Annotated in this window: 102 protein-coding genes (1 of these 102 running past the window's edge); 37 read left to right on the top strand and 65 right to left on the bottom strand. The window is 40.3% G+C overall.

Annotation, left to right across the window (positions count from 1 at the left end; genetic code table 11):
• The 24 genes from IMPJCBKJ_RS14450 to dapA all read right to left on the bottom strand — a co-directional run.
• Positions 1-1,291: the 5' portion of a carbohydrate binding family 9 domain-containing protein gene (locus IMPJCBKJ_RS14450; protein ID WP_166340794.1), read on the bottom strand. It extends 956 nt beyond the left edge of the window; the window shows 1,291 of its 2,247 coding nt (coding positions 1-1,291); its start codon is at positions 1,289-1,291; its stop codon lies beyond the left edge, outside the window.
• Positions 1,292-1,511: 220 nt separating this feature from the next.
• Positions 1,512-2,813 (bottom strand): DEAD/DEAH box helicase, encoded by a 1,302-nt coding sequence (locus IMPJCBKJ_RS14445; RefSeq protein WP_138599447.1) that lies wholly within the window; start codon positions 2,811-2,813, stop codon positions 1,512-1,514.
• 67 nt (positions 2,814-2,880) lie between these two features.
• Positions 2,881-3,312 (bottom strand): hypothetical protein, encoded by a 432-nt coding sequence (locus tag IMPJCBKJ_RS14440; protein WP_054554538.1) that lies wholly within the window; start codon positions 3,310-3,312, stop codon positions 2,881-2,883.
• Positions 3,313-4,143 carry a MipA/OmpV family protein gene (locus tag IMPJCBKJ_RS14435; RefSeq protein ID WP_166340793.1) on the bottom strand — a complete coding sequence of 277 codons (831 nt, stop codon included), beginning with the start codon at positions 4,141-4,143 and terminating at the stop codon, positions 3,313-3,315.
• On the bottom strand, positions 4,140-5,366 hold the full coding sequence (locus IMPJCBKJ_RS14430) for a beta-ketoacyl-ACP synthase (protein WP_138599446.1): 1,227 nt from the start codon (positions 5,364-5,366) through the stop codon (positions 4,140-4,142). Before IMPJCBKJ_RS14430 ends, IMPJCBKJ_RS14435 begins: the two co-directional genes overlap by 4 nt.
• Positions 5,366-6,091: a 3-oxoacyl-ACP reductase FabG gene (gene fabG, locus IMPJCBKJ_RS14425; RefSeq protein WP_166340792.1), complete on the bottom strand. Its 726-nt coding sequence runs from the start codon at positions 6,089-6,091 to the stop codon at positions 5,366-5,368. Before fabG ends, IMPJCBKJ_RS14430 begins: the two co-directional genes overlap by 1 nt.
• Positions 6,088-6,543: a hotdog family protein gene (locus IMPJCBKJ_RS14420; protein WP_054554542.1), complete on the bottom strand. Its 456-nt coding sequence runs from the start codon at positions 6,541-6,543 to the stop codon at positions 6,088-6,090. Before IMPJCBKJ_RS14420 ends, fabG begins: the two co-directional genes overlap by 4 nt.
• Positions 6,530-7,693 (bottom strand): beta-ketoacyl-ACP synthase, encoded by a 1,164-nt coding sequence (locus tag IMPJCBKJ_RS14415; RefSeq protein ID WP_166340791.1) that lies wholly within the window; start codon positions 7,691-7,693, stop codon positions 6,530-6,532. Before IMPJCBKJ_RS14415 ends, IMPJCBKJ_RS14420 begins: the two co-directional genes overlap by 14 nt.
• Before the next feature lie 2 nt (positions 7,694-7,695).
• Positions 7,696-8,247: a DUF3261 domain-containing protein gene (locus IMPJCBKJ_RS14410; protein WP_166340790.1), complete on the bottom strand. Its 552-nt coding sequence runs from the start codon at positions 8,245-8,247 to the stop codon at positions 7,696-7,698.
• On the bottom strand, positions 8,235-9,476 hold the full coding sequence (locus tag IMPJCBKJ_RS14405) for a tryptophan 7-halogenase (RefSeq protein WP_166340789.1): 1,242 nt from the start codon (positions 9,474-9,476) through the stop codon (positions 8,235-8,237). The genes IMPJCBKJ_RS14410 and IMPJCBKJ_RS14405 overlap by 13 nt, the downstream gene beginning before the upstream one ends.
• 3 nt (positions 9,477-9,479) lie before the next feature.
• Positions 9,480-11,699, bottom strand: coding sequence for a transporter (locus IMPJCBKJ_RS14400; RefSeq protein WP_166340788.1), 2,220 nt, complete (start codon positions 11,697-11,699; stop codon positions 9,480-9,482).
• On the bottom strand, positions 11,696-12,214 hold the full coding sequence (locus IMPJCBKJ_RS14395) for an outer membrane lipoprotein carrier protein LolA (RefSeq protein ID WP_166340787.1): 519 nt from the start codon (positions 12,212-12,214) through the stop codon (positions 11,696-11,698). The genes IMPJCBKJ_RS14400 and IMPJCBKJ_RS14395 overlap by 4 nt, the downstream gene beginning before the upstream one ends.
• Complete coding sequence (locus tag IMPJCBKJ_RS14390) at positions 12,214-12,639, bottom strand: acyl-CoA thioesterase (protein ID WP_063707680.1); 426 nt, start codon at positions 12,637-12,639, stop codon at positions 12,214-12,216. The genes IMPJCBKJ_RS14395 and IMPJCBKJ_RS14390 overlap by 1 nt, the downstream gene beginning before the upstream one ends.
• Positions 12,632-14,176 (bottom strand): aromatic amino acid ammonia-lyase, encoded by a 1,545-nt coding sequence (locus IMPJCBKJ_RS14385; RefSeq protein WP_300360405.1) that lies wholly within the window; start codon positions 14,174-14,176, stop codon positions 12,632-12,634. Before IMPJCBKJ_RS14385 ends, IMPJCBKJ_RS14390 begins: the two co-directional genes overlap by 8 nt.
• 1 nt (position 14,177) lies before the next feature.
• Positions 14,178-15,146: an acyltransferase gene (locus IMPJCBKJ_RS14380; RefSeq protein ID WP_166340786.1), complete on the bottom strand. Its 969-nt coding sequence runs from the start codon at positions 15,144-15,146 to the stop codon at positions 14,178-14,180.
• Positions 15,146-15,883 carry a glycosyltransferase family 2 protein gene (locus IMPJCBKJ_RS14375; protein ID WP_166340785.1) on the bottom strand — a complete coding sequence of 246 codons (738 nt, stop codon included), beginning with the start codon at positions 15,881-15,883 and terminating at the stop codon, positions 15,146-15,148. Before IMPJCBKJ_RS14375 ends, IMPJCBKJ_RS14380 begins: the two co-directional genes overlap by 1 nt.
• A gap of 3 nt (positions 15,884-15,886) precedes the next feature.
• Positions 15,887-16,240: a thioester dehydrase gene (locus IMPJCBKJ_RS14370; protein ID WP_119853021.1), complete on the bottom strand. Its 354-nt coding sequence runs from the start codon at positions 16,238-16,240 to the stop codon at positions 15,887-15,889.
• Positions 16,224-17,582, bottom strand: a complete 1,359-nt coding sequence (locus IMPJCBKJ_RS14365; protein ID WP_166340784.1) for a class I adenylate-forming enzyme family protein — start codon at positions 17,580-17,582, stop codon at positions 16,224-16,226. The genes IMPJCBKJ_RS14370 and IMPJCBKJ_RS14365 overlap by 17 nt, the downstream gene beginning before the upstream one ends.
• Positions 17,569-18,024: a hypothetical protein gene (locus IMPJCBKJ_RS14360; RefSeq protein ID WP_240921045.1), complete on the bottom strand. Its 456-nt coding sequence runs from the start codon at positions 18,022-18,024 to the stop codon at positions 17,569-17,571. The genes IMPJCBKJ_RS14365 and IMPJCBKJ_RS14360 overlap by 14 nt, the downstream gene beginning before the upstream one ends.
• 119 nt (positions 18,025-18,143) lie before the next feature.
• Positions 18,144-18,389 (bottom strand): acyl carrier protein, encoded by a 246-nt coding sequence (locus tag IMPJCBKJ_RS14355; protein WP_054554554.1) that lies wholly within the window; start codon positions 18,387-18,389, stop codon positions 18,144-18,146.
• 25 nt (positions 18,390-18,414) lie between these two features.
• Complete coding sequence (locus IMPJCBKJ_RS14350; RefSeq protein ID WP_166340783.1) at positions 18,415-18,672, bottom strand: phosphopantetheine-binding protein; 258 nt, start codon at positions 18,670-18,672, stop codon at positions 18,415-18,417.
• On the bottom strand, positions 18,669-19,454 hold the full coding sequence (locus IMPJCBKJ_RS14345) for a lysophospholipid acyltransferase family protein (RefSeq protein ID WP_166340782.1): 786 nt from the start codon (positions 19,452-19,454) through the stop codon (positions 18,669-18,671). The genes IMPJCBKJ_RS14350 and IMPJCBKJ_RS14345 overlap by 4 nt, the downstream gene beginning before the upstream one ends.
• A complete protein-coding gene (locus IMPJCBKJ_RS14340; RefSeq protein ID WP_166340781.1) occupies positions 19,444-20,154 on the bottom strand; it encodes a beta-ketoacyl synthase chain length factor in 711 nt (236 codons plus the stop codon). Before IMPJCBKJ_RS14340 ends, IMPJCBKJ_RS14345 begins: the two co-directional genes overlap by 11 nt.
• Before the next feature lie 105 nt (positions 20,155-20,259).
• On the bottom strand, positions 20,260-21,174 hold the full coding sequence (dapA, locus tag IMPJCBKJ_RS14335; RefSeq protein ID WP_166340780.1) for a 4-hydroxy-tetrahydrodipicolinate synthase: 915 nt from the start codon (positions 21,172-21,174) through the stop codon (positions 20,260-20,262).
• A gap of 160 nt (positions 21,175-21,334) precedes the next feature.
• Here dapA and IMPJCBKJ_RS14330 point away from each other — a divergent pair, with 160 nt between their 5' ends.
• Positions 21,335-21,988, top strand: coding sequence for a DUF6058 family natural product biosynthesis protein (locus IMPJCBKJ_RS14330; protein ID WP_138616485.1), 654 nt, complete (start codon positions 21,335-21,337; stop codon positions 21,986-21,988).
• Positions 21,989-22,061: 73 nt separating this feature from the next.
• Here IMPJCBKJ_RS14330 and IMPJCBKJ_RS14325 read toward each other — a convergent pair whose 3' ends face one another.
• From IMPJCBKJ_RS14325 to IMPJCBKJ_RS14295, 7 genes are all read right to left on the bottom strand, one after another.
• Positions 22,062-22,358 carry a DUF3325 domain-containing protein gene (locus IMPJCBKJ_RS14325; protein WP_166340779.1) on the bottom strand — a complete coding sequence of 99 codons (297 nt, stop codon included), beginning with the start codon at positions 22,356-22,358 and terminating at the stop codon, positions 22,062-22,064.
• The gene (locus IMPJCBKJ_RS14320; protein WP_240921036.1) at positions 22,352-23,884 is read right to left on the bottom strand and encodes a PepSY-associated TM helix domain-containing protein; all 1,533 of its coding nucleotides are present in this window, start codon (positions 23,882-23,884) and stop codon (positions 22,352-22,354) included. Before IMPJCBKJ_RS14320 ends, IMPJCBKJ_RS14325 begins: the two co-directional genes overlap by 7 nt.
• Positions 23,881-24,177, bottom strand: a complete 297-nt coding sequence (locus IMPJCBKJ_RS14315) for a hypothetical protein (RefSeq protein ID WP_166340778.1) — start codon at positions 24,175-24,177, stop codon at positions 23,881-23,883. The genes IMPJCBKJ_RS14320 and IMPJCBKJ_RS14315 overlap by 4 nt, the downstream gene beginning before the upstream one ends.
• A 108-nt stretch (positions 24,178-24,285) precedes the next feature.
• Positions 24,286-26,430 carry a TonB-dependent receptor gene (locus IMPJCBKJ_RS14310; protein ID WP_166340777.1) on the bottom strand — a complete coding sequence of 715 codons (2,145 nt, stop codon included), beginning with the start codon at positions 26,428-26,430 and terminating at the stop codon, positions 24,286-24,288.
• Between the two features lie 87 nt (positions 26,431-26,517).
• Complete coding sequence (locus tag IMPJCBKJ_RS14305) at positions 26,518-27,753, bottom strand: sensor histidine kinase (RefSeq protein WP_235377273.1); 1,236 nt, start codon at positions 27,751-27,753, stop codon at positions 26,518-26,520.
• Between the two features lie 98 nt (positions 27,754-27,851).
• Positions 27,852-28,538 carry a response regulator transcription factor gene (locus IMPJCBKJ_RS14300; protein WP_166340775.1) on the bottom strand — a complete coding sequence of 229 codons (687 nt, stop codon included), beginning with the start codon at positions 28,536-28,538 and terminating at the stop codon, positions 27,852-27,854.
• Positions 28,539-28,623: 85 nt separating this feature from the next.
• Positions 28,624-28,890 (bottom strand): hypothetical protein, encoded by a 267-nt coding sequence (locus IMPJCBKJ_RS14295; protein WP_166340774.1) that lies wholly within the window; start codon positions 28,888-28,890, stop codon positions 28,624-28,626.
• Between the two features lie 207 nt (positions 28,891-29,097).
• On the opposite strand from IMPJCBKJ_RS14295, the gene IMPJCBKJ_RS14290 reads away from it, so the two are divergent.
• Both IMPJCBKJ_RS14290 and ykgO read left to right on the top strand, forming a co-directional pair.
• Complete coding sequence (locus IMPJCBKJ_RS14290; protein WP_054554560.1) at positions 29,098-29,349, top strand: type B 50S ribosomal protein L31; 252 nt, start codon at positions 29,098-29,100, stop codon at positions 29,347-29,349.
• Between the two features lie 18 nt (positions 29,350-29,367).
• Positions 29,368-29,505, top strand: coding sequence for a type B 50S ribosomal protein L36 (ykgO, locus tag IMPJCBKJ_RS14285; RefSeq protein ID WP_054554561.1), 138 nt, complete (start codon positions 29,368-29,370; stop codon positions 29,503-29,505).
• 51 nt (positions 29,506-29,556) lie between these two features.
• Here ykgO and IMPJCBKJ_RS14280 read toward each other — a convergent pair whose 3' ends face one another.
• Positions 29,557-29,940: a cytochrome b562 gene (locus IMPJCBKJ_RS14280; protein ID WP_138616481.1), complete on the bottom strand. Its 384-nt coding sequence runs from the start codon at positions 29,938-29,940 to the stop codon at positions 29,557-29,559.
• 346 nt (positions 29,941-30,286) lie between these two features.
• Here IMPJCBKJ_RS14280 and IMPJCBKJ_RS14275 point away from each other — a divergent pair, with 346 nt between their 5' ends.
• The gene (locus IMPJCBKJ_RS14275) at positions 30,287-33,133 is read left to right on the top strand and encodes a TonB-dependent receptor (protein WP_166340773.1); all 2,847 of its coding nucleotides are present in this window, start codon (positions 30,287-30,289) and stop codon (positions 33,131-33,133) included.
• Positions 33,134-33,282: 149 nt separating this feature from the next.
• A complete protein-coding gene (locus IMPJCBKJ_RS14270; protein WP_166340772.1) occupies positions 33,283-34,326 on the top strand; it encodes an ABC transporter substrate-binding protein in 1,044 nt (347 codons plus the stop codon).
• Between the two features lie 12 nt (positions 34,327-34,338).
• Here IMPJCBKJ_RS14270 and IMPJCBKJ_RS14265 read toward each other — a convergent pair whose 3' ends face one another.
• From IMPJCBKJ_RS14265 to IMPJCBKJ_RS14180, 18 genes are all read right to left on the bottom strand, one after another.
• On the bottom strand, positions 34,339-36,108 hold the full coding sequence (locus tag IMPJCBKJ_RS14265) for an alpha-amylase family glycosyl hydrolase (protein WP_166340771.1): 1,770 nt from the start codon (positions 36,106-36,108) through the stop codon (positions 34,339-34,341).
• A 12-nt stretch (positions 36,109-36,120) separates the two neighbouring features.
• Positions 36,121-37,341, bottom strand: a complete 1,221-nt coding sequence (locus tag IMPJCBKJ_RS14260) for a glycosyl transferase (RefSeq protein WP_166340770.1) — start codon at positions 37,339-37,341, stop codon at positions 36,121-36,123.
• On the bottom strand, positions 37,334-39,076 hold the full coding sequence (locus tag IMPJCBKJ_RS14255; RefSeq protein ID WP_166340769.1) for an HAD-IIB family hydrolase: 1,743 nt from the start codon (positions 39,074-39,076) through the stop codon (positions 37,334-37,336). Before IMPJCBKJ_RS14255 ends, IMPJCBKJ_RS14260 begins: the two co-directional genes overlap by 8 nt.
• Positions 39,077-39,214: 138 nt before the next feature.
• Positions 39,215-40,453 (bottom strand): uracil-xanthine permease family protein, encoded by a 1,239-nt coding sequence (locus IMPJCBKJ_RS14250; protein WP_166340768.1) that lies wholly within the window; start codon positions 40,451-40,453, stop codon positions 39,215-39,217.
• A 9-nt stretch (positions 40,454-40,462) separates the two neighbouring features.
• The gene (upp, locus tag IMPJCBKJ_RS14245; RefSeq protein ID WP_166340767.1) at positions 40,463-41,092 is read right to left on the bottom strand and encodes a uracil phosphoribosyltransferase; all 630 of its coding nucleotides are present in this window, start codon (positions 41,090-41,092) and stop codon (positions 40,463-40,465) included.
• Positions 41,093-41,235: 143 nt separating this feature from the next.
• Entirely contained in the window at positions 41,236-42,207 is a 972-nt protein-coding gene (locus IMPJCBKJ_RS14240; protein WP_166340766.1) for a Gfo/Idh/MocA family oxidoreductase, read from the bottom strand.
• 2 nt (positions 42,208-42,209) lie between these two features.
• Complete coding sequence (locus IMPJCBKJ_RS14235; protein WP_166340765.1) at positions 42,210-43,157, bottom strand: aminoglycoside phosphotransferase family protein; 948 nt, start codon at positions 43,155-43,157, stop codon at positions 42,210-42,212.
• A 145-nt stretch (positions 43,158-43,302) separates the two neighbouring features.
• Positions 43,303-45,558, bottom strand: a complete 2,256-nt coding sequence (locus IMPJCBKJ_RS14230) for an acyl-CoA dehydrogenase (protein WP_138599424.1) — start codon at positions 45,556-45,558, stop codon at positions 43,303-43,305.
• Between the two features lie 253 nt (positions 45,559-45,811).
• Entirely contained in the window at positions 45,812-47,344 is a 1,533-nt protein-coding gene (locus IMPJCBKJ_RS14225) for a phospholipase D family protein (RefSeq protein WP_166340764.1), read from the bottom strand.
• 158 nt (positions 47,345-47,502) lie between these two features.
• Positions 47,503-47,697 (bottom strand): (2Fe-2S)-binding protein, encoded by a 195-nt coding sequence (locus IMPJCBKJ_RS14220; RefSeq protein WP_054554573.1) that lies wholly within the window; start codon positions 47,695-47,697, stop codon positions 47,503-47,505.
• Between the two features lie 310 nt (positions 47,698-48,007).
• Positions 48,008-48,481 (bottom strand): type II toxin-antitoxin system YhaV family toxin, encoded by a 474-nt coding sequence (locus tag IMPJCBKJ_RS14215; RefSeq protein WP_277343945.1) that lies wholly within the window; start codon positions 48,479-48,481, stop codon positions 48,008-48,010.
• A gap of 2 nt (positions 48,482-48,483) precedes the next feature.
• A complete protein-coding gene (locus tag IMPJCBKJ_RS14210) occupies positions 48,484-48,813 on the bottom strand; it encodes a type II toxin-antitoxin system PrlF family antitoxin (RefSeq protein WP_062565737.1) in 330 nt (109 codons plus the stop codon).
• Positions 48,814-49,246: 433 nt separating this feature from the next.
• Complete coding sequence (locus tag IMPJCBKJ_RS14205; protein ID WP_166340763.1) at positions 49,247-49,669, bottom strand: hypothetical protein; 423 nt, start codon at positions 49,667-49,669, stop codon at positions 49,247-49,249.
• 76 nt (positions 49,670-49,745) lie between these two features.
• Positions 49,746-51,062, bottom strand: a complete 1,317-nt coding sequence (locus tag IMPJCBKJ_RS14200) for an RHS repeat-associated core domain-containing protein (protein WP_166340762.1) — start codon at positions 51,060-51,062, stop codon at positions 49,746-49,748.
• A gap of 305 nt (positions 51,063-51,367) precedes the next feature.
• A complete protein-coding gene (locus IMPJCBKJ_RS14195; protein WP_166340761.1) occupies positions 51,368-52,288 on the bottom strand; it encodes a hypothetical protein in 921 nt (306 codons plus the stop codon).
• Positions 52,289-52,698: 410 nt separating this feature from the next.
• Positions 52,699-53,205, bottom strand: coding sequence for a hypothetical protein (locus IMPJCBKJ_RS14190; RefSeq protein ID WP_166340760.1), 507 nt, complete (start codon positions 53,203-53,205; stop codon positions 52,699-52,701).
• Between the two features lie 542 nt (positions 53,206-53,747).
• Positions 53,748-54,230, bottom strand: coding sequence for a hypothetical protein (locus tag IMPJCBKJ_RS14185; RefSeq protein WP_166340759.1), 483 nt, complete (start codon positions 54,228-54,230; stop codon positions 53,748-53,750).
• A gap of 206 nt (positions 54,231-54,436) precedes the next feature.
• Positions 54,437-55,033 carry a hypothetical protein gene (locus IMPJCBKJ_RS14180; protein WP_166340758.1) on the bottom strand — a complete coding sequence of 199 codons (597 nt, stop codon included), beginning with the start codon at positions 55,031-55,033 and terminating at the stop codon, positions 54,437-54,439.
• Positions 55,034-55,592: 559 nt separating this feature from the next.
• Between IMPJCBKJ_RS14180 and IMPJCBKJ_RS14175 the strand changes: the two genes are divergently transcribed.
• Positions 55,593-56,291: a hypothetical protein gene (locus tag IMPJCBKJ_RS14175; RefSeq protein WP_166340757.1), complete on the top strand. Its 699-nt coding sequence runs from the start codon at positions 55,593-55,595 to the stop codon at positions 56,289-56,291.
• 57 nt (positions 56,292-56,348) lie between these two features.
• Here IMPJCBKJ_RS14175 and IMPJCBKJ_RS14170 read toward each other — a convergent pair whose 3' ends face one another.
• Positions 56,349-56,765, bottom strand: coding sequence for a hypothetical protein (locus IMPJCBKJ_RS14170; RefSeq protein WP_166340756.1), 417 nt, complete (start codon positions 56,763-56,765; stop codon positions 56,349-56,351).
• 299 nt (positions 56,766-57,064) lie between these two features.
• Here IMPJCBKJ_RS14170 and IMPJCBKJ_RS14165 point away from each other — a divergent pair, with 299 nt between their 5' ends.
• A complete protein-coding gene (locus IMPJCBKJ_RS14165) occupies positions 57,065-59,338 on the top strand; it encodes a CHRD domain-containing protein (RefSeq protein WP_166340755.1) in 2,274 nt (757 codons plus the stop codon).
• Positions 59,339-59,390: 52 nt separating this feature from the next.
• Here IMPJCBKJ_RS14165 and IMPJCBKJ_RS14160 read toward each other — a convergent pair whose 3' ends face one another.
• The 3 genes from IMPJCBKJ_RS14160 to IMPJCBKJ_RS14150 form a co-directional block, all read right to left on the bottom strand.
• On the bottom strand, positions 59,391-59,876 hold the full coding sequence (locus tag IMPJCBKJ_RS14160; RefSeq protein ID WP_166340754.1) for a DUF6436 domain-containing protein: 486 nt from the start codon (positions 59,874-59,876) through the stop codon (positions 59,391-59,393).
• 13 nt (positions 59,877-59,889) lie between these two features.
• Positions 59,890-61,356: a methyl-accepting chemotaxis protein gene (locus IMPJCBKJ_RS14155; protein ID WP_166340753.1), complete on the bottom strand. Its 1,467-nt coding sequence runs from the start codon at positions 61,354-61,356 to the stop codon at positions 59,890-59,892.
• A 76-nt stretch (positions 61,357-61,432) separates the two neighbouring features.
• A complete protein-coding gene (locus IMPJCBKJ_RS14150) occupies positions 61,433-61,987 on the bottom strand; it encodes an isochorismatase family protein (RefSeq protein ID WP_054554587.1) in 555 nt (184 codons plus the stop codon).
• A 252-nt stretch (positions 61,988-62,239) separates the two neighbouring features.
• On the opposite strand from IMPJCBKJ_RS14150, the gene IMPJCBKJ_RS14145 reads away from it, so the two are divergent.
• The gene (locus IMPJCBKJ_RS14145) at positions 62,240-66,691 is read left to right on the top strand and encodes an EAL domain-containing protein (protein ID WP_166340752.1); all 4,452 of its coding nucleotides are present in this window, start codon (positions 62,240-62,242) and stop codon (positions 66,689-66,691) included.
• Here IMPJCBKJ_RS14145 and IMPJCBKJ_RS14140 read toward each other — a convergent pair.
• From IMPJCBKJ_RS14140 to IMPJCBKJ_RS14120, 5 genes are all read right to left on the bottom strand, one after another.
• A complete protein-coding gene (locus IMPJCBKJ_RS14140) occupies positions 66,663-68,936 on the bottom strand; it encodes a response regulator (RefSeq protein WP_346774165.1) in 2,274 nt (757 codons plus the stop codon). The genes IMPJCBKJ_RS14145 and IMPJCBKJ_RS14140 overlap by 29 nt on opposite strands.
• Before the next feature lie 579 nt (positions 68,937-69,515).
• Positions 69,516-70,409 (bottom strand): cation diffusion facilitator family transporter, encoded by an 894-nt coding sequence (locus IMPJCBKJ_RS14135; protein WP_054554589.1) that lies wholly within the window; start codon positions 70,407-70,409, stop codon positions 69,516-69,518.
• A gap of 137 nt (positions 70,410-70,546) precedes the next feature.
• Positions 70,547-74,449 carry a cobaltochelatase subunit CobN gene (gene cobN / locus IMPJCBKJ_RS14130; protein ID WP_166340750.1) on the bottom strand — a complete coding sequence of 1,301 codons (3,903 nt, stop codon included), beginning with the start codon at positions 74,447-74,449 and terminating at the stop codon, positions 70,547-70,549.
• Positions 74,446-74,790: a DUF2149 domain-containing protein gene (locus IMPJCBKJ_RS14125; protein WP_054554591.1), complete on the bottom strand. Its 345-nt coding sequence runs from the start codon at positions 74,788-74,790 to the stop codon at positions 74,446-74,448. The genes cobN and IMPJCBKJ_RS14125 overlap by 4 nt, the downstream gene beginning before the upstream one ends.
• A gap of 1 nt (position 74,791) precedes the next feature.
• Positions 74,792-75,319 carry a MotA/TolQ/ExbB proton channel family protein gene (locus IMPJCBKJ_RS14120; protein ID WP_054554592.1) on the bottom strand — a complete coding sequence of 176 codons (528 nt, stop codon included), beginning with the start codon at positions 75,317-75,319 and terminating at the stop codon, positions 74,792-74,794.
• A 179-nt stretch (positions 75,320-75,498) separates the two neighbouring features.
• Between IMPJCBKJ_RS14120 and IMPJCBKJ_RS14115 the strand changes: the two genes are divergently transcribed.
• Complete coding sequence (locus IMPJCBKJ_RS14115) at positions 75,499-77,679, top strand: TonB-dependent hemoglobin/transferrin/lactoferrin family receptor (RefSeq protein ID WP_166340749.1); 2,181 nt, start codon at positions 75,499-75,501, stop codon at positions 77,677-77,679.
• Positions 77,680-77,728: 49 nt separating this feature from the next.
• Here the strand turns inward: IMPJCBKJ_RS14115 and IMPJCBKJ_RS14110 are convergent, their stop codons facing one another.
• Entirely contained in the window at positions 77,729-78,676 is a 948-nt protein-coding gene (locus tag IMPJCBKJ_RS14110) for an AraC family transcriptional regulator (protein ID WP_166340748.1), read from the bottom strand.
• A 97-nt stretch (positions 78,677-78,773) separates the two neighbouring features.
• Here IMPJCBKJ_RS14110 and IMPJCBKJ_RS14105 point away from each other — a divergent pair, with 97 nt between their 5' ends.
• From IMPJCBKJ_RS14105 to IMPJCBKJ_RS14050, 12 genes are all read left to right on the top strand, one after another.
• Positions 78,774-79,094, top strand: coding sequence for a DUF962 domain-containing protein (locus IMPJCBKJ_RS14105; protein WP_054553946.1), 321 nt, complete (start codon positions 78,774-78,776; stop codon positions 79,092-79,094).
• A gap of 9 nt (positions 79,095-79,103) precedes the next feature.
• Positions 79,104-79,853, top strand: a complete 750-nt coding sequence (locus IMPJCBKJ_RS14100; protein ID WP_206004254.1) for a class II aldolase/adducin family protein — start codon at positions 79,104-79,106, stop codon at positions 79,851-79,853.
• A gap of 9 nt (positions 79,854-79,862) precedes the next feature.
• Positions 79,863-80,750 (top strand): bile acid:sodium symporter family protein, encoded by an 888-nt coding sequence (locus tag IMPJCBKJ_RS14095; RefSeq protein WP_166340747.1) that lies wholly within the window; start codon positions 79,863-79,865, stop codon positions 80,748-80,750.
• Between the two features lie 222 nt (positions 80,751-80,972).
• Complete coding sequence (locus IMPJCBKJ_RS14090) at positions 80,973-81,890, top strand: GGDEF domain-containing protein (RefSeq protein ID WP_138599411.1); 918 nt, start codon at positions 80,973-80,975, stop codon at positions 81,888-81,890.
• Positions 81,891-81,909: 19 nt separating this feature from the next.
• Positions 81,910-82,329: a DUF1801 domain-containing protein gene (locus IMPJCBKJ_RS14085; protein ID WP_166340746.1), complete on the top strand. Its 420-nt coding sequence runs from the start codon at positions 81,910-81,912 to the stop codon at positions 82,327-82,329.
• A 171-nt stretch (positions 82,330-82,500) separates the two neighbouring features.
• The gene (locus IMPJCBKJ_RS14080; RefSeq protein ID WP_130052753.1) at positions 82,501-83,454 is read left to right on the top strand and encodes a slipin family protein; all 954 of its coding nucleotides are present in this window, start codon (positions 82,501-82,503) and stop codon (positions 83,452-83,454) included.
• Between the two features lie 8 nt (positions 83,455-83,462).
• The gene (locus tag IMPJCBKJ_RS14075; RefSeq protein WP_054553951.1) at positions 83,463-83,915 is read left to right on the top strand and encodes an activity regulator of membrane protease YbbK; all 453 of its coding nucleotides are present in this window, start codon (positions 83,463-83,465) and stop codon (positions 83,913-83,915) included.
• A 103-nt stretch (positions 83,916-84,018) separates the two neighbouring features.
• Complete coding sequence (locus IMPJCBKJ_RS14070; RefSeq protein ID WP_166340745.1) at positions 84,019-84,855, top strand: patatin family protein; 837 nt, start codon at positions 84,019-84,021, stop codon at positions 84,853-84,855.
• 88 nt (positions 84,856-84,943) lie between these two features.
• The gene (locus tag IMPJCBKJ_RS14065) at positions 84,944-87,142 is read left to right on the top strand and encodes a DUF3300 domain-containing protein (protein ID WP_166340744.1); all 2,199 of its coding nucleotides are present in this window, start codon (positions 84,944-84,946) and stop codon (positions 87,140-87,142) included.
• 194 nt (positions 87,143-87,336) lie between these two features.
• Entirely contained in the window at positions 87,337-88,962 is a 1,626-nt protein-coding gene (locus tag IMPJCBKJ_RS14060; protein ID WP_166340743.1) for a methyl-accepting chemotaxis protein, read from the top strand.
• A 38-nt stretch (positions 88,963-89,000) separates the two neighbouring features.
• Entirely contained in the window at positions 89,001-89,807 is an 807-nt protein-coding gene (locus IMPJCBKJ_RS14055; RefSeq protein WP_138618339.1) for a transporter substrate-binding domain-containing protein, read from the top strand.
• Positions 89,808-89,809: 2 nt separating this feature from the next.
• Positions 89,810-90,280: a DM13 domain-containing protein gene (locus IMPJCBKJ_RS14050; protein ID WP_138599406.1), complete on the top strand. Its 471-nt coding sequence runs from the start codon at positions 89,810-89,812 to the stop codon at positions 90,278-90,280.
• An 88-nt stretch (positions 90,281-90,368) separates the two neighbouring features.
• Here IMPJCBKJ_RS14050 and ahpF read toward each other — a convergent pair whose 3' ends face one another.
• The 3 genes from ahpF to IMPJCBKJ_RS14035 form a co-directional block, all read right to left on the bottom strand.
• Positions 90,369-91,949, bottom strand: coding sequence for an alkyl hydroperoxide reductase subunit F (gene ahpF / locus IMPJCBKJ_RS14045; protein ID WP_166340742.1), 1,581 nt, complete (start codon positions 91,947-91,949; stop codon positions 90,369-90,371).
• Between the two features lie 155 nt (positions 91,950-92,104).
• Positions 92,105-92,674: an alkyl hydroperoxide reductase subunit C gene (gene ahpC / locus IMPJCBKJ_RS14040; protein WP_054553958.1), complete on the bottom strand. Its 570-nt coding sequence runs from the start codon at positions 92,672-92,674 to the stop codon at positions 92,105-92,107.
• A gap of 207 nt (positions 92,675-92,881) precedes the next feature.
• Entirely contained in the window at positions 92,882-93,385 is a 504-nt protein-coding gene (locus IMPJCBKJ_RS14035; RefSeq protein ID WP_054553959.1) for a 2,4'-dihydroxyacetophenone dioxygenase family protein, read from the bottom strand.
• A gap of 141 nt (positions 93,386-93,526) precedes the next feature.
• Between IMPJCBKJ_RS14035 and IMPJCBKJ_RS14030 the strand changes: the two genes are divergently transcribed.
• The 7 genes from IMPJCBKJ_RS14030 (at position 93,527) to IMPJCBKJ_RS14000 (ending at position 100,723) form a co-directional block, all read left to right on the top strand.
• The gene (locus IMPJCBKJ_RS14030; protein ID WP_166340741.1) at positions 93,527-94,546 is read left to right on the top strand and encodes an AraC family transcriptional regulator; all 1,020 of its coding nucleotides are present in this window, start codon (positions 93,527-93,529) and stop codon (positions 94,544-94,546) included.
• A gap of 92 nt (positions 94,547-94,638) precedes the next feature.
• Positions 94,639-96,177, top strand: coding sequence for a long-chain fatty acid--CoA ligase (locus tag IMPJCBKJ_RS14025; protein ID WP_166340740.1), 1,539 nt, complete (start codon positions 94,639-94,641; stop codon positions 96,175-96,177).
• A 78-nt stretch (positions 96,178-96,255) separates the two neighbouring features.
• Complete coding sequence (locus IMPJCBKJ_RS14020; protein WP_138618328.1) at positions 96,256-96,675, top strand: DUF3429 domain-containing protein; 420 nt, start codon at positions 96,256-96,258, stop codon at positions 96,673-96,675.
• A gap of 54 nt (positions 96,676-96,729) precedes the next feature.
• A complete protein-coding gene (locus IMPJCBKJ_RS14015) occupies positions 96,730-97,101 on the top strand; it encodes a hypothetical protein (RefSeq protein ID WP_166340739.1) in 372 nt (123 codons plus the stop codon).
• Between the two features lie 4 nt (positions 97,102-97,105).
• Positions 97,106-97,906 carry a class I SAM-dependent methyltransferase gene (locus IMPJCBKJ_RS14010; RefSeq protein ID WP_166340738.1) on the top strand — a complete coding sequence of 267 codons (801 nt, stop codon included), beginning with the start codon at positions 97,106-97,108 and terminating at the stop codon, positions 97,904-97,906.
• A gap of 2 nt (positions 97,907-97,908) precedes the next feature.
• The gene (locus IMPJCBKJ_RS14005) at positions 97,909-98,895 is read left to right on the top strand and encodes a Gfo/Idh/MocA family oxidoreductase (protein ID WP_054553965.1); all 987 of its coding nucleotides are present in this window, start codon (positions 97,909-97,911) and stop codon (positions 98,893-98,895) included.
• 151 nt (positions 98,896-99,046) lie between these two features.
• Entirely contained in the window at positions 99,047-100,723 is a 1,677-nt protein-coding gene (locus tag IMPJCBKJ_RS14000; protein ID WP_166340737.1) for a methyl-accepting chemotaxis protein, read from the top strand.
• 36 nt (positions 100,724-100,759) lie between these two features.
• Here IMPJCBKJ_RS14000 and IMPJCBKJ_RS13995 read toward each other — a convergent pair whose 3' ends face one another.
• On the bottom strand, positions 100,760-102,775 hold the full coding sequence (locus IMPJCBKJ_RS13995; RefSeq protein WP_166341028.1) for a TonB-dependent receptor: 2,016 nt from the start codon (positions 102,773-102,775) through the stop codon (positions 100,760-100,762).
• Positions 102,776-103,218: 443 nt separating this feature from the next.
• Here IMPJCBKJ_RS13995 and IMPJCBKJ_RS13990 point away from each other — a divergent pair, with 443 nt between their 5' ends.
• From IMPJCBKJ_RS13990 to IMPJCBKJ_RS13960, 7 genes are all read left to right on the top strand, one after another.
• Positions 103,219-103,509, top strand: a complete 291-nt coding sequence (locus IMPJCBKJ_RS13990; protein ID WP_054553967.1) for a hypothetical protein — start codon at positions 103,219-103,221, stop codon at positions 103,507-103,509.
• Entirely contained in the window at positions 103,506-105,074 is a 1,569-nt protein-coding gene (locus IMPJCBKJ_RS13985; protein WP_166340736.1) for a PepSY-associated TM helix domain-containing protein, read from the top strand. Before IMPJCBKJ_RS13990 ends, IMPJCBKJ_RS13985 begins: the two co-directional genes overlap by 4 nt.
• 150 nt (positions 105,075-105,224) lie before the next feature.
• Entirely contained in the window at positions 105,225-106,088 is an 864-nt protein-coding gene (locus tag IMPJCBKJ_RS13980; RefSeq protein ID WP_166340735.1) for a DMT family transporter, read from the top strand.
• Positions 106,089-106,249: 161 nt separating this feature from the next.
• Positions 106,250-108,589, top strand: a complete 2,340-nt coding sequence (locus IMPJCBKJ_RS13975; RefSeq protein WP_166340734.1) for a TonB-dependent receptor — start codon at positions 106,250-106,252, stop codon at positions 108,587-108,589.
• Between the two features lie 42 nt (positions 108,590-108,631).
• Positions 108,632-108,919, top strand: a complete 288-nt coding sequence (locus IMPJCBKJ_RS13970; RefSeq protein ID WP_166340733.1) for a hypothetical protein — start codon at positions 108,632-108,634, stop codon at positions 108,917-108,919.
• Positions 108,916-110,526, top strand: coding sequence for a PepSY-associated TM helix domain-containing protein (locus IMPJCBKJ_RS13965; RefSeq protein ID WP_166340732.1), 1,611 nt, complete (start codon positions 108,916-108,918; stop codon positions 110,524-110,526). Before IMPJCBKJ_RS13970 ends, IMPJCBKJ_RS13965 begins: the two co-directional genes overlap by 4 nt.
• A gap of 436 nt (positions 110,527-110,962) precedes the next feature.
• Positions 110,963-113,041: a TonB-dependent siderophore receptor gene (locus IMPJCBKJ_RS13960; protein ID WP_166340731.1), complete on the top strand. Its 2,079-nt coding sequence runs from the start codon at positions 110,963-110,965 to the stop codon at positions 113,039-113,041.
• Positions 113,042-113,082: 41 nt separating this feature from the next.
• Here the strand turns inward: IMPJCBKJ_RS13960 and IMPJCBKJ_RS13955 are convergent, their stop codons facing one another.
• Positions 113,083-113,727: an HAD family phosphatase gene (locus tag IMPJCBKJ_RS13955; protein WP_166340730.1), complete on the bottom strand. Its 645-nt coding sequence runs from the start codon at positions 113,725-113,727 to the stop codon at positions 113,083-113,085.
• 255 nt (positions 113,728-113,982) lie between these two features.
• On the opposite strand from IMPJCBKJ_RS13955, the gene IMPJCBKJ_RS13950 reads away from it, so the two are divergent.
• Positions 113,983-114,714 carry an FCD domain-containing protein gene (locus tag IMPJCBKJ_RS13950; protein ID WP_166340729.1) on the top strand — a complete coding sequence of 244 codons (732 nt, stop codon included), beginning with the start codon at positions 113,983-113,985 and terminating at the stop codon, positions 114,712-114,714.
• Between the two features lie 159 nt (positions 114,715-114,873).
• Positions 114,874-115,343, top strand: a 470-nt coding sequence (locus tag IMPJCBKJ_RS13945; RefSeq protein ID WP_206004252.1) for a transposase domain-containing protein, incomplete at its 3' end; no start/stop codon positions are given.

Genomic DNA, 115,343 nt, shown 5'->3' with positions numbered 1-115,343 from the left:
AGCTGCCATCTAAAGATAACACGGTATTATGGTAATCATCATTTTCACGGTGAGTGCTCATCACACCAATTGTGCCTTTTTGGCCAATATCAAATTGATAACGCCCCGCTACTGCTTGCGTTTTATCTGCCAGATTAGCAAAGCCCGATCCTTGATTTGTCGGAAGTAAAACACTGGTATTCTGATCATCAGCGTACATAAAGCCATAGCTGTGCGCGCCGGTTTTACCTGTTAATTTTAAACCTACATCAGGTTCAGCAATCATTCGCGTATATAAAAGCTCTAGTTGGCTGGTATTAAAATAAGACGCACCATCTAAAAAGAATGGACGCTTTTCAGCATAATAAATTGAGTAAGTAGTATTTACATCAAGTTCAAGTGAATCTGCCTCGACTTGCGAAAAGTCAGGGTTAATGGTGGCATTAATAACCGCATCTTGCGTCACACCCCAACGTAAGTCTAAGCCTGCTTCAGTATCAATATCGCCATTTTGCCAATCACCCGGCACTGTGTCTTTGCTATCATGACGAAGCGCAGTTAAAGTGGGTGTAAGCTGAATATTTTGGCTTTCTGTCATGTTGGCAAAACCTGTGAGTTTATCAAACTGACAAAAGCTACATTTTACATCTCGGTCAAAACCAACGTTCGACATTTGATAATACACATCACGCGGGTAATTTCGCCATACTGCAAAACTCCACGTTAATTCGGCCTGGTCTTTTGGAAAGCGAAGTGCAGTGAATGGAATACGCATTTCAACAACATAGCCGTCCTCTGTTATTTGCCCTGCGCTATCCCAAATAGCATCCCATGATGGGTCTTCCACCCAATCATCAATATCTGTCATGCGCATATCACCTTGCGCACCCAATGGATTTACATAAAACTCATAGCCAGTTCGTTCATCATTAAAAGTATCAATCATCAAGGCAACATTGTCGTCTTGCCAAAGTGTGTCGCGATCTCGAAGAGCGGCACGAATTTGCGAAGGATCATTATCTTTTGCAATAAAACCCACATACAAGTACTTGCCATCTTCGTACATGTAAGCATCGGTTTGCACGAGCGGTGTGCCTTTTTCGGTTGGTTCGTTCTGATATTTTAATGGCACTTTAGTGGCGTATTGCCAGTGTGGCTCATCCATCACACCATCAACGCTAATAGACTCTTTAATATGGGCAAGGGAGAACTCAGCCTTATCAAATGCATTAGCAGAAAAAGGCACACTAGCAACACTGAGTAAAAAAGTAGGGGCGATTATTTTATTTATTATTCTTTTTATGTACTGCATAAACATCCATTTAGACACTAACGCGTTAGAAACGCTACTTGACTGATTTCAAAGCGATTGTAATTCATCAAGGTACATTTGTTAATCTAATTTTGCATTTAACTGTATAAAAATTAACAAAATACTCCATTTGTACGATTAGCAGAGCCAAAAAAGCCCCATTGCCAAACAGCAATGGGGCTTTTTTATAGAAGCTCTTATCGTTTGTTATCGAAATTCATTACTTTTTAAGGCTTAATTTATTGCCTTTCAAAGATTTGCGAACATTTGCGATACGTGAACGATTCTTCGCACGCGCTTCCCCCGTTGCCTGACCTGAAGCCTTATTTGTACGGCTACGGCGTAAATGCGACGGCTTTTTACCTATTTTATCAATCAGTACTTCACGGCTGCTTACTTCATAACCTGGTAAAACAACACGCTTGATGCGCTGTCCAATTAGCTTTTCGATATCGAATAAAGTGTTTTCTTCCTCACGGCTCACAAACGAAATAGCTTGGCCCGGCTTACCAGCACGACCTGTACGGCCGATACGATGCACGTAGTCTTCTGCAAGCCAAGGTAAGTCGATGTTAATTACACGTGGTAACCCTTCAATATCAATACCACGGGCAGCCACTTCGGTTGCGACTAATACGCGAACTTTACCTTCTTTAAATTCGCGTAAAGCGCGGCGGCGGTTACCTTGGGTTTTATCACCATGACAAACAACAGCTGGAATACCGTCAAGGTTAAGCTCCTTTACAAGCTCATCGGCAGTTTCTTTCATGTTTACGAAAACAAGTACTTGCTGCCAGTTTTTCTTTCCTATCAATTCAGATAAAAGCTCTTGCTTACGGCGCTCTTCTACAGGATACACAACATGTTGCACTGTTTCTGCAGTACTGTTTGTTTGATCAACACGAATGATTTCAGGCTGCTTTAGTACTTTACTCGCAAATTGTTTAATTGCCGCAGGGAAAGTGGCTGAGAACAATAAGATTTGACGCGCTTCATCACAGCCATTAATAACCGTTTGCATATCGCTGATAAAGCCCATGTCTAGCATACGGTCAGCTTCATCAAGCACTAAATGCTTAACATTAGCTAAGCTAATGTTACCTAAACGAATATGATCAAGTAAGCGCCCTGGCGTTGCAACCACGATGTCGACACCCGCTTTCAAATCGTTAGCTTGACCCGCTAGATTAATACCACCAAATAAGCACACTGTTTTTAATTCGGTGTATTTTGCAAACGCTTTAAAGTTATTAGCAATTTGCTCTGCTAACTCGCGAGTAGGTGCAAGCACTAGTGCACTTGGTGCATTATTTTCGCTAACAGCTGATTCTGATAATTTTTGGATAAGTGGTAAAGCAAATGCAGCGGTTTTACCCGTGCCTGTTTGCGCACTAACAAGTACGTCTTTGCCTTTTCTTACTGCAGGAATTGCACTACGTTGAACGGGAGTAAGCGTTTCGAAATTAAGCTCTTCTAATGCCTGTAAAAGCTCAGAAGAAAAACTAAATGATTTAAAATTCATGCTGTATAACCTGCGGCCATCATATCAAGGGTCGCAAATTATACAGAAAAAAAATGACTTTAGTTAGTTATAACTTAACTAAAGTGCCTTTTAATGCCACACCAGCGATAAACGTACCCGCACCACATTGATATTCTGTTTGGCTAACAAACTCACGCTTCTTGTAATACGACTGAATATTTACAACTGCATTCATGCCTTCACGAACAGCACGCTCTTGTAATGCTTTTAAAGCACTGAGCATTACCCATTCACACGCCTCTCGGTCAGTTTTATTAAATGCATTGGTTTTCTTGTTGGTGATCACTTCACCATAAGTTGTTTTAATCGTGTTATGACTTTGATCAGCAAAATACAGCGGAATATCTAACAATGCTTGTTTCGCTTTGGTGGTTTCAAGTAATGCTTGTACAGGTAGTGTTTGTAAATCATCACGTGCAAAACTGTTTGCTGAAAACAAACAAGCTACTAAAACACATGCAAGGGTCAATAACTTCATTTAAAAATTCCTTCTATAAAATTTCCATGCAACGCCAAAACCGACCGAAACATTATAATCTTGCTTCACGAGTGGGCTTGCATCTTGTTGACTGTTAGCAAGGTGATGATATTTAACAAAACCACCTAACCAATACTTTGGTGTGTCAAAATGTACCCCAATTGATACATCAGCGCCAGAAAAACCTGAACGACTTGAGTATGCTTGGCGAGTTTCATTGCTATGTAAGTCACTCACTCCATAGTAGTAATCAAGGTATTTATCGCTAGCAAAGTTGATATTGCCACGAAACGCTAATGAAAATTGTGAATCCGCCTTTTCTATGATCGGCACTCGATAATACACACTTGGCCCATAACGCCAGCCAATATCATCAATACCAGAGAAATCTGTCGCAATGGCTTTGCGTGCAAACAGGCTTAAATACAAATGCTGTTTAGCGTTTGGTTCACCTATTAGGTAGTAATTAAGTGAAGGTCCTAATTCAAACACCCAATCTAGATCATCCATACCTTCTCGGGCTTTGTTGTCTTCACTATCAACTGCAAGACCTACGCTTGCAGATAAATCTAAATGGAGATTTTCTTGCTGCCACAAAAAGCCAGTGAAACTATTACGGTCTATGGCCATTTTATCGCTTTGATAACGAAAATAAGGCACAGGCAATAGGTATTGCTCACTTTCATCTGAACCTAAATAATGCGGGATATCTGCATAAAAAAGGCCTGCACCGAACTCCATTTTTGCAGTGCCCTTTTCTCCACTATCTTCTGCAGCATAAGCATTAAAAGTTAGAATAAATAAAATACTTATGATGCAGCGCTTGATCATGCTTGCCACTTTTTAAAAATTAACGAGGTATTGATACCACCAAACGCAAAGTTATTACTCATAATGTAATCTGTTTGCATTTCACGGCCATTGCCCTTGATATAATCTAGGTCAGCACACTCAGCATCGACATCTGTTAAATTAATAGTAGGTGCAAACCAACCATCATTCATCATATTGATACTTGCCCATGCCTCAATGGCGCCACATGCTCCTAAAGTATGGCCTAAATAACTCTTTAATGAACTAATAGGTTTCTTGCCAAGGGCATTGAAAGTCGCTAGAGACTCCGCAATATCACCTCGATCTGTTGACGTACCATGAGCATTCACATAGCCAATTTGGTCGGCAGTAAGCTGTGCATCATGAAGGGCCATTTCAATAGCCACTTGCATTGTTTCTGCGGTAGGTTGCGTAACATGTTGACCATCTGAGTTACAACCAAAACCAACTAGCTCCGCATAAATGGTCGCTCCACGGGCTAGGGCATGTTCATACTCTTCTAAAATGAGTGTGCCTGCACCTTCACCAATAACCAGACCATCACGATTTTGATCAAATGGTCGTGGCGTGCTTTTCGCAGCATCATTTTTTGTGCTGGTCGCGTACAAGGTGTCAAATACCGCGGCTTCTGTGATGCATAACTCTTCTGCACCACCAGCCACCATGGCTTTTTGGCGGCCATACTTAATCGCTTCGTAGGCATAACCAATACCTTGCGAGCCCGATGTACACGCAGAGCTGGTGGTGATCACGCGGCCTTTTAAACCAAAAAAGACACCCACATTCACAGGCGCCGTATGTGCCATCATCTGTATGTAACTGGTGGCCGTTACGCCCGTCATTTCACCGGTTTCCATCATTTTTGCAAAAGCCAGTAATGGTGGCGTTGACCCCGTTGATGAGCCAAAAGCAATCCCTGTAGAACCGTCGGTTAGACTTGGGTGGTCTAATAGCCCAGCTTCTTCTAAAGCAAGCTCTGTAGTTCGCGTCGACATCAAAGCAACACGCCCCATTGAGCGAACTTGTTTACGCTTATAATGGCTTGGTTTAGTAAAATGAGTAACAGGTGCCGCTAGTCGAGTGTTTAATTCTGGCGCCACATCCCAATCAGTCATGTACTGAACAGCATTTTCACCTTTTTGCAAAGCGGTTTTAAACTCGCCCCAGGTATCACCTAATGCTGTGATAGCAGACATGCCTGTAACAACAACGCGCTTCATTACACCATACCGCCATTCACAGAAATAACTTGGCGGGTGATATACGCAGCGTCATCGGAACACAAGAACGACACAGTGCCAGCTACTTCATTAACTGAACCCATACGTTTTAATGGAATCATTTTTAGCATTTCATCAACCGGTAAATCGTCTGTCATTTCGGTTTCGATTAACCCTGGTGCCACGCAGTTAACGGTGATCTTACGCTTTGCAAGTTCAAGCGAAAGCGCTTTGGTTGCACCAATAATGCCTGCTTTAGCGGCACTGTAGTTAACTTGCCCGCGATTACCAGCAATCCCTGACACTGACGCCATAGTGACAATCCGGCCACCTTTACGACCTTGCACCATTGGCATCACCGTTGGATGCACTACATTATAAAAACCGTCAAGGCCAGTACGGATCACTTTATCCCAATCATCACCTTGCATCGCAGGGAACGCCATATCATTCGTGATACCAGCATTACAGATCACCCCATAATACGCTCCGTACTCGGCAATATCAGCTTCAATTTGTTGTTTCGCACGCTCTCTATCGCAAACATCAAATTGCAATAGGCTTGCATGACGACCAAGCGCACTGATTTCTTCACAGGTTTGCTCTGCTTCAGCCACACCACTGCGACAATGAACAGCAATATCAAAGCCATCGTTAGCTAATCTAAGTGCGATTGCTTTGCCAATACCACGGCTTGAGCCGGTGACTAAAATACGTTTTGTCATTGATTTTCTCTTATAAACTGCATTGGGTCTTGTGGTTGAAACACATTGATTTTTGCTTCTGCTAAGCATGTTTCATCGCTGTGTATTTGACACTCAAATACACTTAACCCTGATTCTTCTTGATATAATTTTGTCACCGAGACTTTAAGCGTTTGCTCGTTTTTAAATACCGGTGCATAGGTTTTATATTTGCGCGTGCCAATTAAAAAACCAATTTGTACTTCATTTCCTTTGTCTTTTGCCAGCGCACCCGCGTAAGCTGCGATAGTTTGCGCCATATATTCACAGCCAATATAACTGGCAACCCCATTTAAGCTCTCGTCATAAAACGGGCTTTGTGAACTAATATCCACTTCACAGCAACCTGACTCTTCGCTGTAACTAGATAGGCGATTGAGCAATATCATTGGTTCGCTATGAGGGACGACTTGCTCAATTTTATAGTGATTCATTTAGATGTCCTAGTACTACACTGACATTATTGCCACCAAAGGCAAACGAATTTGATAAACAAGTGTTAATTTCTGCCGTTTCTGGTTGTGTTATTAAACCAATTTCAGCCAAAGAGCTGTCTTTTTTCACCTGATTACATACTAATTGATTAAACTCTGGGTAAGCCAAATAGAGCCAACATAAGCCCGCTTCTAAGGCACCTGCAGCACCTAGAGTATGGCCGGTCAAATGTTTAGAAGAGCTCACTTTAGTATTTTTTCCAAATACCTCACTGATTGCCAGAGATTCCATCGCATCATTTTGCGGTGTAGCTGTTCCATGGGCATTAATGTAGTCGATATCTGAAGGCATTAAATTCGCGTCTTGCAACGCCATTGTCATAGCTGCGATTGCACCAGAACCGTCTGCAATCGGTGCTGAAATATGGTGGGCATCGGAGCTTTCACCACCACCTAAAAAGGCAATACTTTGTTTTGTATGCTGCTCTTTACTCATAACAAATAACGCTGCGGCTTCTCCAATATTGATGCCTGACCTGTCGTCACTAAACGGCTTACAAATTTCATCGCTGATAGACGATAACGAATCAAAGCCATTAATAGTGAGTTGGCACAAGCTATCTACCCCACCACAAATTACTACATCGGCTAAATCGGCACTGAGTAAGGCGCGCGCACTAATAAGCGCCTTGGCACTTGAACTACACGCAGTTGAAATGCTGTAACTTGGCCCCTTCGCAGCGAGTTTTTTGGCAATATAATTGGCGGGTGCAACGAGTGCTTGGTCGTAATAATCAAATTCCTCTGGCCACTTTCCCTTCGCTGCATGGGCAATTCGGCCTCTTTCACCTTCTTGAATTGCAGCAGTACTGGTACCAATAACCACAGCAATACGGTTACTCGGAATGTTTATGCCTGTCAATGTGTCAGCAATTTGCGCCAGCGCTAAATCGATTAGCTGATAAAACCGCATTGATGCGGTTAATGGCAGTTCATTAACCAAACCCACAAAGGTTGGGCGCTGCTCAAATGCAAGCGACGTCACCTCTGTGAGTGTTTGTTTAGGTTGCAAGCTGATACTTTGCATTGTTTGTTGATGACCAACCCCCAATGCACTAACAATACCTAAGTCGTTAAGCCAAAATGGCATAATCAATTAACCCTTTGAAATTTAATTTTGTAATCTCGCTGAAAGTTTACAAGTTCTGTTGCACCGTCTAAATAGCGAATTTCACTAATTAACTGCTCACCCTGATATAAGCGTCGCGTTGAGCCTTGTTCAACCAAGTTCAAGCCATAAAGCTGCGAGTTAAGCACAGTAACTGGCCAGTGTACAAGCATGATATCAGCAAGAATATAGCGAGGATCAACCGCGTTGATAGGAAGCATTTTTTCGCTTTTAATTGGCCCTAGTGGCGCTTTTTCTAACTGAAAAATTGGCATACCTTGAGCCGTCATAACAGCCAAGTTAATACCCGTTTCACTGTTTAAACTCAGTTGCGCTAGTAATGTATGCTGCTCATCGCCATGGCGTACTTCAAGCACTTGCTGCCAATTATCGGCAACTAATGACGGCGGTGGATCAAGCAAATAAATTCCTGCATTTGGCGCTAAATCAACGCCCGTTTTTACTGCAAATTCACTGGCACAACTTGCCACTAATATGCTCAAAGTTAAGAGCAAAGAGCGTGTTAGTCGCGACATAATTCAACCAACGTATTTAAGCGTTTGTTGCTTTGTTTTACAAATGGGTTTTGTAAGTCCCATGCATAACCCGCGAGAATAGCACTGATCATCTCGCGCACTTGTTGGTTTTTCTCACTGTAAAAAATCACGTCCTGAAATGAGCCATCATACCAAGCACTGACGTAGGTTCTAAAGCAATTAACCCCTTGTTGCAAAGGCTCACTGTAATCGTTTTTGAAATCAACTTGCTCACCACGTAAGTAGCTATCAACTAAAGGAGCAACCAATGAAGCCGATTTTAATGCAATCGTCACCCCAGATGAAAACACCGGATCTAAAAACTCACCAGCATTACCAAGTAGTGCAAAATGCTCACCATACAAGCTCGACACATTAGCCGAATAGCCTTTGATAGCGCGCGCTTCACCAATTGCTTCACGATTGGCTAATAACTCACTTAAATAGCTATCTTGTTCGATAAATTCATTTAAACCAGCGAGTGGTTGTTTATCATTAAGTTGCTCTGGTTTACCGACCACACCAATGCTTGCCGTACCATCACTAAATGGGATCAGCCAATACCAAATATCTTTATGCTCTGGATGAACATTAATTAAGATTTTTTCGCGGTCAAACAGGGGATCGCTAATATTATCTTTAAAATGGCTGAAAAAAGCCCAACGTACAGGGAAATTTGATGCTGACTCTAAATCAAGTAAGCGAGGTAATACCCTACCAAAACCACTGGCATCAAGCACAAAGCGCCCTTTAATTTGATAGCCTTGTTGGTTTTCATCCGTAACGTCAAGTAAAGCGCCATCCTCACAATCGGTGAACGCTAACACGCTATGTTGGTAACGTATTTCAGCCCCCTGTTGCATGGCAACATCGGCTAAGCACTTATCAAAGTCAGCGCGTTTTACCTGAAAAGTCGTGCCAGGGCCTTCGCTAAATTTCTCGGTAAAATCGATTGTTGTGTGGTTGCCACGACGCTGAAACGCCGCACCATTTTTAAACTGAAAACCAAGCGATTGTGCCTGTGTTTGCACCGCTTGCTCAAGGCCTGCTTCAGCTAAAAAGCTCATGCACTGGGGTAATAAACTTTCACCAATCGAAAAACGCGGAAAGGTTTGCTGCTCTAACACCACCACATGCCAACCTTTTTTCACCAATAAACTGGCAGCCACGGCACCGGAAGGACCCGCACCAATAATAACAACATCAGCCTGTTGAACTTGATTATTCACCTATTATTTTTCCTTATTTTTAGGTAATGCAATACTGAGCGGCGCAAAGATATAGATACATATTAGCCCCACTAATACTGTTAATCCGAAACTGAAAATGGCCGGCGTTTTCGAAACAGCCAACATGCCAAATACCCACATCGATGATGCCGCTGACAAACTAATTGCGAGTACATTGCTCGGGCTTAAATTATTGACCTGATAAAACACCAAGTAATCGATTGCCAACGCTAATATCAATAAACAGCCTAACAAATTAAAAATCGATAGCTGAGATTGCAGCGCACTGCAGAGTAGCAGTACAGCCGCGGTAGTTAGTACAAGTACTAACGTTTGTTTACACGCCGTTTTAAAACCAAATTTAACGCTAAAGAGTAATAACGCAAAGGTCATCGCAATGGCCAGTGTCACCAGTAACGAATTTGAGTAATGACTTAAACCTTCGCTTATCATCGCGACTTTATCGTAAACAATTAAATCTGGGTAAGCGTTGGCTAAATCCATCAGCTCGGATTTATTTACACCCGTTACCATAAACCAGCTTGCGGTTAGTGTATTGTTTGAGATCACTTGGTTAGCGATTAACGGCGCTAACGGTGAATTAAGTGCCGCGTTTAAATCAAGCATTGATGTTGAAAGCTCAACGGTCGTCCCTGTCATTTGGCTAACCACACTCATCGCTTGCTGGGCCGAATGCAGTTGCTCGTAGTTTTGCTGTTGTAATTGTTTACTAGGCACTAAGTCACTAAGCATCAGAACATGGCCATTAAGGCTGCGAATAGTTGCTTTTAATGTTTCTTGTTCTACTAATAATTGCTGCGCATTATCGGCAAATAAAATCATTATTTGACCATTATCTTTACCTAATAAAGACATATGCAGCGCTTCGTTTTGCATTAAATCAGCAGGACTTGCATTTAACAGCTTTACATCATCATTAATCACAGGGGGTTTTAGTAAAGCAAAAGCACTCAATAACACTAGCATCAGCATGCTGAGTGCGACGCGATAATGCGCTAATCGTTTTAAATAACCACTTAAGCAGTTAGCTAATCGACGCGCAGCAGTGTTTATGGTTAAACCAGCTTGCCAATAAGGCAATAAAATACGGGTGCAAAGCCAAGCTGTAACTAGCCCTGCAACAACGAACACGCCCACTTGACTTAGTAACTGCACCGGTGAGAAAAACAAACTCGCGTAACCGAGTGTGGTGGTTAGTAACGACAACAACAGTGCCAGCTTAAGCCCTTGACTAAAACCTTGCAGCTGCTCGGTTAAATCAAGCATGCCATGAAATGCATAATCAATGGCAATACCAATCAGTGTCACGGCAAACACCATGGTTAATACATGCACCTGACTAAAAATACTGATCAGCGCAATGGTGCCGCCAATAGCGGCGCTTATCACGGTTACAGAGGCCAACCACAATGCATTTATCGAGCGGAACACCCAGACCACCATCACAATAAGCGCCAGCAAGCTCACCGAACCAAACAAGGTCATTTCAAATTTGGCTTGCTGCGCATTTGCTGCGGTGTGAAATAAAGCACCGGCATAGCGAATTTGTGTATCTGGATAGCGGCCTTCAAGCTCAGCGATATAGGCAACAATCTCATTGCTTAAAGCTATTGATTGATTTATTGAAAAGGCATTGTCAGCACTTTGCACGAATAACATTAAATACTCATCACCTTGATAGTTAATGTTAATTCGGCCATCTTGCAGCTCAAATCGCTGCATGTGTGCCATAGCCTCAGATAAGAACCCCGCAGTGGCAAGTGTTGGGTCTTGGTTGATAGTACTTGAAACAAAAGGATCAGCGACTTTACTCAACTGATTAAAGTAATACTGTTGAAAGCGATTAGCATCGTCAATCGCTTGCTTGTATTCCTCGGAAACTAAATGCCCAGCGTACTGACCGTAAAATGCTGCCAACTGGGATATTTCTGGTAACTTAAAACGAGGCTCAATATGTTTGCTAGAAAGCCACTGTTCTAAATCATCATAAGCTTTTACTGCATTCTCACCACGAAAAGAAAAGCTTAATTGCTGTTTATTAGCCGCAAAAAAGTGTTCTTCGACTTGCTGTAAACGCGGCTCTGACTTTGGCAACAAAGCCAAAATATCATTATTCAACGTAGGCTGTTTTAGAATAAAAACAACCACTAAGGCGCTAACTAATAGGCTCAGCCAAGCGAGCGTTAGGCCCCATGCTTTCACTGTTTTTGCTCTTTATTAGGATAAGCAAAGCGTAATACAGTAAAGTTCCCATTTGCTTCTTGAAGACGCACACGGCTCACTTGCTCTGCTGCTTCACATAATTCGAACTGACTAAATAGCTGCTTTAGCAAGTCATCTTTAGGTAATAAAGTCTGACAACCGGGCTCTGCATGCTCTGCCATCGTAAATTGCTCAGCAAGTGCAACTTCATCATGCTTTAAAATCGCTTGCAGTAAATTAACGTAAGGCTCTGCACCTTTTTGTAGCTGCGGCTCACCTTGAGCGTTAAGGGTATATACTTGCTCTTGCTTGATTAATAGCGTGCTTTTAACCGGAGATTCAACCTGCCAAGTGAGGCCATCTTCAGCAAGTTCAAACGAACCTGTTGATATAAAAGGTTTACTAAATCCTTTAAAATGCTTCTCTTGGCTGAATGTGCCTTGCTCTGTCACTGCGCTTGATGCAAACACAGGAAAAAAAACGAGCACACTCAGTAACAACACGCTTAATCGCATTAAATCACCTTTTGAAGTTTTTCATGTAGTACAGGCGGCGAAACAAACTGCATTTCTTTATTCTCTATATCAACCGCAACTTGGATAGTCGTTGCTTTGGTTAACTTTTTACCTGTAGCACAATCAGTGATTACGTAATCAATACGTAATCGTGTTTCATATTCTTTTAAGTAGGCATCAACTCGGATTTTTTGTGTAAACAATGCAGAGCCGACGTACTTAATATGCATGTCAATAATCGGCCATGCATAGCCAGACTCTTGCATTTGCACATAATCATAATCAAACAAACGCAGTAATTCGCAGCGCGCGACTTCTAAATAGCGCGGGTAATTACCATGCCATACCACATTCATTGGATCGCAATCATGAAAAGGAATTTCAATCTCAACATGAGTGCTCAGCAACGAGCCACGACTATGCATATAAACTCCAACGTTTTGTTTGAATAGCGTCAACTGTAAAACGAAGAACAGCCTCTAGAGGACGGTCTTCATCAAGCAGCGGGAAAAACTCGCTAATGTCTTGATACATACTTTGTACATCAGGGGTTAAACTAGCGAATTCAAGCTCACCGCTATTAATACGTAAACGCAAACCTTGAATACTCGCAAGCAAAGTACTTGCAACCACTTGCTCAGTTAGCTGTAAGATACGTAAGCAATCTCGAGCAGCGATGGTTCCCATGCTCACTTTATCTTGGTTGTGACACTCGGTTGAACGAGAAAACACACTTGCTGGCATGGTCAGTTTTAATGCTTCGGCCGTGTATGCACTGGCGCCAATTTGGACCGCTTTAAAACCATGGTTAATGTAACGACGTTCATCATTACTCGCCGATAGATTAGAAGGTAAACCATTGTTATAGCGCGTATCAACTAAGGATGCGATTTGTCTGTCGGCTAAGTCGGCTAAATTAGCAACGGCGGTTTTCATGCTATCCATAACCATTGCAATATGACCGCCATAGAAGTGACCACCATGCAATACGTGCTCACCTTCACCATCGATGATTGGATTATCATTTGCCGAATTTAGTTCATTTTCAATCATTTGCCTAAACCACGGCAAACTATCTTGCAGCACACCAATCACATGTGGAGCACAGCGAATTGAATACCTATCTTGTAAGCGGTCAGCATTACGCGGGTGTTCTACATGGTTTAAGTCTCCACGGATCCATGCAGCTACTTGCTGTTGCCCTGGATGTGGCTTCACTGAAAACAAAATATCATCAAAGTGATGACTGTTGCCTTTTAATGCAAGGCTTGCAAGGGCTGTTATGCGGCTAGTCAATTTAGCTAGATAATCAGCTCTATCATAAGCAAGGCATGCCAAAGCTGTCATCACGGCAGTGCCATTCATAACTGCCAGCCCTTCTTTCGGACGTAGCTTTAATGGCTTTAAGCCAAGTTCGTGCATCACCTCTAGACTGTTTTTAATTTCGCCTTTGTAATACACATCGCGCTCGCCAACCATAGCACCGGCTACATACGAAAGCGGTGTTAAATCACCACTGGCTCCCACTGAGCCTTCTTGCGGGATCACCGGTACGATATTGTGATTTAAAAAGTCACGTAATAAATTCAACATCTCCCAGCTAACGCCAGAATACCCTTGCGAAAGCGAGGTTAAACGGGTCGCTAAAATAGCGCGCCCTTGGGCTTGATTAAACACATCGCCAAGACCACAACCATGAAATCGAGTAAGATGCAGTGGTAACTCATTAACTAAATCAAGTGGCACTTTTACGGTTACCGAGTCGCCATAACCTGTGGTAACGCCATATATCACGCCATCATCTTCAAGCAACTTATCTAAAAACGCGACGGCGCTGTCTATTTTATTCGCAAATTGACGGTCTGATGTTAACGCTACAGCACCTTGCTCTAATGCAATATGAACAATATCTTCGATTGATAAACGCTGTTGGCCAAATACGGTAGTCGAGTGCTCTGACACCTTAGTTCTCCTTGTTTTGACTACGAGACACTTGCTCGTCATTTTGCCAAAAATCATAAAAATTAAACCATTGATACGGATAGGCCGCAGCATAAAAACTGAGCCTTTGCGCATAATCGCTAACAATTTGTTGTAATGTTTGTTGCCTCGTTTTACGCGGTAAAACGAGTTTGTCGGCGTATTTCTCAAAAATCACGCGGTAACATGTCTCGCCATTTTGCTTTTTATCTTTTAAACAAAACAGATGAAACACTGGGCAATCTAACAGTGCAGCTAAAATAAATGGCCCTTGTGAAAAAGGGGCTGGCTTACCTAAAAAGTCCGCTTCAATAACTCTTCCTGCGGTGGTGGTACTGGTTCTGTCACCGACAATCACCACAATTTCACCCTGCTCTACTTTCTCTTTGAGCATAATTGCTATGTCTGGGCCAAGATCGGTTACTTGAATGAGGTTTACCGCAACATCCGGATTAATACTTTTCAGTAATTTATTAAACTCAACCGCATGATGCGTAAACACTAATACATTAATCGTTTTACTGTTTCGGTGTTGGCTAAGGGCCCTACATACCTCTAGGTTGCCAAGGTGCGAGCCGATAAAAATAGCTCCTTGCTGTTGCTCATCAAGTTGTTTAAAAAGGGCTTCGTTGGTGTAAAGAATATTATGTTGCTGAATTCGCCCAAGCCAGGCATCTATTTTGTCAAAAGCGCTGTCTGCAAAGCAGCGAAAATGACGAAAGCTATCGCGCCAAGTAACCGCTTTTCTATTGCCATTCACCTTGCGCGCTTGGGTTAAGAATGCATGAGACGCTTGGCGGGCAGTTTTGCCAGTTAAAAACAAATAAAACACCACCGGAAACAACACCAACCACAAGCCTTTACGACCAAATACGCGATAGCACACGAGCAATATTTGCATGCCAAAGCGATTGCCACGTTCTTGCATTTTTGACCAATGTTTTACAGCCATTAGCCTGCCACCTTACGCCAAAGCAGCTTAGGTGAGCGTAGCAACATGCCAAAGAATAAACGCGTATGCAGCCACGAAATTCCCACGTTATCGTGTAAGGCACGAAAGTGAGATACACCATTTTCAGGGTAAATAACCTGGGTTGGCAAAAACGTGACTTGAACACCTTGCCAATAAAGCCTGACTAAAATTTCAATATCAAAGTCCATGCGCTTGCCAAGCGCTTGCTTAGCCATTAATTGCTTAACGGCTGCTAAGGGATAAACCCGAAAACCACACATTGAATCAACAATATCAAAGCTGAGTGTTTCTACCCAAACCCAAAAATGGGTGATGTAACGACTTAAATAACGGTGCTTAGGCACGGAGCTGTCATAAATTGGGCAACCACTGATCACCTTGTTAGGTGATGCATTACTTAGTTCAATCAACTTACTAATATCTGCTAACGAATGCTGGCCGTCAGCATCAACCTGAATGGCATGGCTAAACCCTTGCTGATAGGCAGCCATCAACCCTGTTTGAACTGCCCCACCCTTACCTTGATTTTGAGCATGGCTTATCAAGGTTAAAAAATCGTACTGTGCGTCAAGCTGTGTAAATACTTGCTTGGCATCAGCGTCACTGCCATCATCGACCATGATTATCGGCAGCTGTAACTCTTTTAGCTCATCGAGTACAGCAGCAATAGCATGGGTGTGATTGTAATTAGGAACAACAATGCAAAACTGGTTCATGGCTTAATCACAAAATACTATTCGACCGGATGCATGTTGGCCTTTGTCTGAGTGATAGCTAAACAGGCACTTGCCTTTTGCATTGCGCTCAAGAGTTAGGTTTACCGTCATATCGGGGGTTGTTACCACCTGAAACTTTAACACTTCTAAATCTTGTACTAGTTTGCCAAAACCCAAATATTGCTGAGCATATTTTACTGCCCAATCCAGCTGTACTACGCCTGCTAAAATTGGTGCATCTGGAAAGTGGCCGCGAAAATAATCTAAATCAGCCGCAATGGTTAACGCTAAACTCACGCTAGTTTCTGTTTGTGATAAAACGGCCACCTCTGGGGTCACGTTATTCAGACTTGGCAAAATACTGCTCCAATGTTTTTAAACTTAATTTAGCTTGACTGTTAAAAGGAAGTGCATCGATATAGCGCCATTTGCGTGGTAAGCAAATACGTTCAAAGCGGTTTGAGAGGTGCGCTTGTAATGTGCGGTTAATTGCCAGTTTACCCTGCTCTTCAAGCTCTTTATTAGCTTCATCACTGAGTACAACCACCGCACCAATTTGCACGCGCTTAGCTGGAATAACCACCACTTTAACTTCTTTTACCCAGTCATGGCTTTGCAGATAACTCTCAAGCTCATCTAGATTCAAACGTTTTTCTTCAATTTTTATCGTTCTGTCTATACGGCCCAACAGTTTAAATTGACCATTTTTATGAACGAGTGCTCTATCGTCTAAAGGGAAATTTGATTGCTCTAAAATCGCAGAATCTAGCATCAAGCGCCCTTCATGATTCAGCGATAAAAAATTACCATTAAACGGCTGCCATGGTACATCAACCGCGGCTTGTGTAACTTGTCGATAAGCAATACCGCCGGTTTCGGTACTGCCAAATACTTGGGTAGCTGGGCGAGCTAACTGGTTAAATAAAGTTTCGGCATGCTCATTATTGAGTGGTCCGCCAGAGGAAAATAACCATTTAATTTTGTCGCGCTCAGGAATTAACACATTATCAGCGCATAAACGACCAAGTTGCGCAGGGCTTGAAACGAGCGCTGCATAACGAATATTTTTTAGCCTTTGCGCAATATGTTCAGGATACTGAATTTGTTCACTATCAATTATATGGCCTTTCGCCAACGGCCAAAGTAAGCGAAACAATAAACCGTAAATATGCTGATGCGAAACAGTTGCTAAAAACGTAAATTGGCTGGGTAAGTCAAATGACATTGAAAGTACTGCAAGCTCTCGATTTAATACCCGCCACGGTTTTACTATCGGTTTAGATTGTCCTGATGAGCCTGACGTATAAAATATAACCGCTGTGTTTGTTGGCCATTGTAAACGGTTAGTTTGCAAAGGCGTGTGACCCAGACTGAGTTCAAGGTTGGTAAATAGCACATCATCATCGATATTGGTCGCATCGCCTGCAAAAAAAGCAGACTGAGCAAGCAATAAACTTAAGGTTTCGTGCTGACCATTAGGCGGAAGAATAACATTATGACCACTACAGGCTAAGGCAAATAAGCGAACTGCAAATTGGTAGGTATCGGGGTGGAATAATACCACATGACTGCCAGCTTTAAGCGCCGTAAGCTTACTTTGATAAGCGGCAATATCAGCAAAAAACTGTGTGTGTGTTATTGGCTGCCCTGCAATAATAAATGCAGCATCTGGGTGAAATTTCAGGTTACTCGATACCATTATTTTTAACCTTTTGTCTAACAAGCCATTCCACAAGGCCCAAGAGAGCTATCAAAATATAGGCTACTAGTCCGTTGTACAGTGTCCATGTCTGTAACGAAGTAAATAGGCTAGTGTATAACGCAATACTGCCATTAATAATAAAAAACGCGCACCATACTTTAGTAACTTGGCGCGTGTAATTAACCCCTTTTTCATCAAGCTCAGGCTCTTTAATTCGAGCAAAACTCTCAATGACTGTTGGGCCACTTTTCAGCGAATAAGCAAAGGTTATGGCCATTACTGTATTTATAATGACCGGGTAAAGTTTCAAGCCCAGATCATTGTTAAAAAACTGCGTTGTTGCTAAAGCGATAATAGCCAAAATAGAGGCTGGCTTTATCCATGGCATAGATGTGAGCAGCTTTTTGCTCAGCAAAAGCCTTAGACCTAACAATACCATCAGTACCAAGCTCACTTGCCTTATTGAGATATGCTGTAATCCAAAATACACAATAAATGGGTATAAAGATAAGCACACTAAAAGCAGTGTTGTGGTTATCGCTTTGAGCATAGTAATGTTTATGAAACGAGTTTTTCTACTTCATTTACAACATCTTGCACAGTACGCACTTGTTTAAATGCATCTGGCTCAATTTTCTTGCCAGTGATTTCGCGTAGTTTTACAACTAAATCAACAGCATCAATGCTATCAAGATCTAGGTCTTGATACAGGTGCGCATCTAGGCTGATATCATCAGCATCAATCTCAAATTCATCTACTAAAATGCCCTGTAAAACGTTGTAAATGTCAGCAGCGGTTTTCATGCTTATTCCTACTTCTAAGTCTGTATTATGATTGGTGTTGGTTAATAAATTCTGCCAGTGCATCTACTGATGCAAAATGGGCTTTTGTTTGTTCTGAGTTTGCGTCAATTTTAACGTTAAACTCTTTTTTAATGGCTAAGCCAAGCTCTAACGCATCGATGCTATCTAGGCCTAAACCATCAACAAACAAAGGTTGGTCATTTTCAATATCATCCACGGTAATATCTTCAAGATCTAAGCTGCTAATGATTAATTGTTTTATTTGGTTCTTTAGTTCAGTCATAGGTGCCTGAGTTCCTCTGAAAAGTAATGTTGCAAATCACGGGTTAATTGTCGTGCTTGCATAGCGGGTTGTTCATTATTAAATGTATCGTTAAACGTAAATCGGTCAGTGGCAAAGCGCATCTCAAAATGCGCTTTTGTTGCGGCAACGCAATACCATGGTGTGCCTTTGGTCAAAGTACTGGGTTTCATACTAATCAGCACTGAAGTAATTGGGGCTTTACAACGCGCAGCAATATTTGCCGCACCACGCTTAAATTTTAACTGTTCACCAGGGGTTGTGCGGGTGCCTTCAGGAAAGATAATCAGATTATTTCCAGCAGCGAGTGACGCTTCACATTCATTCAGTAACTCTTGCGGATCTTCATTACTAATATAACCTGTGCCTTTAATTACGCCGCGCATAAATGGATTTTTAAATAAGTGTGCTTTGACCACGCAATCAGCATTTTTAATCACAGATATCAGCACTACAACATCAATTAATGAGGGGTGATTGGCAAGCACTAGCTGCCCCTTAAGATCATGAAATTTCTGTTTATCTTGCACAGAAAAATGGATAGCACCGGTGTAATGCATTAAAGCAACAAAGAATTTAAAACTATAGTGAACAGTTAAACGGGCTTTCTGCTTAAGTTTAAATTCACAAGGTTCCAAAAATCGTTGAATAGGTAAAACTAACAAGGTAAGTAAAATACCGCCAAACCCAAAAACAGCAAAGCAAAACCCGGTTGCCAGTATCCGCCAAATTTTGTTCAGCTTTTTATATAAATTAGCCACCATGGTACTGTAGCATCCAAGCTGATTGTTGATGTGTCAGCAGCGATTGTGATCCTTTGCTTGCTAAAGCAGCTGCTAACTGTAGACTCAAGGGTAAGCACGAGTCACTTTGAGAGTGTTCAGATTCAGGAAGTTGTGTTAATTCAAAATACGGTTTGTCTACCTGAACTTTGGATAATATGAACGACACACTATGAGCAATTTGTTGCTCATCGCTAAATGGTAAGTATTCATCAGGTAATACACTTTCGGCATGGGCAACCAAAATTTGCTGCTCAACACCACTCTGGACACGTGCAAAACCATCAATCATGGCTGAAATAATGCTGTCTTGATCACCTGCTATGGCATTCATCGGGGCTTTGTTTTTTGCAATAATCGAGAACAAGCCTGTTGCAGCATTATGTACACTCAAACCAAATGCGGTCGGAGAAAGCGGTTCTTGTTCAACAAGTGAATGCAATAGCTGCGCTGTTTTGGGTAAGTCACCATGACGAGATGAAAAATTAACGGCTAACTGCTGATGCTCACCTTGCGCTTGATGCATAGTATGAAGTGCCATTTTCATAAACGGGCTTAGACGGCGGCGCTGCATTGGTGCAACCCAGCTTAAATCAAGGTCAGGGTGATCAAGATGGCTTAATTCTGCAATTTGTTGCTCGGGCGCAACCCATACACACAAATTATTAACAACAAATTTCACAAATATTATTCTTTTAGCGCCAAACGATTGCTAATTTTACCCATAAGGCATAAAAAAGTAAAATAATGGTGCTTAATTGTAGTGAAATTAAGCACCCATTCATCTTTATCGTAAAATAACGTCTTTTTCGTCTAAAAGTTGAGCTTTTTCGCCTACTATATCAGCAATATTAAGTTCGTTAATGTAGTCTAAACCGATTTCTTGCTGCGCACATGTAAGTGGCACATAAGGAAGACGGAACACAGGGTTCACGGCGCCTGTCATCATCAGCGCCGTATTAATAGCGATTGGGTTAGGTTCGCAGAATAGCCAGCCCATAAGTGGCTGCAGTTTTGCATTAAGTGCATCATTTTGCTCATCCATTAACTGACGGAACAAGCCCGGAATAATGTTAGATGTAACCGAAATAACACCGTGAGCATTATGAATGTGCCGTGCATCATGTGCTTCATCGTCATTACCAGACCAACAAGCAATACCTTGCTGTTCATAATGAGCAATACGCTCATTGCCACCGCACTCTTTTACACCGATAAAGTTTTCGTGCTTAGCGAGTGGCTCAATGATATCTGGTGTTAAATCTTGGCCTGTACGCCCTGCTACGTTGTAGATAAACGCAGGACCAATATCAAGTAAACGGTTAAAGTGCTCTTTCACACCCGCCAGTGACGTGCGCCCGTAATAAGGGTTGATTTGTAGCGCGGCATCCATACCGGTGGCAAAACCATACTGGGTTGCTTTAATCGCTTCACGCGTGTTGTTGCTACCTGTATTACCAACAATTAATAAACGATCAGAGAATTTGCAAACACTGTGTGCAATTAGCATTAAGTGTTCTTCCCAATTCATTAATTGGCCTTCACCTGTGGTACCACCGACGATGATGCCATCAACACCAGCTGCAATTTGCTGCTCAACAAGGTCGTCATAACATGCAAGATCAATGTCACCATTGGTTAAATACGGTGTTTTTATAGCGGTGATCAAACTTGCTTGTTTAATTGTTTCTAGGTTGCGCATAACTTTTTTAATGTTTGGAAAATTTGCGCTAGTTGTATCATAAACACAGGCATTTTCCGAGTAATGAGCTGCAATAAATAAAAATACTTGAGAAAAAATCAAAGTTAAGCCAAAATCAAACACTGTATAAATTAACAGTATTTATTTTGAGTATTTGATAATGCAACTTTCTAAATTTTTGGCAACCTACTTTTATACTACCGAAGAGCTGTGCCATACCCTCTCAATTGATGAGGAAACGCTATCGGCATGGCAACAAAGTAGTTTATTTCCAAAACCGAGTTACTGTTTACAGAGTCAATTAGAATGCAGTTCGTATTCTGGCATTTATCAATGCGAAGAATATCAAGACTATTACCCTCGTGGCGCCGCTAGTTGGGGGCAATTAATTATCAAACATGACATAACCTCATCCTGCCAAGCGTTTAATTATTTTGCTCAGCAATATTCGAATCAACTTAGTAAGCTTGCCGAGCAAGGCTTTGCTATCAATGAAGAATTATTTGGCAGTGAAATTGACGAGCACTTACAGCAAGTTTGGCAACAGTTTTTATGCAGTAAATACGGTGTGCTCACACAAAATGGCTTAGTTGAAGAAGCCGTTCAGCTAGATGTGGCCAAGCTATTGATTGATGATATTACTGAAATGCGCACTAAAACAGGTTTAAACATGGATGAACGTCAAAGCTTGCATAAGGCACTAAAACTAATAAATCGCGCGTTAAGCCATGGTACGGGCAACGAAGGTAAAAACACCTTACGCCATCGTTATATTGATGACGTAGTGGCAAAATACGACTTGTCTGTAAAATAGTTAATTTTAAATTACTGATTGTTGATAGAGCAACTAATGACCAGCTGCTCTAGGTATAATTTAAGATTGATCATTAAATTAATAAGAAAAGTCGCAGTACTCTTGGTTTAAAACTTAGCGCTAACACACACAAGCTAGCGCTAAATGTTATGGTTGCAAACCAATACACAAACCCAAGTGCGGTTCCCCAAATAAATAAAGCAAAAATGATTGCAGCAAGCATAAACCCCGCACCAAATGCAGCCACTAAATAACGAGTAATTTTATTTGGCCGCCTTTTAGAAAAAACGAGAGTATAGTTTTTTGTGATTGTAAAGCTTAAATAAACAATACCTAAAGTTACCAAAATAAACTCTAACAAAATTAACATACCTGCTCCTTTCTACCCACAGTAATAGCTGATATAAGAAGTAATACTGCTGTAACTAACATTGAGATATCAAACCCTAACATCAGCCAATCTTGATTGAAGAAACTAACCAAAAGATTATGATCGGTTGTTAATGCATTTATTAGCGGAATAAGCATGTAAGAGAATGCGGCGACATACAAAAGTTTTGGCCATAAACTCGCCCTTTTGTAAAACAGACTGAATAATAAACAGCTCGCTAAAGCGATAAACAAGCTATGCATTTCCCATTCAGCACGATCAACAAAGCCCACTGGGAGTAAGCGGTTGCTTATAAAATAGCATGCCACACCAACTGGCAACCCGACTATAAAACCTGCATTTAATCGCGACAGTAAAGGAATGGTATCCGTATCCTTAGATTGCTTTTTCTTTAACCAAATAATGGCACCTGAAGCGACCATTCCAGCTCCAAATAAGCCGGAAATAAAATACAACCAGCGTAAATAAGGCCCTGCAAATAACCCTTCATGCAAATGTTCAAGAATATCATATACTTTTGCAGCAGCGCCTGCTTTTCCTTGCTGAAGGGTCATTTCAACATACCTTTCACTTAAACTGTACGTAACTAGTGAGGCATATTCGATCCCCTTGCCTGCTTCAAACCAAACTTCATAAGTTGGTGACGCTGTATCTCTATTTGTTATTCCCAAATAGCTAATGTTTTTATTTCCAAAACGTGTTTTGGCGTCCGCTAAAACAGCGCTTAATGATAAAGATTGAGATGCAAAGTCGATACGTTGAGTATCAGTTAATTCTAGTTGTGCTAAATCATAAAATTCTCGATGCTTTGCTCTTCCTTCACCAAAGGTACTTTCAATAACAGGTGCCATAGATACACTCATTAACAAAACTAAGCCACTGTAAGTTATCATCAAATGAAAAGGCAAAGGTAAGACGCTAAAAACATTGTGAATATCAAGCCAAGAACGTAAACCTTTGTTACTTCTAAAAGTGAAAAACTCTAGAAATATTTTTTTATGAATAATTACACCCGTAACAAGTGCTATTAACATCAACATAGTACCGACACTAGTTAATATATAGCCTGCGACTAACGGCATGTAATGCAAATTATAATGCAAGCGATATAATGTTTCGCCTCCACTTGTATTTCGTACTTCTCGTATTTCACCATTTAGGGGATCAATATTCTTTTCGTGCCATTGCCTTGGAATATTTAAGTTAGGATCTGCCAGTTGTAACCATGAAATTTCAATATACGGATCGCGTGAACTTGGGTAGCTGATGTACCATTGTGATGCTTCTTTGGCATGTTGATGTAATTCTTTTTCAGCAATGTTCAATACAATTTCATCAGCGATATCTTGATTGGTAATTGCAAGTTCAGGTTTCATCCAGCGATCTATTTCATTTTCAAAATAACCCAAACTTCCGGTAACGAAAATAAAATAAAGTAACCACGCAAATGAGAAGCCTGCCCAAGTGTGCAACCAATTCATTGATTGCCTAAATCGTCCTTTCATGTGTTACCTCCACCTTGAAAAAACAAGTTTATGCTTAAAAAGGTTCCACAAGACAGCATAATGAAAAGAGCTGCTTTTAATGAGGTTTTTACAGAAAAAACAACAATTACAGCAATGGTATAGACGATAAAGCTCAGCATCATACCTGCCGCAATATCATCCACTCGACCATCGAGTACAACATCCGCAACAAACACGGCAAATAAATAAGATAGGTAGTAGCCTCCAACTAACGATAGAAGCACGCGAAAGATGACCTGCATAGCAAGTGTGTGATCAGATATTTTTTTCATTGACGGTATTTTAAAAATAAATGAAATGAGGTACTGCACTGTACTAGAAAAACACAGTGCAGCTATGTGAACTAAATAACTTCAATATGTAAATATCAAGAAATTAATTTAGAAACGATATGAAGCACTTAAACGTATATCGCGGCCTTGTTCTTTTATGCCCACCACGCTTTCGTATCCTGGGATGTGGCCGTAATCAGCGACACTACCATGACTACGATAAGATTCATCGAATAAGTTTTGAATAGATATATCTAATCGCAAACTTTCAAACGGCTCATAACTCACATAAGCATCAACCAGATCATAGCCAGGTTTATTGATCGTTTCTAACTCACTAACCCAACCAAGTTCCATCGAGCGATGAAAAACTTCAATATTATTTAAGCTTGCAACGTTCTGATAGTTAATGCCAAATTTTAAATCATCACTAATTTGATAATTAAAGTTAACATTAATTGAGTCACCAACCGCATTACCTAAACCGCCATACTCATACGCCGCAAGTTCAATACCATCCAACTCAACTACACTGTACCCTGAGTCCGTATTTGTATCGGGCCATACAAATTGAGTATTATTAAGCTCAACGTCGTTATGGTTAAAACTAATGATAATATCAAAGTTATCCGCTTGATAACCTGCTACAAGCTCAACACCTTGTGTTTCAAGATCGCCAATGTTTTCATAAAAAACACCTTCCCGACCTTTAAATTTATCGAATACCACATCATTGATAGTACTTTGATATACAGACGCTTCAAATAACCAAGTTCCATCATTATATTCTAAACCAACCTCGGCATTTTCAACCTCTTCCGGCTCCAGAGCTGGGTTAGGAGTTAATTCACCCACAGTAAATGCATCTGCGACTTGACGACCTCTGAGTGCTTGCGCATAACCCGCCGTCAGTTTAATGCTTTCATTAAACTGATAGGTGAAGCCTAGGTTACCACTAAAACCATCTTGCTTATCTGTAGAGTATTCACTTGATGAGGTAATAGGGTTGCCATTTGTGTCAGTTTCAACGACCCAAACACCATCAACTTTAATCCAGTTAGCCTCTTCACCTTTGTGGTCAAGTTCATAAGCATCATAGCGTACACCTAGGCTGAGTAATAAAGCATCTGTGAGCTGCCAATGATCTTGTAAATAAAGTCCTGTTACAGTGCCTTCTTCATCAAAAATCCCACCAAAGTCTTCATATGATTGAGAGTCAACTTCATCCACCTTTTGCTCTATACCATAAGTTATTGAGTGTGAGCCTAAGTCTGAGATGTTGCGAAAATCAAAACCTGTCGTTTTAATTGATGCATCCCATGTGTAAAGTTCTCGTTTAAATGATGATTCAGTTTGATATAACGTGGTCTCAAGATTAATTAAATCACTACGGTACCATGCATGATTGATAACAAATGTTTCACGCTCGCCCCAAGAATCAAACAAAGGATCTGTCTCTAAAGGTGCCCAGTTAGTTTGTTTTCCAAACTCACCTTCTTCTTTTCTTCTCTCATAACTAACTGTTAATGTTTGGTTTTCAGTTAGTTCAGCGTTGACCTTAACAAATCCTAAAGTTTGATCTGCCCCGGTTCCAGGAATTTCTTCTCCATCACCGTCTTCCATATCTTCACGACTAACATTTACATACGATGCCAGAACATTGACAGACTCAGTCACGCGGCCAAATAAAGAGATGCTTTCTTTGTGACCTTCATTCGAGAAGTAACTAGCTTTAAGTATACCGCCGAACTGCTCGCTTTCACTAAGCAGATCATCTGCTGATTTTGTTTTGAAACGAATTGCACCGCCAACTGCACCACTTCCCGCAGTTGCTTCACCAGCCCCAGCTTGTACTTCAACACTACGCAACAATTCAGGTTCAATAGCCACACGACCTATATGGTGAAATAATGTACTTGTCTGCGGGGCACCATCTACAGTGACATTTAACATTGAATCTTCAATGCCACGTACAAATATTTTTTGCGCGATTCCTAATGAACCACCAACGGTAACTGAAGGGGTGTGTCGAAAAATATCTTCTAAATCATTTGCCTGATAACTTTCAAGCTCTTCGGGTGTAATTGCAGAATTTGTTGTTGCACCCACTACGGTAATTTTTTCTATCTTCTTTTCGCCATCTACTTTTTCTAAGTCTTCTGCATTAGCGTAAAAGGTCGAAGCTGTAGACAAAATGATTGCGGTTAAAGTATTTAATTTAAATCGATGCTGGTTACTTATTTTGGTTTGCATGAGTGATTCTCTAGTTAACAATTAGAAGTTAATTAGAATTATTACTATTTAGAAAGGATAAAAGTAGCAATTTTACAATTGTTACATTTAGTAAATAGGAATCATTATCACTGCAGTCAGACCTAACTTTGCATTGTTCTGTAATTTGACAGATGCTCTGACACTCTCTAAATGACGTTTTGCTAAAGCAAGCCCTAAGCCAAAACTATCACCTTCAGCGATTCGCGCTTGGTCAACTCTAAAGAATGGTTCAAATACCTTTTCTAAATACTGTGATGGAATACCTGGGCCTTGATCGCATACACTTATTAAAAAATAGTTACTTTCATTTATTAATGTAACACTAACCGTTTTGCCAATTGGTGTGTAACGTAACGCATTGCGGATAATATTCTCTATCGCAGGAGCAAGTGCTCTGTGACAGGTGTTGTAAACCAATGCACTGTCTTCAGAAGTAAAAATAATATTATGTTCTGGGAATTCATATCGGGCATCATCTAGAAGTACATCTAGTAAATCAACTAAATCCACACTTTCTTGTTGAAGAATTGGCTTTTCATTATCAAGCCAAGCCAGTGTTAAGCTATCTTCAACTAGTTTACGAATGTGCTTTGACTCTCGATTTATTCGCTTTAAATATACCTCTGCATTCTCTAGTTCAAAATTAGAAACTGTAATGTCTAACCGAGTAAGCGGCGTTCGTAACTCATGAGATAAATCACCTATTAGCTGTCTTTGAGCATTGATCAATTCACCTATTCTGATAGCCATTTTATCAAAGGTTTTAGCCAAATCAGCCAGCTCATCATTACGACGACCTAAATGTTCAGCGACGCGTACTGAAAAATTTCCTCGACTAAATTCAGTTGTAGCTCTTTTAAGTTTTTGTAAAGGTGTAATGATGTGAAAATAAATTGTGAATGACAAAATAGCCAAAACCAGCATAGGTACAAGAATTTGTAAGGCAAACTTTGTTGTTGTCCAATGGCTCCCAGGACGCATACGTTCAGGCAGTTTTATTAAGAAACTCATCTCCCCATTCGAAAAGGGAAGCTCCATAACGGGGTTTTCAGCAAAATACAAATGTATTTTCCATTCGATACTTCTTCCAAAATGATAAGCCCCCACTATATGTTTATCTATTTCATCTCCCGCTATATGCAAAGCCTTAAATCCAGCGATTGCGACATAAGTATGCTCTTGCTCTTTAAGTTTCTTAAGCCAGGACTCTAATTCTTGTAATTCTCCAGCATCATAGAAAGACTCAGCTTTAGCCGCCCATGCTTTTAATTGAGCACGATCTTGCTCGGCAATAAAACTCATACTCTCTTCAGTTTTTAGGGTGAAAATATGGATCAGATAAAAAAAAGACACTAGTCCTGTGGCTAAGATTAAGCATAGCTTCCATAACAAACGCCTTTTCATTTGAAACAATAACCTTTGCCATGAACCGTTTGTAAACGTTCACCATTCCAATTTGCAAGGGTCAACTTTCTTCTTACACGACTTAGATGCATATCAAGGCTTCGATCATAAGCGCCGTACTTTTTATTCAAAACTGATTCATATAACGATGATTTGCAAATTACTTTGTTTTTGTTAGCAACAAGCTCCCAAAGTAACTTAAATTGAATGGGTGTAAACTCAATAGATTGTGAATTTACTTGAATCGATTGCGTTGCTGCATTTAAATACAAGCCATCGACTGTAATTTCAAACTGATTTGTAATCTGCGTATTACTTTGACTTCGCCTGAGCAGGCTTTCAATACGCAATAATAACTCTTTAGTGTTAAAAGGTTTAGCCACGTAATCGTCGGCACCATGACTTAAACCGACTATTCGTTCTTCTTCTGCACCTTTTGCTGACACCATGATTACCGGTACTTGAGATGATTTTCTCAGCAACTTAAGCAAGCTAACACCATCTAATTTTGGTAGCATTTTATCTAACAATACCAAATGATGCTGCTGCTTTAACGCAAGTTGTAAACCAACCTCACCATCAAAACATTGTTCAACACAATAACCTGATTTTGTTAATAAATCTTTTAAATAACTACTCAGTGTAGTGTCATCTTCTATCAGTAAAACGTTAATTTCAGCCACAAGGTAAAAACAAATAAGAATTAATTGTATTTACAATGATAAAGTCTGCCCCTATAAAAGGCAATAAAGGAAACGTTACTTACGATTAATCTAAATGCTCGTACTGACCTCGATACACTTCAAAAGTCTTCACAACAGTGTGTTGATCTTTACTTAGATTATCAAACCAGGTATCGAAACGCTCATCATCATCTTGTTCACTTAACGCTAAATACTGGGCCAATAATTCAATAATATCGTTGTGAGTACACGACAAGGTGTCTACATGATTAGCTAAAACAGAATGGTCTTTATCGCGAAGCGTGTTCATTACATTTTGATCTAGTTCTTCACGGCTAGTTTTATCATTCACTTCCATATCCCTCTTAAAAATAAGCACGCATTCCTAGTTATAACAGCCTTATCGACAATATCCAGCTTTTTAAATCTAACTGCTTATTGATTGTTCAGCTTGTACAAATTTAAGACAACGCGATATAAATAAGAATCATTTTTATCTTGATCTAAATAATCAACCACCCTATAATCGCTACATTATCACATAACAGATAGATGCATTATGAAGCCAAATATCCATCCTGATTACCAGCAAGTCGCTTTTCATGATACAGCGGCAGACAGCTACTTTATTATTGGTTCGACAATCAAAACTACACGTACGATCGAACTTAAAGGCAAAACTTATCCTTATGTACCAATTGACGTATCAAGCGATTCGCACCCGTTCTATACCGGTAAACAAAAAGCCGTTGCGAGCGATGGCCGTGTTGCAGCGTTTAATCGTCGTTTCAAAAACTTGGCGAGCAAATAGTTGCTTTAAGGAAAGAACATGAAAGTATTAAGTTCATTAAAAAGCGCTAAGAACCGCCCGGGCTGCCAAATCGTAAAACGTAAAGGTCGTGTCTATGTTATTAATAAAGACAACCCGCGTTTTAAAGCAGTTCAAGGTAAAAAGAAAAAGCGTTAAAAAAGGTGCCTCGGCACCTTTTTTTAATTAAAGTAAATCTAACTCAATAGCTTAGTTGCCAAATAACAACTCCCAAAAGCCTGGTGGCTCATGTAGCTCATGGTATTTTTTACGTAACTCATCAATAGATTTAAGCGGCGCTTTTGCAGCTTCAAGGCCACGAGTCGTTGCAAGTTGCTTCGCTTGCTTTGCTTGATTTATGACTTTATCAAGCCCTTCTAGAGACGCTGTTTTATGCTGTTTAAAATCAGCTGTTTTAGCTGTCTCTAACAACACAATAAACTCATCAATAGCGGCATTAAAGGTAGCTAAATCAGTAGCCCGTACGGAGTTTTTATAAGCAAGCCCCATATTTTTCATATTGGCCTCAAGATCAATATCAGAGGCTACACTCACACTCGAAAAAAACAAAAAAATAACAAGAATTAATCTCATAAAATACTCATGCAAAAAACCATGCGATCATTATAAACCGAAACATGCCACTGGCATAATTCAAAAACAAAACCAATTTAAATTACAATATTACCATAAAAGAAAATGCATCAATTGATAACAATTATCATTGATCATTAACTAACTATAAATAGTACCAACATTAACAAAAAACCACACTATATTATAAGTCATTGTAATGAATAAGTTTATTTAAACTACAAAATGCTACGAAGTTTTTATTTGCATAAAACAGGAACAATGATAAAGTCTTCACTGTTAACATTTATTAACTACCGTTAACACACCCATTCAGGGATAAAACAATAAAGTAACAGGTGAAACAATGATAAAAAATAATTATTTAGGTGCTAGCATTAAGCTTGCTCTATGCTCATCGGCCCTCGCCATTTCTAGCCAATCTTTAGCTGCTGAAGAAGAAGGCGCAAAATCTATCGACCGTATCGAGGTAACAGGTTCACGTATTTTACGTGAAGGTGCTATTGCCCCCGCTCCAGTAACTGTTATCAGTGGTGAAGACTTAGTTAACACCGGCGCAGTAAATATCGGTGAGGCACTAAATAAGTTACCGGCCCTTGGTAATACTTACTCATTATCAAACTCAGGTCGTTTTATCGGTACTGCCGGTCTTAACATTCTTGATTTACGTAACATGGGTACTGATCGTACATTAGTACTAGTTAATGGTAAGCGCCATGTTTCTAGCTCAGCAGGCTCTCAATCAGTTGATACCAATACTATTCCAAGTGTTTGGGTTGAGCGTGTTGAGATCATCACAGGTGGTGCTTCAGCTGTATACGGTGCCGACGCTGTAACAGGTGTAGTTAACTTCATTCTTAAAAAGAATATCGAAGGCTTAAGTGTTAGTGTTACCAAAGGAGCCTCGGAACTAAGTGACTATAAAAATGAAAAAGCAACGTTTTCATATGGTACAAACTTCGATAATGACCGTGGTAATGTTGCCTTTGCTGTTGAGTATTCAGGCCAAAATACATTAAATGCGCTTGATCACCCGTGGACTAATGGCTCTTTCTTTAGCTTGCGTAACCCAGCTCAAAACGAAGAAAACAAAGACGATCCAAACTTCCCTGATAAAATCTACACACCAAATGCTGGCTATTATGCGATTAATAACGCTGGTGTTTTTGCAACAAGCAATGGCTATGTTAACTCATTCAACCCTGATGGCAGCCTTCGTGATATTTATATAGGTGACCGAGTAGATGGCCTAGCATGTGCTGACTGTGACTCATTTAACCTTGCACAGTTCAATGAAATTCAACCAGAATTTGAGCGTTACAACGTAAACTTTAAAGTTAACTATGATGTTGCTGAAGACATGAATGCGTATTTCGAAGCAAAATATGTTAACAGCGAAGGTGAAAGTATTGGTCAACCGGCATTTTTCTTCTTTAACCCTAATAACAGCATCAAAATTGATAACGCTTACCTAGATCCAACTGTAAAAGCAGTAATGGAAGAAGAAGGTGTTAGCTCAATCATGGTTAACCGTATGATGACAGATTTAGGTCGTCGTATCGAAAACAATACGCGTGAAACAACCCGTTTTGTTGCTGGTTTAAGAGGCACTGTATTCAATGACTGGGAATTAGATGCATCAATTGTGCATGGTCAAACTGAATTAGAGCGTATAAATGGCGCCAACATGATCATGGCAAACTACTACAATGCTCTTGACGCTGTTGAAGATGATGAAGGAAATGTTGTTTGTCGTAGTGAAGAAGCACGCGCTGAAGGTTGTGTACCGGTAAACATTATGGGCTTTGGCGCACCAAGCCAAGAAGCAATTAATTACATTAACACAGTATCGACAGGTACTTCTGAGATTACTCAAACAGTAGTCACAGCATCACTTGCAAACTCAGCGATTTATGAACTACCAGCAGGTTATATTGGTTTTGCTGCCGGTGTTGAATACCGTAAAGAAGAAAGTGAAACTAAAGAGCCAGATAATGCAGTAGGTACCTTCTTTAACGCGCTTGGCGAAGATAAAGGTGATTTTGATGTAAACGAGATTTACTTTGAAGCATCAATCCCACTATTAGCTGACTTGCCTCTTGTGCAAGACCTAGTACTAGATACAGCGGTACGTTATGCTGACTACAGCACAATCGGCGATGCAACAAGCTGGAAGGTAGGTTTAGATTGGACTGTTAACGATCAATTACGTGTTCGTGCAACACAATCTGAAGCACTACGTGCTCCAAACATTGGAGAAATCTTCGGTGCACCTAGCCAAACATTCTATAACGTTGATGACCCTTGTTTAGCTGATAATCTAGATGATTTACAAAACTCAGAAGTTCGCCGTGCTAACTGTGCAGCATTAGGTGTTCCAGTAGGTTTTGAATCAGATTACGATTCGCAAACACTTGAAGGTTTAGTTAGTGGTAACCGAGACGTTAAGGGTGAAGAGTCAACAAGTACAACAATTGGTTTGGTTTATCAGCCGTCATTTTTAGAAAACTCAGTTGTTACAATTGACTACTGGAAAATTGAACTAGAAGATGCTATCTCGACGATTGCTTCTCAAGAAATTCTTGATCGTTGTGTTGACGCTGAAGGCGGTATCAATAACCAATACTGTAATCTAATTACACGTGATAGCACATCAAGTGAAATTACCTTAATTCAAAACTCTGTATTAAACGTTTCTGGTCAAGAAGCATCGGGTGTTGATTTTGAGCTAGGATATGACTTTGACGCGCTAGATGGCGACTTCTCAACACGTTTAATTGGTACATACCTTATTGAACGCAAAGACTTCCCATTCCAAGACCAACCTGAAGATTACATCGAATATGCTGGTACAACAGGTGAGGCAAAATGGCAAGCTAACTTAACTATCTCTTACAAGCGTGATGGTTTCTTTGCAACGTTTGATACACGTTACCTAGATGAAGTGAGCCTTTATACAGACCAAGAGCTAGAAGATAACCCAAATCCAAATAGCTTAATGAAGTTTGGTAGCTATGTTATTTCTGATGCGACAGTAGGTTACAACTTCGAAAGCGGCTTTGGTGTTAAAGTTGGTGTTGATAACATCTTCAACAGAGAGCTTCCATTCGGTACAAGAGGTACAGGTTCTGGTAGTGCAAGTTACGACAACATCGGTCGTTTTGGCTACTTAAGACTATCTTACGATTTCTAATCGTTAATAGATTTGATTCTCTTGGGGCTGTACATTCGTGCAGCCCTTTTCGTATAAGTTATTAAAAACTATCCTATTCTAATCATTTACTTAAAACCTACCAATTCGAGCTATACTCTAACCTATAAGCCTTTCAACCCAATAAGACTATGCTTAAAACGGTATTTTTCATTATTTGCCTATTTTACTTACCAAGTGTTTTTGCCAAACAAAGTATTATTTTTATAAACCCTGGCTATGAAAATACGAATGTCACAGGCCCATTTTGGTTTGAAGTGTCTCAGTTGATGCGTGATGCTGCCAAAGACTTTGATCTCGATTTAACGATTCATTATGCCAATCGAAATCATATTGAAATGAAGTCATTAGTAGCTAAGGCGATTAAAGCAAAGCCTGATATGCTGATTTTAGTTGACGAAAAAAGCGTGCTCACCCAACAACTTTTAAGCTTAAATAGCACCTCTACACCTATTTATTTTCTACTTAACCGCCCATCAGAATTAGAACTAAAACGTTTGATTGATTATGGCATTAAAATCGCAGGTAGTGTGGAACCCGACAACAAACAAGCAGGGCAATTACTCGCAGATAAACTGATTGAAAAAACTCAGTACGCGGCCAATTTTCTCGCTATAAATGGCGATTACACCACCCATGCAGCACTTGATAGAGAAGAAGGTTTAGAGCAAAGTGTTCAAACGCATGAGAATGCTAATATCACCGCAAAAACGGTTGCCAACTGGTCAGCAACACAAGCGTATCGCCATAGTCTTGGCTACTTTAGCCATCAATCAAACATGAATATTGTCTGGGCTGCCAACGATGCTATGGCATTAGGAGCAATTACTGCGCTTGATGAGTTAAACAAACGCAAAGATGTATTAGTTGGCGCAATAAACTGGCCGCTCAGAGCCGTAGCAGAGAAGATAGACGTCACTATCGGCGGCCATGTTACGTTGGGGGCGTTTGCTTTGGTAAATATTTATGATTTATTGAATAAACACGAAACCAGAACTATGCATCATAAGGTGGCTATTTTCAGCCAACATAACAAACAAACGCTAAAGCTGGTTGAACAAATTCACAGTGATAACTTAGCAATTAACTTTCGCGTTTTCAGTAAATCAAATGAAAATCCCCTTCCCTTCAGTGTTGAATCACTTCTGTTAGAAGCAACCAGAAGCGCACTGTAAAGGGCGTTTACATTACTTATTGCTGAGCCATACAGCTTGGTATGGCATTAGCGACATTGTTTTTGTCTGCTCGGTAATTTGCTCACCGCTAATTAAATCTCGCCATTGCTCGGTACCAATCAAATTTAAGTCGGCAAGCGTAAGCGTTTGCGGCTCGTCACTAATGTTATAAACACAAAACATACTTTGCGAACGATTGATGCTTTGTCGCCAAAAACCAAAGAGCCCTTCGCTTAAATGTAACGTATATTGCGTCGCATTGGGGTGAAATGCACTTTGCGCCTTACGAATAGCCATTAGGTTTTTCATCGCTTTAAACACAGTACGATGATGGGCATTTTCGTTACTTAACTTGGCCAGTAAATCTGACTCTTGCCAGCGGTGACGATTAATCGCTCGGTTATGTTGGCTGTTTTCAAAGCGTTCATAATCATTGGTAGTGCCGAGTAAGCTATGAATATACAAACCTGGAATACCTTCAAGCGCAAACATAATGGCATGCGCACATAAAAAGCGAGCAACACCCCATTTATCTGGGCCTTTATGGGTACCTTGCAACGCATCAAATAAGGCAATGTTTAACTCATAAGGGGTATTGGTGCCATCTGGGGCGGTACGTAATGAAACTTTACCGCCATATTTCGCAGTCGTATTGACCATTTTGGCAATTTCACTTTGCTCTAACAAGCCTTCAACGGGGCGCAGGCCAATACCATCGTGTGAAGCTATAAAGTTAAAGTATGCCGTCCCTTCTTGAGGAGGTGGCATACTCATTATCCAGTGTTTTAATGCGGTACTGTCGCCACTGAGTAAGGTATGTAATAACAGCGGTGGTAATGAAAAGTTGTAAATACAATGCGCTTCGTTGGCATTACCAAAGTACGATAGGTTTTCGCGGTTCGGGATATTAGTTTCTGTGATAATAATCACATTAGGCTCAAAATGCTCAATAAGGGTGCGAAGCAGCCTGATCACTTCGTGTGTCTCAGGCAGGTTAATGCAGCGGGTATTGAGTTTTTTCCATAAAAAAGCCACCGCATCAAGGCGGAATATACGTACACCGTTATCTAAATAATGACGAATAATGCTGACAAATTCATTAAGCACATCTGGGTTAGCAAAATCAAAGTCGACTTGGTCATGACTAAAGGTACACCACACATGTTGCAAACCGTCTTTAGTTTCAACCGCCTGTAAAAGGGGCGATGTTCTCGGGCGAACAACTTGCACAAGGTCATCACTCTGGCTTGCCGTTTTAAAATACCCTTTTCCCGGCTCTTTGCCCTGAATAAAGTTTTCAAACCAAACGCTGCGGCTAGAGCAATGGTTGATCACCAAATCTGCCATCAACCTAACATCCGCTGAAATATCACGGATATGTTGCCAACTACCTAACGCTTCATTCACTTGCACATAATTCATTACCGCGAAGCCTTCATCTGAGCTATATGGGTAAAACGGCAAGATGTGCAGTGCATTAAGTTCAGGTAAGCATTGGTTTTTTACAAAGCGATGTAAGGTATGCAAAGGTGGCTCTTCAGGCTTAGCAACGGCTTCATCAGTATTAGCATGACGTATGATTGAATCACCATAGGCGATTAAAATCATATCTTGCTCATCCCAACGGTTTTTATGCGGCGTTGGGTCTCGAACAGGATCATCACCTAACATGGTACTAATTAGTCTGTCTGCGAGTTGTTCAAGCGTTGTTGATAGTTCAACCTCGCTGTAGATGCAGGTTAAATGCTGAATAACCCTTTGTTGCAAAAGCTCTAAAGTCACGTGCCTTCCCCGTTAAATATATTCTTTGTTATCAAGCTCTACGGCTTCTTCTAAACGAGCAAACACCTCCGGCATTGCCGAAGCTACTCGGTTCCAACTCGGCACAAAGGGTGCTTCCATTGGGTTTTCTAAAAAGTGCTGACCCGCATTCATAATATTTTGTGCAAACATTTCAACGGCTTTTTCTTCGTGGTGAATATCAAGTGTTAAGCCATTCATTAACGCATCGTTGTGATAGGTTTCAATAAAATCGAGTGCAATTCGGTAATAGGTTGCCTTTAATGAACGAATCGTTTCTGTCGTAAAGGTAACGCCTTGGGTAGCGAGCTTTCTGAATAAAGCTTTGGTGATATCAATCGACATTTTCGACAAGCCCGCCGCTTGGTTTTCTAGCGATAAATCTTGGTGTTTATGATCATAGTTATCAGCAATATCGACCTGACATAAACGGTTATGCGAGTAATTGCGATACATCTCTGATAACACGCCAATTTCTAAGCCCCAGTCACTTGGAATACGAATATCGTTGAGTACATCACGGCGGAATGAAAACTCACCCGCTAACGGGTAACGAAAAGAATCCATATATTCTAAGTAATCGTTGCTGCCTAAAATGGTTTTAAATGAACGCAATAACGGCGTTACCAGCAATCGTGACACGCGACCATTAATTTTGCCCTCAGCGGTGCGCGGATAAAACCCTTTACAAAATTCATAGTTAAAGCGAGGATGAGCAACAGGGTAAATTAAGCGTGCTAAAAGCGCTCTGTCGTAAGTCAAAATATCGCAGTCATGCAGTGCAATTGACTCTACTTTTGAGGTTGCCAACTTATAGCCCATGCAATACCAAACATTGCGACCTTTACCTAGTTCTCGTGGCGCAACACCCAATTTTTGTAGTTCTTTATCAAGAGCTTGTAAACGCGGGCCATCATTCCAAAGTACCTTATGAGGCTGATCAAGCTCCGCAAAAAACTGCAGTGCATGGCGATATTGGCTTTCATCAGCGCGATCTAGACCAATGGTAATTTGCGATAAATAAGGCACATGTTTCAGCTCAGCAATAATATTTTGCAGAGCGGGTCCTTCTAACTCACTGTAAAGCGAAGGCAAAATCAGGCCCATTGGGCGTTGTTTTGCAAAGCCCAACAACTCTTTTTCTAGTTCTTCTACTGGGCGGTCAGCAATATTGTGTAAGGTCGTGATAATGCCATTTTGATAAAAATCAGCCATGAGATTGCTCCTGTTTTGCTGCAAAACGCGCTTTGATGATAGTTAACGCAGAAACTTCTTGAACCCAACCTGCTGGGGCGGGTTTTTCGCTGAGCTGCCATGCTTTTTGTAATATTTGTGATTGCACTTGGCTGCCAGGGTTATTGATTAAAATAGCGGTGTCGGCCGCTTTTAGCATGGCTACATCGTTTTGACTGTCGCCAAGCGCTATCACAGTAAATGGATTGCGATAGGCTTTTTTGAACTGATTTAACAGCCACTTTTGTGCAAGTCCTTTATTGTTACCTTTGGTTAAATGGATAAAACGGCCGCCAACAAGCACCTCGTAGCCTGCTTGGCTCATTGCATCTATAAAACCTTGCTTTTCTTCATCACTGCCCGAAAAACAAACCGGATCTGAGTACTGTCTTTGTAGAGCCAATTCACTTTTATCGACGGGGAGTCCTGTTAATTTGGCTATTTCTTGCGCACTAAATTGGCTAAACAAACGTACACAATGGCTAAATTGACTGGCATATTGTTTAAGGTCGTCATGCAATTTATCGGTACTTTGCGTCATGGCAAAGCGCCAATAACCTTTATATTCATCACAGCCAATTGGCTTTACTTTAAAATAGTCTTTCGGGATATAAACAGCCGCACCATTTTCCACAATAAAGGGTTGGTGATGATCCAAACCTTTTTGAATATCAGTAACTTCAGCAAAGGTTTTGCTGGTATTAAAAACCACATTGACACCGGTATCATTCAACTTTGCCAAAAATGGTTTGATCACTTCACATTCGTAACTGTCGTGATCGAGCAATGTGCCGTCTAAATCAGTAAAAATAAGTGGTTGAGAAATTTGATCCGCGAGTAGCTCCATCTTGGTGATATCACGCTCGGTATCTAGCAATAGTAAAGCATCAACGCTGTGCGCAAGAGTGGCTAAGTTTTCCCGCGTAATACGTTCAAAATGAGAGATAAAACGCTTTAAACTCACTTCGTCAAACGTGCCCTGCCCCTGGCCTTTTTTGGCAATTAGTTTATGCTCTTGCTCTAAGCGCCACGCATACACATCTTCAAATGAAGGCGCTTTTAACATAATGGTGTAATCGGCCATTGCGAATACATGTTGATATTCATTCGCTAAGCAACTATTTACGCAGCGACGCCAAATGCCGTCGGCATCTTCTAGTTGCTCTAATTCATTTACCGGAGTTTGCAGTTGATAAGGCTGTTGTGGAGTACTGGCTACACACCAGCCTTCAAAAAACACGATATCAATCGGCTTTTGGTTGCTAGGCCACAGCTCTTTTGGCACTGGATCATCAGTTAGTTTATCAAATTGAGGTAATGGAACATCCACTTTACCTGCCAACAAAGCTGATAAGGTTTGTTCCATTAATTGCGTATCATGTGTACCCGGTACACCACGACTCGCAAACAAAGGATGAACATCTTTAGCAAGCTCATTACGTGCATCACGACTTAAATAAAAGTCATCGATTGATAATGACACGCTATTAAATTCGGTATTGCTATTAACCCAGGTCACTAAGAAGTCAGCGAGGGTCGTTTTACCTGAGCCTTGGCAGCCGTTAATCGCCACCAGCATAGGTTGGCCGGTCATTTTTGCGCTTAAGATATCGTGCGCGAGGGGTATAAAAAACTGCTCACTTAAGTATTGATACTTGAGTGGTAACTGATGCTTCGCTAAAAACGGGGTAATATCCACAACATTTGCCTCTTGCATAATCGCTCCTACCAGTATGACATAGAGATAAATGCAGTTAGTAGACCAGTTTTATAATTCCTTAAATTTTAGTTAGTTACAAAAAAAGCGCATATTTAATGCGCTTTTTTGGTGCAATATTAAAGCAGTTTTTAAGTTCTAATCAGCTTGTTGCACTGCTTTGGGGAGAACAGCATTTAAGATAATCCCCAAAATTGCGCATAAGCTCACACCTTGTAAACTAAACTCATCACCACCGATATGCATACCACCAATACCAAACACTAAAATCAGTGCGATGATAGTCAAGTTGCGAGGCGCGGTAAGATCTTCACCTGATTTTACTAAGGTATTTAAACCAACAACGGCGATAGAGCCAAATAGTAAAATCATGATGCCGCCCATCACAGGTACCGGAATCGTTTGTAAACCCGCGCCCATTTTTGCCACAAACGCCAGCACAATAGCGATGATTGCGGTCCAAAGCATCACTCGAGGGTTGAAGTTACGTGTAAGCATTACCGCTCCCGTTACTTCAGAATACGTTGTATTAGGTGGACCACCAAAAACCGATGCTGCAGAGGTTGCTAAGCCATCACCTAGTAAAGTGCGGTGTAAACCCGGTTTCTTTAAATAGTCTTTACCTGTTACTTGGCTAATAGCCATCATGTCGCCAATATGTTCAATTGCTGGCGCAATGGCTACAGGCACCATAAACAAAATAGCTTGCCACTTAAACTCAGGGTAAGTAAATGCCGGTACCGCAAACCAGTTTGCTTCGGTGACCGCATTAAATTCAACAATACCTATAAATAACGAAGCAAGGTAACCTGCTACCACACCAGCAAGAATAGGAATAAGTTTAAATACACCTTTGCCCCATACCGCAAAAATCAGCGTAACCAGTAATGATAAACCAGACACCCAAATTGCTTGATCATAAGGAACTAATTGTGCACTGCCATCCCCTGTTTTACCCATTGCCATATTCACAGCGACGGGGGCTAATGCTAAACCAATCACCATGATCACAGGGCCAACAACTACAGGCGGTAACACCTTGTGCAGTGCATTCACGCCTTTAAATTTTACAATCAAGCTAAGCGCAACATAACAAAAGCCTGCCACCATCAAACCGCCCATAGTTGCGGGAATGCCCCACATTTGTACCGAGGCGATAATAGGTGCAATGAAAGCAAAAGACGATGCTAAAAAGATAGGAACTTGGCCTTTAGTAACCACATGAAACAGCAAGGTTCCTAAACCTGCGGTAAATAAAGCCACATTAGGATCAAGGCCTGTCAGTAACGGCACAAGTACCAGTGCGCCAAATGCAACAAACAGCATTTGCGCGCCCGTTAGAATGGTTTTTAACGAAAATGTTTGATGATTTTCCACGTGAGCGCCTTACACTGTGCCAAAAATCTTGTCACCGGCATCTCCTAAGCCTGGAATGATGTATCCTTTTTCGTTTAAGTGGCTATCTAATGATGCTGTGAAAATTTCAACATCAGGGTGCACTGCAAGGGTTTTTTCTACGCCTTCTGGCGCTGCTACTAATACAATCACTTTAATATCTTTACAGCCTGCTTTTTTAAGCATATCGATAGTAGCGATCATTGAACCACCGGTTGCCAGCATTGGGTCAATAACGAGGCTTAAGCGCTCATCAATTTTACCCACGAGTTTTTCAAAGTAAGGAACTGGCTCAAGTGTTTCTTCGTTACGCTGAAGACCAACAACACTTACTTTTGCCGCAGGTAATAACTGCATTACACCATCCATCATACCAAGGCCGGCACGAAGAATAGGCACAACAGTAATTTTTTTACCTTTGATATGCTCTACATCTAATGTTGAACCATCCCATCCAGTGATTTGTACGCTTTCTAATGGTAGGTTTTTTGTTGCTTCGTAAGTAAGCAAGGTACCTACTTCAGACGCTAGCTCACGGAAACTTTTAGTACTAATACCTTCTGCGCGCATAAGGCCAAGTTTGTGTTGAACTAACGGATGAGTAATTACATGGATAGACATAAGTAGAACCTAAATGAAATAAATTACGCCTATTTTAGCGTAAATTAATGAGCTCTACTGCAAAAAATGCACAACATTTGCATTAATTCTTTTAAATGACTTAATTTTATTCAATAAAAAGCAAACATACCTGTATAACTTCTTCAACCCGATAGTATTTTCTCCATAATCCAACTTGTATGTAGTGCGGTTTCACCAGTTGATGGGTGTGGTTGCTGAGCATGAAAATAGTTCGACATGTTTTCAACATGATACTGTTGAATATGCGCGGGGTTATCAATTACGAACTCTTGTTTGCCCTGTGCGTTGTTAAGCAAAATCGGTTTTTCGTCAAAAACACTAAAGCTAAGCTCGCCTTCACTGCCAAAAATCATCACATCATCAAAACGATTAGATGAAGCAAAGTTCCAGCTCCCAGTGCCGGTAACACCAGATTGATGCTGCCAGTGCGCGGTAATAGCATCGAACGCAGAATATAAGCCTTGTTGATTAGCACATAAACCATGCACCTTATTAAAATCACCTAAAAGGTAGGCAAGTAAATCAAGACCATGACTGGCTAAATCGTCAAAGTAACCTCCTCGTGCCACGTTTTGATCTGTACGCCAGTTGTATTCACCCGACAAATCAAGAGCGTTAGGAGCTTTACTTAAATGCCAACTAACATGCCGGGGTTTACCAATGGTACCTTGTTCAAGTAACTGCTTAACGTGATTAAAGCGTGGTAATGAACGGCGATAATAAGCCACAAATAGCGGCTGTTTAGCCTCTTTAAATGCTGTAACAATGTCAAGGCTATCTTGATAACTTGGCGCCAGTGGCTTTTCGATACAACACGGTTTACCTGCCGCAGCAACCTCAAGAGCAAACGCTTTATGGCTATCTGGCGGCGTGGCAATATACACGGCATCAACACTGTTATCGTTAATGAGTTCGCTCGGCGATGCGAACACCTTTGCAACATTGTGGCGTTTAGCATAATCATGGGCTTTTTCTAAGTCGCGGCGTGTTACCCCAATAAGCGCAATACCTTCTGCGTGTTGATAAGCAGGGCCGCTTTTCACTTCGGTTACAGCACCACAGCCGATAATGGCAAATCGCATTGGCTTATTCATTGCTAATCCTTTATTTTTAAGTACGTTACAAATTGCTGCTGCATGTAGCCGTTTATTTTTGCATGAGCAGGGCTCCAACCTGCTAAAAAGCGATAAAAATCGCTCCATGCGTAACACCAAAGCGCTCGCCAACTGCTAACAACATGCGCTGGGTTTACATTTGGTTGATAACGTTTTAGTGCCTGTGTGAGGGTGTCAAAATAGCGATTTAAATAGTCATCTGCAACTGATTTTAATGCCGTATCATTTAAGCAACTGCCTAAAAAATACATGACATCAATCACCCCAACCCCCCTGCCTACATATTGAAAATCATAGCCAAGAACATGCTGGTTTTGTGGCGCAATAGCAAAATTGGCAAGCTTAGCATCACCATGAATTAATGTTTGGTAAGGTGACTCATTCAACGCAGTATCAATAGCGTGTGCCTGCGCTTTTAAGCTTAAATCGCTCATACGCTTTAGCTCATCGGGCCGTGTTGCTAAATGCCAATAACTACCTCGCGGCCAAAGGCCATCGGCAGAGCTTGCTAAATGAAAAGCATGAAAGTGTGCAAGCCAGTTTATAATTGCTTCAATGTCGCGGTGTGTAGCACTTGCTTGCTGGTAGCCAACTGCACTGAAATCACTAAATAACAGCGCTTGCTTACTGCCCTCTTGGATTGCCTCAATACAATGAATAGCCGCAGCTTCATGGGGCAATTGCTTAGCGTAATGCCGATACCAATTAAATTCGACTAAGTAAGATTGCCGCTTTCTGGCAAGCGCAAAATCACTTTGTTTTATACGACTATGACTAATTTGGCTAGGCACTTCAATCGCTTTAATTACCCTAGCAGCACCATTCATTTGGCAACGAATAATCTCACCGCATCCGCTCCATACTGATGCCGCTTGCTGTAGCTCTGTAATGTTTGAAAAGTGAGAAGTAACAAATTGCCTAAGATCCATAACGCTCTGTAATTTATATAAACCGATGGCAATGGTAGGTGATATTGGCTATTGGTACAACGACCTATAAGCAATAAAAAACCCGTGCTAAGCACGGGTTTTCGAAGATAAAGTCCTAATACTGCTCAGGACTTGCATTGTTGAATTACTCGTTTACCACACTTTTAAGTGGGTTTACTGGCTTTGCATTGTCATCCAGTAAGTTCATGTCAAAGTCAAACTCATCAACACGAATCGCTTTTTCACGTTTCTTGTTGTAATCAATCAGTTTTGCATACTCTTCTTCGTTGATAACACTTGCAACAAGTGCATTATCAAGCGTTTCTGCAAAACGAACACCCGGCTTAATAGTTTTAGCACGCAGTGCTTTTTTAACTTTTGCAAGTAAATCAAGGCACGCCATTTTCGCTTTGTACGCTTGCTCATTGATGTAATGACCATCACCTTCAATTGGATTAACCAAGTGAGTGATTTGCGCTTTAAATGCCGTATCCATTTGCGCTTGAGTGGCAAGTTCACGGATTAAATCATCGCTGATCTTAGGCATTTTCAATGAGTAGTTCATCGTAATGAAACGCATAAACTTACGAGTACCACTTGCAGGGAAGTTATCTAAGAACTTATGCAATGCTTCTTCAGCGCTTTGTAGTGCAAAGCGAGTCGCATAGTGGAAGTAAGGCGCAGCTTGCTCACGTTCACTGCTTGCTACTTTTTGCTCGTAATATTTAATTGATGCCATCGCCGCATACAAGAAGCTCATTACGTCGCCTAAACGTGCAGATAGCATTTCTGCTTGCTTAAGTTTGCCGCCCAGTACCAATAACGAGAAGTCAGCGTAAACTGCAAGTTTTGCAGATAATTTATGCGCTGCTTTTTCGTATTCACGTACTTCGGGTAGTGACGATTTAGCACCGGCAGTAAACGGTAATACACCTAAACGGAAAGCACGTAAGCTGTTAGCTACGCTGTAACCTACTGTTTTACGTAAGATGCTGTTGAATTCTTTATCTGCATTTTTGTCTTCGCTATGGATAGACTCAACCATAGATTGAAGGTAAGGGTGACAACGCATTACACCTTGGCCAAAAATCATTAGGTTACGAGTAAGAATGTTTGCACCTTCAACCGTGATTGCGATTGGTTGTGCAACATATCCACTTGCTAATGTATTTTGCGGGCCATTTTGAATTGCTTTACCTGCTTGAATATCCATTGCTGAATCAAGCACGTTACGACCGATTTCTGTCATGTGGTATTTAGCAATAGCAGTGACTACAGATGGTTTTAAGCCCATGCCTAAACCTTCTGTTGTTAATACACGCATTGCTTCTTGAAGATAAGTTTTACCTGCGATATCAGCAAGCTTCTCTTGAATACCTTCGAATTGACCAATCGCCAGACCAAACTGCTCGCGAACTGCTGCGTACTCAGAAGCACCTTTAAATGCTACCTGTGATGAACTAACACCTAGTGCCGGTAAAGAGATACCACGGCCTGCACCTAAACAGCTAACCAGCATCTGCCAGCCACGGCCGATGTTCTTTTGACCACCAATGATGAAGTCCATTGGTACAAATACTTTTTCACCGCGAGTCGTACCGTTGTAAAAACGGATACCCATAGGATCATGACGATTACCAAGTTCAACACCAGGGTGATCTTTAGGAATTAGCGCACAGGTAATACCGAGGTTTTCTTTGCCACCGAGTAAACCATCAGGGTCAACTACTTTAAATGCTAAACCTAATACTGTCGCAATTGGCGCAAGTGTGATGTAACGTTTGTCCCAGGTAATTTCTAAACCTAGCACTTCTTCGCCATTAAACTGACCACGTTTAACAACACCGATATCTGGAATACCACCCGCATCTGAACCCGCTTCTGGGCTAGTTAGTGCGAAACAAGGAATGTCGCGACCATTTGCAAGACGTGGTAAATAGTGATCTTGTTGCTCTTTAGTACCAAAGTGAAGTAATAGCTCACCTGGGCCTAAAGAGTTAGGAACCATCACGGTTACCGCAACCGCAGAACTCTTAGTCGCGATAGTCGCAACGATTGTTGAGTTTGCATAAGGGCTGAACTCTAAACCGCCGAATGATTTAGGAATGATAAGCGAGAAAAAGCGCTCTTTTTTCAAGAAATCAAGAATGTAGTCAGGAAGATGAACACCGTTTTGAATTTCAGAATCATCAATCATAGATAATAATTCTTTCACTGGGCCATCTAAGAATGCTTGCTCTTCAGCGCTCAGCTTAGCTGCTGGCACGTCACGAAGTGCATCGAAATCAGGTTTACCTTGGTAGATTGAACCTTCTAACCAAACATCACCCGCATCTAACGCTTCTTGTTCTGTAATTGAAATACTAGGTAATACTTTTTTTAATTTTGTACGTAAGCTCATAATAAACTCATCCGACCAGATAGTAATACCTACATTACGTCATAAAATAAGCAATAGATCAATTGGTCCAACCAGTTTTTTTAACATTTTTTTATATTTATTTTTTCTTTGCATGCTAAGCACTTGAATACAATGGGTTTACACGTGTAAGCTCAAACGCTATTTTTTATCCCAAAATGGTTAACAACTAAAGGCTGACAATAAAAAGCCCAACTAAAAAGTTGGGCTTAGGTGTAAATGCTGAAGGAATGCTTTATAGCTCATCCTCGATAGGGAATAACGAAATAAACCACACTTGAAAGCGTCGCCAAGAAGACGTTTGTGGCTCTTCATCAAATTGCTCATTACTCACTGTGTCGAGCCAAACTAAATCATCATCCTTTAAATCAACTTTCCAAGCATACTCAGCCATATCAGTATCAACCCACTTTGATAGTGATCGACTTAATTTAGAGCTGTTGATCAATACACCCATTTCAGTATTTAAATCAAGTGAGCGAGGGTCAAGGTTCATGGTACCGACAAAGATCTTTTCATCATCAAAGGTCATGGTTTTTGCGTGTAGGCTTGCTTGTGATGACCCAGTAACCTTACGCCCTGCTTTGCGCTTAACGGCCATCAAGTCACTTGGCTTTAATTCCCAAAGTTTTACCCCTCCAGAAATTAAATCTTTGCGGTACTTTTTATATCCTGCATGCACAGCTGAGACATCCGTGGCGGCTAGTGAATTTGTTAGCACAGTAACGTTAACGCCCTGCCGCACCCAGTTTGTTAGCAACTTAACGCCTTGCTCTTTGGGAATAAAGTAAGGCGAAATGATAATAACTCTTTGCTGTGGTTGCCCAAGTCTTTTAAGTAAACGTGGCGACATATTTGACGACTTTTCACGTACATCATTTAAAACCTTATCAGGATGGTCAAAAAACAGCTCTGAGGTTTGCCAGTCAAATGTAATTTCGTCATCAAGCAAGCGTTTAACAAACTCGCTTTCATGCAGTTGCTGAACATAATTGCTCTGTCGGTTTTGTTCAACATAGCTCGACAATGTTTTAGTGATATCTATGAGTGATTGTTCATCACGTTTACCGTGTAAATCTTCAACTGGGTAAGACAATTGATGATTCCAATATAAATCAAATGCTTTTGATGCATTTGGAACAATTTCACCAACACTCATAACATCTAAATCAATAAACTCAGAATGATCTTCAGCCGAAAAGTACGCATTACCAATGTTTCGCCCACCAGTAATAAAAATACGATTATCGACTATAAAGCTCTTATTATGCATGCGCCTAGAAAGCTGTCTAAAGTTGGTAATAAAGCCGAGCGCCCTAAAACGACGGTTAGGGAATGGATTAAATAATCGAACTTCAATATTAGGGTGAACAGCCAGAGCGGCTAAATCAAGCTCACTGTCGGCTTGCGATAAGTCATCGAGCAACAAGCGAATTCTTACCCCCCTATCTGCGGCTTTTAATAAAAAGGCCGTAAATAAAATGGTGGTTTGCTGCCTGTGGTATAAATAGTACTGCACATCAATGGTGTGCTCTGCAGAATCAATGAGCGCCAACCTAGCTACAAAGGCATCGACCCCATCTGCTAAAGGATAAAACCCTGATAACCCAGGATGATTATTACCCACTGCATCTCCTATGGTACTGGGTGTATCTGCTGCAATGGCATAGCTTGGTTGAATGGACTCTCGTGAAGGTAATTGCGCGCAGCCCGCGGTGATTAAAATGAGTACTGCACAAAAAAGTGATTTTGAAGAGTCTATTATCATGGCTTCCTACCAATGACCGTGTGATACACGTATCTGCTTTGTTATAACCCTAATAAATGAAGGGGTTAAAAGCAAATAAAAACTCGTAAGTATGGGGATTAATTAGAACAATTAAACAAAGGAAAAATTGTTAAGCACGCATGCTTAAGAGCAAGTAATTACGCTACTTGCTCAGTGATATCTGCAATTTCGATCAGTTTGCGATTAAGAATTTTTTTACAACAACCGCAACACTTGCCGCACTGGCTACCCACTTGCAGCTCTTTTGATAAATCGCGCATCGTCATAGCGCCATCATCAATTGTTTGTTCGATTTTTTTATCAGTCACACCATGACATAAACAGATATACATGAATGCAAACCACTCTCATTTCTCTTGATGGTCAGCATATTAATCTAAACGGTAATAGTTCGCAATAGTGTTATAGGCAATATTTGCATAACTTTTATACCAATATTTCATAAATGGCACACAGCTAAAAATTTTCCCTTATGATTTGGGCAGTTAGTTAAAGGCGAGTAAAGAAAAATTTTTAACTTTTTTGAGGGGTGGTTAGTGTTGCAGTTGAAAGAAAAAGAGAGGATGGCTCAGATACAGAGCATTAGGCGATGAAAAAACAAAGAACCCAACACTTCAACAACTGGAAAAACACGCGCCTTGATTATGGGAAGAGCAACTCGTCCTTAGCTGCTTTTAAAAGTTCATCCCATCCCTCAGGTGGATGACCAGAATTTAACATCTTTTCGAATACTTTGTAGGCATCGGTTTTACTACCGTATGCACGTTTATTATTTTCATCATTGACCCATGCATAAACGATGATTTTTGACCCTAAATGATATCGAAAAAACAAACGGTATTGTTGGAAGAACTTTGCTCGAAACCAGTGCTTGTTATCATCACCTAATGTGCTTCCTTGACGAAACTCAGGGCTGGTAGGATCGTGCGGTATTAGTTCAAAGATTAACCGTTGAATAGCGGCTAATCGTTTCGTGGCATTTTTTTTAAGGTAGCCCTTTGGATCTTTATTCCGAAGAGCCTCAACTTGAACTTTAAGGCTTATGTATTGCTCTTTAAACAATGGATGAGTGTAAAGTGTCCAACCATTTACGGCCATTGGTATCGTTTTTTGCAAACTTACTCGTCCTCATCCAATAACGGAGCATCTAAATCGATTTCAACACCTTCAATCAACACATCAACGTTTTCTCGCATACTTGCTGATAACGGTTCTATTCTTTCAGGATGAGCCTGCATATCACGCGCTATGAATGATAAAAACTCGCCAAGTACAGGATCGCTTTCTTGCACTGCTGCACGCGAAATAACAACGCTGCCATCAGATTGAATCGTGTATTTAATTTTATCTTTTTTACCTAAGTGCAACGCCTTACGAACAGGGCTAGGCACCGTAGTTTGAAAACGGTCTGTCAATGTTGATTCAGTTTCTAAAGCAACTTGTGCCATAACAACCTCTGCCTTTTATTTGCTTCATTAGCTTTGATTTTAGTACGAACGAACAGGCAATGCAAATGCATTACCCTTTAAAAATGAGCTAGAAAATACTCAAGTTGCTTAATGCTGTAAGGGGGGACTTGTCTAGACCTCAGCTAGCTGAGTGTGCGCTCATTCCCTTACGGTGTAACATGATACAAAGCACCTGCAAACTCTAATCGTAGTGGCCTAGCCATCCTTTCACGTATCAATCTTGGTTAGTTAATAACTAAAAATTAGGCTTCAATATGCTAAAGGGCAAAAAGAAATACCTGAGCCTATTGGTTAAATTAGCAGATAAAAGAAAATCAGCTCCCACTGGCTTTCGTTTGCTTGGCTTAGGTTGCTCCCAAGTTGAAGGGGCAACTTAACTAGAAGTTAATTACACTGTTTCCTTGCTGATCTGTTATTTATTATCCACAACTACAACATCTTCAACTTTTAAATAAACCAATACTGGTACCTTTCTTCCAGCCTTTTCATATTGAAACTCAATTTCTTGCTCTTTGCTTATTAACTTCGAAACTTGAGAGCAATCAACATTCCACAATTTTGAAGTAAAGTTTATTGGAGATTCAAACTCCTTACTTACTACTCGTATATTTAATACGTTACTTGACCTCCAAATATCTTCACAAGATATGTCGGTCACTTTCCCTGTAGCAAGATAGTACTTCCTACCTTCTCCACAAGAGATAATAAAACAAACAAATAAAGCTATAGTAATTAATCGAATCAATTTCCTGAACCCCCCGTTGTGCAGCATTAACGCTATAAGCTGATAAGTATGCGTTTGCAGCGCTAGAGGCGCTAATAGTTTGGTTAACACTTAATGCTCTGAACATATTTGTTGTAGCACCAGCTCCAGTTAAAGCTCCGGGAACATTTACGTCAATAGCCGCAGCTTACCTCGCAGTTTCTGCATCCATGCCAGCCCCCATGAAAGCTTTTTCGGTACCTCGCTGTACTGGATCATACCCAGTTGTTTGCTCCAGCATATCACTAGCTCCTACTGTTGCAGCAGTGGCGGCTAAGGCACATCCGGCCCCAGCAGTAAATGCACAAGTTCCCGCACCTGCTATTGCGACAGTATTGACAGCAGTTCTAGCAGGGTCTTCAGCTAAAGAACTCATTGTATTAGATATACCGTTACCAATATCGCTCATTACCCCTTCTATTGAACTTCTAAGTTGAGCCGCTCCATCAGCAATACTTCTGAACCACTTAGCCAGTGGAGCATCAGGTGATTCAAACTTAGGGTGGTTGGCGTCATTATACGCTTTCATGAATGCAGCAGTTAAAGCACCGTTAGCAAACTTACCTCCTGTAACCTGAATAACTGTACCACCGACAACAGCAGCAACAACTCTTGCACCCGTATCCTTGAAGGCTGCATAAATCTTGCCTCCTGCCATACTTGATACGCCTGCGGCAGCAAAACCATGTCCAAACTTACCGCCAGAAAGGACACTGCTTATTCCCCCAGCCATCCCTCGAATAAGTTCTTTTCCAAGTATATTTTGTATCCCGTTATTGGCAATTAACTCACCTGCACTGTAGAAAAGCGCCCCGCTAAATGCACCAACTAATGCCCCCTTTAGAGAGCCAGTTGCAACATAACCAGATAATGCACCACCTGCAATTGCCCAAGCTAACCCAGCTCCAGCAGTCATCACTGTAATGCCTATTTGAACAATCGTTTTCCAATACTTTTTCACAAACTTTTTGAGAGATTTAAAGAAATACCCACTCGGATCTGTATAACTCATCGGGTTATTCAACACGTAACTATAGCGGTTATAGCTTTGACTGTTACCCGGCGCCTGAATATGCGGATCAGCCTGCAAGAACCTACCCAAGGTTGGATCGTAGATCCGACCGTTCATATGGATAATACCTAAATCCGATATTTCTTTGTGACCTGTATAACCTTTACTTTCCACGGGGCTTTGTTGATTCAACAAAGAAACTAATGAGCTACTAGTATAGAACCGATTTTGTTTCCCCCACGCATCATAGTTTATGTGCTGAATAACACTGCCATTCGCGTCTGTTACCGTCACGGTAAAGCCTAGATGGTCCTTATGCGTATATAAAGTTTTACTTTGCTTAGCATCCGTACTGTCAATTACTACAGTATTCCCAACATAGTATTTGTGTTCAACATTTCCTGAAGGCAATGTTGAACGCTCATATAGCCCTTTGAGATATAATGTTTCCACACATGGGTCAGGTATTGCCTTTTGCCACTACCATACTTCATGCTTGAATTGTGCAGCTTGAAATAATCACCCAACTCTTTTCTTTGCTCGACAATTACAGCTAACTTACGCCTTGATGTTGCTTTAGATTTTCCAAATAAGGGGTAACATTTTATCGATTTAAATCCATTTTGGAGCTTGTGCTTGCCCATCGTAAAATGCCCAACACGTTGAGAACTTCTATTAAACCATTGCTTATAAACAACATTGGACTAGCTAAAAGGCAAAAAGAAAGACCTGACCATTTTAGTGACACTTTTTAGATGCTACGCTAGTAACGCCTTTTCATCAAAGCCCTGCTCATGTAATTTGACTACAAGCTGTTCAAGCACGTCATCTTTTTCAGGGGCTACAGGCTGCGTTAATACTAAAGAAGTAACATTGCCAAAACCAGGGTGCTCAAAATCAGGGTTCTCAAGGCCATGTTGTGCTCTTAACGTTAACAGCATAAGTGCAGCATAAGGCGTAAATTGCCAGTTCATATTATCGAACTCAAAAAACATCTTACTCGGTGGTGATGCAACCTGAGCGACTTGATCGTCACATAACTGATTTAGATAAGCGGTAACTTTTGTTAAGTCTGTACTATCCCAGTTATCTATAATAGATTGGTAAGCAAAATCATCTACGATCGGTTTTAGGGTATTGCCACCTTCTACCTTATCAAACAACAGGATAATAAAGTCACCTATATGACTTTTCGAACGGTTTATCCAATTTTTCATGTAACCATTTTGAAATAATTTATAAAATTGCTGCGCATAATCATACTGATGTGATAAAACAGCTGTAGCTAATTGAAATACACTTCCAGGTGATATCACTCTTTCATTATCTTCCCCGAAGCGAATAACACAGCGCTTTTGTCTTATATGAGCAATAGTTAGCTGATAATACCCATAGCTCAAATAATATCCCAACTGCTCGATATTGAGTACGCTACCCTTCACTAAACTAGCTTGTGCCTGCATTTCATAAAAATAACCTGGAATTGACAATTCAACATTAAGCTTTTCCCAAGGAGCAAAAGGTAAACTCTCATTAAAAAATTCTTCACCTTTTGTTTTGCCATGTTCTAAGTAAAAAGTAATTCTCGTTATATTTCTATCGTAGACATTTCTATACTTTTCTGGGTTTTTAATTGCTTGCTTACGCTTACGTAAAAATTTTTCTAATATTTTGTCCATTATTTACCAACTGGGGTCATTGAGGTTGTAGCTGTGTCAGCAAGCATCTAGGGGTCAGGTCTTGCTTTTTGCCACTACCATACTTCATGCTTGAATTGTGCAGCTTGAAATAATCACCCAACTCTTTTCTTTGCTCAACAAATACCGCGCACTTTAGCCTTGCTATCACTTTAGATTTGTCAAATTGAAGTAACACTTTGTCGATTTCAAGCCACTCTGGAGCTTGTGCTTGTCCATCGTAAAATGCCCAGCACGTTGATGACTTCTATTAAACCATTGCTGATATACAACTTTGGACTAGCTAAAAGGCAAAAATAAAGACCTATCCCTGTTTGTTTTTACTAAAAATATTCGGAATAAATCCACTCGTGAACTTTTCAAAGGCTGGTTAATAATGTTCCTAATGGGTTTTAATTCACAAAACCTGATATTTGATCCAAGCAGTTATATTCAGGGTCTGAAAGTGGGCTTAATCTAACTACTTTCTTAATTCGTGGGGCTCTACTTTTTTCATGGCTAGAAATAATCCCCTCCACTATAAGCAATCTCTCATTGCAATGCTTAATAAAATCTTTTGTAACATCACCATAAAATGGGAATACCAAATACTCCATTGAAAAACTATCTGCACTCTCGAGATCTTTATAAAAACCTGCGAAGTTATAAAAAGCTGTTAAAGTTACTTTTTCACCTACTAATTTTTCATGGCTTTCAAATAAATTACTCCAAGTTATTTGCTTATAACCATCATTCCTAGCAGATACTTGAATGGCAGAGCTTAGTGTTAATAATAAAAATATAAATTTTCTCATCTTGATATTCTCCTGTATTACTTGAACTTTGACGAGCATCAAATACATGCACATTGCTTCTATCCATGAATGTAGAATCCATGTATCTGGTCTTTCTTTTGCCACTATAATACTTCATGCTTGAATTGTGCGGCTAAAATAATCACCCAATTATTTTCCTTGCTCGACAAATAGCGCAAATTTTCGGCTTGCTATCGTTTTATATTTGCTAAATAGGAGTAACATTTTATCGATTTAAATCCATTCTGGAGTTTGTGCTTGCCCATCGTAAAATGCCCTACACGTTGAGAACTTCTATTAAACCATTGCTTATAAACAACATTGGACTAGCTAAAAGGCAAAAAGAAAGACCTGACCTGATTGGTTTTATTATCGTTGATTAAGGTTCCATCTTTAAAAAACCTCAAACTCATACTAATACAAATCTTCACTATATTGAGCTTGGTTTGTTGTGGTCACATCCACAGTCCCCCTGCAATTGCTTGGATTATTACACGCCCATACGTTGCATTGGTTTGAATTTTCCCAACACCTTTCTAATAGCAGCAGTGATAAAACTATGTTCAAATTTGCCCCCCTTGTAGATCTGATAGAACGCCTCCAGCAGTTGTTTGCTTGAGTTAAAAAGATCACATCCTTGCTAACATTTACTTTCTTACGCTCAACTCAAAAATCAGGTTTTCATTTTCTTCTCTAAGGTAAGCAATTTTAACAACTCGCCCCTCTTGGATTGTATCTGAATCATGCTTTCTATTCGCAAAAAAGGAGTTTTCTGTTCCGTAATCATTGTACTTAAAGCGTACTCCATCAACAGTAAAAGCCTCTTCTCTACTATTTCTTTCAACAAGTTGAATATCTTCAATAGTTCCTTCAACTGTAGAATAATCTCCAGAATCTATGTCATTAGATTTTAATGCTAGACCATAAAATGACAGTGACTGCATTACAAAAAAGCCAAATACAAATAAGAAGCCAAACCAGAAGTTAACTTTCTTTTCAAACTGTAGTTTATTTTCGTACCAGTATTTTATTTTCGGGCAGCACAATATTAGTAGAACAGAACAAATAAGTGAAAAATAAAACCCAAGCCTGGTGCCTGAAAAATCAGACTGAAAATAAAGTTCATACATTAACTAAATCTCCTATGGCTAATCTATGGGCCGAAGTTGCCGTATGAACCATGCTAGTTTCTTTTCCCCGAGCCAATATCGAACGAACACAAAATGGGTTCAGGTCTCTCTTTTTTACCTAAATTAAAGACTAAACTGAAGTGGTTATTATGATTTAGAAGGAAAATGTAGTTCGACCTCTTTGGATAGATAAAAGCTACTTACCATTATTCTTTATTTTTAAAGCTTAAATCATTATGACAAAAAGCATCTATTAAACCATCACTATCCGCTTTATTTATTTTTGCTTCTACTGAGAGAACTATAATAAGATAGTTATAGGTATACTTACCTTCATCAGTCATTCGATTAAGTTTATACCCAACCAAAAATTTATCGCCACCTCTGTAATCCAAAAGTGATATGCTGCAACTTGTTGTATAGCTAATCGAAAATACTAATGAAGCTTTAGCATCTTCGAATTCATCATAGCTCGAAAATAGAGGCACTGAGAAACTATCTATCACTCCAGTGTATTCATCAAAAGCTTTTTGTTTATCTAAAAATGAATCTACTTCAGAATTGACAATATTGATAAACTTTTCTACTGAAGGTTTAATATCATCGAATTCAATACTTGTGTTTCTATTCTTAAAGAAAGTCATATCCTCAGCAGTGTAACCATATACTAGGCATTTGTTTGCTGCAAAAATATCACCTCCGATTCGGCCTAACAGATAAGAGTCTTCACAATATTCAGATATAGGCTGTAACGCCATGCAAATGCCACTTTGGAATAAAAGGATAAAAATTAAATACTTCATAGTATCTCCACCATTTAACTTGAGTCTCTTCGATTAGCTCAGAAAAAAACTGTTACGTTTTTTGGCATAGTGCTTAACCATAATCCACGAAAGAAAAACAAGAACCGACTCCTAGCTCTGTTGAATTCCATTCAATTTTATTAAAAAAAACATAATGAAAAACATTACTGCAATTGCTATAGATGAGTATTTAATGGCTTTACAAGCCCACACTTTGTCTTCCCGATAGGATTCAACTCTGAACAGCTTAAAACCATGATAAATTGCACCTGTTCCACTGTAGTAGTTTATGAAAAGCTCTTTTTTTGCGTATTTTGGAGCTAAGATAAACAAAACCATTACAAACAAAAATAAAACAGCCGAAAGTACCATCAAAATAATAAGAAAATAATCTATCATTTCACCAGTTCACATTTTCATATTTATCAGTAACTTACTATACCAATAAAAAGCAAGTTATGCTCCAACCAAACTTAAACACAATCTGGTGTTTTTAGTTGATAGTAAAGCACTGCGTTTGCTATTTTACGTCTAACACTAAATCAGTAATCGAGGACACATGGAAGCGCCTACTTTTGAATTAACCCGTGATAACTTTAACTCAATCTTTTTTCAGACTTTCATAAAAACGAAAGTGCAACCTGAAATACCTATCATAAGATGCGCAGTGCCTTTACCGAAAGCACAGAAATTCAAGGCAAAATTAATTACTGCCGTTATTTTCATTATTGCTTGCCACCTTGTTTGGAAAACACAATCCGGTTCAGGTGCAATTGCCGCTGTGGTCATTACTTATCTTAGTTATTTTTTAATTCAGATGTTTATTGCCAATAAGCGTTATTTCATCCATGAATCTCCCTTGTGCGAAATTAAAATAAACAAAGAAGAGGTTTACCTGCCTGCACTTTTATTCGATGACAGAAAAGCACGAACACTTAAAAGAGAAGATTTACTTAATGTTGAGGCCGTATGGAATTTTACACGCACCAAAAGCGGCTACGATATTAACGATCCACAACCTAGGCGTGCCTATCTATTTTCTGTTATTTTTAAAACTCGCTATGGTGATTCAATTCCTTTAAATGACTGGAGCTTAGAACATCCTGAGCTTTTCAAGACACTTGTTGAGTATGATTACCCAGTCACTATGATCAGAACAGCCAAACGCGGGTCACCAATAACAGTTCACATAAAATGGTTCTTCCTATTTACCTTTATATGTACTCTCATCTACTCACTTATAAAGTATGTAATTTAGCGGACTTATAAATATGCAATTGGCAAAGTAACTGCGAACAAGCGCTTTGCCTTAAACTTACGCTTTATTGTTAAACAGCATACCAGAGTGATTACTAGACGTAGGAGCAAACAAAGAGTTTATCATCGTAGAAACATTACTTTTTACGGCAAGCTGGACTGCATTTATTTCTTCATCAAGTTGTTTATTAAGCTCTAGTAACTCACTTTCTCGTTGTTCTGGAGCTAGGTCTTTATTGCTTTTTAAACTATTAATCTTATTTTGTAACTCCTTTATTTTTACTACTAGCTCTTGTTGTGTTTGTGATGTCTTTGATTGAGCTTCTGCTTGTGGATCAGAATCAACGCCCGCTTCTTGTTGTTTAGAGCCTTGAAGGCTTCTTGCTCTTTCACTTGCTGGGTTTAGCTCATTTTTATTTTGCTGATCTAATAATCGCTCTTTTAGGAATGAAGATGTGTACGAAGTTAGCTGCATAGTTTTCCTATCGTTAATTTTTTGGCGTTTAGCTATAAACTTTTTAAAATCAAACTAGATGCACGATCCGTACCCATTTGGAACCCAAAAGCCATTATACGGCTAAATATGTCAAATCCTCTAAAGTTAGCGTTATTAAACTTTAACTTTTGAATCCTCATTTCAAATAAACCAATACTAAAGAACTACTTTTTAACTTTTAAACAACCTTTTTTGATCTTTTTTTAAACACCGTCCGTACGCCTTATTGAAGTGGACACGTCGTAACGTCCGAACATACAAAGATATAAGGAAGAACGATGAAATACATACTCCTGGCTAGCAGCTTACTTTTTCTCACCGCGTGTAGCGATGATGATGACGATAATACCGAAGTTGTTACCCCACCCCCAGTTCAAGAATTCACTCCAAGTAAAACCTATTCTGTAACTTTAAGTGGCAAACAAGAAGTACCAATGAATGACTCAATGCAAACAGCGACTGCAACGGTAGAGCTTGACGAAAGTTTAATGCAATTTCGTGCAACACTTGATGCAAACTCAGTCGAAGGTTTTAGCGCAGCACATATACACGACGGCGATTTGGGCGCTAATGGTGATGTTGCTTTTGCATTTGAAGCCACTACCGATGGTATGTATGAAGTCGCAATTACCGACCTTGATGAAAGTCTAATTTCTGATTTAATGGATGGCGATTGGTATATAAACCTTCATACTGAACAGTACGCAAACGGCGAGCTTCGTGCGCAAATTGTGCCAGATACAACGAGTATCATGACGTTTGTTTTAAATGGCGATCAGCAAGTGCCTATGAACGACAGTGACGCAATGGGTTATGGCTATGCATCTTATGATAGCGCCACGACAGAATTACGGCTTCGCGCGGTGACTATGGGTGTTGATGACGCTACAGCAGCTCATATCCACACGGGTAAATTAGGCTCAAATGGTGACGTATTCGTAACTTTAGAGCAAGACGACGAAGTCATGACTGACTGGGTTGTACCAGAAAATACCATGATCGACAGCGACACTCTGGCAGTACTTTTAGACGGCGGTCACTATGTTAATGTTCATACGCCTGAATTTGCCGGTGGCGAAATTCGCGGCCAAATCTTAACAGACAACTATGCAGTTGCGACCTTTGACTTAAGTGGTAATCAAGAAGTGCCTATGGTCAGCACCATGGCTGATGGTGATGGTTATGCCCTTGTTGATACAACAGACTACAGCGTAGAGCTTACTGTTGTAACATCAGGCTTAGACGATGCAAGTGCTGCGCATATTCATACAGGTCGTATCGGGACTAATGGCGATGTATTAGTGGCTCTTGAACAATCAATGGACGACAGTAACGTCTGGATGACACCAAGCAACACACAAATCAACGCGGATATTTTTGCAGTGCTGGCTTCTGGCGGTCACTATGTCAATGTTCATACACCTACTAATGCTGGCGGCGAGCTTCGTGGGCAAATCCTAACCAGTAACTATGGTTTTACGAGCTTTAAACTAAGCGGAGAGCAAGAAGTTCCTGCTGTCGAATCTGATGCAAGTGGTGAAGGTTATGCATTAATTAACATGGATAACTATGGCTTAGAGCTATTAGTAAACACAATGGGTGTTGATGATGCGACAGGTGCACACATTCATACTGGCCGAATTGGCACCAATGGCGACGTTCTAGTAGCGCTTGAGCAGTCAACAACTGATGCAGGCATGTGGATGACGCCAGCAAATACCATGATCAACGCAGAGATATTTGAGGTACTTGCGTCAGGTGGTCATTACGTTAACGTACATACACCTGCTAACACGGGTGGCGAAATTAGAGGTCAGATCCTAACAGATAACTATCAACTCGTTACTTTCCCACTCAGTGGTATGCAAGAAGTTCCAGCCGTTGATACGATGGCATCAGGTAGTGGTTATGCCTTAGTTAACATGGATAACTACCATTTAGAATTAAGAGCGTTAACCGAAGGTGTGAGTGACGCCACTGCTGCTCACATTCATACAGGTCGTATAGGCACCAATGGCGACGTTCTTGCTGCGTTAGAGCAATCAAGCGATAACATGAACTTATGGCAAACACCTGAAAACACCATGATTAACGCAGATATTTTTGCAGTACTTGCATCAGGTGGTCATTACGTTAATGTGCATACTCCTGCTAACCCAAGTGGCGAACTTCGCGGTCAAATCCTTACCGACAACTACGTGTTTGTCACCTTTCCGCTAAGTGGTGAACAAGAAGTACCTGCGGTCACAACGGATGCGTCTGGCGATGGTTATGCGCTAGTGAATACCAATGATTACAGTGTTGAGTTGCAAGTGCTTACATCAGGTGTAAGCGATGCAACTGCTGCCCATATTCATACCGGTGTAGCAGGTGAAAATGGCCCAGTGTTAGCTCCACTTGTACAAGACAGTGATGATATGAATCGCTGGATGAGTAGCACTGGCTTGATGATAGACGCCGATATCTTTTCAGTTTTAGCTTCAGGCGGTCATTATGTAAACATTCATACCCCTGCAAACCCAAGCGGTGAGATACGAGGCCAAATTCAATAAATATTAAATACAGAGGCCAACATACTTGGCCTCTTTTACTTACCTTTCAAGCTCAATTAATTTCACAATAACATCCCTCGGCGTCTGAATTAATAAACTGGCTATTAAAACCCGCTCGTAAGTTTGCAATTACTAACTCAACAAAGCCATTCTGACTTGAACACGCGAGTCCTTTTGATAATGGCCCTGCATACACAAGCTGTTGATTTTCAGAAACAAGTACTGCCGCAGGTTGAGCGGGTAATATTGCAGCAACCGCAGATGTTGGTTTAAGTTTTATTACTTCAATACCTTGCTCTGCTGCATAGCTGCTAAGGCTTATTATGTGCGGTTGTGAACGCTCTGAGCATACACAGGTATTTTCATCAATAATGTACAAGGTATCTGTATGGGTGATGCCAAGTCCCATACTTTGTTGAAATGTAGTCAGCCAGTTAGCTGTGGCCAGCTTTTTATCTGGATCAAAGGTGCTTGCTTGTTGAGCATAAGCAAATACCAAGGCTAATGCTACAGAGGCAACCCAGACTAGAGTTGCCATTATCAGCCATTTGCTATTTGAATTTAGCAATACCTTGCTCCAGTACATCGATACTTACATCAATTAACTGTACGCGATCGGTGAGTTTTTCAATCATCAGATTATCGTTGGCTTGGTTAGCAATTAAGGCTTGTGAATTATCGGCAATAGCACGCGTATTACCCGCTTGATTTTGCACTACATGTGCAACCGATTGTGAGCTGCTTGCAGCAACATTCACCTGCTCTGTCATCTCGGTAATTTGCAGTTTCATCTGCGAACTAATGGCCGACAACTGCTCTATAAGCGCAACACTACCCTGCATCGACTTAGTTGATGAGGCGCTATTTTGCATCAAACTTTCAAGCGTATTGGTTATTTTATCTGTCGTGTGTTTACTGCGCGTTGCCAAGTTTCTCACTTCATCAGCCACCACCGCAAAGCCACGGCCTTGTTCTCCAGCACGGGCGGCTTCAATTGCAGCGTTTAGTGCAAGTAAGTTTGTTTGCTCAGCAATTGACGAAATTTCATTGAGTAATTCTGAGATATGCGAACATGCACTAACCAGCTGGCTAATATTTTGGTCAGCCTCTTGAAGATTATTAGCAAGCTCAGCTGTTTTGCTGTCGGTATTCGCCACTTCATTGAGTGCCTCTGTAGCACTTAAATGGAGCTGCTCAAATTGTGTTTGTAGTTCATTACTTTCTTGTTCAACTTGGGCAAAGCCTTCGGCGACTCGCTCGCCTGACTGCGCGATATCTGCAGATAACTGCTCACGATGAAGTGCTTGCTCATGTAACTCGTCGTGTACTTCAAGCAATTGTTTAGACTGATTTTTTAAAACACTACTTTGGCTTTGAACATCACCGATCACACTTGATACAAAACCCAGTAAGCGGTTAAAGCCCGCCACGGCTTCACTGTGGGAGTCGTCTGCTCTTAAACTTATATTAATGCTGTTTTCGTCAGCCATTATTTGCTCAGTCGTTGTACTTAACGATAAGCCAGAACTGCGTTCGCGGTGAAGGGTTTTAGCAATGTAACCCGCTACAATTGCTTCAACAATGGCATACACAGCATGGATAAGTACGGTGCTAAAGTACAATCGGTCTGGGTCAAAAACATATAAGCCAACTTCGTTGATCTGTAAAAAATAAAAGCTCAAATGGTGAACGGCCACAAAAGCAAGTGCAGTTATAAACACGCGCCATTCAACAAACATGATCAATACGGCCATTAAAATGAAAATTTCAAAATGTACTTCAATGAGGCCGTAGCTTTGTTGGATGTGTAAAAACGAAAACATCATGCAACCGGCAGCAACAACGTGGGCTGTTAATTTGCTCGTTGGGTATTGATGGAGCATCCAAAGTGGTAAAGACAGCAATAATAAACCAGTTACTACACCCGTTATCAAGGTCGAATAGATAAAGCCTAAAACCAAAGACTCAACAAACAATAAAAGGAACAAATAAGTAAAAAGGCGGCGCACACTCGTCATAGATAAAGCCTTAATGATTAAATACTTTACAAAAATACAATTAATCGAGCCAATACGGTTCGAACCGCATCGTGGTTCACTTTATTAATTGCAATAATGCTCTAAATTGATCGGTCCCTGCTTTTTCTAGCCATTGAAATATCACACTTTCTGTACAGGTAATAATAGCACCTGCTGCCAATAGCTGCTTAATTGCTAACTCTTTGTGTTTTTCGTTGCGTGATGCAATGGCATCTTCAACCACAAACACCTGATAGCCATTAGCAATTAAGTCTAAACAGGTTTGCAGTACACACACATGCGACTCTGTACCCGTCACCACTATTTGCTTACGATTGAAGCCAGCTAATTGTTGGTTAAATTGCGCTTCTTGGCATGCGCTAAAATGTATTTTGTGATAGCAATTATTACCATTTATGAAGGGTAAAAGCTGTTCACTACTTTTACCTAACTTGGTTGGGTTTTGTTCAGTAAATAAATACGGAATGTCTAAAGCTTTAGCTGCATTTATCAACTTTTCGGTGTAATTAACAGCTTGGCCAAAGTCGCTTATGACAGGCTCAAGCCCTGCTTGAAGGTCAATAATTAATAACAAGGCATGATTCTTTTGACTTATAAATGAATGACGCATAACTTTCCCTTAGGTTGCCTATGGGCTATTTATAGCACAGCTAACACTATGTTGTACCTTAATTAAACATTTACTAATTTATCTTTTCAGCTGACTCAATAACATTCATAATTGTGCTATATTTTGTTAAAAATTATATGCAAATAATAATTTAGGGTTAATCAGTCGGTGCCTAAACTTTTTCTTTTGATATTCAATTTGCTGTTCTTCACGCTCACCTTTTCAGTGAATGCACAAAACTATGCTTTGCAAATGCAGCGGATCTCTACAGATGAAGGGTTAACCCAAGGTAGTGTTACTAAAATCGTGCAAGATGATTTAGGCTTTATTTGGGTTGGCACTTATCAAGGCTTAAATAGATATGACGGCTATCAAGTAGCCGCTTTTGCTGGCGAATATATGCTTGATCAACGACAGATCACTTTTATGACTAAAACCAGTGATGGCAAGATTTTTGTGAGTACTGAGTTTTCAGGTGCTTACTTCATAAACCCAAAAACACTCAGTGTCGAAAAAGTCTATTCAGGAAAACTAACCCCTGAAGATGTTTATTTTTCCCCTATTCTTGCACTCGAAGAAGATGACAGTCATTTCTTTTTCGCAATCAATCAGCACCTTTATTCTTACCATAAGCAAACCAAAAAGTTTTTGCATGAGTTTTCAATCGATAAGCAAGATGACTTTATTCGTGCTTTAGCTCTGCATGATAATTTTTTATACATTGGAACAACCGCAGGACTTTTTTCAAAAAACTTAGTGGATGATCATGTTTCTCGTATTGAGCTTGCTGATGAAAATAAATTAAATAACGATAATAAAAACGCAAAATTTTTGCATCTGGATCCTCAATTAGGTCTGTTAGTTGGTACAGTCGAAGGAATGTACAACATTCCATTTAATGCAGATAAACTTCTCGCAGTAGATAAAACCAAACTATTGGTTCCTGAATTAAATATTTGGGATTTCGCATCTAGTAAATTTGGTGAGTATATTGTCACTGAAAAAGGCTTATTCGAATTTAATAGGGAAACTCTATCCGCCGAATTTATTTTGAGCTATGAGCAAAGTAAATTTTTAATGACCGACAATACAATTGTCGACGTGATGATTGATAAAACAGGATTGCTATGGCTTGCATCTCGTTCGCAGGGAGTTTTTACATGGTCCACCTTAGCAAGGCGTTTTAAGCATATCGAATCAACGTCTACTTCTGGTAATGTCAACAATAGTGTTTGGGCGGTATTGCAAGACAGCGAAAACATTATTTGGTTCGGCACCGAAAATGGCATGCTGAAGTATAACCAATTAACAAACTCCATCAGCCCTTACCTAGTTAATGACGATATAAAAGCCTTTCATGGAGAACATGCTGTATATGGCATTGCACAGGCAGAAATAGAACCATCTGAACGCTTTCTGTGGCTTATGAAGTACAGAGGCTTAGCGCTCTTTGATAAGATCAGCGGTGATTTAGTGCCTTTAAAAGGCAGTAAAGAAGTGATTAATATATTAGAAAATGAGCCAAGTTGGGGCTTTCATACTTTAGGTTCAGATCAATTTGCATTTATTACTCAAGAAAACTTTTATCGCTACAATGGTAAAACAGGTGAATTACGAACTATTAAGGGACTAAAAGAACAAGTCGATATTATCAATGCGCACTCTTTTTTAAAGCCGCTCTCGAGTCACCCTAACGACTATTTGTTAAGTATGTCTGGCCATTTGTATCGTTATAATGAGCAAACTGAAAAATTGACACTTGTTTATCAAGTCGAAAACTTCAATCCACTCACATTTTCTGTGATTGATGATTGGGTTATTGACCACAATGATACACTTTGGCTGGCTTCATCTAACGAAGGGTTAATTGCTGTTGACTCTCACTCCTACGCTGTTAAACATCGCTTAGGCACTCAATCTGGTCTCAATGCAAAATCAGTGTATGGCTTACAAATCGACCGCTTTGGTTTTTTATGGGCTAGTTCGCAAAATGGCCTGTATAGAATTGATTTAAGTTCAAGAAGTGTCAATTCGTATTTTATCCGTGATGGCCTTTCAGCTAATGAGTTTAATGTTGATGCCGATGCAACGCTAGACAATGGCCAAATTGGCTTTGGTTCGACAAGGGGCTTATTGTTAATCGCACCTGAAGACTTTTTAACTTCACCAACAGAATTAGATGCGATAAATACTGAAATTACTCATGTTTCTTTGCTCTCTCGCGAGCTGAACTATCATCCATACAAATATATCAATAACCCTCTTCAAATGACTGCTGAAGACATCGGTCTTGAGGTTAGCTTTTCTAACTTTGATACTATCAATAAGGATAAAACAACTTATAAAGTAACTTTAGAGGGACCAACGTCATTAAATTACGACAAATTAACCACTAACAAAGTATTTTTTACCAAGCTACCTCCCGGACAATATATCTTGTCTGTTGCTTCTAACTCCGAGAGCTCCAAAGTCAGTTCAGCAACAAGACAATTACAGTTTAATATTGCCTATGCACCTTGGTCTTCACCAGTTGCGATAACAGGTTATGTGCTGCTCATTTTTGCCATACTCTTTTTCTTTTTTTGGCAATACAGAGCACGTCAACAAGTACTGAATAAAGCGCATGCTGATGTTGTTAAATCGCAACAACAAACTGAATTAGCACTGAGCAGTAACAAAAGTGGGGTATGGGAAGCCAATTTAAGCCAGCAAACGCTTTTAAATAATCGCTTTGTGACAGAGCTGGGTTACCACAAGAGTAACGAGAGTTTAGCCCTCATTGAGTTCCTTGATTTTATTCATCCAGCGGACCGTAGTGCCTACTTAAACCATTGGAATGCCTTTGCAAAACAATCAAATCAAGAACAATGGAATATCACCTACCGTTTAAATCATCAAAATGGTAAGTGGTTATGGTATCAGGACATTGGCCGTGTCGTCGAAGTTGATGAAGCAAATAAGCCAATAAAAGTAACAGGTATCTATACCAACATTACCGAACAAAGAGCAAATGCACTACAAGCAAGTGTGCTCGGTGAAGCTTTCAGCCAGATAAATGACTGGCTTTTAATTTTAGACAGCCAGTTAAAACCATTTTCAGCAAATACAAGCTTCAGTGATACGTTTGATATTACAGGCAATATAACTGATCTAACAATTAAGGACTTTGTTCGCACAATAGGTAGGGCTCAGTTCTTAAGATACATCAATGTGTTAAAAACATTAAAACCAAAACAAAACTGGAAAACAGAAGCTTATATACACACTCAAAAAAATCCATCCCACCCTGTTCATATCAGTGTTACTGCAGTTGCGAAAGATAATCAAGCGATTAGTCATTATGTGATTGTTATTTCAGATCTTACAGAACAAAAGCGTGCTGAAGATGAGTTACGTTATTTAGCGAATTACGACCCATTAACGGGCTTACCAAATCGTTCATTAATGCATTCAAAAATCAATAATTGTATAAATCATTCTAAAAAGCATAACAAGTTAGCAGCCTTGTTATTTATTGATTTAGATAAATTTAAGCCAGTGAATGACTCTTTTGGCCATGCTGTTGGTGACCAATTGCTGTGCAATATTACGCAACGTGTAAGTTTACTTTTACCTAATAATGCAACGGTTGGTAGACAAAGTGGCGATGAGTTTTTAGTGTTAGTCAAAGATCTTCATTCGCCTCAAACGTTGAGCGAATTAGTTAAGCAACTTACACAAGAATTAGCAAATAAAGTCATTATTGACGATTTTTCTATCAATATTTCAGCCAGTATTGGGGTTGCACTCTATCCTTTTGATGCTAAAACAGCTGATGAGTTAATACGCAATTCTGATATTGCCATGATGCATGCCAAACAATCTGGGCGAAACAATTTCAAATACTTTACCGAGCAGATGAATAACCAGCTCACTAAAAAGTTATTACTCGAAAATGCGTTAAAAGATGCCTTTAAAGATGATGAGCTTTTTAATAATTATCAGCCAATTGTTAATGCTAAAACGAAGCAAATTAATGGTGTTGAATTATTAATGCGCTGGAAGACAGAACAAGGTTTTATTTCACCTGCTGAGTTTATCCCTATTGCAGAAGAAATTGGTTTAATCGATGTACTTACAGAACAGGCTTTAAATCGAGCTTTAACAGAATTGCAGCCAATTTTAAGATCAAACCCTCGGTTTTACCTTTCTTTAAATGTATCGCCAACGCACATATTAAAGGCGAACTTAACCGAAAGACTCTTGTTGATCCTGAATAATTTTCGCATTAAGCCTGCGCAATTGCGCTTAGAGATTACTGAAAACACATTACTAGAAGACAAAGATAAAGCCTCAAAGCAGCTACGAAAGTTAAAAAATGCGGGTTTTAAACTATTACTTGATGACTTTGGTACCGGATATTCTTCACTGACTTACCTCAGTCAGTTTCCAATTGACGTCATTAAAATAGACCAAAGTTTTGTGCGCAATATTGGGCATGATCGAAGTAACGAATCAATTATCAAAACAATCCATGCGTTATCCGCTAATTTAGGCCTTTATTGTATTGCCGAAGGCGTTGAAACTACTGAGCAAATTAAATTTTTACAACACATGGGCTGTGATGACTTTCAAGGTTACTACTTTGCAAAACCTATGCTTTCTGAAGACCTACTTGCAGAACAAAACTTGCAATCTATTGTTGCTCGTTTAAAAGAGCTTTAAGCCATTTGTTTAAACACGCATATAATTGGTCTTTATTAATTGGCTTTGAGATAAAATCATCCATGCCAGCAACAAGGCAACGCTGCTGATCCTCTTCAAATGCATTCGCAGTGATGGCAATGATTATAGCCTGACCATACAAGTGCGGGTTCTGTTTTATTTCTTTTGTACATTGATAGCCATCCATATTTGGCATTTGGCAGTCCATAAGGATAATATCAGCTTGATAACTCTGCAGTATCTCAAGTGCTTCAAGGCCGTCATTTGCTTGTTTGAGATTACACTCAGTGGAATGCAGCATCTTTTTCAATACAATTTGATTAACTGGGTTATCTTCAACTAGTAAGATATTCAAACCTGCTAATTGGGGCGTCGCAGTGTTTTGGTTATCCACTGAGGCTGAATTACTAATAATTACAGGCATCGTGATGGTGAACTCACTACCAACGCCTTCTTGACTTGTTAGCTTAAGCTCCCCTGCCATTAACTCAATAATTCGCTTACTAATGGTTAGCCCAAGTCCCGTTCCGCCATATTTACGTGTGGTAGAAATGTCGGCTTGAGTAAACTCGGTAAACAGTTTTGCCTGCTGCTCACTTGAAATCCCGATGCCTGTATCACGAATGCTGATCTGCATTCGGTCATTAACCATAGTACAGCTCATGGTAATGTCGCCCGACTCTGTGAACTTGCCAGCATTACTCAAAATATTATTTATAACTTGGCTAAACCTTAAAGGGTCTAAACTGATACAACTTGGTACAGAGTCACTAATGTTAAGCTTAAACGTCACCCCTTTTTTTACGCTTGTACTACTAAACACCTTGGCAATTTGTTCAAGTAACTTAGTTATTTCAACTGCACGATACTCTAATTTTAAAGCACCCGCCTCTATTTTGGAGAAATCTAAAATATCATTTAAAATCAGCAGTAAGTTATTCGCACTTTGATGGATCATCACTAACTCTTCGTGTTCTTCTTCTGCTAAATCTTTATTATCTAGTAACAGCTGAGTCATCCCTAAAATACCATTTAGCGGAGTTCGAATTTCGTGACTCATATTAGCCAAAAACTGAGATTTAGTGCGGTTAGCATTATTTGCAGCCCGTACAGCTTCAACCAACTCATTGGTTTTATCATCAACCTGTTTTTCTAGTTGTGCATTAAAGTCTTTCAGTCTTACGTTTAGTAATTCATTTTCGTGGTTCGCTTGATGTAGACGATTGAAGCTCAGTGCGAGCTTATTCGCAAGGCTCGAAAATTGTGATTGCAAGCGGCTCACTTCTAACCAAGTTTGCGGTAAATACGTGTCAGTATCAGCATTTTCTGGCTCAAATTTATCAATTTGTTCAGCAAGTTTGCGTATCGGTGTTGTCAGCCAACGACTTAGTTGAGTGATGAAAACGCTTGTCAGTAAAATAATAAAAATGATCATAACCAATGACTGTCCCCATGCATTTACAGCGACATCATTCGCGTGTTTTCGGTTTAGCATGGTCATAACCATCCAATTATGGTCAGCTAAGCGCGCTTGCTTAGCATAATATTGCTGCTCATTGTGTGCATCAAATATGATAAAACGCTCTTCATTCGCAAATGAATCAATCTCTTCATTGCTTAGTTGTTGCATCTCTTTAAAATCATCGATGGTGCTAAACACAACTTTATTAGCCGCATCGAGTATTAGTAAATCACCTTGATGACTAAATAAACTTGGACGTAAACTAGCAAAGTAATCAAACATCAGCGAGCCTTCGACCACGCCAGTAAACGTATCCTCAATATAAATAGGCGCTGAAACCGCAACAATGGGCAGAGAACCAAAACCACGCCCTTTAAAAATAGTCGAGATATAACCCTGCTTATTGGACGGTGCATGAATAAAGTAATCACGATCTGCAACATTTGCGCGAATGTTTGACTGCTGCAAACTTACAGCTAATGATTGGGGGTAAAAATGAGTAACATCTGCAAAAGCATCAGTGATGATTTGAGTTCTAAAATCTGGGTACAGATTAGCCATATTCTCAAGTGCAACCTGTTTGGGTAGCCCATAAGCAATACTTTTTGCGGTTAGAACCACTCCTTTTTTATGGTGCTCTAAATGCGAATCGATAACTCGCGCTATTTCATTCGCTTTTTCATTAAGTTGTGCGTTAACCTCATACTCTATGCGAGCATAGTGATTATTAGTCAAAACAATTGAAGTGAGTATTACCACTAAAATGACTAACAAGCTAACCACGTAATTAAGTATTTTATCCAATGAGGAATAATATTTGTGCCAAGAGTATCGACTAAAGAAAAAGCTTAATAAATCTATTACAGACAAGTAAATAACTGCATTTAAACAGTACTTAGCCAATGCTATCAACAGAGTGAGTGTGGGTAATGCTAAAAAATAGTGCCCAAATACCCAAAGAATGGGTGAACCTATAACAAACCAAAAAAGCATCCCTCTTAAAAAGACAGGACGCGCCTTAGACAGGCAATATAATTGTAAAAATATAAGCTCTAAGGCAAAAACAATGGATGGCCAAGCATGGCCCCAGCGATAGAATATGAAGCCAGTACTAATGATAAAGGTGATAATTGCATAGCGCCAACCGAGTAAAAGCAGGCTTAAAATGACAAAAAATTGCCCAAGCAGAAACTCAGAGCTATCCAAAAAAAATACTGGCAATAAATTAACTAGACCTGCAATGCAACCAAGCAACAGCGCAGCTAAAAAGTTAATATAAAATGGCTTATTTTGTAGCAAAAAAGGCATCCTAACACCCTAGCGATACCTTTAAATTAAAAGAAAATTAAACATTTTGCCACTTTAATTAACATAATGGCATTCATGACTTTCGATTTGTAAAACACTTTTGTTTACTTTAAAGCGTGAAAGCAATAGCTGTTCTACTTTAAGTCGACACGCCTCATCATGCTTTTCCACGGTACAATGCTGCTTTAACACCACATGTGCTCCCACAACAATATCTTTGTCTTGGCGCATTACCGTTACATTATGCACATTTTGAACGTGTTCTATTGATGCAATACTTTGCTCAATAGCTGCTACATCAGGAAGCTTACTACGGTTTTCCAGTAACCCTTTAATACAGCGAATAATCACTTTAACCCCAGTGAACAATACAAAGATCGCTATGAGCATACTCGAAATAATATCGATTTCTGCCCACCCGGTTAAGTAGATTAAAATTCCAGCAAAGAAAGTAGAAACTGTCGAAATTAAGTCAAAGAACGAATGGAGAAATACCGCATATACATTAATACTTGCCTTACGCCCTTTATACAAAACCCATGCAGCTGCGCCATGAAACAAAAATCCAATAGCAGATATAACTGACATCAAATAGCTATTGATTTGTAGTTCATGCCCATCACTGTGATGGAAATAACGTTCTCCACCTTCGTAAAGAATAACTAAGCTAATGCTTAAGTACAAAACACCATTGATCAAGCCACCGGTCAGTTCAGCTCGTTGGTAACCATCGTTAAAGTTTTTTGCAAAGTAAATCGCCATGCTTGAAGCAATGAGTGCAATAAATAAAGAACTGTTATGAACAAACAAATGCCCAGCATCAGCAAGTACAGCAAGCGAATTAGAATAATAGGCACCAATGATCTGAATAACCATAAACGAGCACGTTATGGCTAAAGCAATTAACAAGCGGCGTCTAGAAGCTTGATGTGTTGTAATATCTGTCATGAAGAAGTGGAAAACCTATTCGCTGGAGATGGAAATGATATAAAGTCGCAATTGTAATACGTGACGCGGCTAAACGCACTAAAAAGTTATGAAAGGCGGCCAAAAACCTAGCCTCGACCGCCTTTTGTAAGGTAATGCTATTGTTTCACTCTTATAAAGGGGCTAATCATTCCAGTAAAGAAAATCCCGCCTAATAGCCACCATAATGTATAGTCAGACTCTGTCTGTTTACCTTGTTCAACCTGTTCGAGTTTTTGGCCACTCACTTGCTGGCTAGCTGAACTTACACTGTTAGCAAGTTCTGGTGCCGCTTGCCCAGGTACTAAAGGAGCAAGGCCAAAGCCTGCATTTTGCTCTTTTACGAATTCGGTAAATATTTCATTGTCTGTAACTACATCATGTTGATTAGCAATTTCAGTGTAGGTTTCAAGCATTTTCTTCAGTGTCTCGGCATCAGCTTGCCAATAACCTTTGCGAACAGCCTCTAACATTCGCTCAATGATTTGTGCTAATGCTTCAGCGTTATGTTGCTCAAAGAATTCGCGCATTTGCATATCGTATTTATCATCAACATACACTTCAAAGAATTCTTGCCATTGATCATCTCTTACCGCGTCGGGGGTCATAACTTCCCAGCCCCACATGTTATTCATACGGTCTAAAATAGCGGTAGCCCCAGCATAACCTGAGTCTTGCATCGCTTTAATCCAACGAGGGTGGAAATAACGACTGCGCATCTCGTTACTGATAAACTGATCTAAAGTTTGAATTTTCTCCTGCCCCTTACGGCGCAAATTAGAGACATACATTTGTGGTGTTTTACCATCAATATTACGAACCGCTAGGCCGATGCCACCAAAGTATTGGAACGGATCATCATTTGTCATGAGTGCATAAAGGTTACTTGAACGAGAAAACACCACCCCATCAGTGCCCGACAACACCTTTTTGTATAGCCCTGTTTCTGATAAATTTTCGCTCCAGCGAGCCTCATCTTTACCAAAACCAAAGCCCATTCGATCTAAATACAAATTAGCTAGCTTACTATCATTTTCCCAGCTATCAGAGTCAAGCGCTCCTCCCGCAAGCCCTGTACCGTATGCACCACTTTCATTAGAGAAAATACGCACAGAAGATAAGTAATCTGCATCTTCTTCACTTTTACCTTCGTCTAATAATGTTTGCTTGAGGGTCATTGAGTGACGATAAACAAAGTTATTGTCTTCTTTCATCTTTGCCACTTTATCTATTGCCTCGGCAATCCAAAGCATGACATTAGGAAATGCATCACGGTACAAGCCTGTCGCAGAAACCACTACATCAATACGTGGCCTGCCAAGCTCTGAGTATGGGATCACTTCAGTGCCAACAATGTTGCCCTGATTATTCCACTTCGGCTTTATCCCCATTGCATGGAGAATTTGTGCTTCTAACGCACCTTGATGACGCATTGTTTCAAGTGACCAAAGTGAAAAAGCAAGCTTCTGTGGGTAGCGGCCATGTTCCGCTTGATACTGCTGTACAGTTTGTTCAAGCATCTTAACCCCAGCCTGATAAGCTTCTTTTGAAGGTACTTTCGCTGGGTTAAAGCCAATTAAGTTTCGACCTGTTGGTACAGCCGCCGGATTACGAATAGGGTCATTACCGTGGCTTACTGGTATATACTGACCATTTAAACCATTTAGCAAACCGGTGATTTCTTCACTTTTGTGAAAGTTTTGCCAGTACTCTTTTGCTGTCGCAATATCACTTTGTAACGACTCAGGGATGGCTAAGTTACTATTTTCACCCAGCACTCGCGCTAGTAACTGAAATCCTTCTAATGCCTCTAACTTTACAACCTTACGTTCGTCTTCACGTTCAGACTCGCCAATAGCAATACCTATTTCTCGCTCAAATTCACCTGCTTGTTTAGTGAAATCATCACCAAGCATTTGCAAAATAGTACTGTAAAGATGGGCATTGATTGGTAGCTCACCAAAAATATGAACTCCCAGCGGCTGGCTCATCTGTGCCAGTGTGTTCAAGTGATCTTGTAAGACGGTAATCTTGTCAGCAAATTGAGCAGCTAAAGTAGCTTCATCAAGATCGAGGTCTTTTAACATATTCAATTGCTTAGCAAGCTTAATTATTTCTTGCTGCGTATTTGATTTTGTTTGCCCTTCATCCAACATTAAATAGTTGGTGATCAGTTCGTTTAATTTTGCCACCTCAGTGTATAGCCCTGCTTTTGCAAAGCCTGGGGTTAAGTGACTTATCATGGTGGCACGACCACGACGCTTTGCCTGCATCGCTTCACCGACATTATCAATAATGTACGGATAGAAAACAGGAATATTGCCTATCGCTAAGTTTGGCGCATCATAAACCGATAAGCCTCGCTCTTTACCACTTAGCCACTCTTGTGAACCATGAGTACCTAAATGCACCACCGCATCAGCATTAAAAACATCACGTGCGTATAGATAAATAGCTAAATAACTATGATTGATGACCGATTTAGTACTGTGATACTGGGCAGCATGCTGCTTTGCCGTTTCACCACGCACACCTTGAGGAAGTACAATCATGTTACCCAGTTCCATGCGCGGAATGACAAACATCATTTCGCCATTGTGCATACGCAACATAGCGCTTTCACTTGGTTGACCATATTTATCAGTAATTGGCTGAGTGACATCCTGAGGCAGGCTATCAAACCAAGTTTGATAGATACTTAGCGGTAAATAATCTGCGAGTCCGAGTTTTACCAAGGCCTCAGCATCTTCACCACGATAATAAGGGCGAAGCAATTTACCCGCTTGCTCAACTAACGTGGCTGTATCCGTTTGTTTTACTTGGTAACCCTTTTCGTTCATCGCTTTTGCGATGTTAGCAATCGAACTTGGTACATCTAAAAATGCAGCGCCAATATTCTTCTCACCCGGCGGGTAGTTCCATATAAAAGTGGCGACTTTTTTATCTGTGTTTTTAATGTGCGCTAAATTGGCATGATTAAATGCCCGTTCAACCAACGCATTAAGTTGCGCTTGCATTGCCACCTTACTGCCTTTTTCATTAGCGGCAATAATAATTGGGTCGGTGCTACCCGTATCTTCTGGCATTACAAGAAAGAACGGAGTGAGTGCTGGTGATACACCCGCATGATCTTCTTTAAAAGCCTGTTCATCGCCTTCGGTATAGTTAAGTGCATGAATAACAGGCACACCAATTTGCATAAACTCTGCGCGACGCTTTTCAACATAGTGTAATGAACGATAGTTAATGATTAAATCTACCCGTGAACCGGTTTCATCACTTAGTAACTCTGGGTAAGTTAGTGCTTCGTCATTGCCTTCAAAGAAAAACGCCAATGCTTTCGCACCTTTGTTCTGAAGACCTGTAATTAATGCATCAACTATTTGTTGCTGTTCGTAATCAATGACTGAACGATGAATCGCTATCGCTATAACTGGTTGAGCTGGCTTAGCATCTAACCAATTAAAAAACTGCATTTCATCAGCACTAACATGGCCGTCAAACTCAGGATGATATAAACCAACGTTTGGAATGACTTTAACTGGCTCTGCTGGCACATCTGAGAGTTTAAAAATGGCATTTGCAATATAAAGCATCATATTACGGTAATTATCGCGCCCGGCATTATTGTAATAACCGCCAAGGTGAGTATGTTGCTGCTCAGATAAACCGCTATTCATTGCTGAGTTTTCCATATCACCGAGTGAGATCACTGGCACATTGGGGTACTCAGTTAAATATGGCTGATACTTAGCAAACATATATTTTGAAAGTGCAGGGTTGATGCCATCCAACAAAATCAGCTCGGCATTTTGCCAAGCTTGTTTAATCTCTTCGTCTGTTTTGCCTTTAGTACTAAAATTAGTAAAGGTGAACGGTTGATCTTCAGCAAGGCTTGTTAGCAATGCCCCTTTCGATTTAGCCACATGACCCGACATCATTATAAGTACTTCAGGCTTTTGTGCTGCATGTGAAGTCAGTGCGCTGAATAAAAGCAGCGCAAACGTTATTATTCTTATCATTGTGTATTCTCTTGTTTGCCCGTTGCTGAGCCATCACTTTCGGGGACATAAACAAAGCTACCGTCAGCCATTTTATAAGCCACACCAGCGCGCATGCCCTCGCCAGAACCGATTTCACCGTTAGATTTATATTGTTTAATTTCTTTGCCTTCTTTAACAATTACTTCCATATTTGGCTCACCGGCATTTTTAACAACAGTCACGTTTTCTGCAGTAAAAGGGCTGAGTGGGTTTTGTGCAATTGCAATAAGAAGTGCAGCAATAATCACCAGAAATACATCAACCAGATTAACGGCACTGACAATTGGGTTTAACTCTTCATCTTCGTCTAAAAAGCGCATGTTATTGCCCTCTTAATTTACGAATATTGATAAGTTCTTGAGCGCACCAACGTTTTTTAACCGAAGCTGGCCAAAACGTTAGGGTCGAAATAACCAAGCCCCAAATAACCGCTGCAAAGGCAATGATTAAATTTTCGCTGATCCCCTGAATGTTGCCATCGGCAAGGGCTTTTAATGCAGGTCCCATTGGGATCATCGTCGCAATTAGTCCAAGCATAGGTGCAATACGGGTAACAACTCTAAGTACTTCTAGTTGTTTTAACGCAAACACTTCAAGCTCATCCTCAGATGCAGTTGGATTCGCTACATAGTAATTATGGACATAAAAGCCTCTGTAATTCGTGGCCGTTTTAGTATCGATATCTCGCTGATAAGCAAGCTGATTTTTTCTTCTGATTAGATATTCAGATACAAACCTCCCTGCTGCGAAAAACGCATAAACAAAGAGTACTGCAATCACTAAAATCACAGGTGCCATTAGAAGAGCTGACACATCAGCCATAAGTTGTTCGATTATTTGGATATTCACATTATTGCCCCAGTAAATTTGACGGGCTCAAATGTACGTGAAAACACACACCATTACAATAATGCAAATAGGAACAATTTGCATTTATATTGATCTTTATAAAAATAGGCGTATTATTCTGGCAAAAATAAAACAGTTCTCTGTACACAAATAATATAAAGCTCCTAAGGAAACCAATAATGCGCCTAGCTAAAACACATTCTTTACGCATTTTAATCGCTGCGACTCTTGCAGCTTCTGCAACACCTACCATTGCCGATGAATCAATCAAAGCTGACGATTTAGAAGTAATTGTTGTTAGTGGCTCGCGTACTGAAAAACCATTAAAAGATGTTGCTGCGAGTATTTCTGTAATAACAAGTGACGATATTGAAAAACAAGTTGTTACTGATATGAGTCAATTATTCTTATATGACCCAAGTATTCAGGTAACTGGCCGTGTTGGCGGTGCACAAAACATTCAAGTACGAGGTATGGGTTCTGATCGTATTCTGATGATTAAAGACGGCATGCGAATGAACGAAGGCTACGGTGCAAACGGCTTGAACGATATTGTGGGTCGTGGCTTTATTGATACCGATACTTTAAAGCAGGTAGAAGTAGCAAAGGGTGCTGCATCTTCGCTTTATGGCTCAGATGCACTGGGCGGAATCGTGGTGTTTACAACTAAAGATGCAAGCGACTATTTACAAGACGGTGAGCAGTTTGGCGGCCGTGTGAAATTAGGTTACAGCGACTTAGATGATCAAACCAGTTTAGGTGCAACACTGTATGCTCAGCATGGTAACTTTGATCACCTATTAAGTGTAACCGCTCGTGATGGCGAGGAAGAGCAAAATAAACACCAAAGCAATGCGCCATTCGAAATTGATTCACAAAGCCTTCTTTACAAACTTAAATACAACATAAACGATAAAGATTACATTAACTTCTCTGCTGATCTGTGGCGCCAAGATGTCAATGGCGACAGTGCTGATGGCCTACTTACCTATTTCCGTGGCTTAGCAGAATATGGCTACAATATTGCCACCGAAAACACGCAAACCGAAAAAGACAGCGACTCATATCGCTTTAGTTACAACAATAATTCAGCCAATCGCTTATGGGATAGCGCTCAGTTTAACCTTTACTACACTAATAACCGCCAAGACGACCAAGAGTATGCGTTATTAGACATCAATGCGCCAATGTTTGGTACCGTTGAAATGCGTGACATGTGGAAAACAGGCACCTACGAGCAAACAACCTATGGTTTAATCTCCCATGCAAGTAAAGCCTTAAATAAACATCACACTCTTGGTTATGGTATTGATGTTGAAACAACCGAAAGCTTACGCACTGTGCATGAATATCGTGAAGTTGAAGGCGAAACAACCAAAGACGATACCACCAATAAGTTCCCTAAAAATGATACTCTTCGTGCTGGTTTATTCATCAATGACGAAATCTCATTACTAAACGACAAACTGGTTGTAACGCCAGGTGTTCGTTTTGATTATTACAGTATGGATCCAAACGGCGCTTTAAAAACAGATGGTGAAGAATACGCTAAAATTGATGAAAGCAACCTCTCATTTAATTTAGGTGGCTTATATTATATCAATGATATGTTGAGCGCTTATGCGCAATACGGGCAAGGCTTTAAAGTACCTGCTTATGACCTAGCTTACATTGAGCATTATAACCAACCTACCGCTGAATACATTTATGAAGTATTACCTGCGGATGATTTAGATCCAGAGAAAAGCGATACTTTCGAGCTTGGTTTACGTGGCCACATAGGCGATTTTATTGTTACAGCAGCGGTATTCCACAATAAGTTTGATGACTTTTTAGCAACCGAATTAATAGATCGTGAAACTGTATTTAATGACGACGGCTCATTTGGATATATCCACGATAAATATCAGTATCAGAACATTGACTCAGTAACCATCAAAGGCGCAGAGTTTTCAACAACTTACTATGCAACAGATGCTATTTCTGTGTTTTTGAATGCAAGTTATCAAGACGGTAAAAATGACGAAACCGATGAATACATCAGCTCAATCAACCCTCTATCAGGTAACTTGGGTGTGAGCTTCCAAGGTGACACATTTGGTAGTGATTTAATCGTTAACTTTGCTAAAAAAATGACCAAAGTGAACGAAGGCAATTACGAAACACCAGGCTATGGTACGGTTGATTGGTTAGCACGAGCAAGCATTGGTCAAGCTAATCTAAACTTAGCTATTCGCAACTTGTTCGACAAAACTTATTATCAGCATGGCAGCCTTGCGAACCACTCTGCATCAGATAGCTTAGAAGGGCTCGAAAGTTCTGGCCGTAGTATTTCTGCAAGCATTAGTTATAGCTTCTAATTAGTTTTTAAAACTTTGTCGAGTGCAACAATGCACTCGACTTATGGCATTAACTTTTTTGCCTGTACACTTTTGGCGACATGCCATACCAGCGATGAAATGCATGATGAAATGCACTAATTTCAGAGTAGCCACATAAAAAGGCTATTTCTGTGACTGATAAGTCTGTTTCGTTTAACAATGACACACTTTTTAGCTGTCTTAATCTTGCCAATTCTTTACTAAAATTTGTGCCCTCTTTTGCAAGACGTCGTTGCAGCGTTTTTTCACTCATATTAAGTGCTTTTGCCATTGCTTTACTGGTGGTTTGGCCTTGAATTAAATGCTCTTCAAGTAAAATTCTCAGCACCTGCGTCACATTCGTTTGCGTCACCAGTTTCATCTGGCTTGATAACACAGGTTCACTATCGGTATTTTCGCTAAAAAATAGGCTATGGGTCGTAGCGCCGTATTCAATTTTGCAATTAAAGTGCGCATTAATCTCACTATGAGGCTCTTTACGTTGCAAGCAAATTCGCGTTGGGTGCCAATCTTTTCCCTTTACAGTGCGCGCTATTTTTACACAAAACGCCATGGGCGCTTCGTAGCTTAGCAATGACATATCCCGCTCACCATCACTAAAGTTAAAACGAAGTTCATACTCACTACCGTGATCGATCAAAGACACATTATGGGTATCTCCCATCAATTTTTGATAACGCAATATCAACCGAAAAGCACTCAATAGCTGTGTTGACTGAATAATAGCCATACCTACTACCGGAATAGCCCGTACATTCATGTTACTGCCAACATAAAGGCCTAAATGCGTGTTTGGTAACATCGCTTGCGCCTGCTTCCAAAGCTTACTGACACTCGCTTGCGGGTATCGGGCTGTTTGGCTACTTAATTCTGCTAAAGGAATATTTGCCGCTGCAAACAACTCATTAATTGGTAAGCCCTGCCATTTAAACGACTCAGCCATAGCACGAAGCCACCAGCTTGATAAGGTTCTCATGCGCGTCCTAAACAAACAATTTAATGACCTATACTATCAAGTAAATAAAAGAATAAAAGCCTATTGTTAACCTGTAATTAACAACGGAGACAACAATATGGGCACTGTAGCAAGTAAACGCGAGTTCGCGAGCTTTAAAGAGTTTTACCCTTACTACTTACAAGAACATAAAAATAAAGTCTGTCGACGCTTACACTTCTTTGGCAGTTGGGTTGTTTTGGCTATTTTGTTTACCGCTATTTATCAGCAGCAATATAGCTGGTTAATTTTATGCCCTGTTGTGGGCTATGGCTTTGCTTGGGTTGGTCATTTCTTTTTTGAGAAAAATCGCCCCGCTACTTTTACACACCCTTTTTATAGCTTTATTGGTGATTGGGTGATGTTTAAAGACATTATTATTCGCAAAGTACCATTTTAGGAAAACACCATGACCATGAAACACACAGTATCAGAACAAGAATGGCAAGCCCGTGTTGAGCTCGCTGCCGCGTATCGCCTAGTGGCTTTATATGGCTGGGATGATTTAATTTTTACCCATATTTCAATGCGCGTTCCCGGCACAGACAACGAGTTTTTGATAAACCCGTATGGCATGATGTTTCACGAAATTACCGCATCAAGTCTTATCAAAGTAGATCAACAATGTAATAAGCTGCATGACAGCGAATACCCAGTTAATCCTGCGGGGTTTAATATTCATAGCTGTATTCATATGGCGCGTGATGATGCCCATTGCGTTATTCACACCCACTCACTCAATGGCACGGCAGTGTCTGCCAACAAAGACGGCTTATTGCCTATCTCTCAGCAAGCTGTTGTTGTGCACTCAGGTCTGGGTTATCACGACTACGAAGGCATTGCTCTTAATCCTGCAGAACAAGACCGTTTAGTGAATGACCTAGGTTCTAATAACTTTTTAATGCTACGTAATCATGGCCTATTAACTGTGGGTAAAACGGTCGCTGATGCATTTTTGTTTATGTATGTTTTTGAAGCTGCATGTGCTGTACAAACTCGTACTTCACAAAATACCGAGCACCTCGTACAAGTACCTAGCGCGATTATTGAGGGTATCAAAGGGCAAACTGAAGTTGCTACAAAGGGATTGGGTGGCGCAATTGCTTGGCCTGCCCTGCTGCGCTTACTCGACAATAAAAGCCCGGGTTACGATCAATAAGGATACACCATGCAAATTGATATCATGACTAAAATAGTGCTGCCTTTAGCACTATTTATCATCATGTTTGGCATGGGGTTAGGGCTTAAAAAGCAAGACTTTGGGGCGTTATTTATTAGCCCCAAAGCATTTTCAATAGGCTTAAGCTGCCAACTACTGTTATTGCCAAGCGTTGCGTTTTTAATAGCAATGAGTTTTACCCTAACCCCTGAGCTCGCTATAGGCCTGATCTTAGTGGCTTGCTGCCCGGGTGGTGTGACTTCAAATCTCTATACCTATTTATTCAAAGGGGATGTTGCGCTGTCAATAAGTCTAACAACGCTAGCAACATTTATCTCACCGTTTACCTTGCCACTAATTATGCATTTTGCCATGCAAACAATGAGTGTGCCGGGCCACGAATTCGCTTTGCCAGTGATTAAAACCATAGTGCAAATGCTAATGATAACGGTACTTCCTGTTTGCTTAGGAATGGTATTTAATCACTTTAAACCCCATTTGAGCTTGAAAATAGAACCCTTTATACGTCGTTTTTCGAGTGTATTCTTAATTGTGATAGTACTTAGCATTATTCATAAAAATGCTGACCAAATGCTGAGCTTTTTTGCGACCAGTGGCATTGCAACGCTGACATTAAACCTCAGCACGCTGTTACTTGGGCTGTTTTTTGCAAAAATATCGGGCTTAGATCACAAGCAACAAATGAGCATTGCGGTTGAAGTTGGGCTACAAAATGGCACCCTTGCCATTTTAATTGCAAGTACCTTAATCAATAATGCCGCGATGGCAATACCTGGTGCAACATATAGCTTATCAATGTTTGTAACGGGTTATATTTTTTGTCGCTTATTTAGCGCGCATCATACAAAGCACCTTGCCATTCTCAACAAAGCTTAAAAGCCAAAAGTGATGACTAAAAACAAGGATGTTTTTAGCATGAAGAGCACATCCCCCAAAAGTAATAACAAAGTTCATCAACCATCTTAACTAATAACTTTCTATTTATTTTTCAAAACTATACCTAAATTATTAGTTGTCAGATTAACACTGTGGTCAGTCTTGTTTAATAGCATTTTTTCATTCACTATCAATTTATGGCTTGTCATATAAGGACATATTGTGGCCGAACTTACTAACACTAAATTGCCTGTCCATATTGCTGAATTAAAGTTTGCACTTGATAACGTACCTGCATACGTTTATATAAAAAACGAACTATCCCATTATGTATATGCTAATAAACTTACACTCAGTCTACTGGCGTGCACAGAACAGGAACTTCAATTCAAAAGCGATAAAGATTTTTTTGCGCTTAATGATGTTAAGAAACTAGCTAAAATCGATTCGCGTGTGATCAAAGGAGAGCGCACCCGAGAAGAAGTGGAGTTAAATTTCCCTGATGGAAACAAATATATTTTTTGGGAAGTAAAAACTCCAATTTTTTGTGACACAGAGCCAAATAAGGTTATTGGGATTTTAGGTATTTCGACAGATATTACTGAACGAAAACAACTTGAAAAACAGCTCCTCTATGATGCATCTACAGATCCTTTAACAAAACTCTTAAACCGCCGATATTTTTATTCTCGCCTATCACTTGCGTTACAAGTTAGTAAACAAGACCTAAACTATGGTGCTGTCATCTTTATCGATCTTAACAAGTTTAAAGAGTTAAACGACCAATATGGTCATCTCATTGGAGATGCATACCTTATAGAAGTTGCTAACAGGATGAAAGCGGTCGTTCGCGACAAAGACTGTTTAGCGCGCATCGGCGGGGATGAATTCGTAATCATGCTTGAAAGGCTTGGCCGTGATGAACAAGCCGCCAAAAAAAACGCTCATCGTGTTGCCGATAAACTACAATCAGCAATTGAAACCCAATTTATATACCAAAATGTCAATTACTTCGGCTCTGCGAGTGTTGGGGTTACTATGTTTTTTGGAACTCAGAAATCGGCCAATGAAATTGTCGCACAAGCTGACCAAAAAATGTACCTTATAAAACGAACTTTGCCTCACCATGCTAATTGTTAGTTTTTAGGACAAAAATTTAATGAGCGAATTAAAAACACAGCCCAATGATGCCAATGTAGATACATTTATTAGCCGTATTGAACATCCAACCAGAAAGGCAGATGCAAACGTGTTACTCGAACTATTTAGTAAAGTAACCAAACAAACTCCCGTCATGTGGGGCGACTCAATCATTGGTTTTGGTAACTACAGATATCGCAACTCAAAAGGGGAATACAACTGGTTGATGACTGGCTTTTCACCACGAAAAAGCAATTTAACCCTATATATAATGCAAGGGTTTAGCACTTTCAGTGATGAACTTTTAACGCTAGGCAAAATAAAGCACGCTAAATCATGCCTTTACATTAATAAACTCAGCGATATTGACCTAAATGCGCTTGAGCAATTCTTAATTAAAGTTGTGGCAGATATGCGAGCAAAGTACCAATGTAGTTAATGGCTATAAACTGCTTAAAATCTATCTATCTGATGTATAGCTTTCTGAATGTAGTGACATATGCTGTTACTATTACTCGCTAATTTAGCCTTATAAATCATTGGCGCAGCTTGCTTTGTGGTGGTAATCTGAGCTGTGAAAAATAATTTTAATTGTATCTAAGGAAAGTACATGGATCCCATTTCTAGCATTTTAGACCTGTTGTTAAATGTAGAAGTCTTTCTTCTAATTTTTGTTTTAGTGCTACTAAAAAGCAGCGTTAAATTTGTGCCACAAAACCGTGCTTGGTTAATCGAACGTTTTGGTAAATACCATTCAACCAAAGAAGCGGGCTTAAACTTTATTGTGCCATTTATTGACCGTATAGCCGCTGATCGCAGTTTAAAAGAACAAGCGCAAGATGTACCTTCGCAGTCTGCGATCACGAAAGATAATATCTCGCTCATCGTCGATGGTGTGCTGTATTTCCGTGTGCTTGACCCTTATAAAGCCACGTATGGTGTTGATGACTATGTGTTTGCGGTTACTCAACTATCACAAACAACAATGCGCTCTGAGCTTGGCAAAATGGAGCTAGATAAAACCTTTGAAGAGCGCGACATGTTAAACACCAACATAGTTACCGCGATTAACCAAGCTTCTGAGCCTTGGGGTATTCAGGTTTTACGTTACGAGATTAAAGATATTGTGCCACCTAACTCTGTCATGGAAGCGATGGAAGCACAAATGAAAGCAGAACGTGTAAAACGTGCACAAATTTTAGAATCAGAAGGTGATCGTCAGTCTGCTATCAATGTGGCAGAAGGTAAAAAGCAAGCCCAAGTTCTTGCAGCAGAAGCTGAAAAAGCAGAGCAAATTTTACGTGCTGAAGGTGAAGCAAAAGCGATTATCGCCGTTGCTGAAGCACAAGCTGATGCACTACGTAAAGTAGGTGAAGCCGCCGATACAGAGCAAGGCCAAAAAGCAATTCAACTTGACCTTGCTACTAAAGCCATTGCCGCTAAAGAAGCCATTGCTCGTGAGTCATCTGTGGTATTACTGCCAGAGAGTGGCACAGATGCAAGCTCGCTTGTAGCTCAAGGCATGTCTATTATTAACTCTTTGAATAAAAAGCAACAAAGTTAGGTGAGCTAATGGCATTTTTAGATACCCATTTAGCCGAAGCACTGATGATTATTGGTGTTATCGCGCTCATTGTTGAAGTTGCTGTACTAGGTATGAGTACTTATGTATTACTGTTTTTAGGCTTATCTTTATTTGCCAGTGGCTTACTAATGAATATAGGCCTACTTGATACAAGTTACACCACCGCGCTTTGGAGCAATATCGTGTTTACTCTTGGTTTTGCACTCGTGCTTTGGAAACCACTCAAACGCATGCAAGATAAAACCGATACAACACCAATACATAGCGATTTTGCTGAACTTACCTTTGTCGTTAACGCTGATGTTGATGATAAAGGTTTAACCACGCATCAGTATTCGGGGATTACATGGCAATTAAAAAGTCACTTTCCCATTGCAGCGGGTAGCACAGTAAAAGTCACCGATAAACAAGTCGGTGTACTTTGGGTAGAGGCGATATAACTCAGCTAGCGTCAAACTTCACTTAGAGTCAAAACTCTATTTCGTTTTGTAACCGTGTTTGTTATGGTTAGAAGCATTCACGGTTACAAGCAAGGTTGCGAAAATGAACAATAACAGGGCTCTCGTTGTAGAAGGTGGCGCAATGCGTGGTATTTTTGCCACTGGCGTACTGGATTCTTTTATTCAAGCTAATTACCAACCTTTTACTCAATGCTATGGTGTTTCTGCCGGAGCCACTAACATTGCCGCTTATTTGTGCGCACAATACAAACGTAACCATGCGGTGATCACCGATTACTCTTGCAGACCTGAGTTCATCGACTTTGTTCGATTTATTAGAGGTGGCCACCTATTTGATTTAGACTGGCTGTGGCAAGAAACCATGCGTGATATTCGCCTTGATCTCGACACTTTCGAAAAACAAGCCAGTGAGTTTTATATTGTCACAACCAATATAAAAACTGGTCAGGCTGAGTATTTAAAAGCAAGTACAACACTTCTTGAAGAGCAATTAAAAGCCTCATGCGCACTACCCATTGCTTATCGAGAATTTCCCGTTATCGATAATTTACAACTCACTGATGGCGGCGTGGCAGATTCGATTCCAATTCGTAAAGCATACGAAATGGGCAATAAAGAAATCACCGTGATTTTATCTCAGCCTCTTGGCTATAAGAAAAAGCCTTCAAAAGCGCCGTGGTTTGTTAAACGTCTTTATAAGAACACCCCGGCATTAGCAGAAGCCACCTTAAGACGTGCAGAAAATTACAATCAAAGTATTGATTTTATTGCCAACCCACCAAGCGATTGTAAAATTAATATTATTGCACCACCACCCGACTTTGCTGTTGGTCGAACAACGAAATCATTTGAAAAACTCAGTGCAGGCTATGAAATGGGCTTAAATGCGGGCTCGCAATTTTTAACTCAAGGCGCCTAAGCTAACACTTTAAAAATAGGCGCTGTTTTCAAGCGTTTTCGGTGCCATTGGCTATACTTTAAAGAGTTACGTTAGCCAAGGATTGACCATGAAACTCTTCTTACCTTTTATCACTGCCTTCAGGGTATTAATACTCTCTTCTTTATGTTTATGTTCATTTTTTAGCAAAGCTATTGAGTGGCCTCAACAAGTAAAAACAAACCAAGGCACACTCATTGTTTACCAGCCACAACCCGAGAAACTAAACGGTAATACTTTAACAGCCCGTGCAGCAATGTCATTTTCGGCTTCAGGTAATGACGCAGTGTTCGGCGTGTTTTGGTTTAGAGCTAAATTAGATACTGACCGCGAAAACGATACCGTCACCGTTCGCAATATGACAGTCACCGATGTACGCTGGCCTGAGTCAAAAGATGCTGGAGAACAAAAATTTACTGCTGTCGTTAATGAAGCAATAAAAGCCAGCCAATTCGAAACCTCGCTTTCGCAACTCACCGCCAGCCTTGAAAGTGCAGAAGCAGCAGAGCAGAGTTTAACGCAATTAAAAACCGACCCTCCAACGATTATAGTCAAAGAGCAACTGTCGGTACTGCTGAGTTTTGATGGTGAACCTAAGTTTAGTCAAGTTGAAAACAGCCAATATGAGCGTGCTTTAAACACCGCCATGACAGTGATTAAAGATAGTAAAAGTAAACTTTGTTATCTCACCGATGGGCAATTTTGGTATCAGGCAAAACAAGCCAAAGGGCCTTATGAATTCACTCAAACGCCGCCTACCGAACTTGTAAAAATGCTCCCTAAAGATACTGAAAGTTCAGGTCTTAGTGCGCCACCAGCTATAGTCGTGGCGACTAAACCCACTGAGCTCATTGCCACCGATGGCGCAGCTAAATGGAAAAGTCTAACCGGTGGCGAGCTCATGTATGTGTTTAACACTGAAACCCCGTGGCTACGTGAAATGCAAACGAATAACATGTATGTCTTGTTATCTGGGCGCTGGTATCGCGCAAAACAACAAACAGGCCCGTGGACATTTGTACGCGGCGACGAACTACCCGAAAGCTTTGCCAATATTCCACCTGAATCAGATTTAGCTGGTCTAAGAGTTTCAGTTGCCGGCACAGAAGAAGCTGACGAAGCTGTACTAGATGCAAAAGTGCCGCAAACAGCGGCTATCAGCCGTAAAGATACCAGTTTAACTGTGTACTATGATGGCAAACCTAAGTTTGAACGTATCCCGGGCACGCAAGTTTCTTATGCTATTAATACCGATGCACAAGTGCTGCAAATTAAAGGCAAATATTATGCAGTCGATAATGCGGTGTGGTTTAAAGCAAACTCCGCCCAAGGACCATGGCTTGTTGCTGATAGCATTCCAAAAGACGATATTGCAAAAATTCCTCCAAGCTCCCCCGTTTACAACGTCACTTACGTCGAGATCTACGAGTCAACTCCTGAGGTGGTGTATGTTGGTTATTACCCAGGTTACATGTGGTCATACCCTTATTATGGTGTGCCAGTTTATGGAACGGGTTGGTATTACCCGCCATACTGGGGCGGTGGCTACTACTACCCTCGCCCACCGACTTGGGGTTTTAATATTGGCTATAACAACTGGACAGGTTGGTCGTTTGGCTTGAGCTGGAGCAATGGCTTTTTGAATCTAGGTATGAATTGGCATGTCGGCTGGCCAACAAATTACCGACCTTATCATTGCTGTAATGGCTGGTATGGCGGTGGTTACCGCGGCCCTATTATTATTAATAATGGCAACATCAATATTGGTAACAAGATTAATGTCGGCCATAAACCAGGTCATCTTAATAAACAGCCAAGACATAACATTTATAAACGCGATAAAAGTAAATCTCGTCTAGCTTCAAAGCAGCAAGTGAAACGCGATTTAAAAACCGCCATCAGCCAACGCGATAAGGCAAACAACGTGTTTGCGGATAAAAATGGAAACGTGCTCAAGCATGATGCCGATAAATGGCAACAACGTGTTGAGGGAAAATGGCAAACAATACCTTCTGATAAACAGCAACAAATCAAAGATCGGGCACAAAACATTGACCGCCAGCAAGTGCAAAATAAATTGCAAAGCATAGATAAAAGTAAAGCGAAACAAGCATTACAGCAGCGTCAGCATATGCAAAACAGGCAGCAAAATCGTATGCAGCAATTAAATCGCGCGAACAGAGCACGTCAGCAAGGTATGCAGCGTCAACAAATGCGCCGTAATACACAAAGACAGATACCAAGGCAAATGCCTAATCGCGGCCATTAATGTAAAAATAGGAACAAAACAAAGCCAACGTGAAAATTGGCTTTGTTGCCTACAATATAAAGGCTGCATATGGTGACTTTACTAACTAAATGAGGTCTATCAAAAGAAAAACCCATCAAACAATTGCAAAAACTTGCTTAAAACCATTTCTCTATTAGTTTTAATAATAAGTCCCTACAAAAGTTTGCTCGCTCATGTTAAATAACTACACTGTTCGTACGAGATTAGCTGTCTTAGCTTTGTTACCAGTTGCTGTTTTTGTGATCACATCTATTTTCACGATGTCGATGATGTCTAATATGGTCAAAGGAATTGATAGTTTGTATAGAGACAGAGTACTTCCGTTAGAGCAAATAAAAACAGTATCGGACAATTACGCTGTTAACATTGTTGATTTATTTCATAAATACCGCGCTGATCAAATCTCCAAAACTGACTTTCTAGCCGCAGTTGAAAACGCAAAGAATGTTGCTGACAATAAATGGAAAAGCTATTTAGCAACAAAACTCACTTCCGAAGAACAACGCTTAGTTAATATTGTTGAAAAGAATCTCTCTGTAGTCGAAAGTGAACTTAGCAGGTTTTTAAACCAAGTTAACAGTAACCAGCTAAAAGCGATCCCTAATGAGGTGTTTGTAAAAGAACTTTACGACGTGTTTGACCCTCTCAGTGAAAGTTATCAAGGTCTGATTAATTTACAGATCAATGAAGCCAACAAATTTAAAAATGCGGCAGATAAAGACTTTTCCCAAGTCACTATCGCAATGACAGCTTCGATAACTATTTTAATTATTATCTTGTTGTTTATTGCCTTTGTTATTTATCGTTCTATTCACAACCCTCTGTTATCGCTAAGCGAAACAATAGGTTCAATCTCTGAAAACGCTGATTTGCGGCTCCGCGCAAAAACCCATGGTAATGATGAGATAGCTCAGGCAGCAAACCACTTTAACGCTATGATGGAGCGCATTCATGCTCTTGTTAATGATGTAACCAGCGCAACACTTACTCTCTCATCTGCCGCTGAGCAAATGAACTCAATTAGCGACCAAGTTGCCAGCACTGCCACTGAACAAGAACAACAATCGGCAATGATTGCTACTGCTATTACGCAAATGAGCAGTGCTATTGAACAAGTTGCAGCTAATGCGCTTGCGACTTCAGAAAAAGCCACCCACACAGATAAGACAGCGAAGCTTGGCCAACAGTCTGTACAAGAAAATATCGATGCAATTAACCACTTGTCGCATATAGTTAATACCAATACTCAACTTATCAATGAGTTAAATACACAATCAACAGATATCAATCAAGTGGTAATGATGATTCAAGGGGTTGCTGAACAAACCAATTTACTTGCGTTAAATGCGGCCATTGAAGCAGCACGCGCAGGTGAGTCGGGTCGCGGTTTCGCTGTGGTGGCTGATGAAGTAAGGCAGCTTGCGCACAACACGCAAAAAGCCACAGCGAGTATTAACGAAATGATCAGTAAACTACAAGCAATGGCGCAGCAAGCAGTGACCGCCATGGGCAATGCCGACGAAAGTGCTAAACAAAGTGTTGAATACGCAGAACGCTCATCACAATTACTGACTGAAATCACTCAAGAAATGGCACTTATTGCCGATATGAACAACGAAGTTTCTACCGCAACAGATGAGCAAACAATCGTTGCCAACGAACTTAGTTGTAATATAAATGAATTTAGCAGTAGTATTTCACTAGTTAGCGAAAGCTCGCAGCAAAACGCTCAAGCAAGTCAAGAATTAGCTTCATTAGCGTCGCGATTACAGCAACAGGTCCATGTATTCAAAGTATGATGGGCAACTGATTACTTTGCACACAGAGAACCTAATAAATGACTACAATTTGGCGCCTGTTATTATTATTTTTAGCTTTGCATTGTTCTTACGCAATCGCGCAAAGTCAAATTGTAATCCAACTTGCTAAACCTATTTATACTGATGCAGTCAAACAGCAGTACATTCATAAAATACTTACGAAAAGCTTTGCCGCGGTAAATGCTGATATTATCATCCGATATGATTCGCAACCAATGAATGATAAACGAATAGTAGAGCAACTTAGCCACAACAAAGCCATAACTCTCGCCTGGCTATCTTTACCTTCTCAGTTAAGTAATACCTTAGTAAAAACAACTATTCCTATTTATAAGGGCTTACACGGTAAGCGGCTACTAATTATTCATAAAAAAGAGCAACTAAAATTTAAAGCTATCAAAAACTTGGAACAATTAAGGCCGCTACTTGCAGTGCAACAACAAAGCTGGTCAGATTATGATGTGCTAAAAGCAAATGGTTTATCTGTAAATGGAGAGCTTGATTACGCAGGAATGGTCAAAGCACTTGAAAGTGGTCTAGCAGATTACTTTCCTCGTTCAGCATTAGCAATAGGTGTAGAACTTCAGCGACTACAACAAACAAACTTTGTCATTGCGCCAGACATTATGTTGCAATACCCCAATGACTATTACTTTTACTTAAGTAAAGAAAATCAAAATATTAGGGATTTGCTAGAACAAGGCATGCAAAAGATACAGCAATCGGGTGAACTTGAGCAGCTTTATTTACAACACTTTGGTGATGTTGAAAAGCAATTTTCTTTAAGTCAACGCCACATCATAAACTTAAAAAATAGGGAATAATAATGCTAAAAGCACTGTTAATTTTCATCATAGCATTGGCTATTTTTGCTGCGGGCTTTATGGCTGGGATATACAGTTTGCCAATTTTAACTGAGCAACCAGCCCCTGAAATCAAGACTCTTGAACAACATCAAACGAGAGCTCTGTTTAGTGCAGAGTTTAAACCTGATCTTAAAGGCTCAGATCGCCTTCATTATGGTGATGGTATGGTGTATCTAACGAATGATGCTATTTCTATGCAAGGCACGTTATCACCAGGGCCTGACTATCAACTTTATCTGTCGCGAAACTTTATTGATAACGAAGCCGATTTTTTAGCACAAAAAGGCACCATGCAGCGTGTTGCAGGGGTGCGTTCGTTCAACGGCTTTAAATTAGTTGTGCCACAAGGTATTGATGTCAGCGATTACAATACCGTGATTATTTGGTGTGAAAGTTTTGAGGAATTTATAACTGCAGCACAGTATCAGTAGCTGGATGAATAAAAACAAAGCCGCCTTTGGAGAGGGCGGCTTTAAAGCGGCAGCTATGGGTGTGAGCTGCCTAATCAAGAGTCGCTAATTAAGCTGCATCTTCGGTGTTTTGAATCTCATCGCTGTGGCGAATTAAGTAATCAAATGCACCTAAACTTGCCGTTGCACCACTGCCCATGGCAATAATGATTTGCTTAAACGGCGTTGTTGTTGCATCACCTGCCGCGTAAACACCCGGTAATGATGTTGCACCTTTGCTGTCTATTTCGATTTCGCCAAAGCGAGTCAGTGCTAATTCTGAATCTTTTAACCATTCAGTGTTTGGCACCAAGCCGATTTGCACAAAGATACCTGCAAGCTCAAGTGATTTTTCATCGCCAGAGATGCGGTCAATATAGCTTAAGCCTGTTACTCGTTTACCATCACCAACAACTTCTGTTGTTTGCGCGTTTTTGATAATCGTAATGTTGTTTAAGCTATTTGCTTTGCGAATAAGTACTTCGTCAGCACGTAAGGTATCAGCAAATTCGAGCACAGTGACATGCTCTACAATGTTTGCAAGGTCGATTGCCGCTTCAATACCTGAGTTACCACCACCGATAACCGCAACCGCTTTACCTTTAAATAACGGGCCATCGCAGTGAGGGCAGTAAGCAACGCCATGACCGCGATACTCTTTTTCACCGGGTACATTCATTTCACGCCAGCGTGCACCAGTTGCTAATACCACTGACTTAGCATTTAGCACCGCGCCATTTTCTAGCGTGATTTGGTAATTACCTTGTTTAGTAAGCGATGCCGCACGTTGGTTTTGCATCACATCTACGTCGTATTCTTTTACGTGCTCTTCAAGTTGAGCAACTAATTTAGGACCTTCGGTCGCTTTTACTGAGATAAAGTTTTCAATTGCTAACGTGTCTGAAACCTGACCACCAAAACGCTCTGCCACAACACCGGTATTTAAGCCTTTACGCGCCGAATAAATTGCCGCAGAAGCCCCTGCCGGACCACCACCAACAACAAGTACATCGAATAACTCTTTATCGTTCAGTGCTTCGGCTTGGCGTGCAGCCGCTTTGGTATCTACTTTATTTAGAATGTCGGTCAGGTTAACAGCGCCTTGGCTGAATAACTCTCCATTTAAGTACACAGCTGGTACTGCTAACACATTACGCTCGTTCACTTCGTCTTGGAACAAGGCGCCATCAATCATAGTCGCCGTAATATTTTCATTGTGTGCCGCCATCAAGTTAAGTGCTTGCACTACTTGCGGACATGTTTGACAACTTAATGAAATATACACTTCAAAGTTAAGCGGCCCAGGTAATGATTTAATTTGTTCAATTTCAGTCTCTGATGCCTTGCTTGGATGACCACCTGTGTGGAGTAATGCAAGGATCAAGCTTGTGAATTCGTGGCCCATAGGCACACCCGCAAATGTGATTTGCGTATTGTTAATAGGTGAAGATACCACCATAGACGGACGACGTACGGCTTGGTTAGGGTTATCTCGCACCGAGAATTTGTCGCTTAACGATGCTAAATCGTTCGCTAAGTTTTTAAGTTCTGTTGATTTATTGCTGTCATCCAAGGCGATAAGCAGCTCAACAGGGCTGGTAATAGAAGCAAAGTGGCTTGTTAATTGGTTTTTGATATTCGTATCTAACATGGCTTAGCCCTTGAGTTCAGAATAAATAATCTAGAAAAATTTTAGGGATAACTGCCCATCACCCGCTAATGTGCTTAATGTGAGTTGTGATGGGCAATTAAGGTTGCATTGAGATAGCAAAGCAAAGCTTTGCTATCGTTTAGTGCTGTGACAAATTAGATTTTGCCAACTAGGTCTAGTGAAGGAGCAAGTGTCTCTTCACCTGGCTGCCATGATGCAGGACATACTTCACCGTCGTGGTTAGCAATGTACTGTGCAGCTTGTACTTTACGTACTAACTCTTTCGCGCTACGGCCGATACCTAAGTCGTGAGTTTCGATTACTTTGATTTCGCCTTCAGGGTTCATTACGAATGTACCGCGAAGAGCAAGACCTTCGTCTTCAATCATCACACCGAAGTTACGAGTAATACGACCTGTAGGGTCACCAATCATTGGGAATTTGATTTTACCAATTGTGTCAGACGTATCGTGCCATGCTTTGTGAGTGAAGTGCGTGTCAGTTGATACTGAGTAAACCTCAACACCCATTTCTTGAAGCTGCTCGTAGTAATCAGCAACATCACCAAGCTCTGTAGGACATACGAAAGTAAAGTCAGCTGGGTAGAAGAAGAAGATTGACCACTTACCTAGCACGTCTTTTTCTGTTAGTTCTACAAAGTCACCGTTGTGGTAAGCTGTTGCATTGAATGGTTGTAGTTTTGTGTTAATTAATGAAGTGCTCATAATATTCCTCATTGATGTATTTAAAAAGTTTAATTAACGCAGCCTTGCGTCTGCTTGATTAATACAATAGAGGCCTGAGCGATTAAAATAAAATTGATTGTTTAGATTAAATTGATTTGTTTTTTAGATTAAAAGGTTGGAAATAGCAAAAACTACAAAGCCCTCAATCACTTATGCAATCAAGGGCCTTCACTTCAGGGAATAAAATTATTTACTAAAACCGTATAAACTCTTTGGTTTTATGTAGTTAGGCTCAATTCCTTGCTCTTTTGCAGCTGCTAACATCACTTGTTCAATCCAACCTGCATCCATAATGTTCATATAGTTGCCATCTGGGTCAAAGTTAATATTAGCTCCCATTACTATCATAAAGGTATCGGTCACTTCAGTGTTGTCTGCTGGGACTTGAAATTGATGAATCGAACCACCTGGTTCAAACAAATAGCTACCCGCTACTTGTAAATCGTCTGGGTATTCTGTGTAGTGCCAGCTGCCCGCCATGGTATATAAATGCACAACACCAGTGTGAAAGTGCTTTGGCAAAACTGTACCCGGTTCAAATAAAACGCGTAAAACCCATACCCCATTCTCAGAATCCAGCATGAGTGGATAAATGTGCACGCCTGGTAAAGCGTTTTTAATTAGCTTTTCATCATTGGTATGAATAGTGAGTAAAAAATCTTGATGATTAATAATATCTGGTAATGCCATGTGTGTGCCCTCTTTAATGCGTGTTAGTAAATCAGCGTATTGTTGACGTTAATACATTGTTAAACTTTAATGACCTGTATTACTTTACTTTGCACGCAATTTTTTTTACTTTTTACGCCAGAGCACAAAAAAGAGCATACTATGCCCCGATTAACACAAGCACCTGATCTAATTAGAGTATCTGCTCTACATGGCTATATTGAGCTGATCGAAAGCAAATTGGTGAACCCTAATTTACTTTTATCACACGTTGGTTTAGACAGAAAACAACTACAAGATGCCAATAGCTTTGTGCAGTATCAGCAACTCATTCAACTGTTAGAGACCACGGCGAAAGAACTAAACCTGCCCTATTTTGGGTTAGAATTAGGGCGTTGGCAAAGCTTGAACATTTTGGGCTCTGTTGGTTATTTGGTGGGTAATTGCGACACCCTTGAATCGGCACTTAAAAATTTAACTAAGTATTATCACATTCATCAAAATAGCGCTGATTTACTCCTTGAAGTAGACCAAAACTATGTAAAACTATCATTTTTAGTTCGTAGTAGCTTAAAAGTGAGTGTCTATCATGGCGCTGATCTAGCCCTGAGTGTTGGGGTTAATTTATTAAAGAAACTAACCGATGATCAAATAAAACTGCACCGTTTGGAACTTCCCCATAGTTGTAATGAAAATCCGAGTGTTTATCGCCAAGCATTAGGTCAAGTTCCTGTGTTTAATTGTGCACACACAGCAGTCGTGTTTGAAAAAAAATACCTTAAACTCGCTATTAAGAACTCAGATAAGCAGTTGTTTTCTATACTCAGCCAACAGCTTGGGCTGATTCAAAACACCAAACGTGAAAATATCTCAGATCATGTTGAAGTGATGATTAAGCAGTACTTACTACACGAGGAGTTTGGGGTAAACCTTGTAGCCGAAAAGTTATCGATGAGTACCCGTAGCTTACAGCGCCACTTAACAAAGCATGGCACAACGTTTCGTGAATTAGTCGATGACGTACGCTGTCATTTGGCACATCAATATTTAATTGAATCTAGCCTCACTTTATCAAACATATCAGATATCTTGAGCTTTTCTAATTACAGCGAATTTACTCGATCTTTTAAACGTTGGTATGGTATTCCACCTAGAGATTACCGCAAGTTTCATTCCCATTAATGGCGTAAAAAGTCAAAAACAAGTCGTTTAAAGCTAAGTTTCATGTTAACAAATTGTATATATTCATTAGTCAAACAAGCTAAGGAATAACCATGAACACACATGATAACCTCACGCAATTAATTGAGCATAGTTGTAAGACTTATGCTGACTTTTCTGCCTACACAAGTGTGGGAAGAACATTCACTTTTTCTCAAGTAGAACAACAATCTCGCTATTTAGCCCAGTGGTTTCAACAGCAAAGTGGTCTTGTTGCAGGAGACAGAATTGCTATTCAACTACCTAATATTGTTGATTACCCTATCGTAACTTATGCAGCATTTCGTGCAGGATTAATCGTAGTCAATACCAACCCGCTTTATACTGCCCGTGAAATGCTACACCAGTTTAATGATGCAGATGTGAAAGCCATTGTTATTCTTGATGCCCTTAGCGAAAAATTAGCAACAATTATTAATGATACATCCATTAAAACCGTTATTGTTGCAGCCGCTTTAGCTGAGCCAGCATTACAAGAGAGTCAATTTTCGTTAAACGAACTCATTCGCCAAGGTGAAAGACTTGCCCCTCTTGACGCTCATCAAGCAAGTCGTGACGATATTGCTGTTTTACAATACACCGGCGGTACCACAGGAGTTGCCAAAGCAGCGATGCTTAGTCATGGCAACATCTTAGCCAATGCCGAGCAAATGAATGAGCGCTTTGAGAACATTTTAACGCCTGGTCAAGAAACCGGTATTTGCCCGCTTCCGCTTTATCATATATACGCCTTTACGGTGAACATGGTTAGCTTATTTGCCATGGGGCAATTTAATGTACTTATTCCAAACCCTCGTGATTTAGATGCCTTAGTTAAGCAAATCGAACCTTTTGATATTAATTACTTTTCAGGGATTAACACCTTGTTTATTGGTCTGTGTATGCACCCAAGGTTTAAAGCACTTAATTTTTCAAACCTAAAAATGACCGTGTCAGGGGGCGCAGCTTTAACACATGCTGCAGCTGATGCGTGGATGAGCACCACAGGATGTACAATCACAGAAGGCTATGGCTTATCAGAAACCTCGCCAGTTGTGACATTAAACGATTTTCAAAATGAAGAAATTGGCAGCATTGGCCGCCCACTATCAAACACCACCGTGGAAATTTGGGATGAAAACGACGAGCCCGTTGCAGACGGTGAGTCTGGCGAGATAGTTGTTAAAGGCCCGCAAGTAATGATGGGCTACTGGCAACGCCAAGATGAAACCGATAAATGCATGAAACGTGGTTTTTTCAAAACCGGTGATGTGGGTCTGAAGCTACCAAGTGGTAATTACAAAATTGTAGACCGATTAAAAGACATGATTATTGTCTCTGGTTTTAACGTGTACCCTAACGAAGTTGAAAACATACTTTGTCAGCATCCGGCTATCTGCGAAGCGGCTGTTATTGGTGCAAAAGATGAAAAAACCGGTGAGCGTGTGTGTGCCTACATTACTTTAAAAGAGCAGGTTGATGAACAACAAGTGAGTGACTACTGCCGCGAAAACTTAAGTGCTTATAAGGTGCCTAAATCAATCATTTTTATGGAACAATTGCCTAAATCGACGGTTGGCAAAATTCTACGTCGAGAGTTACGTCAGCAATAAAGCGATCGTTTTAGCCGCCTAACTGGTATAAAATAACTACGAGTTATTTTATACCAGTTAGGTAGTTTAAAGGTCATTATGGAAAAGTTTATTAATCACATTCAACTTGGTTACTTAGGTTTACTGCCTTTTTTAGGCTGTGTAGGCTGGCCGCTTATAGCAGGTAGTAATGCTGTTAACTTAGACTTTTTCACTTTTTATAGCATCGCCATTTTAGCCTTTATGGCTGGTAATTTATGGCATGCAGGCCAGCAAACGCATGCTGATGCCATCAAAGCAATTATTCCTATCTTACCGATTGGTTTTTTAAGCTTTTTACCGTCAAGCTGGATACTGGCTTGGCTTGCTGCGAGCTTTTGGCTCGTGCTGTTGTTTGAGAAAAGCACACCGCAGTGGCAAACCTATCACGTTGATTATCAAAAAATGCGATTCGTTTTAACCTCGGTTGTGTTTGTATGCCACATATTTGTAATTGGCATGAGTATCTATCCTGAGTAGCCCTTTTCTTGCGTTTGCGGTAACATCCGCGGCTCAGTTTTTTAAGGACTTGCTATGATAGATCAACTGCGCGCTAAACTAGATCACTTAGGTGAAAATTACGTAGAAAAAAACGCTCACTTTAAAATAAAAGTGATCCCATTTTTTTGTGCAATTCACATCAAAAAAGATCATAAAAACCAAGGCAATTTAAAGCTATACTCAAATCAGCTGATTGAAATATTTTTAGCAATCATGTTTTTATTATTCGGCTTAATGCTTTTTGATACAGATGCAGGCTTTACCCATGGCCCTATTCATATCGTTATTGCTGTTTTAATTAGTTTCAATCTAATTTTTAAGCAAATAGCCATAGAAGGCCTTAAAACTCGCTTAGCCCTTTGCCCTAAAATTTCAGTTGAAATAGCGCCAGAACAAGGCAAATAACCCCATGTATTTAGACCCTAGTTGGCGCATATTAACGGTAGGCGATGGTGATTTATCATTTTCACACTCTGTTGCTCGTTATATAAAACCAGCCAAGCTTGTTGCTACAACTTATGATGATGCAAACACCATAGAACAAAAATATGCCGACAATGCACTTAGCGCCTTGCAACAACTTAATATTGAAACACTCACTGAGTTTGATGTAACAAGGCCAGACTCATGGCAGCGCTTAGATGGCGCTTGTTTCGATGTGGTTATTTTTCAATTTCCACTGATACCTGCATTTAAAGGTGAAGCCGCATTTAAAGCACACACCCAACAAGGGGGTATGAATGTATTAAACCGTGCTTTGTTGCATCGCTACCTAGACTACGCTAGCCAGTTTGCATTAGATAAAAACGGCCCGATGTTATGTTACATCACCTCTAAAGATGTAAAACCTTACCGCGAATGGAATATTGAGGGCAGCTTAAATCAAGGGCTTAATTGCCAATACCTTGGCCAAATGCCATTCGATATTAGCGTGTTTCCGGGCTATAAAATTCGCAATGTTGATCGCGATAAACACGTTAAAGATACTAGCGGCATTACCTATGTATTTAGCGAAAAAACTAACAATGAAATTACCCCTAAGCTTAGTTTTCCTGCTTATTTAGGTGAAAAATACTGTGCATTATGCCGCGTTGGCCCTTATATGGCCCAAGAAGATGAAGACAAACATTTGTTAAGCAAAAAACATAAACAAATGGAAAAATTTGAACAGAATTGGCAAGCATGGCTTGTACAAAACAGCGAGGAGTAACCATGAACTTTGTGATTGTAGGTACCAATTTTATAAGCGATACACTACTGAGTGCAGCTAAAGAAATTGAACATTTCTCCTTATATGGTGTGTGCTCTCGAGAGCAGCAAACAGGCGAGGCTTTCCTTATAAAGCACGATGCTCAAAACGCTAAAGTGTTTACCAATATTGAGCAAGTATGCGAAGACCCATTAGTCGATGCCGTCTACATTGCTGCACCAAATAGCTTACATAAAGACTATGCTGTAATGTGTTTAAAAGCTGGTAAACATGTTTTAGGTGAAAAGCCTTCGGCTGCTAATAGCAAAGAGCTTGAGGCCATCGTTCAGGCGGCCAAAACGCATCAACGCTTATACATGGAAGCGATGATGACTACCCATTTACCAAACTTTGCACGCTTAAAAAGTGCCATGGCAAAGATAGGCACGCCACGCAAATATATTGGCCAATATAGTCAGTACTCATCGCGTTACGATAAATATAAAAACGGCGAACGCCCAAATACCTTCTTGCCAGAATTTGCTAACGGTGCATTAGTCGATTTAGGTATTTATCCGCTGTATATTTTACTCGCATTATGGGGCGCGCCTCAGAGTGTAAAAGCCAGTGGTGTGTTGCTTGAAACTGGTGTTGATGGCGCTGGCGATGTGCTTTTAAATTACGCTGATAAGCAAGCGGTGATCAGCTATTCGAAAATCTCGCAAGGCGATAATTTTACTGAAATTCAAGGTGAGAAAGGCCGAATACGTATTGAAGCGGTGTCATTATTAAAGCGCATGCAATTTATTGGTAACGATGGCACGGTTGAAGAACTGTCTGAGCCATTTGATGATCACTTTATGCGCCATGAGGTCAGCCACTTTATTCAAGCTGCGAATGCAGGACAAATTGAGTCATCTGTTAATACTCATACACTGTCAAAACAAGTTATGGCTGTACTTGATGAAGCACGAAATCAGCTTGGCGTTGTGTATCCAGCAGACCAATAAATGCATTACTCAAGGGTGGTTGACTCTGCCCTTTTCATTTTCAACATAAGCTTAAATGACCACCTCTAAATAACTTACCCGTAATTTTTATTGAATCAAAAATTTTGTACTATGGTTAATAGTACTTACTTTCAATATGAAGGGTAATACTTTGACTATACGCTTTTTACTCAGAACCGTTTTCGCAGCAACCATTACCCTTGCAGCCGGACTTCTCTTCATTATTTTATTTTTACAATCAGGCCAAGATGAGAGTATGGAGTCGGCTCAACAGCGTTATGAGCTAAGCCATCTTGCTCAGTTTTCATCTTCAAATTCGATTCGCCTTACTGAGCTTGCTCGTCAACATGTCGTAACCTTAGATCCTCGCTATGAAGTTGAATACCATCATCTTGTTGACCAAATTCAAGGAAAAGCAGCTTGGCTCAATGGTCAGAAAAAAAACTATGTGCAGCGCTTAAAAGCCTTTAATGTCGCTACCGATGATTTGGCTTTATTACAAAAATCCAACGACTTATCACTCAAACTGGTCGAAACAGAAGAAAAAGCATTTAGCTTAGTCAGTGATTTACTAGGTCGAGATACTAACAACTTAACCGTCAGCGAGCATAAAAGATGGGTGCAAGCTATTACGCTTTTAACCAACGATGCTTACATGGCCGAAGTTGAGAAAATTCAGCAGCCTGTAAAGGCCTTTTTAAATTCAATTGAGGAAAAAAGTGCAGCAGAGGTAAAAAATAATCATGACCGTGTGGTAACTTTAAGCCTAGTTAGCACCGCTTTAGTTCTAACCATCATTGCTACCTTGATAGTGTGTTATTGGCAATTAGAGAAAAAAGTGATTAAAGCAACTCTCGCTTTAATTAATGAGGCCAAGCGTATCTCGGAAGGAGATCTCTCTCGCTATATTGACCATGAAGCTGATGATGAAATAGGCCAACTTGCGGTCAGCTTCAACATTATGGTTGATAAGCTCTCCCAGCTTCTAAAAGAAATACATAATCAATCAGAGCAAGCACAAGTGGCGGCGAAAAGTTTAGATGAAATATCACAGCAAGCTAAAACACTCAATGATATTCAAAGCCAAGCTATTGAGGTAATTTCAAGCTCAGTCTATGAAAACTCAACGGCCGTAAAAGAGGTTTCTCAAAACTGTGCAGAAGCGGCAAGCAGTGCCACCGCTGCTAATCAAAAAACCAAAGAAGGCCTACAGGTTGTCCAACAAGGGGTAAGCTCTGTTGAGTCAGTGGCCGACACCTTAACCAAATCGCTAACAGATCTTAATCAGCTGGAAGCCTCAGTAAATGAAGTCACTGCTATTTTAAGTGTAATAAGTAACATTGCCGAACAAACTAATTTACTAGCACTGAATGCTGCAATCGAAGCCGCAAGAGCGGGTGAACAAGGCAGAGGGTTTGCAGTGGTTGCTGATGAAGTAAGAACATTGGCTAGCCGCACACAGAGCTCAACCCTTGAGATCCAAGATAAAATTGACTCATTACAATCTGCAACCAATGCAGTAACGCAAAGGATCCGTTCAAGCGATGCGCAAATTAAAGAGGCGGTGCTCAATTCAGAAAAAGTAGGCCATATGCTTGATGAAATTAGCCTTCAAGCAAAAGCGATTTCTGATGCCAATATGACCATAGCTTCTGCATCTGAGCAGCAATCTCAAGTGACCGAAGAAATAGCCCAGCGTTTAAACGAAGTCCAAGATACAAGTCGTCAGTCGCAGCAACAAACACAAAGTATTTCAGATTCTTCAAGCAAATTGGCTAACTTAGCAAATAACTTAAACGGGCAGATTAACCGCTTTAAATTGGGCTAGTCGCTGGTTCTGCTCAGCGACTAGCGATTAGTTTATTTAAAATCGGTAAGTAACAGATGCACCGATTGTTTGTGGGTTTACAACTGCAACATAGCCTTGTGGGTAACGGCCACTAGCAGGCTCTTTTGCAGTATACGCCTCTTCATCTAAGGCGTTGTTGATGAAAGCACTGATCAGCCACTGTTCGGTATCGTAGCTCATCGATAAACGCGTAATGGTGTAATCACCTGCAACGCGCTCTTCAGTGTTCGTTAAATCGCCATAAAACTCATCAACATAATTAGCACTTAAATTGACTTTTAAACTATCAGTAAACCAGTGAGATACACCCAAACTCGCGGTTAACTCCGGCGCAGAATTTAGTTCATTGCCAACGGCTTCTGGGAACGCAATTGATTCATCTATTTTAGTTTTCAATAAACCAAAACCTCCATGTAATTGCCACTGTTCGCCCAGCATGCTGTAAGCTTCAACTTCTAAACCATAGCTATGGGCATCTTCAATATTAGTGATTTTACGCTCAGAGCTTAGCGCTTGATAACCGTTGAAGTTGTTGTAAAACACGTTGGCACTAATATTAATATCGCCATTATTTAAAACGCTGCGTGAGCCAATTTCATAGGTATTAACCGTTTCTTCATCGTAGTAGTAATAATCTTCTGCGGTAAAATCAAGGGCACCGCCCCCTGCATTGTAACCACGACGAGCACTAGCAAATAAAGTCGTTTCGTCGCTAATGTCATATTGAATCGCGAGCTTTGGTAAACGCAGTGTGTGAGAGTTATCAAGTTGTTCAACCAGCATATCACCACGAAATGCCATATTAAAATTACGTAATTGTTCTTCACGCTCAATGCGCAGACCCGCTGTTAATGTGAAATCGCGACTTAAGTTAAAGCTTGTTTCACCATATATTGCCGTCGATTTACTACTATCGTCACCGTAATAGTTGGTTGCACCTACACTTTCAAAGTCTTGGTCGCGATCAAAATAGGCAAGACCCACAAAACCAGAGTAAAAATCATTGCTTAAACCAAAGTTCAATTTGGTATCGACAGTGATGTTACTCTCATCCATTGATACATCAGATTCTGCGCTTTCAAGTGGCTCATATGCTTCAAAGCCCCATTTGTAATCCATATAAGCAACTAAAACATCTAGCGAAAAATCATCGTTAATTTTGTAATCAACATTCACTTGCATGGTGTCAGATTCAGTATCCATAATACGTTGATATAGTGGCTCATAATCAAATAGCTCATCCGCTAAAAAGTACTTACGACCCGAGTTACCCTCTTCACTATAAGTTGAATATGTTAGCTGTACTGATAAATCTTGGCTTGGTGTGTAAAGTAATTTAGCGCGTGTGCTACTGGTATTTAACTTGTTTAACTCACGATCAGTTGGGTTTGTTTCGTATACCGGCGGATTTGAAAATGTTTCGCCATCAACGTACTGAGTTGATAAACGAAATGCTAATACATCTTCAACTAACGCTCCTGATACTACTGCGGCAGTGTCTAGGTAGCTATCTTGGTTGCGATAACCGACGCGCACAGCGCCTTCAAAATCTTGAGTTGGCGCTTTAGTTGTCATGTAGACAGCACCCGCAATACTATTACGACCATTGCTGGTTGATTGCGGCCCTCGGTAAACCTCAATTTGTTCTACATCCCACAGACCCGTATCACCAGTTAAATCAGCTACAAACGGCTGGCTTACACCATCAATCAAGGTTGAGACACGAGCCTTTGAACCACCACTAAATGAGTTAAAGCCCGTTGCGCCACCATTACCAGACACACCTCGCATATCTGGCACCGAGCCCGTTAACACAACAACGTTCGCCATTTCTGACAACGCTTCAGATATCGATGCAAGTTGGCCGTTTTCTAATAGCGACTTATCAACAACTGCCACTGACGACATCGTCTCTTTAAGTGACTTCTCAGTTTTTTCACCTGTAACAACAATGGTATCCATTGATTTTCGACTGTTTTGATCGTCGTCGGCCCACGCTGAGCCTTGCGTAACAAGTAATGATGCAAGCATAACTTTGGTGAGTGAATTAAGTTTAAATGCTGTAGCCAATGTCCTTTCCCCGTAAGAGATTATTAGAATTAAACAAATTGCGTTTGATAAAAAACGCTAGGAAATTAACACAAGCTCAATGTTATTGCAATTGAGTTTAGTTATCATTTACAATAAGATTTAATGTTTACTACAACTATAATCTCATGCTCATTTTTACTGTTACTTTGCTTATCTTTTTCGCTGTCAGTATTTTATATTGCACCAGAAAACAGCAGCGATTCTTAAAAAAACCAATTAAAAAACAATGGCGATTACTTTCAATTGCGTTAACTATTTGCGCATCAATACTTGCCCTTCAACAATTCTCAGTCACAGCGGCCGTGTTCTACATCATCTTTAGTGTGATGCTAATTTTGATGCTGCTCCCTTTTGCGAGCCTGCTGCGAAGAAAAGGATAACTCATGACAAGTTCAGCTAAACGCCAACCAACTTGGTTAGGGAAAACGCTAGCAGGTGCAATTTTAGGGTTAGCACTTTCATTTATTTTCGTTGCTTTTTTTGCTTGGTATGGCCCTGGAGGCATTGATGCTCGCGATAAAGTGCAATTTAACATGTGGATGATCACGCCGGTTTGGCTAACCATTTTTAGTTTTAGTTATTTGTTCAACTCAGCAAAACAAGCTTGGCTTGTACTTGGTGGGTTAACTGTGCTGCTTTATGGCGTATTTTTTATGCTAAGGAACGCATTATGAAAGTCAGATCGGATATTCTTCGCACCTATCAAGGAGTACACACATGGACAGGCATCATTGCAGGTTTAGTGCTATTCATAGGTTTTTATGCTGGCAGCTTGACCATGTTCAAACACGAAATCCAGCAATGGGCTGCCCCCATTCAAGCTCCTAAAGTCACCAGCTCTAATTATGACTACCAAACGCTGGTAGATACGGCAATTAATGAGCAAGGCGAACAACTTGCTAAAGGCTTTAACCTTGATTTACATACCCAAGATGCACCTCTTTCGTGGTATATCAAAGGCAATGCCCGAGGCATGGAGCTTGATAAACAACTGAACTTCGCCCACCTAAATGCTGATGGCAGTTTAAACGTCAGCGTACAAACCGAAAATGAACTTGCTGATTTAGTTGATTATTTACACCGTACAGCAGGCTTTATAGGCGAAATTGGTCATGATCAATCAGGGGTGTATATTCTTGGTATTGCCTGTATTTTGTATTTTTTAGCTTTGGTCTCAGGAGTGATTATTTTACTGCCGACATTAGTTAAAACTTTTTTTGCACTGCGAAAAGAAAAAGGGCCTAGTCGATTTTGGCTTGATAGCCATAACCTTGTCGGTATAGCCAGTCTACCATTTCATTTAGTCATTGCTTTTACCGTGGTGGTATTTGCATTTCATGATTTTATTTATGGTGGTTTAGCACAATTTTATGATGGTAAGCCGCTATTTCAGCGCCCTACGCCTGCGGCGCAAAGTTTTCATATTGAAAACTTGCCACGCATTGATGAGCAAGTACTCGCAGCGAAAAACTATGCCCCCGGCTATGAGCCAATCCATATTCGCTATAGTAATTTAAATTCAGCATCACCTTCTGCGGTGTTTATGATGAGTAACAATAATGCGGTAGTACGCGGCCCAGATACTGATTATTTATTTATGAACCCGTACACACTAGAAGTGGTTAACTCAAGCTACCCGCAAGGCGAAGATGCAGTGTGGGGTAACATGGTTGCCAGTATTTTCTCACTCCATTTTGGCACTTATGGAGGAGACTGGGGTCGTTGGGGTTACTTCATTATGGGATTACTTGGCGCCTTCTTATTCTATTCAGGTAATCTACTGTGGATAGACAAACGCTTCAAAAAAGATCCTAATAAACGCAGTACCTTGTTTATGGCAAAACTCACCATTGGCGTTTGTTTAGGGTCTATGATTGCCGTTGCTTTTACACTCGTCGCTGCCAAATGGCTACCTGCATTTGTTAGCAACACAAACTACGCTACCCTATTCAGTTACTATGCAGCCTTTTTTGTTTTTGTAATATATAGCTTCTTAAAACCTGTGCAAAAGGCAACCACGGTTGGGTTTTATTTACTCGCAAGTCTGTGTGCATTAATGGTGTTATCTACGCTAGTAAAACTTGCCAGCGACACCAATTCACTATTTTACTCAAGCTATTTAGTTGATATTGTCGCTGCTATTTTTGCGGCTACTTTCTTTAAAGTGGCAAAATGCCAGCAGCAAAAACAGGCCACGCAAACCATCATGCCGACCTTTGAACAAGCAGGACAAAGTTAAGCACTCTCTTTATGGGTATCAAAGCAATTTGATACCCATAATTTTGCTTTATCGAAAATCTGTGTCCGTTTAACGAAAAACATTTCTTCTCCCTCAAAACATCAGTAGAATCGCCGCAAACTTGAACTATTAACTTTCATAAGGACAGTGATGCAGCGCACCATTCCACCGTTTTTTATTGCTGTTATTTGCGTGCTTCTTGCAATGGTTACCATTCAATCTGGTGCCTCTGTTGCAAAGCAATTATTCCCTTTAATAGGCCCTGAAGGTACCACAGCACTTCGATTAGGTTTTTCAGCTGCTATTTTGTGCCTGGTTTTTAAGCCTTGGCGAGCTTTTCCGCCGATAGGGCAACGCATGCCGATCATCGTTTATGGACTGAGTTTAGGTGGCATGAATATCCTGTTCTATTACGCGATTGAGCGCATTCCTTTAGGCATTGGTGTTGCTCTGGAGTTTACTGGCCCCCTTGCTGTTGCCCTACTTTCATCTCGTAAAAAGCGCGATCTGTTTTGGGTAGCCTGCGCCATTGTTGGCATTATTTTATTGCTACCTGACATGAAAGGCGAAGACAGCCTCGATCCTGTGGGCGTGATCTTAGCCCTTGCAGCAGGTGCATGTTGGGCGTTTTATATATTGTTTGGCAAAAAAACTGGAAACCAAGGCTCTGGCGGGATGACTGTAGCCATGGGGATGAGCGTCGCCGCGATTGTGCTTGTACCTTACGGCGCCGTTTCGCAAGGCGCTGCATTATTGAGTTGGGAAGTATTACCACTTGGTATTTTAGTGGCTATTATGTCTAGTGCACTACCCTATACGTTAGAAATGGTGGCACTTCGCAATATGCCCGCACAAGGCTTTAGCATCATGATGAGTTTAGAGCCTGCGATCGCAGCATTGGCTGGTTTTATAATTCTCTCTGAATTTTTAAGTGTATGGCAATGGCTGGCCATTTTATTAGTGATTACCGCTTCGGTTGGCAGTTCGATGTCAACCCAACAAAACGACAAATAAACTCTCCACCTATCTTTATTTAAAGGCGCATAATGCGCCTTTTTCATTTTATTTAATCCACAAGTTTAAATTTAACTTACAAGCCATTTAAAATTGTTAATAATGAAACTTATTTGTATAATGCAAACCATTATCATTACTATGCAAATAACGGAACTAGAATGCTTATCGTAAGAAAAACAAAGATAGCTGCAGCCATAGCGAGCTTTTTAACCCTATCATTATGTGCGCAAACAGCTTTAGCTGATGACGCTGACATTGAAAAAATTGTTGTAAAAGGGCAAAAAATAGACCGAACCTTACAAGAAACACCAGCAAGTGTTGCCGTGATAACGGGTCAAACAGTAGAGCGTGAAAACTTAAATGATTTTTACGATGTATTAGCGCGAACACCTAATACATCAGGCACCGATGGTGCTGGGTTTAATATTCGTGGAATCGATGCATTTAATGTCACTGGCGGCGGCTCTGGTGGGCTAGCAAGTGTCTATATTGATGGTGCCCCTGTCCCTTATCGAATGATGCAACAAGGCGGCTTCTCAACATGGGATATTAGCCAAGTTGAGATATTACGAGGTCCGCAATCAACTTTGCAAGGGCGTAATTCTTTAGCAGGCGCAGTGGTAATGAAAACTCGTGATGCTATGCATGAATTTGATTTTAAAGGTCGCTTAGGGGTTGGCGAGTATGGTACACAAGAGGCCGCTGTTGCTTTTGGTGGCAGCTTAATTGAAGACGAGTTAGCATTTCGTGTTAGCGGTGAAAAACGTGACTTTGATGGCTACAATACTAATGTTGCAACAGGCAAAGAATCTGACTTTGATAACAACGAATTTTATCGTGCGAAGCTGCGTTATACCCCCTCTGCATTACCTGAATTTGAAGCACAATTTAGTTTTATGCACAGCGAAAATGACAAAGGTATCGACTGGGTTATGGTTGAAAGTGGTCATCAAGACTACCCTATTAATGATATCTACAAAGACAGGTACGTATACTTAGATTCGCCGACTTATGAATGGACAGATACTGACTTATACATTTTAAACCTTGATTACGATCTTAATGATCAATGGTCATTTGCATCTATCACTACTTACTCTGACGCTGCCTATGGTTATGAGTGGGATGGTGATGCGAGTATGAATCCACCAAAATCGACTCTAACAGATGTAAGAAAAGACGAAACAAAAACACAAGAGCTACGATTTACTTATGATGGCGATAAACTTTCTGGTTTGATTGGCTTCTATTATTCAGATCTTGATGTTTTTGATAGTAGTGGTGGTGAGCGAGGCATTACATTTGCAGATTTAGGTGTGCGTTCATTATTAACTGCACCGGCTGAATTCGGTGGTCTAGGTTTACCTGCAGCATTAGCTGATCAAGTACTGCAATTTTATGCCGCAGCAGATCCTGTTTTTATTGGCCAAAACTCTGATTACATTCAAAAAGTAAAAACTAAAGCATTGTTTGCTGATTTTACTTATGAAGTTAACGACAACTGGGATATATTTGCCGGACTTCGTTACGACAAAGAAGAGCAAGCCAACGGTACAATTGCAGACATTTATATCACAGAGCAAACTCAAGCTGTACTGCCAAACCCAGAAGACTTCGCAACCAACCCTATGCTTGCCCAATTGGTAGCCGGTATTAACCAGCAGCTTTTTGCAATGGCAGATGGCGCATCAGGGGATGAGCCTGTAGAGGATGCTGACTTTGACTCATGGCTACCAAAGTTAGGGGCAACATACCGCTTCAATCAAGATATTTCTACAAGCTTCACAGTACAAAAAGGCTATCGCTCAGGCGGTGTCGGCACCAATGTAGCAAAAGCGACACCATTTACTTTTGATCCTGAGTATACATGGAATTATGAACTTGCATTTCGCTCAGTCTGGTTAGATGAAAAGTTAGTAGTCAACGCCAATATTTTCTACCTTGATTGGACCGACCAACAAATTGCGGTTTATCTATCAGGTAATCAATACGATAGAGAAACTCGCAATGTCGGTAAATCACACGTTCAAGGCTTTGAAACAGAAATTAGTTATGAACTTACAAATAACCTTAACTTTTATTGTGGGTTAGGTTATTCAAAAACCAAAATTGATGAGTTTGTTACTGACGTCAATGGCTCAGACGAAGATTACCAAGGCCGTCCTTTCGCTGGGGCACCAGAGTGGACTGCACTTGTTGGCTTAGATTACTTTAACGAACAAGGTTTCGTTGCAAATATCAATGCAAGCTATACAGGAAGCTCACAACGTTTGTCTATTCCCAAAGAAACAAGTGACAGCATTTTTATTGATCCACGAAATGAAGCCTACTGGTTAGTAAATACGCGAGTTGGTTATCAATGGGATAATTATGGCGTTTATGCACTAATCGAGAATCTACTTGATGAACAATACGTTGCACTTGAACCAGCTGGTTTTAACAATCAAACATTAAGCTCACCAAGAACCGCGAGTATTCGTTTCGAAGTAAGCTTTTAATAAAATGCGGCGGCTAAGGCCGCCTTTTTGAGGGGCATAAAAATGACTAAAAACCAAACCTTCTCTGCAACTAAGCGGCGCCATTTTATGGCTTGTTTACTTGCCTTGCTGACTGCGATTGTAATGATCCCAGGAATGACAACATACCTTCCATTTGCGATTGAAGAACAAATACTTATTCCAATAATGTTGTTTCCTTTAATTTGGACAGCCTTGTTTATCTATGCCTATATGGCTGAAAAAGCGTGGCACCCTTTTGCATTGATGTTATTTATTTTGATAAGTCATGGTGGTCTGAGCTACTTAGCATTGACTGGGGGGCAGTCATGAAATCAATCAGCTTGAAAAAACTTTTCTTAATGCATAGCTGGGTCGGTATAGTGACTGCCATCTTGCTGTTTATTGTTTGCTTCACTGGTGCGTTAGCAGTGTTAAGCCGCCCAGAACTAAAGATTTGGGCGAATCCAGAGCTACATCAACTCAGTACACTTCCAAGCGAAAAAATCACTGATATAATAAATACATACCATAAAACTGTACCGAAAGAGTTTGGCGAAAATATTCATGTGTATTTACCAACGGGGCACAATACACATTTACTAACCGTATTGTTTGAATCACACCATGGAGATGAAAACTACAGCGAAGCGGCTGCTTATGCTTATCAGTTTGATCCGCGTAATTATCAATTAGTGAATGAATACTATGGGGCAACGAGTTACTTTTACGAACACAGAAAAACAGATGCCCCATCATTTATCGGGCATTTTCATGCAGACCTACATTTAGGTAGACCTATAGGCTTAATTTTAACCGGATTCTTAGGGTTAACGTTGCTTGTTTCTACAGTGACGGGTTTATTTATACATCGACAATTCTTTAAAGAGCTATTCACATTTAGGCGCAAAAAACCGCTTGATGTCATTATTAACGATGGCCATAAAATTATGGGGATTTGGGGCAGCTTATTCCATGCAGTCATTGGTTTTACAGGTGCTTTTTTAGGGCTTGCTACCGTTATTTTGCTACCCGCAGCGGCATTTGTTAGCTTTGGCGGCGATCAAGAGAAATTGATTGAAAAGTTCACCGCCATTCCAGAACCCATTATCAGCGAACAATTTCAAGCCACAGATATAAATGCTATTTTGCTAGATGCACAAGTACGCTACCCAAAAGCAAAGATAATTGATCTCACTATAATGGCGCATAATGATGCAAATGCAGAAGTCTACATGCGACTAATTGGTGGTGAGCAAGTGGCTTCACAATTGTTGAAATACCATGGCTCTGGTGAATTTGTAAAATCAATGAGCAGTTTTGGCGATATACCAGGGGCATCAATCAAAGTACTAGAGTTATTGTTTCCGCTTCATTTTGGTAATTTTGCAGGCTTGTTTGTTAAATTAGTTTGGGTATTGCTAGGGCTGAGCACTGCGTTGTTACCGCTCTCAGGTATGATGATGTGGCTTGCCAAACGCAGTCGGGGCAATAACCCCACACTCAGTAAACAAGCGTATCAGCGCTGGAACAGAGTTATTATTGGTACTTGCGGTGGCCTTGTATTAGCGTGTGCTATTTTATTCCCTGCTCAAATACTATTAAATAACCTGGTCGATAGTACCTTGCATAACAAGGTATTTGCTCCATTATTCTTTTATAGCTGGTTAATATGGTCTTTATTGGCTCTATTACCGTTGAACTATCAGCGCTTTTTACAAATAACGCTTATTGTCATTGGTGTAGCATGTTCGGCCATCTTACCTCTTAATCTAATACTTTCATCTAGTCACGCTTTTAGCGCAGCTAACCTGTTAGTGAGTGTCGTTGATATGAGCTTTTTTGTAATCGGCGTTACCGTGTTATATGGCGCTTTTTGTAAAGTGAATATTCAAGATATCTCTAAAACGAAAAAGTTAGAACAGGAGTTAACAGTATGAACTTACTTCTCCTTATTGCCGCAATAATATTACTTTTAGGTAGTAATTTACTGCTTAGAAGCACAATAAGAACCTATAACCTCTTATCACCGTGTTTACTAATTATTGCAACAATATTACTAACACTCATTTATGGTGTAGTTGCAGGTGTTTTCATCGCCATTGCAAGCTTCCTCCTGACAGGCCTATTAACTGCACTATGCCTTGGAAAGGCACAGTAAGTTTTAGTGAAGGCTGCGTAATAGCAGCCCTCACCCACCTTCCTAAAAAACGCAAAAATACCGCAAATAAATAATGATAATAGTTATCACTTGTGATACATTTTGCAAAGTTATTGTATTACAAATAAAACTATTATTTTAATTCGTATCGTAAGCAAAATGCCGTATTGAATACCAATTAAAATAATAAAAATCATAACCCCTTGGAGATCATAATGAAGTTCACTCAGTTGCCTGTAGCCGCAGCCATCGCTTATACACTTTACCCTCAAATCAGCTATGCAGAGCAAATAACTGAAACAGAAGCCAATGTCGAAAAAATCGAAATTGTTGGCATACGTCAGAACCGTATTAGTGAAGGCGCGACAGGTTTAGCACTCGAAATTGATGAAACGCCGCAATCAATTAGTGTGATCTCTGCTGAGCAATTAAAAAATTACTCTGCTTTTAACGTCAATGATGCTTTACGCTTAGCACCTGGTATCAATGTTGAAGAATGGGAAACTAACCGTACTAACTATACATCACGTGGTTTTGAAATTAAGAATACACAAATCGATGGGGTTGGCTTACCGAATGACTGGGGTATTGTCACTGGCGCAATGGAAGCGTACGGCTATGAAAAAATTGAAGTTATTCGTGGTGCTAATGGCTTACTTACTGGTGTAGGTAATGCTTCGGGTACGCTTAACTATGTGCGCAAACGCCCTAAAAACGAAAACGGCGGCGAAATCGGTGTCTCTGTTGGCTCTTGGGATTTTAAACGTTTACAAGCTGACTATTCACTATTATTAACCGAATCAGGTAGTTGGGCTGCACGCTTTGTGGCTGCCGCAGAAGATAAAGAGTCATATCTCGATGGACTTGAGAACAACCGCGAGTTTTTCTCTGCGGTAGTAGATGGTCAGCTTACAGATAACTCAACGGTTACTATTGGTTATTCATATCAAGATGCAGACACCGATGGCAATACTTGGGGCGGCCTTGTTTATAACTACACAGATGGCACACAAGCTAAATGGGATGTCAGCGACACAACCACCCAAGAATGGACAATGTGGGACACCATTAACACCTCTGCATTTGTTGAATACAACTATGTTTTTGCAAACGCGTGGCAACTCCAAGCGAGCTACAACTTCCGTGGCTTTGAAGAGCAAGACAAACTGTTTTATGCCAGCGGCAGCATTGATAAAGACACAAACCTTGGCCTAAGTGGTTGGCCGGGTCGTTACGACAGCGAAGTAGATGCTGATTTATTTGAAATCAAAGCATTTGGTGCCTTTGAATTGTTTGGTAAAGAGCACCAAGCAAGCTTTGGTGTAAGCCATGCAAAAAGTGATGATGTGATGTATCAACACCCGTTTGATTTTGACAATACACCGGCTTATGGACCAACGCCTGCGTTTCCGTACGATTTAGATGCGATTCCAGAACCGGATTGGTTAACACCGGTTCTTTATTCAGATATTGAACAAAAGCTAACCCGTTACTTTGGCTCTGCTCAGTTAAATGTTACTGATAAATTATTTACCGTGGTTGGTTTTAACGCTATTGAATTTGAACGCTCAGGCATGAATGCCGGTGCATCTATCGATAATGACGAAAGCGAAACAAGCCCATATATCGGCTTTACCTATAAGTTAAACGATGATTTAAACTTATATGCTAGTTACTCAGACATTTATCAGCCGCAAGAGCAAGCTGATTACAACGGCCAATACTTAGCACCTACCAAAGGCACTAACTTTGAAACCGGTGTTAAGGCTTCTTGGTTTGATGATGCTCTAATGACAACATTTGCCTATTTTACTGCTGAGCAAGATAACTTTGCGCAATATGCGGGCCTCACTGAAGATGGTATTTATTACTATGAAGGCGTGTCTATTGAGTCAGAAGGCTATGAATTTGAAGTCACAGGTAAAATCACCGACGCTATGAATATCGTCGCATCTTATACGCATATTGATGTTACAGATGAAAATGGTGATGACACGAATAAATGGGCACCTCGCGATGTTGTCGGTGTAACAGTGGATTATGCACTAACAGATGCAGTGGTGGTTGGTTTAAATGGCCGTTGGCAATCTAAAATCGAAAGTACTGATTACAATGTTAAGCAAGGTAGTTACGCGCTGCTAAACGCCTTCGCGCGTTGGAATATTAATGACCAAGTAGCAATACAAGCTAACGTTAATAATATTACTGATGAGCAGTACATCAATAGCTTGCAAACTGTAGGTTATTATGGCGCACCAACAAACGGTAGCCTCACCCTGACTTATAAGTTTTAAACCTTATTTAGAACAGTGTCGTCTTCGTAGGCGACACTTATCTATCTGTCAGTCAAACTATAGTTGTTAAAGCTATCAATACACGGGACTAACTCCACAAGATTATGCTTTTGATTATAGTTGTGCAGAAAGCCTATTACTTCACAGCCACTTGCTTGTGCTGCAATTACTCCAGACCTAGAATCTTCAAAAATAATGGCTTGTTTACTGGTTATAGCTAATTTTTTTAATGCGAGTTGATACGCTTCTGGGTGAGGCTTTAAATTTGTCACTTGTTCATTAGTAATTATCACATCAAAAACATCCTCTAAATTTATTAATGATAAAACAGTATCGACCATCCACTGCGACGCTGAGGTTACTAAGGCACATTTTTTTTCATTTTTCTTAACATCGTTTAAGAGCTTTTTAGCTCCATTATTTAATTTTAGCTCTGCTCTCAATAACGTTTTGTAGTTTTTTTCAAAGCACGGGTTGAAGCTTTCTGGTACTTTGCTAATTTTTGCGTGGCTAAAAATATATTCAAGTACAGCTTGCCAACTTTGCCCCATTACTTCTTTATATATTTCAGCTTTGATTTTTACGTTAAATTCTAAGCATGTCATTGCTAAAGCTTTTGCTTTAAGCGGCTCAGAATTAACCAATGTGCCATCCATATCAAAAAGATACCCTTCATAGTTTTGCATTGATTGCTCCGGTTTTATTATTGCCAATTACTAAAATTTAGAATCAGTTTGTGTATTGAAAAGTCCACTACCTATCAGCACTTTCAGTTATTTATAAAAGCAAATTGACAAGATTAGCTTAGGTATGTAATTTACCAATTATAATTATTGTTTTACCAGAAAACTTACCAATTAATAAGCGTTCTTCGCATTAGTTATCTAAGACTCAAAATCGTTTTTATAGTTATGACTAATTTGAAGATCGGGAGAGATATAATGAAAAGACGGAGACGTTTTTGGACCGTTGTTGATAAATTAGAGTCTCAGATAGATCGTGGGATCTACCCTGTAGGGAGTCGCTTACCTGCAGAACGCGAATTAGCCGACACTCATCAAGTAAGCCGACCAACAATACGTGAAGCAATTATCGCGTTAGAAGTTCGTGGCCGTGTAGAAGTTAAAACTGGCTCTGGTGTATTTGTTACCGATAACTGCAAAGTAGAGACTGTAGATCAACCAATCAGTGCATTTGAGCTAACCCAAGCTCGTGCTTTGGTTGAAGCTGAAGCAGCAGCATTAGCAGCTGCGACAATTCAAGAACCAGAACTTGCTGCGCTAAAGCAAAGTTTAGAAGATATGAAAGTGCCCGATATGGAAATTGAAGCTGATCAGCGTTTTCATGAAATTATTGCTAAATCGACTCGAAATAATGCCATTGTGATGTCTATTCAGAACTTATGGAAATTAAGGCGTTCTGAGCCGCAAATAATCGCTGCCTATGAAGATGTTTGTTCGCAAAGTGATGAGCAACGCCTTCAAGAGCACACAAGTATTTACGAGGCAATTGCGAATAAGGATTCATCTGCGGCTCGTAAAGCAATGCACAACCACTTTAATCGTTTAATTAACTCACTATTTGCGGCAAGTGAAAAGAAAGCACTTGAAGAGATCAGAAGAAAAACGAATGAGACTCGTGGTTTGTATTCGATCTCACATTTAACTCAATAAAGATAAGCAGAACTTTAAGGCGGATTCTTTAGAAGTTTCAAGCACCCCTAATTAAATATAAAAAAAGCAAGCTACTCAGCTCAATGCCGATCAGTTAAGCAATTGACATTTGGCATAATAGGATCAAAATCCGATGATCACAGGTCATCGGATTTTTTTATGCCCCTTAATCATAGCTTCGCCAATATTTCATCATTTATCGATTCTAATATTCACAGCTTGTCGGAAATACTGGATGAGTCTTTAATACAACAAGCACTTGCAGAGTCTGGGGTCGCAACACTCAGGAAGCGCAGGCTACCTCTTGAGCTAATGGTCTGGAGTGTGATTGGCAGCGCATTGTTTCGAGATATGCCTATGACTCAGGTCATTAATCGTCTTGATATTGTATTACCAAGTAAGAAACCTTTTGTAGCTCCTAGTGCGATTGTTCAAGCAAGACAGCGTTTAGGCTCGGAATCTATTCGTCATATCTTTAATATGACTCAATCCCGTTGGCATCAAGACACACCACATCCAAACTGGTGTGGATTAACCTTACTTGGCGTTGATGGCGTGGTGTGGCGTGCAGAAGACACGCCAGCTAACAATGATGCATTTGGTAAGTTGCACAATGACAAACGCGAATC

It is taken from the genome of Pseudoalteromonas sp. MB47, assembly GCF_011319765.1.
Lineage (GTDB): Bacteria > Pseudomonadota > Gammaproteobacteria > Enterobacterales > Alteromonadaceae > Pseudoalteromonas > Pseudoalteromonas simplex.
Note: the sequence above shows the minus strand (reverse complement) of the source record. Positions and strands in the feature narration are given on the sequence as shown.

Excerpts from the sequence above, each read along its gene's own strand:
- IMPJCBKJ_RS14445 (WP_138599447.1), bottom strand. The coding sequence starts at position 2,813 with ATGAATTTTAAATCATTTAGTTTTTCTTCTGAGCTTTTACAGGCATTA.
- IMPJCBKJ_RS14440 (WP_054554538.1), bottom strand. The coding sequence starts at position 3,312 with ATGAAGTTATTGACCCTTGCATGTGTTTTAGTAGCTTGTTTGTTTTCA.
- IMPJCBKJ_RS14435 (WP_166340793.1), bottom strand. The coding sequence starts at position 4,143 with ATGATCAAGCGCTGCATCATAAGTATTTTATTTATTCTAACTTTTAAT.
- IMPJCBKJ_RS14430 (WP_138599446.1), bottom strand. The coding sequence starts at position 5,366 with ATGAAGCGCGTTGTTGTTACAGGCATGTCTGCTATCACAGCATTAGGT.
- fabG (WP_166340792.1), bottom strand. The coding sequence starts at position 6,091 with ATGACAAAACGTATTTTAGTCACCGGCTCAAGCCGTGGTATTGGCAAA.
- IMPJCBKJ_RS14420 (WP_054554542.1), bottom strand. The coding sequence starts at position 6,543 with ATGAATCACTATAAAATTGAGCAAGTCGTCCCTCATAGCGAACCAATG.
- IMPJCBKJ_RS14415 (WP_166340791.1), bottom strand. The coding sequence starts at position 7,693 with ATGCCATTTTGGCTTAACGACTTAGGTATTGTTAGTGCATTGGGGGTT.
- IMPJCBKJ_RS14410 (WP_166340790.1), bottom strand. The coding sequence starts at position 8,247 with ATGTCGCGACTAACACGCTCTTTGCTCTTAACTTTGAGCATATTAGTG.
- IMPJCBKJ_RS14395 (WP_166340787.1), bottom strand. The coding sequence starts at position 12,214 with ATGCGATTAAGCGTGTTGTTACTGAGTGTGCTCGTTTTTTTTCCTGTG.
- IMPJCBKJ_RS14390 (WP_063707680.1), bottom strand. The coding sequence starts at position 12,639 with ATGCATAGTCGTGGCTCGTTGCTGAGCACTCATGTTGAGATTGAAATT.
- IMPJCBKJ_RS14380 (WP_166340786.1), bottom strand. The coding sequence starts at position 15,146 with ATGGCTGTAAAACATTGGTCAAAAATGCAAGAACGTGGCAATCGCTTT.
- IMPJCBKJ_RS14375 (WP_166340785.1), bottom strand. The coding sequence starts at position 15,883 with ATGAACCAGTTTTGCATTGTTGTTCCTAATTACAATCACACCCATGCT.
- IMPJCBKJ_RS14365 (WP_166340784.1), bottom strand. The coding sequence starts at position 17,582 with ATGGTATCGAGTAACCTGAAATTTCACCCAGATGCTGCATTTATTATT.
- IMPJCBKJ_RS14360 (WP_240921045.1), bottom strand. The coding sequence starts at position 18,024 with ATGGTATTGTTAGGTCTAAGGCTTTTGCTGAGCAAAAAGCTGCTCACA.
- IMPJCBKJ_RS14355 (WP_054554554.1), bottom strand. The coding sequence starts at position 18,389 with ATGAAAACCGCTGCTGACATTTACAACGTTTTACAGGGCATTTTAGTA.
- IMPJCBKJ_RS14350 (WP_166340783.1), bottom strand. The coding sequence starts at position 18,672 with ATGACTGAACTAAAGAACCAAATAAAACAATTAATCATTAGCAGCTTA.
- IMPJCBKJ_RS14345 (WP_166340782.1), bottom strand. The coding sequence starts at position 19,454 with ATGGTGGCTAATTTATATAAAAAGCTGAACAAAATTTGGCGGATACTG.
- dapA (WP_166340780.1), bottom strand. The coding sequence starts at position 21,174 with ATGCGCAACCTAGAAACAATTAAACAAGCAAGTTTGATCACCGCTATA.
- IMPJCBKJ_RS14330 (WP_138616485.1), top strand. The coding sequence starts at position 21,335 with ATGCAACTTTCTAAATTTTTGGCAACCTACTTTTATACTACCGAAGAG.
- IMPJCBKJ_RS14325 (WP_166340779.1), bottom strand. The coding sequence starts at position 22,358 with ATGTTAATTTTGTTAGAGTTTATTTTGGTAACTTTAGGTATTGTTTAT.
- IMPJCBKJ_RS14320 (WP_240921036.1), bottom strand. The coding sequence starts at position 23,884 with ATGAAAGGACGATTTAGGCAATCAATGAATTGGTTGCACACTTGGGCA.
- IMPJCBKJ_RS14315 (WP_166340778.1), bottom strand. The coding sequence starts at position 24,177 with ATGAAAAAAATATCTGATCACACACTTGCTATGCAGGTCATCTTTCGC.
- IMPJCBKJ_RS14310 (WP_166340777.1), bottom strand. The coding sequence starts at position 26,430 with ATGCAAACCAAAATAAGTAACCAGCATCGATTTAAATTAAATACTTTA.
- IMPJCBKJ_RS14305 (WP_235377273.1), bottom strand. The coding sequence starts at position 27,753 with ATGAGTTTTATTGCCGAGCAAGATCGTGCTCAATTAAAAGCATGGGCG.
- IMPJCBKJ_RS14290 (WP_054554560.1), top strand. The coding sequence starts at position 29,098 with ATGAAGCCAAATATCCATCCTGATTACCAGCAAGTCGCTTTTCATGAT.
- ykgO (WP_054554561.1), top strand. The coding sequence starts at position 29,368 with ATGAAAGTATTAAGTTCATTAAAAAGCGCTAAGAACCGCCCGGGCTGC.
- IMPJCBKJ_RS14280 (WP_138616481.1), bottom strand. The coding sequence starts at position 29,940 with ATGAGATTAATTCTTGTTATTTTTTTGTTTTTTTCGAGTGTGAGTGTA.
- IMPJCBKJ_RS14275 (WP_166340773.1), top strand. The coding sequence starts at position 30,287 with ATGATAAAAAATAATTATTTAGGTGCTAGCATTAAGCTTGCTCTATGC.
- IMPJCBKJ_RS14270 (WP_166340772.1), top strand. The coding sequence starts at position 33,283 with ATGCTTAAAACGGTATTTTTCATTATTTGCCTATTTTACTTACCAAGT.
- IMPJCBKJ_RS14260 (WP_166340770.1), bottom strand. The coding sequence starts at position 37,341 with ATGGCTGATTTTTATCAAAATGGCATTATCACGACCTTACACAATATT.
- IMPJCBKJ_RS14255 (WP_166340769.1), bottom strand. The coding sequence starts at position 39,076 with ATGCAAGAGGCAAATGTTGTGGATATTACCCCGTTTTTAGCGAAGCAT.
- upp (WP_166340767.1), bottom strand. The coding sequence starts at position 41,092 with ATGTCTATCCATGTAATTACTCATCCGTTAGTTCAACACAAACTTGGC.
- IMPJCBKJ_RS14240 (WP_166340766.1), bottom strand. The coding sequence starts at position 42,207 with ATGAATAAGCCAATGCGATTTGCCATTATCGGCTGTGGTGCTGTAACC.
- IMPJCBKJ_RS14235 (WP_166340765.1), bottom strand. The coding sequence starts at position 43,157 with ATGGATCTTAGGCAATTTGTTACTTCTCACTTTTCAAACATTACAGAG.
- IMPJCBKJ_RS14230 (WP_138599424.1), bottom strand. The coding sequence starts at position 45,558 with ATGAGCTTACGTACAAAATTAAAAAAAGTATTACCTAGTATTTCAATT.
- IMPJCBKJ_RS14225 (WP_166340764.1), bottom strand. The coding sequence starts at position 47,344 with ATGATAATAGACTCTTCAAAATCACTTTTTTGTGCAGTACTCATTTTA.
- IMPJCBKJ_RS14220 (WP_054554573.1), bottom strand. The coding sequence starts at position 47,697 with ATGTATATCTGTTTATGTCATGGTGTGACTGATAAAAAAATCGAACAA.
- IMPJCBKJ_RS14210 (WP_062565737.1), bottom strand. The coding sequence starts at position 48,813 with ATGGCACAAGTTGCTTTAGAAACTGAATCAACATTGACAGACCGTTTT.
- IMPJCBKJ_RS14195 (WP_166340761.1), bottom strand. The coding sequence starts at position 52,288 with ATGGACAAAATATTAGAAAAATTTTTACGTAAGCGTAAGCAAGCAATT.
- IMPJCBKJ_RS14185 (WP_166340759.1), bottom strand. The coding sequence starts at position 54,230 with ATGTATGAACTTTATTTTCAGTCTGATTTTTCAGGCACCAGGCTTGGG.
- IMPJCBKJ_RS14180 (WP_166340758.1), bottom strand. The coding sequence starts at position 55,033 with ATGAAGTATTTAATTTTTATCCTTTTATTCCAAAGTGGCATTTGCATG.
- IMPJCBKJ_RS14175 (WP_166340757.1), top strand. The coding sequence starts at position 55,593 with ATGGAAGCGCCTACTTTTGAATTAACCCGTGATAACTTTAACTCAATC.
- IMPJCBKJ_RS14170 (WP_166340756.1), bottom strand. The coding sequence starts at position 56,765 with ATGCAGCTAACTTCGTACACATCTTCATTCCTAAAAGAGCGATTATTA.
- IMPJCBKJ_RS14165 (WP_166340755.1), top strand. The coding sequence starts at position 57,065 with ATGAAATACATACTCCTGGCTAGCAGCTTACTTTTTCTCACCGCGTGT.
- IMPJCBKJ_RS14160 (WP_166340754.1), bottom strand. The coding sequence starts at position 59,876 with ATGGCAACTCTAGTCTGGGTTGCCTCTGTAGCATTAGCCTTGGTATTT.
- IMPJCBKJ_RS14155 (WP_166340753.1), bottom strand. The coding sequence starts at position 61,356 with ATGACGAGTGTGCGCCGCCTTTTTACTTATTTGTTCCTTTTATTGTTT.
- IMPJCBKJ_RS14150 (WP_054554587.1), bottom strand. The coding sequence starts at position 61,987 with ATGCGTCATTCATTTATAAGTCAAAAGAATCATGCCTTGTTATTAATT.
- IMPJCBKJ_RS14145 (WP_166340752.1), top strand. The coding sequence starts at position 62,240 with ATGCAGCGGATCTCTACAGATGAAGGGTTAACCCAAGGTAGTGTTACT.
- IMPJCBKJ_RS14135 (WP_054554589.1), bottom strand. The coding sequence starts at position 70,409 with ATGACAGATATTACAACACATCAAGCTTCTAGACGCCGCTTGTTAATT.
- cobN (WP_166340750.1), bottom strand. The coding sequence starts at position 74,449 with ATGATAAGAATAATAACGTTTGCGCTGCTTTTATTCAGCGCACTGACT.
- IMPJCBKJ_RS14125 (WP_054554591.1), bottom strand. The coding sequence starts at position 74,790 with ATGCGCTTTTTAGACGAAGATGAAGAGTTAAACCCAATTGTCAGTGCC.
- IMPJCBKJ_RS14115 (WP_166340749.1), top strand. The coding sequence starts at position 75,499 with ATGCGCCTAGCTAAAACACATTCTTTACGCATTTTAATCGCTGCGACT.
- IMPJCBKJ_RS14110 (WP_166340748.1), bottom strand. The coding sequence starts at position 78,676 with ATGAGAACCTTATCAAGCTGGTGGCTTCGTGCTATGGCTGAGTCGTTT.
- IMPJCBKJ_RS14105 (WP_054553946.1), top strand. The coding sequence starts at position 78,774 with ATGGGCACTGTAGCAAGTAAACGCGAGTTCGCGAGCTTTAAAGAGTTT.
- IMPJCBKJ_RS14100 (WP_206004254.1), top strand. The coding sequence starts at position 79,104 with ATGACCATGAAACACACAGTATCAGAACAAGAATGGCAAGCCCGTGTT.
- IMPJCBKJ_RS14095 (WP_166340747.1), top strand. The coding sequence starts at position 79,863 with ATGCAAATTGATATCATGACTAAAATAGTGCTGCCTTTAGCACTATTT.
- IMPJCBKJ_RS14085 (WP_166340746.1), top strand. The coding sequence starts at position 81,910 with ATGAGCGAATTAAAAACACAGCCCAATGATGCCAATGTAGATACATTT.
- IMPJCBKJ_RS14080 (WP_130052753.1), top strand. The coding sequence starts at position 82,501 with ATGGATCCCATTTCTAGCATTTTAGACCTGTTGTTAAATGTAGAAGTC.
- IMPJCBKJ_RS14075 (WP_054553951.1), top strand. The coding sequence starts at position 83,463 with ATGGCATTTTTAGATACCCATTTAGCCGAAGCACTGATGATTATTGGT.
- IMPJCBKJ_RS14070 (WP_166340745.1), top strand. The coding sequence starts at position 84,019 with ATGAACAATAACAGGGCTCTCGTTGTAGAAGGTGGCGCAATGCGTGGT.
- IMPJCBKJ_RS14065 (WP_166340744.1), top strand. The coding sequence starts at position 84,944 with ATGAAACTCTTCTTACCTTTTATCACTGCCTTCAGGGTATTAATACTC.
- IMPJCBKJ_RS14060 (WP_166340743.1), top strand. The coding sequence starts at position 87,337 with ATGTTAAATAACTACACTGTTCGTACGAGATTAGCTGTCTTAGCTTTG.
- IMPJCBKJ_RS14055 (WP_138618339.1), top strand. The coding sequence starts at position 89,001 with ATGACTACAATTTGGCGCCTGTTATTATTATTTTTAGCTTTGCATTGT.
- IMPJCBKJ_RS14050 (WP_138599406.1), top strand. The coding sequence starts at position 89,810 with ATGCTAAAAGCACTGTTAATTTTCATCATAGCATTGGCTATTTTTGCT.
- ahpF (WP_166340742.1), bottom strand. The coding sequence starts at position 91,949 with ATGTTAGATACGAATATCAAAAACCAATTAACAAGCCACTTTGCTTCT.
- ahpC (WP_054553958.1), bottom strand. The coding sequence starts at position 92,674 with ATGAGCACTTCATTAATTAACACAAAACTACAACCATTCAATGCAACA.
- IMPJCBKJ_RS14035 (WP_054553959.1), bottom strand. The coding sequence starts at position 93,385 with ATGGCATTACCAGATATTATTAATCATCAAGATTTTTTACTCACTATT.
- IMPJCBKJ_RS14030 (WP_166340741.1), top strand. The coding sequence starts at position 93,527 with ATGCCCCGATTAACACAAGCACCTGATCTAATTAGAGTATCTGCTCTA.
- IMPJCBKJ_RS14025 (WP_166340740.1), top strand. The coding sequence starts at position 94,639 with ATGAACACACATGATAACCTCACGCAATTAATTGAGCATAGTTGTAAG.
- IMPJCBKJ_RS14020 (WP_138618328.1), top strand. The coding sequence starts at position 96,256 with ATGGAAAAGTTTATTAATCACATTCAACTTGGTTACTTAGGTTTACTG.
- IMPJCBKJ_RS14015 (WP_166340739.1), top strand. The coding sequence starts at position 96,730 with ATGATAGATCAACTGCGCGCTAAACTAGATCACTTAGGTGAAAATTAC.
- IMPJCBKJ_RS14010 (WP_166340738.1), top strand. The coding sequence starts at position 97,106 with ATGTATTTAGACCCTAGTTGGCGCATATTAACGGTAGGCGATGGTGAT.
- IMPJCBKJ_RS14005 (WP_054553965.1), top strand. The coding sequence starts at position 97,909 with ATGAACTTTGTGATTGTAGGTACCAATTTTATAAGCGATACACTACTG.
- IMPJCBKJ_RS13995 (WP_166341028.1), bottom strand. The coding sequence starts at position 102,775 with ATGCTTGCATCATTACTTGTTACGCAAGGCTCAGCGTGGGCCGACGAC.
- IMPJCBKJ_RS13990 (WP_054553967.1), top strand. The coding sequence starts at position 103,219 with ATGACAAGTTCAGCTAAACGCCAACCAACTTGGTTAGGGAAAACGCTA.
- IMPJCBKJ_RS13985 (WP_166340736.1), top strand. The coding sequence starts at position 103,506 with ATGAAAGTCAGATCGGATATTCTTCGCACCTATCAAGGAGTACACACA.
- IMPJCBKJ_RS13980 (WP_166340735.1), top strand. The coding sequence starts at position 105,225 with ATGCAGCGCACCATTCCACCGTTTTTTATTGCTGTTATTTGCGTGCTT.
- IMPJCBKJ_RS13975 (WP_166340734.1), top strand. The coding sequence starts at position 106,250 with ATGCTTATCGTAAGAAAAACAAAGATAGCTGCAGCCATAGCGAGCTTT.
- IMPJCBKJ_RS13970 (WP_166340733.1), top strand. The coding sequence starts at position 108,632 with ATGACTAAAAACCAAACCTTCTCTGCAACTAAGCGGCGCCATTTTATG.
- IMPJCBKJ_RS13965 (WP_166340732.1), top strand. The coding sequence starts at position 108,916 with ATGAAATCAATCAGCTTGAAAAAACTTTTCTTAATGCATAGCTGGGTC.
- IMPJCBKJ_RS13960 (WP_166340731.1), top strand. The coding sequence starts at position 110,963 with ATGAAGTTCACTCAGTTGCCTGTAGCCGCAGCCATCGCTTATACACTT.
- IMPJCBKJ_RS13955 (WP_166340730.1), bottom strand. The coding sequence starts at position 113,727 with ATGCAAAACTATGAAGGGTATCTTTTTGATATGGATGGCACATTGGTT.
- IMPJCBKJ_RS13950 (WP_166340729.1), top strand. The coding sequence starts at position 113,983 with ATGAAAAGACGGAGACGTTTTTGGACCGTTGTTGATAAATTAGAGTCT.